The following is a 115,343-nucleotide window of genomic DNA, read 5'->3' as shown; positions in this document are numbered from 1 at the left end:
GAATTGACCAGGCTGCGGGCGGCAATAGTCTGCGAACCTTCCCTGGCCCGCATTGCCCGGAATCTGGAGCTGGGTTTCAGCCTTTACATGGGCCGCGGGGAAGAACGTTCGGGGGGCCGTGAACGTCCCTCCATCCTGGCCGATGCCTTTGAAGCCCTTCTGGGGGCCATTTATCTGGATCAGGGGCTGGAGGTAGCCAGAAAGGTTGCCCTGAAGTTCCTGGAACCGGTTATTAATGATGTTCTGGAAGGTCGTATGGAACGGGATTATAAGACAGAACTGCAGGAAATCCTGCAGGAAGAAGGTGTGGTGGACATTAACTATACCATCTTACATGAAGAAGGGCCCGATCATCACAAAACGTTTACTGCTGCGGTGTATTTTCAAGGCAGGGAAATGGGCCGGGGGCAGGGACGTTCAAAAAAAGAGGCAGAGCAACAGGCTGCTTGCCAGGCGCTGGCCAGGCTGGGATATCTCCAGGGGTAGGGGTAACAGGAGGTTTTTTTAAATATGGGATTTTTCAACCGGCTGAAGGAGAGTTTAAGTAAAACCCGTCAGGGCCTGGTAGAAAAAATAGAAAACCTGATCACCGGGCGTCAGGTTATTGATGAAAGCCTTTATGAAGAACTGGAAGAGGCACTGATCGGGGCCGACGTGGGGGTGGAAACGTCGCTGGAGTTAATGGAAACCCTGCGCCGGCGGGTTAAGGAGCAGAAATTGAGAGATCCCGCCCGGTTGAAGCCCCTTTTGCAGGAACTTATCACAGACGAACTGGGTACGGGGGATTCTTCCCTCAACCGGGGTGGTCCCCCGACGGTAATCCTGGTGGTAGGAGTAAATGGGGTGGGTAAAACTACAACCATCGGCAAGCTGGCCTATTACTACAAAACCCGGGGTGAGCGGGTGCTGCTGGGAGCAGCAGATACCTTCCGGGCGGCAGCTATCGATCAGCTGGAGATCTGGGGCCGGCGGGTGGGAGTGGATGTTATCAAACACAGGGAAGGTTCCGATCCGGCGGCCGTGGCCTATGATGCCCTGCAGGCGGCCCGGGCACGGAAAATGGACATGCTTATTATTGATACTGCCGGCAGGTTGCATACCAAAAGCAACCTTATGGAAGAACTGAAAAAAATCCGCCGGGTGCTGGGACGGGAGTTGTCTGGAGCCCCCCACGAGGTGTTGCTGGTTCTGGATGCCACTACCGGGCAGAATGCCATTTCCCAGGCCCGCCTCTTCAGTGAGGCTACCGGTGTTACGGGGATTGTCCTTACTAAACTGGATGGCACTGCCAGGGGCGGTGTAATTATAGGTATTCGCCGGATGCTGAACATACCGGTTAAATTTATCGGCATTGGTGAAGGAGTGGAGGACCTGCAGCCCTTCAATCCCCAGGAGTTTGCAGCCGCCCTGTTTGATTAATAAAATTATTGTGGGGGATGGGTGGCGGTTTCCCCCTCAGGGACAGGGGGGAAGCTGCCACCCCGATTTCTTATGTCCCGGGGCGGATTTTTTGCTTCAATTGCTGCAGGAGGTTCAGCAATCCCGTGCCGTATTTCAGGACGTCAATGTTGGTGTTGTAAATGAGTTGCTTTATCCCGGGGGCGGTAATCAACTTAACCAGCCTGTCAAAATCTTCATTATCCATGTTGTTGAGCATCCGGCGCAGGATAACCAGGCGCGTGATTTTGCGGCGCAAATCGCGGGTCAGATCAATATAGGATTTTCCCCGGGCCAGGGCCCGGCCGGCATAAACCCCGCTCCTGATGGCGGCCATGACGCCGAATCCCAAAAACGGTTCCATAAAGCCCCCGGCATTGCCCACCAGCAGGACGTTCCCCACCTGCGGCGGGTAGCAGTAACCGCTGGTATGCTGGACAGAAAAGTTGTCCAGCACCTGGTAATCAAGCTTTTCCATTTCCCAGAACAGGCGCCACTTCTCTTCCACTTCGTCGGCATTGCTGTTACTGACGATTAAAATCAGCGAGGCGCGGTGGTTGTTGAAAGGGGTGAGGTAGGCATAAGTTTGCCGCGCGTACTCGGTGTTCATCCACATGTGCAGGGTATGGGGGTCAAAGTTCCCCAGTACCACTGCTCCCCGCACCCAGGTTTGTAAGAAATCCTGCCAGCAGCCCAGGGTACGCGCCACCATTGGCGTACCGTCGGCTACCACCACATAATCGTAGTGTTGTGCCAGTTCCTGCCAGCGGGCATGGTGGTTGAAGTATACTGGCGTTTTCAAGAGGGAGTAGAGCTGGCTTTCGGTGGAGTTCTCGTCCTGTCCCCGCTGCAGGAAATAACCCAGGTGTCCGGTAACAGTACGGGTGACTCCGGGCATGTGCATGATTACTTTTTTCCAGGGGGCCAGGGGCCTGAGGGGCAGGTGCAATCTTTTTATCAGGAAATCCATCTGGTCTTTAATGGGCCGGGACAGCAGTTGCAGGATACCGCCTACATGGCTGAAGGTTTCCCCGGGGTGGGATCTTTGCTCAAATATGGCCGGGGTGATGCCATGGCGCTCCAGTTCCAGGGCGCAGGCCAGGCCGGAAATGCCAGCACCGATAATGGCAATGCGGGGTGAGGAGCGAGCCATCCCCATTCCTCCCTTTCCGAGGTTCGACATTTGTGTACCTGGGGCGTTTTTCTTGCACTCCAGGGGATGTATATCCCCCTTTTCTTTTATACACAATATGGAAAAAAGGGGGTGAGGTGGTTGCAGCAGGATGGGAGGGGCAATCTGATTGAAGAGGGACGGATTTCCTCCCGCCAGATGGCCATGCTGCTCTTTACCCTGATTATTTCCACCGTCGATGTTTACCTGCCGGCAGTGGTGGCCGGTGTGGCCGGACGGGATGCCTGGATAGCCGTGTTCCTGGCGGTGGTCTACGCCCTGGTTATCTGGGCGGTGGCCGTAACTCTGGCCTCCCGCTTTCCCCGCCAGACGATAATCCATTACAGCAAGGAAATTCTGGGACCTTTCCTGGGCGGTCTCATTGGAATGCTGCTGCTGGTTTATTTCTTTTTTGTCGGAGCCTCCATCGTCCGCATTCTGGTTGAAATTATGAAATCTTCCTTTATGCCCCGCACCCCTCTGGTTATTTTTGCCGCCAGCGTCGTACTGGTAGCCTGCTATGCCCTGTTTGGCGGGCTGGAGGTGATAGCCCGGGTCAATGGGATTTTGCTCCCGCTGGGGATCGCTGCCCTTTTATTTGTGGGCCTGGGCTCTTTGCCCCAGGTTGATTTCGGGCAATATCTGCCCGTACTGGAAAAAGGCCTGGGGCCGGTCAACTGGGGAGGTGTCATTTTAGCTTCTACCATTGCTGAAATTATCATTATTTTGATGCTTTACCCTTATTTGCAGGACCGGAATCGGGTAGGACTAAATGGCCTGTGGGCGCTTCTGGGGTTGGGAGCGGCCATGCTGATCGGTGTGCTGGCCATTGGCCTTTTCACCGCGGAGGTTACCGCCGCCATGAATTTCCCGGCCCTGGAAATGGTGCGGGTTATCAGGCTGGGACCCCAGAGGACCTACCTGGATATTGTAATCGCGGCTATCTGGGTGGGAGGCATTTTTGTCAAGGTAGCCCTGGTTTACTACGCCGTAGCTCTGGGGTTGGCCCAGTGGCTGGGCCTGCGCAACTACCGTCCCCTGGTGGTTCCAGTGGGCATCCTGATGGTGGCCTTATCGGTTATGGCATATCATGGCCTGAGCGATCTCCTTTATACGGAGTTAAAAATTTTCCCCGGATACTCTTTATCCCACGCCCTGCTCATTCCCCTGTTGCTTTTAGTGGTGGCGTGGCTGCGCGGGTGGCGGGCGAAAGGTTAGCCTGTCAAACCAGGTCAGGGCGGCCTGAATTGCGGGAATTACATCCAGGCCGGAGTAATAGATCAGCTGCTTGATACCGGGCATTCCCAGGATGCCCACCAGGCGGTCCAGGCCGCGGTTGTCCAGTTTGTCCAGTTTGCAACGCAGCTCGTTCAACTGTTCTATTCTCTGGATCAGGGGTCTTATCAATCTTTCGTAATTATCACCCCTTAAAATAGCCCTGGCGGCCAGCACCCCGCTGATCACCCCGGGGAAAAGGCCCAGTCCAAAGAGGTTGCTGAAAAATCCACCGCTGTTGCCCACCAGGAGGATGTTGCCCAACTGGTGACCGGTTGCCCGCCCGGTGTGAAATTCCATCTCACAGGTTTGTACGACGGGATAATGCAGTTTTTTCGATTCCAGAAAGAGTTCCCAGTAATCGTCCATGTCGGCGGGCGTGATGCCCCCTACCATGAGGTATAAACAGGCCCGCCCGGCATCAAAGGGTGCCAGGTAGCCGTAGCCATGTTTGGCGAAGCGGGTGTCCCAGAAAACGTGGAAGGTATGGGGTTCGAATTCCCCCAGTACCAGGGCTCCCCTGATAATTATTCGGGAATGTTCCAGCCACAGGCCCAGCTGGCGGGTGGCTTTGCTGTCCCCGGTGGCAACCACCACCCAGTCATATTCCCTGGCCAGAGCCTGCGGGTCAGCAATGGTTTCAAAGATAACGGGACAGGTGAGCCGGGCTGCCAGTTGGTTTTCGATGGAAAGAGGTGAACGACCCCGGTAGAGGAGGTAACCCAGGCGCGACCGTATAACGGCCCGGTGGCCGGGGCTGTGCATGATAATGGTGTGCAGGGGAGCCAGGGGATGAAGTTGAAGATGGTAACGTCTGGCCAGGTAGGCCAGCTGGTTCTTTACAGGGTGCCACGGCAGGTTTAAGAGTACATCCACCCGTTCCACCGGGTGGCCGGTGCGGTGAAACCGCTCGAAGATAACCGGTTTAACGCCCTGGCGTTGCAGTTCCAGGGCACAGGCCAGGCCGCTGGGACCGGCTCCTATGATGGCAACACGCAATTTTACTCACCCGTAACATATTGTTGGTTAGAGCGGGGGATATTATGAGCCGCTGGGAGAACTCATTAAACTCCCGGTCAGGGGGGAAAATAGGCAAAAATGCGGAGGGTTAAGAATGCCCTGGTTAATTGCCTTTGCCATTAGCTGGCTTGTATTTTTTGCCCTGGCCAGAAGGGAGTTCTGGATATCCCATCTGGCAGGCGGGCTATCGGCCTGTATTATCCAGCTTGTTACCGATTTTATCGGTCATGACCTGAAGTTATATCAAGTTTCCTCGCCCCTCCTGTCCATTTTTTGTTCTTCAGCTTTCTTTACCTTTGGTCCTGTGTTTACCATGGGGGCTCTGTTCGGGCAGTATCTCCCTGGGGCGCGCTGGTTACAGGGTTTGCATATACTTGTGTTTTCCGGTCTCTTTCTCTTGCAGGAACATATGTTCATGCTGGCCGGTGTTCTGGATTATATCAACTGGTACCACCCGGCAAGCTTCATGATAAATTTTTTGGTTTTTGTTTTCCTGGCCTGGGTGGTGGAAAGCCAGCGCAAGGGCTGGCGGTAAGTACAAGCACTTCTTTTGGGGGAGGGAAAGGTTTGGATTTATTCACCTTTACAGTTTTCTCGCTGGGAGTGGCCCTGGCGGTTGCGCTCTGGCTGCAGGTGGTCAAGAAGTTGCACTTATGAGGCGAAATGAACCTTTTCTCCGTTGCAGGTTTAAAAATATAGGATGGGGAAGGAGAAGGCATTTCTGTGGCCTGGCTGGTTTTGTTTCTTGTTTCTTTTTTTATGTCTGCTTTACTCGTGGGAAAAAAGGGCTGGGTTTTACTCTGGCCCATGGGACTGGTTGCCCTGGTGGTTGTTTACGTACTGGATGTTACCCTGATCAGGCTGGGGGCTTTTACTTATAAGTTCGGCCTTCCGATTCTGGGCGGTTTGCCGCCGCTTTATTTTCTGTCCGGCCTGTTCAACGGGGTCACGGTGGCGCGGTTTTACCCCGCCAGGCGCTGGCTGCGGTTGCCCTACATTATCCTGCTATCTGCGGCGTATTTATTGGTGGAGTGGCTGATGATTTTTACCGGATATTTTACCTATACCAGCAAATGGTCACTATGGCATAGTCTGGGTTTAAATGTGACTGGCTTTACTTTATTATTCTGGCTGGGAGAGTGGCTGGGAGTAATCAAGCCGGGGAGGTAGGAAGGGGATTATTAAAGCCGGTAGCGCGGGTTTTTATTGAGTCCGGGTAAAATCCGGCTCGGTGGAAAAGGATTGGCTTCCATGGCGGCAATCGCCCGGTGCAGGGTCAGTACGTGCTGGCTTTCCTCATCCCTTAAACGCGCAAAGAGGTTTCGTGCGATTGGGTTGACGATCATGAGAAATTGTTCGTTGTAAAAATGCTGGCTCCATAGTTTGTCAGTAAGAGCATCATAAAGCAAATCCAGCTTGTTCAACCCTTTTCTTCCCTTCTTAATAAAGTTACCGTTTTTATTGTATGTTTAAGTTTTTCATTTCCTCCTTAAGCAGGGCAATATGGCGGCTGCAGGTGACGGCAAAGCTGCCGAAAAGTTCCTGTAGCTTCTTATCCCGCGAATTGCGGGCCAGAAAGGAATACTTGGCCTGTCGTCGCTGTTCCATTTCAATTGCCTTTTTGAAAGCGTAATTAAGTATTTCCTTTTCGCTGAGGAGAGACAAACAAAACCACCTCAGCTTTATTTTTTACCCTCAGGACCCTGGATATGCACATTTTTTCCTGTCAGAATTTTCATTAATTCTCTGACCAGTTCATTGCTCACGGTGTAGCAGATTTCCGTTCCCCGGCGTCGTCCTTTAATAATGCCCCGGGATTTAAGAATGCTTAAATGCTGGGAAACGGTGGACTGCGGCAACTCCAGGCATTCGCGGATTTTGGTCACGTTACATTCGTTTTGCAGCAACCCGTCGACAATGCACAGGCGGACGGGATGGGCCAGGGCTTTTAAAAGTTCAGCCTTTTCTTCATAATCATGGACATTATTTTGGACAATATTCATAATGTCACCCGCTATTTTTATATTTGTATATTACGATTTTAAAGTAGATAAATCCACCTGTCAAATAGCCCCCGGCTGACTGTAATTTTGAAAAATTTATCGCCACTAAAGGAAAGTAAGCGGCAAGGGCGAATAGTAGCTAAGGTTAAGATGAAGTCTAGAAATAACCAGGTTGACGTTTTACAGGGAATGGAGGGCTTGAAGATGACCGTGCGTATAGCCATCATTGGCGGGACAGGAGTATACGATCCCAGTATCCTGGATGAAGTTCGTCAGAAGAGGCTGGAAACTCCCTTTGGCCCTGTTTGGGTTAAAATTGGTAACTACCGGGAGAGGGAGGTGGCCTTTGTAGCCCGCCACGGGGAAGATCACTCAGTACCACCGCACCTTGTCAATTACCGGGCCAATATCTGGGGGCTCAAACAGCTGGGGGTAAAGAGTATCCTGGCTACAGCTGCCGTGGGCTCTTTAAATCCGGAGATGAAGCCCTGCCAGCTTGTTTTTGTGGACCAGTTTCTTGATTTTACCAAAAGCCGTCCCCAGACTTTTATAGAGAAAGGCGTGGTTCACCTGGATATGACCGATCCCTACTGCCCGGAATTGCGAGCTACCCTTGCCCGGGCCGCCAGGGAGCTGGGGTTGGAACATCATACCGCGGGCACCTATGTTTGTACCGAGGGGCCGCGTTTCGAAACCCCCGCTGAAATCCGCATGTTCCGCCAGCTGGGAGGAGATATTGTGGGTATGACCAGTGTTCCCGAGGTGGTTCTGGCCCGGGAAGCTGGAATCTGTTATGCAACTATTGCCATGGTGACCAATTTTGCTGCCGGGATTTCGCCCAATCGTCTTTCCCACCAGGAAGTGGTGGAGGTAATGGCTGAAAATACGGCCAACCTGCGCCGTCTGGTTATGCGGGCCATAGAGTTATTGCAGCCGGACCGTACCTGTCTCTGTCACGAAACCCCACTTGATCCTTCTGCCGTAAAATAGGAAGGAGTTGGTAGTTTTGGAGACCATGCGCTGGGAAGATGGGGTTTTGTTGCTCCTGGATCAAACCAGGTTGCCTGGTAAGGTTGAATATATTCAGTGCCGGGACCATGTGACTGTTGCGGAAGCCATCCGCAGCTTGCGGGTGCGGGGAGCGCCGGCTATAGGTGCAGCGGCGGCCTATGGGCTGGTGCTGGGGGTTTTGGCGGCCAGACCCCGGAACCGCCAGGAACTCCTTGCCCGTGCCCGGGAGGTGGCTGAAGTTCTGGCTTCTACCCGTCCCACTGCGGTTAACCTTACCTGGGCACTAAACCGACTTTTGCATAAGCTGGAAGCAACCCCCTCTCAGGATACCCGGGAATTAACGGAGCTTTTAATAAATGAAGCCCATGCAATTTATCAGGAAGACCGGGAGGGTAACAAGCGCATCGGGCGTTACGGCCAGGAACTGGTTCCTCCCGGGGCGAGGATTCTAACCCATTGCAATGCCGGAGCTTTAGCTACGGCCGGTTATGGTACTGCCCTGGGGGTAATCCGGGCTGCTCAGGAAGCAGGGAAGCGGGTCAGTGTATATGCCAGTGAAACCAGGCCCCTTTTGCAGGGTGCGCGTTTGACTGCCTGGGAGTTGCTCCAGGAAAATATACCCGTTACCCTTATTACTGATAATATGGCCGCTTATTTAATGGCCCGGGGGATGGTAGATCTGGTGGTGGTGGGGGCAGATCGCATTGCGTCCAACGGGGATGTGGCGAACAAGATCGGTACTTATGGCCTTGCTGTCCTGGCCAGAGAACACGGCGTGCCCTTTTATGTGGCGGCACCCCTGTCCACCATAGACCTTTCCCTGGACAGCGGGAAGGATATTCCCATTGAAGAGCGGCGGCCGGAAGAGGTGACCCACCTTGCCGGGATACCGGTAGCTCCCCGGGGAATCAAGGTCTGGAACCCTGCCTTTGATATCACTCCGGCCCGGCTGATAACAGCCATTATTACAGATCAAGGGGTGGCCAGACCGCCCTACAGGGAAAGCCTGGCCGGGCTTTTCAAAGCCTGAGCCGATGAGAACACCAACAGGGTATTTTACCAGGAGGAGAGCAATAAAAATGCAGGAATATCTTATTCGGGATATCAACCTGGCACCCGGGGGCAGGCTGAAAATTGACTGGGTACGGGTTCATATGCCGGTTCTCAATGTTATCAGGGAAGAGTTTGAAAGAACACGTCCTTTTGCCGGGGTAAGGGTGGCCATGAGTATTCACCTGGAGGGCAAAACAGCTTATCTGGCCGAAGTTCTTAAAGCAGGTGGAGCGGAAGTGGCCATCTCCGGCTCCAACCCCCTGTCAACCCAGGACGACGTAGCTGCAGCTCTGGCTGCAGAAGGCATTCACGTCTACGCCTGGCATGGGGCGACCGGTGAAGAATATGTGGAACACCTGGTTAAAGTTCTGGAAATCCGTCCCCACGTGGTTATCGATGACGGGGGTGATCTGGTTCACCTGCTGCATACCCGTTGCCGTGAACTGGCCGGGGAAGTGGTTGGGGGATGCGAGGAAACTACAACCGGAGTTTCCCGCCTGAAGGCGATGGAACAGGAGGGCCGGTTGCTTTTTCCCATGATTGCCGTCAACGATGCCCGCTGCAAATTCCTTTTTGATAATCGCTACGGGACGGGAGAATCGGTTTGGGCCGGGATCATGCGTACCACGAATTTGCTGGTGGCAGGCAAGACCGTGGTGGTTGTGGGTTACGGATGGTGCGGTAAAGGGGTGGCCAGGCGTGCCGCAGGACTGGGGGCAAAGGTGGTTGTCTGTGAGGTGGACCCGGTCAGGGCCCTGGAGGCATACATGGACGGTTACCTGGTGATGAAAAGCGAACAGGCTGCTGAAGTGGGAGATATTTTCATCACCGTTACCGGCTGCCGTGATGTTTTGAGGAGCAGGCATTTCCGGCGGATGAAAGATGGGGCCATCCTGGCCAATGCCGGTCATTTTGATGTGGAAATTAACAAACCTGAGCTGGCAGGAATAGCGGTTTCCCGCCGGCTTGTCCGGCAAAATATAGAAGAATTTACCCTGCCGGACGGGCGACGTATATATCTCCTGGGAGAAGGCCGGCTGGTGAATCTGGCTGCCGGGGACGGTCACCCGGCGGAAATTATGGATATGTCCTTTGCCCTGCAGGCTCTTTCCGCCCGTTATATCTGGGAGAACGGGAATTGTTTGAAGCCCGGGGTGCATTTGGTGCCGCCTGAACTGGACCGGCGGGTGGCGGAGATAAAATTATCTTCCTTGGGCGTTGAAATCGATCAGCTGACACCGGATCAAAAGGCCTACCTTCAGAGCTGGCAGGCAGGATGATGGGAGGATGGGGAATTTATGACGGTGGCAGTGGAGAAATATAAAGAGCAGGTCTACAAAATGAGCCTGCGGATGGCTACCAGCGGTCTGGTGACAGGGAGCTGGGGTAATATTTCTGCCCGGGTGCCCAGGGAGGAACTGGTGGTGATCACACCCAGCGGTATACCCTATGCTAACCTGCAGGCCCGGGATATGGTGGTGCTGGATCTGGACGGCCGGGTGGTGGAGGGAGAGAAACGTCCCTCCACGGAATTTATGTTACACCTGGCCATATACCATGCCCGCCCTGATGTTTATGCTGTAATGCATACCCACAGCGTTTTTGCCAGCGCCCTGGCCGTGGCCCGCAAGCCCATTCCTCCTATCTTAGAAGACCTGGCCCAGACAGTAGGTAATGGCGTGGCTGTGGCCAGCTATGCCCGGGCCGGTACGGAGGAGCTGGCCCGGGCGGCGGTGGAAGCCCTGGGAGACCGGGGAGCGGTGCTCCTGGCCAATCATGGCGTGGTGGGAGTCGGACGCAACCTGGAGGAAGCTTTTATGGTATGCCAAATTGTGGAAAAGTCAGCTAAAGTTTACGTTTGGGCTGACCTGGTTGGGCAGCCGGCCATTTTGCCTGCTGAAGAGGTAGAGGCGCTGAGGAGTTCCTACCTTCAAGGCTACAGTCTGGCAATGGTACGTAATTTCTCCCTAAATGAACGGCAATAACCTGTATTTTGCCTGCAGGCCGGGGACCTGTTTAACCACAACGTCTGGAGGAATCAATTATGAAAATAATGATCAGCGGGGCTGCTGTGTTAACCATGGAGCAGGGCAGTGCCCTTATTCCCGACGGTGAAATTATTATTGAGGGACAATACATAACCCATGTGGGTCCTGCGGGGAGCGTTTCCCCGGAACAAAATTTTGACCGGGTAATTGATGCCCGGGGCATGCTGGCCATGCCGGGTTTTGTTAACTGCCATACTCACGCATCCATGACATTACTGCGGGGATATGCCGATGACCTGCCCCTTATGGAATGGCTGCAAAAAAAAATCTGGCCGGTAGAAGAAAGGCTCGAGCCTGAAGATATTTACTGGGGTGCCATGCTTAGCTGCCTGGAGATGATTCGTTCCGGGACCACGACCTTTGCCGACATGTATTTCCATATGGACGAAGTGGCCCGGGCAGTAGAGAAGGCGGGGATGAGGGCCAGCCTGTCCCAGGGCCTGATCGGGCTTTCACCGGGGGCAGGGGAGGCCCTGAGCAACAGCCGCCGTTTTATCCGCGAGTGGCATGGTCAGGCGGAAGGGCGCATTACCACCATGCTGGGACCACACGCCCCATACACCTGCCCGCCCGATTTTCTGGCCCGGGTTTTGGATATGGCAGATGAGTTGAAGGTGGGTATCCATATCCATATTGCAGAAACCCGGGCTGAAATAGAAGAAATTCAGCAAAAGTACGGTAAAACACCAGTAGCCCTGATGGAACAGGTAGGATTATTTAATTTTCCTGTGCTGGCTGCCCATTGCGTTCATCTTACCGATGAAGATATCCGCATTCTGGTGGCCAGGGGTGCAGGTATAGCTCATAATCCCGAAAGCAATATGAAACTGGCCAGTGGAATTGCCCCGGTAACCCGGCTGCTGGCCGCAGGGGCGCTGGTAGGGCTGGGTACCGATGGAGCAGCCAGTAACAACAACCTGGATATGATGGAAGAAATGCGTTCGGCAGCCTTGCTGCAAAAAGTTGCCACCATGGATCCCATGGCCCTCCCTGCCCAGGATGCCCTGGCCATGGCCACGGTAAACGGTGCCCGGGTACTGGGGTTAAAAGATGTGGGCCCGCTTAAGCCGGGTAATAAGGCGGACATCATCCTGGTCAATCTTGACCGGCCCCATTTTTATCCCCGCCACAACCTGATGGCCCATTTGGTTTATGCAGCCCGGGCATCTGATGTGGAAACGGTAATCATCGATGGCCGGCTGGTGATGGAAAATAGACAGGTCCTTACCCTTGACGAAGAAAGGATTTATTATGAAGTGCAGAAACGCGCGGAGAAACTGGTGGGGGCTGTCAGGAGTTAATGCCGGATAGGATTCTTTATCGTATCATCAGGCCCCGGTGCGTTTGGGAACTTACAAAGAAATGAAGGTGGCTTTATGGCAGTGGTTAAGCTAACCCGGCGCAGGTATCACCGGGTATTACTCGGTCACCCCTGGGTTTACCGGACCGAGGTGGAAGACATCCAGGGAGATTTCAACCCCGGTGATGTGGTGGAAGTGGTGGACTACCGGGGGCGGTTTGTGGGACGGGGTTACATTAACCCCGCCTCGCAAATTATAGTGCGCCTCCTCACCCGGGAAAAAGGGGAAAAAATCGACCGCGAATTTTTTCGCCGGCGCCTGATGTCGGCCATAGATTACCGCCGGCGGGTGGTCAGGCATAGCAATGCCTGCCGCCTGGTTTTTGCCGAGGCGGATTTTCTGCCAGCGCTAATTGTAGACCGCTTTGGCGACTACCTTTCCCTGCAAACCCTGGCCCTGGGAATTGACCTGTATAAAGAAACCATTGTCGAGCTCCTGGATGAGTTGCTGAATCCCGCTGGCATTTATGAGAGAAACGATGTGTCGGTGCGGGAGCTGGAGGGGCTGCCCCTGAGGACGGGTTTTTTGAAGGGGCCTTTTAATCCTGTAGTGGAAATAGAAGAAAACGGCCTGCGTTTTCTGGTTGACCTGGCCGGGGGACAGAAAACCGGTTACTTTCTGGATCAGCGGGAAAACCGCCTGGCTCTGGAGGGGTTGGCCCGGGATGCCCGGGTGCTGGATTGTTTTTGTCACACCGGTACTTTTTCCGTATATGCCGCCCGCTTTGGGGCCAGGGAGGTACTGGGTATTGACGTGGCAGGTGACGCACTGGAGATGGCCAGGGAAAATGCAGCCCGTAACGGGTTTGACCGGGTCTGCACCTTCCGGGAGGGCAACGCTTTTGACGAGTTGAGAGATCTGGATCGGGCGGGGGAGCGCTTTGAACTGATCATTCTCGACCCGCCAGCTTTTACCAAGTCCAGGGAAGCACTGGAAGGTGCCATCCGTGGCTATAAGGAGATTAACCTGCGGGCCATGAAACTCCTGCCGGCAGGCGGTTTTCTGGTTACCTGCTCGTGTTCCTATCATATGACCGAAAGTCTTTTCATGGAGGTATTGCTGGATGCCGCCCGTGATGTAAAAAGACAGTTGCGCCTGGTGGAAATGCGCCGCCAGGCCAGGGATCACCCCATGCTTCTTGCCTCGCCGGAAACCTACTATTTAAAATGCTTTATACTGCAGGTGTGGTGAGGCTTTGAAAATCAAGGCTTCCAAGGTTTTGGTGTGAACTGGAAAGGACGTGGGAAGAAAACAAAGGTATCGAGGTTTATTCAGACACCGATTGTTCTGGGTGCCTCAAGGGTCACTTGCCACTCTCCCTCCCCGATCCGCGTTACCCCTGCGGTGGTGTATCCCTTGGCCGCTGCCACTTTGGGCACGTCGGTGGTAGCGGCCGGGCAGTCTACCAGCATCTCCAGGGTGCCGCCAGCCGGCAGCTTGGCCAGCAGCAGCTCTACGGCATACTTGGCTGAAAACTCACCCTCTTGTGGGGTGGGATGAAAGGAGCATTCCCCAACGGGCAGAAATGAAGGGGTTGCCCGTGAAGCGCCACATGCACCTTTTAATGGACGAAAACAGAGCGGCCCGCCCTATCTCCGGGGCGGGCCGCCGGGATTTCAAGGGAATTTGCCGGTTTATTGTTGTTTGAGCAGGGTGTAATCATAACCCGCAGGCGGATGGGGATAATCAAAGAGCACGGGCATTTCCTCAAGCTCTTTTTTCTTTAATACCCGGGTTTCGGATTCATCTATGTACCATCCCTTTTGACCCTGTATCCAGGTGGTACGGCCGGAACTATCATCCCTTTCCACCACTGTTCCCTCTTTTGGTTTTACAATGAATTGCGTATCTTCGTACCAGTGGCGGTTAAACTTTAATTCCTCATTGCCGCCGGCAATTCCGCCTTTGGGAAGTTCCTGTTCATACAACCTGATAACATGGGGTGGATGCCCCTTTTCAGGTTGTATCTCGCTATAATAGAGGCGGGCTACAATTTTATAGGCAGTTTTTTCGCTGTACCACATACCGCCGTCAGTTCGACCTGCGCTGAGCAATTCATATCGCACTAATATCGTCTGGGCAGCATCATCTTTTGTCGGGTAAAGGGATGCTTTTTGTTTCTCGGCGAGGTATTCGTTAAGGGTAACTATTACGGGTAAAATAAACTTTGTCCCACGTCCCAGATACCCCAGGCTTAGTTCTCCACCTCCCGGCAGCGGGTATTCCCACTCCTTCTGGAGTTCAGGCGGCAGGGTGAAATCAATTCCAATTAGTTTTTCTTTTTCATTCCAGTAAACTGTAGCGCCCAACATTTCGGCAATCCATCTGACAGGAACCATTATCCTGCCGTGGATAATATGCGGTGGTACGTCTAGCTTAGTTTCTCGACCATTGACAATGAGCTTGATTGGGTTGGAGGCATAGGCTGTAGCTGCAAAGATACCCACCAGCGCAACAAACACCCCGGCAATTAACCACTTTTTCCGCATTAATAAGACCTCCTTATAAATTGTTATATCAGGGTCATTCTTTTTTTAGACGAAGGAACCATTAATTGGGTTCCTCCTGTGATTATTCAGGGAACAATTAAAAAGTTCGTCTGCCCTAAAGTGAAGAAGGAGGCAGGAGTCGGGATTGACCGTGCCCTGGACATGGCAGAGATTATCTCTTTATAAAAACCGGTGCCAATATTTCTGGGAAAATTCATATCGTTTTTATCCCTGAAAACTTACTGGTTAATCGTATAAAGTGTATGGAAAATAAAAAAAGGGAGGGTGATCATTTTGTGGAAAGGAAGCAAATTATTATCCCTGACAGTAGTTGCCATCCTGCTGCTGTCACTTGTCTCAGCAGCGTGGGCAGCGCCCCTAAATGACCTGCCTGACCGGGCGAAAGGTTTTAAGGAGAAAAATACGTGGCAGGAGAAGGAGAAAAATTACAACAAAAGTGTGAAAGTAGAAGCCAGGGAAGTTCAGAGTGAGCAGGAACAAAACAGGCACAGGGAACAGGAAAAATTCAGTGTAAGGGAAAACGTATATGAAAAACGCAGCGTACAAAAACATGTTTATACGGGGATTGAAAATGCCCTTCAGCATGTTAAAAACCCGGTGGCCCGGGCGGCGCTGGAAGCAATTTTGAAAGGGGAAAGTGTTCCTGAAGCGGTTTATAAGGCCAAGGAATCACTTAAGAACTGGAAGAACAACCGGGTTGAAGTTACCCTGGTGGTAGAAGCGTTAAAGGAAGCTCTGGAAGAAGATGAATCCATTGATGATCTTACCCTGAGCGAGTGCTACAAACGTTTGGGAGAATTGCTGATTGAAGTGGGAGAAATGCTCAAAGCGCGTGACTTCCTTGAAGAGGCCCTGCTCAACAACCCGGAAGACGAAGATAGCTATATTGTTATAAGCAAAGTTTTTGCTAAAATGAAAGATACAAAGGTAAAGGTTTACGTTAAGGGAACAATGCCCGGGTTTGATGTAACTCCTCGCGTGGAGAAAGGGCGCGTTCTGGTACCCCTTAGGGCGCTGGCGGAAGCCCTGGGTGCTACCGTCGAATATAAAGATAACGCCATCGTTATTAAGCAGGGTGATAACACAGTAACTCTGGTAATTGGCAACAAAAAGGCGCTGGTGGACGGCAGGCCGGTGATGCTCGAGGTTCCGGCGAAAGTCGTTGGCGGGCGTACCCTGGTTCCCCTCCGCTTTATCGGTGAGGGTCTGAAAGCTAAAGTAAATTATTATCCAGAAGGAAAGGTTGTTTCCATATTGGGAAAATAGCCCGGTTAAACAAAGACAGTAATGACGTTGAGAGTGTGTATACGGTAGCGAATTAAAGGGATGTTTTACCCGGTGAACGGGATAAAAAGAGTAGAATGTTTTCCCGGAGCCGCCTGGTAACGGGACCCGGCTGCCCTTTTCCAATGGGGCAGCCGTTTATTTTTACCAGAGGCATTACCAGCATGAGGGAATTGGTCAGGAAGCATTCGTCGGCAGTAACCAGTTCCCGGGGGGAAATGGGGCGTTCCTGGACAATAATACCCAGGCGGTGGCATGTCTCCAGCGCCACCTGTCTCAAGATGCCGGGCAGCAGACCCTGATCTGTAGAAGGGGTAATCACCCGGTTGTCTTTAACCAGAAAAATGTTGCTTACCGTTCCTTCCGCCACATAACCAGCAGTATTCAAAAAGATTGCTTCATCCCATCCCTTTTCCCGGGCTTCCCTTCTGGCCAGGATATTTTCCAGGTAGTTTAAAGTTTTTAATTTTACCAGGAAGGACTGTTCATTCCGCCTGGTTGATGCCCATCCGGCGCTGAATCCCTTCTTGTAATTCGGAGATTTATAAGGAAAGGGGCGGGGGGAAATAACCAGGTTGCCGGCTTTTTTGCCGGGTAATGCTCCGGCGGAAAGGGTGATACGGAGAGCCCCTTCAGTTATATTGTTTAATTTTATGACCTGTTTAACCAGTATGTCCAGGCCGGCCAATGAGGGCGGGACCATAATCCCCAGGGCAGCACACCCTTCTGTTAATCGTTTCAGGTGTGCTTCCAGCAAGGCCGGTTGGCCCTCAAGCACCAGGATGGTTTCAAAAAGGCCGTAGCCGTAAAGAAATCCCTGGTCCAGGACGGAGATTTGGGCCTGGCTGGCCGGCACAAACTGGCCATTTATACATATTATTGCATGCAAATTTACCACCCCGGGAAGTTCTGGCGTTTTAGATAAACAACTGGCTGGTGCCGCTTAGCCCGTAGTACGGGAACTTTTTGTGTTAACAAAACTAGCGGATTAATTAATAACCTTATTCTCGCACCGGCTTTACGGTCAGGGAAGAAAAAGCCTGCCGGTCGTCCAGACCCAGGGCCCGCACCAGTGCCCGGGCTTTATCCAGCGTCTCCACGTATTCCATATAAGGATCGGAATCAATGGTAATACCGCCTCCGACCTGAAAGTAAATTTGTTCTCCCTTGAATATCAGGGTACGGATTACAATGTTCAAATCGGCATTGCCGTCAAAACCAATATAACCTATGGAACCGGTGTAAATGCCCCGGCGTACAGGTTCCAGCTCCTCTATAATTTCCATGGCCCGGATTTTTGGTGCTCCGCTGATGGAACCTCCGGGAAAGGTTGCTGCCAGCAGATCAACCACATCTTTATCCGGGGCCAGTTCTCCTTCCACTGTGGAAACCAGATGAAATACGGTGGCGTACTCTTCCAGCCTGTAAAGTTCGGGTACGCGCACAGAGCCCGTGCGGCAGACCCGTCCCAGGTCATTACGCTCCATATCCACAATCATTACCAGTTCGGCCCGATCTTTTTCACTGTTCCATAGCTCATCCCTGAATTTTATATCGCTAACCGGGTCATTTCCCCTGGGGCGGGTACCTTTTATGGGGCGTGTTTCTACCCGCCTACCTGTAACTTTAAGAAAGCGTTCCGGGGAAGAGCAGACTAACTGAAATTCTCCAAAATTAAGGTAGGCCGCCATGGGGGCAGGGTTTATCCTTCGCAGTTGTTGGTACAGGGGCCAGGGTTCCACCACCCGGGGAAGGGAGAAACGCTGGGACAGGTTAACTTGAAAGATGTCCCCGGCGGCAATATATTCTCTGGCCCTTTCCACTGTCCGGCAATAGCTGGCCTCGTCAAAATGGGCTGTAAGAGGAGGTACATCCTGTTTACCGGGATGGCTTTTATGTTGATTGACGGTAGTCAAAGGCTGTTCGTGGTTTGCACTGGTGGTAAAGATATCCGGTTTTTGTTGCTGCCGGCAGCTGGATAATAAGGTACAGGTTTCGGCCAGCCTGTGTTTTGCCCTCTGCAGGGCTGCTGCAGGTTCTATTTCTGGAAAACCGGTGGAAACAACCCATACTTCCCCTGTTATCCCATCTAACACCGTAACCACGTCATAAAAGCCCAGGCACAGGTCGGGGGTCTGCAGGTCATCCACGGTCAGGGAAGGCATTTTTTCCAGCAGTCGTCCCAGGTCATAACTGAAATACCCCACTGCACCCCCGCAAAGGGGAAGTGGACAGATACCCTGGGGGAGGTGGAAACGGTTTAAAAGATTTTTAAGCTTTTCTAGCGGGTGGCCGGCCAGGGATTTCCTTTTTCCCTGATATTCCAGCCATAAACGTTTTCCCTTTGAACGTAAAACCAGGAAGGGGTCTGCTCCCATCAAAGAGTATCGGCCCAGCCCCCGGACGATTATCCCGCTATCCAACAAAAAACTGTAAGGGCGGGAGGAAAGGCTCTCAAAGAGAGCCGGAACATCTGCCGTGACCGGCAGTTTTTTTATTAAAGGTAAGTGTACAGGCATAAATAAATCACCTTTTACCGGGACTTGGATAAATTTATAAAATTTTTCAGGAGATTTTTCCCTACCGGTGTTAAAATGGATTCCGGGTGAAACTGGACTCCCTCCACCGGATAGTCCCGGTGCCTTAAACCCATAATTTCTCCCTGAGCAGTCCGGGCGGTAATGGCCAGGCAATCCGGGAGGGTTTCTCTTTCCACCAGCAGGGAGTGATACCGGGCGGCGGAAAAGGGGTTGGGTAATCCCCTGTAGATCCCACTGCCGTCATGGTAGACCAGGGAAGTCTTGCCATGCATGGGCCGTCCGGCCCTTACCACACGCCCGCCGAAGGCCTGACCGATAGCCTGGTGGCCAAGACATACACCCAGGATGGGAACAATGCCGGCGAAATGCTTAATCACGGCCAGGGAAATTCCTGCCTCATCCGGTGTGCAGGGACCCGGGGAAATTATAATGTGGCTGGGAGAAAGATCTTCCATCTTCTCCAGGGTTACTTGATCGTTACGGAACACCAGCACCTCTTGCCCCAGTTCCTGCAGATATTGAACCAGGTTGTACACGAAGGAGTCGTAGTTATCGATCATTATGATCACTGCACTCCCCCCTTCATCATTTAAAGAACTAATAAAGTCAAATCCGAACCGGAAAAACAAAAAGACCAGCCCACGCTGGTCCTCACCCCAAAATCTCCGAGTCGTCTCAGCTACTCCTGGCTCATCTCTCCTCGGCTCATACTCGGCTTTCAGCTGTCAAGGCCAGCATAGCACAGGTAATTAGCGGATGTCAAGATCGTTGTATCCGGTCCGGGTAAGGCTTGCCCGGTACGTGCGGTCATGGTAATATGGGAAGTAAATACGGCTGGAAGGCTTTGACCGTCACTAAAAAATAGCTGCTATTTCAGGGGATTTTAGGCTAAAAATAATTCAAAAAGCGGACTGGAGGTTTTTTGACTTGCGAGTGCTGGTAGTACAAAATGTGGCCATTGAAGGGCCGGGTCTTTTACAGCCGGCCATGGAGAAGGAGGGCTGGCAGCTTGATATACGGGTGATGGATCAACCGGGGACACACTTGCCCGCCTCTTTAGATGGCTATGGCACCCTGGTAATCCTGGGCGGCCCGATGAACGTCTATGAAGAGGAGTCCTACCCTTATTTAAGGCAAGTTGATCAACTGATTAAAGAAGCAATCCAAAAAAGTTTACCCGTGCTGGGTATCTGTCTTGGCGGTCAGCTGATTGCCAGGGCCCTGGGTGCACCTGTTGTCCGCAACCCGGTTCCGGAGATCGGCTGGTACAAACTCCGGCTTACCGCCGACGGTTTGAAGTCGCCCCTGTTTGCCGGTTTGCCCGCAGAGTTTTTTGTCTTCCAGTGGCACGACGACACCTTCGCCCTGCCTCCCGGGGTTTCTCACCTGGCTGCCAGCGAGGATTGTATTAACCAGGCCTTTTCTTTAGGGCGGCACATCTTTGCCCTGCAGTTTCATCGGGAGATAAACCCGGAGATAATTAATACCTGGGCTGAAGCTTATGCCGATGAATTAGAAGAATACGGCGGCCCCGGTGCCGCCGGCCGCCTGATGCAGGAGACCGCGGCAATCTGGGAGGAATACCGGCAGGTGGCCGGGCAATTTCTGACTAACTGGATGGCTATTTTGTCGAGGCACTAAAACAGGTGTTTTCAGGTGTAAATATTCAGTAAAACCGCTATGATGAGGATGCGGCGCTGTCCGGAGCGAACGACTTGCGAAGCGCCGGTAACAGCACCCGGTGAAGCGAGGCCGCCGGCTCGGCTCTCGAGGACGCATGATGAACTACCCGGAAGAAGATCTTTTAAGACATACTGTTTCAAGAGGTAACAACGAAGAATGATTAGTGGCGGGCAATCCGCAGAGAGCCAGAGCCGGCCCGAAGCGAGCCGCGGTGCGCATCTTACGCGAAGCACTGGAGTGAGCGGGGACAGCGCCGCATCCAACCGGGTTCACTGAATATTTACCTTCAAGTTAAAATAAAACGCGAAAAAGAGAGGAAAACTTTGCCCGAACGCGAATTATTTGGGCAAAGTTTTTTGATTCCGGGAGGGATCCTTCATGGAGGTGCGTTTGGGTTCAACCTTGCTGCGCTTGATGGTGGGGGATATCACCCGGCAGGATACCGAAGCCATTGTTAATGCGGCCAATTCCAGCCTGATGGGCGGTGGGGGTGTGGACGGGGCCATTCACCGGGCCGGTGGGCCGCAGATCCTGGAGGAATGCAAGCAGATTGTGGCCCGGCAGGGCAGCTTGCCCACGGGTCAGGCGGTAATTACCACCGGCGGCAATTTGAAAGCCCGGTATGTCATCCATACCGTGGGCCCCATCTGGTCGGGGGGCAACCGGGGAGAAGACGAGTTGCTGCACAATGCCTATTATAACAGCCTTTCCCTGGCCAGAGAGAAGGGTATCAAATCCATTTCCTTTCCCTCCATCAGCACCGGTGCCTACCGTTTTCCCATCGAGCGGGCGGCTACCATTGCTTTGAAAACGGTGCGGGACTTTATTTTAGAAAACGATTTCTTTACGGAAGTACGCTTTGTTCTGTTCCGTGAAGATGATTTCAAAGTCTACCAGAGGGCCTGGGAAAAACTTTCCGGTGGGGTAGAAGGTTGAAAAGTACAGGCGCTCAAGAGGCTTTTCTGCCTAAAAGCCCGGGATTTCCCCGGGCTTTTTAGGGATTTTTCCTTTTTTAATGAGGAGTAACCTGTCACTTATTAGCCTGGTCATGCTGTGGGAGCTTTTTCAAGGCGCTTCGTATGGGTATCTTGCTCCTTTTGGGAGAGCAGCTTTACCCACGTCCTCACGGAATCGGCGATAATCAGGATAACCATGATCAGCATGATTGCTGAAATGGCCGCCAGCAGGTAGTTATGCTTCGGCAGGTAGTTGATGACAATATTTTGATATCCGGCTGTAATGGTGGTTACTGTCAGGAAGACCATAGGGATGAAGGTGGTCCAGGCATACCGGGCCTTGCCCATCCTGATCAGCATGGTGGTGCCAATGGCCAGGGCCATGCTTCCCAGTAGCTGGTTATTCACGCCAAACAATGGCCAGATAGTAGAAATACTGCCACCATACAACAGATATCCCCAGGCCAGGGTGAAAATACCGCTGGTCAGGATAATGCCCGGCCACCAGTTGTGCTCCTTTAACGGCTTGTACACCGCACCGCCGATTTCCTGCATAAGGTAGCGCCCGACCCGTGTGCCGGCATCAATTAAAGTGAGGATGAACAGCGCTTCAAACATGATGGCAAAGTGGTACCAGTAGCCCATCAGATGCCGTAAGCCGCCGATTTTGGAGAAGATGTCGGCCATGCCCACGGCCAGGGACACGGCGCCGCCGGGGCGGCCGGCCAGGTTTTCTGACACCAGCTGGGAGAGCACGGGCAGGTCCTGTACCTGCATGCCCAGCCTGGCAAAGACCTCCGGCGGGCTGTTGATGGCAAAATAATCGGCGGCCGGCAGCACGGTGGCTGCGATCAGGGCCACCAGGGCCACAAAACCTTCCGTTAACATGGCGCCGTAACCGATGGGCAGAATGTCGGCTTCACTGCGCACCATTTTGGGTGTGGTGCCGCTGGAAACAAGGGCATGGAATCCCGACAGGGCGCCACAGGCAATGGTAATGAACATAAATGGCCATACTTTGCCCGGGATAACCGGTCCCCCTCCGGCTACAAATTTGGTTACCGCCGGCATTTGCAGCACGGGGTTAACAATGATTACCCCTGCGGCCAGCAGCAGCATGGTACCCACTTTCATATAGGTGCTCAGGTAATCCCGGGGTACCATAAGCAACCACACGGGCAGTACAGCGGCCAGGAATCCATAGGCAGCAATTATTAGCGAAAGTTGCTGCTTATTGAGAGTTAAGAACGGGGCGAGAGCGGACTGCTGTACAACCGGCCCCAGCAACACTCCAAGAATGATTAAGGTCACGCCAATTACAGTGGCCTCAGCAATGCGTCCCGGACGTAGCCACTTAAGGTAAATGCCAATAAAAAAGGCGATGGGGATGGTTATACCCACGGTAAAGGTACCCCAGGGACTGTTGAACAGGGCGTTAACCACTGATACGCTGGCACCTGCCAGCACAATAATCAACAGGAATAGAATGGCTACGGAAGCCAGCCAGTAGGAGACATTGCCTACTTCCCGGCGGGCTATCTCGGCCAGGGATTGTCCGTCATGCCGAATAGAAGCAAATAAGATGACCATATCGTGCACTGCGCCGGCTACCACCGCACCGATGAGAATCCACAAGGTGCCGGGAAGGTAGCCGAACTGGGCGGCCAGGACGGGGCCGATTAAAGGGCCGGCACCGGCAATTGCAGCAAAATGATGACCAAATAAAATCCAGCGGTTGGTGGGTACGTAGTCCCGGCCATCATTGTGGGCTTCCGCAGGGGTACGGCGTTTTGGATCCAGGGCCAGGACTTTTGCTGCCAGGAAAGCACCGTAAAACCGGTAGGAAAGAACGAATACCAGGGCCGCAATTATTATTAGAGTTAAGGCGCGCACAATATTTCCCTCCCTGTTAAAAACCTGTGAGACCGGCCAGTCCGTGTTACATTATAAAATCATTCAGCTACAACGGGTAACAACAAATTAACCAGCAGAATAAAAGAGTGGTTGATCGGAAATATATCTCCATAAACAGAAAAACCCCACTTTCGTGGGGTCGTGGGGATACAGAGGCCGTACTCTCCATGAATACTGATTTTACAGCGGGAGCAACCAGAAGAAAGCGCTGCCGGTTATCAAGAAACTTCCAATCCCAGTATGGATTTTAATTCTTTCACCTGGCTTTTACTGACTGGAATTTGAGATTTTTTAGCGTCGCTCATTACCAGCCAGTAGGTACCTTTGAACCAGGGCAAGACCCCCTGAACATGGTTCAGGTTAACCAGAAAACTTTTGTGTACCCGGAAAAAACCTTCGCTTTTTAACCGTGCCTCCAGTTCGGTCATGCTGCCAGTAAAAGTACAGGTATCGCTGGCAGTAAATACCTGAACACTGCCATTTTTGGCCCGGCCGAAGATTATATCCCGGTAATCCAGGAGCCTGATCTCCCCGTTTTTTTCCACGGGCAATTTTTTAATTCGCTGTTTTTTCCCTCCCAGAAGCTCATTCACCTGTTCCACGGCTCTGGTCCAGTCTTCAGAGCGTTTGCGCAATTCTCCAATGCGTTTAATAGTTTTGGAGAGCCTCTCTTCTTCGAAGGGTTTTAAAAGGTAGTCCACTGCACCAAGTTCGAAAGCTCTAACAGCATACTCGTCGTAAGCGGTGGCAAATACCACCAGGGGCGGGTGCGGAAAGGAAAGCATATGCCTGGCGGCTTCATATCCGGACATCCCGCGCATCTGAATATCGAGGAATACCACATCGGGTTGAGTTTCCCTGACCAGTTTAATTGCTTCCTCAGCGTCTTCTGCTTCGCCGGTTACACGGCATTCCGGATAATTTGAAAGCAGGTATTTTAGCTCGTCCCTGGCCAGAGGTTCATCGTCAACCACAACAGCTGTAAAGGGCATCACCCTTCACCTCTTGATAACTGTTTTCCTGCGGAAAACGCAGGGTTACCTTCGTTCCCTGGCCGGGTATACTTATTATTTTCAAAGCATATTCCGGCCCGTAAAGTGCCTTCAGTCGCTCATTTACGATGGACAATCCCAGACCATGTCCCCGGCCATAACCCGGGAGCAGTATTTTATCCAGCTCTTCGGGTGAAATACCCACTCCATTATCTTCTATGGTCACGATCACTTCTCCGGGATAACTTCTGGCCAGGATCTTAATACTCCCGCCTTCTCTTTTGGGCTGCAGGCCGTGCTTGATGGCATTTTCTACCACCGGCTGCAGGGTGAAAGCGGGAACGGGGCAGTTGAGCGCTGCAGGATCTGCCATCAGTGCTACTTTGAGTTTATCTCCGTAGCGGGTTCTTTCAATGGCCAGGTAGGTATCGACATGGGCCAGTTCTTCCGCCAGGGGGATGGGAGCATCGTCTTTCCGCAAGCTGTAGCGTAAAAAACTGGCCAGTTTAATTAATAGTTCCCGGGCTTTTTCCGGCTTTGAGCGAACCAGGGAGACGATTGTATTCAAGGCATTAAACAGGAAATGAGGATGGACCTGGGCCTGGAGAGCCTTAAGTTCTGCCTGAGCACGCAACCTGGCTTCAGATTCCACTTCAGCCAGTTCCAGCTGGGTGGAAAACAGGTGGGCCAACCCCCGGGCCAGTTCCAGCTCTACCGGCGTAATGCTGTTTTCACGGTCATGGTAGAGCTTTAAAGTTCCAATGGTTACTTCCCGTCTTTTAAGAGGTACCACCACTGCCGAAGCCAGGCGGCAATTCTTTTCCTGGCAGCCTATTTCATCTCTTTTTTGAGCTACCTGTACCTCACCGGTAAACAGTGCCTTTAAAGTGGCACTGGTTAAAAAGGGATTTCCCGGGTGATGGTGATCGCTGCCCATACCTACATGGGCCAGAATTTCCCTGTCGTTGGTAATGGCCACAGCGGCCAGCTTGACAGAGTTATAAATAATGCGGGCCGTCTGTTCTGCTGACTCCCTGTTTAGTCCGTGCCGTAAAAAGGAGAGGGTCTGGGTAGCTATACGCAGAGCCTGCTGAGCCTGACAGGCGGCTATGCGTTCCCGCTGTTCGGCAGCGGTTTTAACAATAACCATAAAAATGGCCACTCCAATGGAGTTAACAATGATCATGGGCAAACCGATAATCTTTACCAGGGCCCATGCTTCACTAAAAGGATGGGCAGTTAACAGGATAATAACTATTTGCAAAGTTTCCCCAGCCAGCCCGGCTACCAGAGCTATAAACCAGGGAATCGGGCCGCGGCGGTAATAATGCTGTACCAGCCCGCCCAGGATGCCTTCAAGCACAGCAGCCAGGGCGCAGGAGAAGGCGGTAAAACCACCAAGCAGGTATCGGTGTATTCCGGCAATTAGCCCTGCCCCTGCTCCCACCACAGGACCGCCCAGGAGTCCAGCAACCATAACACCTACCACCCGTGAATTGGCCAGGGCATCATTAATGGGTATAGCTGCGTAAGTGCCTATAATACCCATACCCCCCAGGGCTATGGTCAACAGCAGCTTATCCCTCGGGGTTAGCTGCCGGGATAAAATGCGACCCAGGGCCGGCGTACGGGATAGAATAAAGGCTGCTGTAGCCACCATACTTAACCTATAAGCCAGGATAAGGGTTATGGACCAGGACATTGCCAGTTCCCCTTTCGGATTTACTTAATCAACCTGTCCGGAACCAGTATAGCATAACTCGACGTGCCGGTACAGGATAACACGCAAAAACCAGACCTGAAATAGGTGAAAGAGCCGAAAAACGGTTCTTGACATCCATTTTGATTTTGTATATTCTTTTTACAAGTGACAATAGGGTCCTTTAAGTCGGTCCCGCGAGGCCGGCAAGGAATATAGGCTATAGATTGGAATTGCGACTATGCCTGCTTGCCGGTGGCGAGCAGGTATTTTTATGGGCGGGAGGGGGAAGGTTAATGAAACATAAGGTCCAGATCCTGGATAAGGAGGGTATTCGACGGGCGTTGACCCGGATAGCCCATGAGATTATTGAGCGTAATAAAGGGACCGAGGATCTGGCCCTGATCGGCATTCGCCGGAGAGGGGTGCCTCTGGCGGAAAGGCTGGCGGCGAAGATCCGGGAAATTGAGGGGAGTGTCGTTCCTGTTGGGACTCTCGACATCACCCTCTACCGGGATGACTTGAATACCAGAGACCAGCAGCCGCTAGTACACCGGACTGAGGTGCCATTTTCCGTTACTGAGAAAAAAATCGTCCTGGTGGATGATGTAATATATACCGGCCGCACGATAAGGGCAGCCCTGGATGCCATCATGGATCTGGGCCGGCCCCGGGTGATACAGCTGGCGGTTCTTATCGACCGGGGACACCGGGAACTGCCTATCCGGCCCGATTACGTGGGGAAGAACGTGCCTACTTCCCGGCGCGAAATTGTTGAGGTTTGCCTGCAGGAAACCGATGGTGAGGAAAGGGTGCTTATTTTGGAAAAAGATTAAATAATTCCGGTGCCGTCTTTTAAGTAACGGTCCAGAGAGGCCGGCAAGGAGGGCACATCCGGTGGTGCATGCCGGCCTCGTTCAGGTACTCAAACCGGACGGGGCTTTTATTTTGGGAATTTCGTTCGGAGGTCTCGCAGCATGAACTGGAAACGCAAGGATGTTCTTGGCCTGCAAAACCTGTCGGTGGAAGAAATTGAAATAATCCTGGACACCGCAGTTTCCATGAAAGAGGTTTTGGGGCGTACTATTAAAAAGGTTCCCGCGTTAAGAGGACGGACGGTGGTAACGTTATTTTATGAGCCCAGTACCCGTACCCGGACTTCCTTTGAACTGGCCGCCAAATATTTAAGCGCTGATAGCGTTAACCTGTCAGCTTCGACCAGCAGTGTGGTTAAAGGAGAAACTCTGAAGGATACCGCCCGCACGCTGGCGGCTATGGGTGCAGATGTGGTTGTCCTGCGCCACCCTATGGCCGGAGCCCCTAACCTGCTGGCTGAGACCATTCCTGCAGCAGTTATAAATGCCGGGGATGGTACCCATGAGCATCCCACCCAGGCTCTTCTGGACATGTTTACAGTACGGGAAAAGTTGGGGAAATTGGCTGGCCTGAATGTAGCCATCATTGGAGATATCCTGCACAGCCGGGTAGCTCGTTCCAATATATGGGGTTTTACCAAAATGGGAGCCCGGGTACGTATTTGTGGTCCCGCTACCATGATTCCTGCCAGCATAGAAACCATGGGGGTAGAGGTATGTACAGGGATAGAAGAGGCTCTGGAGGGCGCTGATGTGGTAATGATGTTACGCATCCAGCTGGAAAGACAGCAGCAAGGTCTTTTCCCCAGCCTGCAAGAGTACACCCGTTTATTTGGCCTGAACCGGCAAAGACTGGCCCTGGCCCGTCCGGGAGCTCTGGTTATGCATCCCGGGCCAATCAACCGGGGGGTGGAAATATCACCGGAGGTGGCTGACGGAGTTAATTCAGTAATTACTGAGCAGGTAACCAATGGAGTGGCTGTACGCATGGCTTTGCTTTACCTGCTGGGTGGAGGGGGGATACCAGTTGCATAAGTTACTGCTTAAAGGTGGCCTGGTGGTTGATCCCGCTGCCGGTGAGATTTTCCCCGCGGATATTTTAATCGAAAAGGGAAAGATTGCCGCTATTGGACAGGACCTGGAAGCCAGTGAGGGGACTGTCATCGATGTTGGAGGCAGGCTGGTATCACCGGGTCTAATCGATATGCATGTTCATTTCCGGGAACCGGGTTTTGAGGCCAAGGAAACCATTGCTACAGGCAGCCGGGCAGCTGCCCGGGGAGGATTTACCGCCGTGGCCTGTATGCCCAATACCGATCCGGTGGCTGATAACCGGGCAGTGATTTCCTATATCAGGGCCAGAGCTGAACAAGCGGGCCTGATAAAAGTATACCCCGTAGCAGCTCTTACCCGCGGCAGTCGGGGTGAAGAGCTGACGGAAATGGCCGATTTGAAGGAGGCCGGGGCAGTGGCATTCTCCGATGACGGTCGCCCGGTATCCAGTGCAGCCGTTATGCGTCGTGCTATGCAGTATGCCCGGATGGTAGGGTTGCCTGTAATCTCCCATTGTGAGGAGCCAACCCTATCTGCCGGTGGTGTGATGCATGAAGGTTATATGTCCACCGTCTTAGGGTTGCCCGGCATACCTGCTGCTGCTGAAGAAATCATGGTTGCTAGAGATATTATCCTTTCCGAGCATACTGGTTGCCCCCTGCACATTGCCCACGTCAGCACTGCTGGATCGGTGCGTTTGATCCGCGAGGCCAAGGCCCGGGGAGTACCGGTGACTGCAGAGGTCACGCCCCATCATTTCACTCTTACCGACCGGGCGGTGGCCGGTTATAATACCAGCGCCAAGGTCAATCCTCCCCTGCGCACGGAGGAGGATGTGGCAGCGTTGAAGGAAGCTCTGGCCGACGGTACCATTGACGTCATTGCCACCGACCATGCCCCTCATACGGTGGAAGAAAAGGATGTTGAGTTCCAGCTGGCCCCCTTCGGCATGGTGGGGCTGGAAACCGCTGTCGGTCTGGTCTGGACGGAGCTGGTGATACCAGGAGTTCTGAGTCCGGTAGAAGCCATCCGCAAACTGACAGTAAATCCAGCCCGCATCCTGGGACTGCAGGATGGTGTGATTAGAGTTGGTGCCGATGCCGATATTACCATCATTGACCCCGGCCTGACCGAGGTGGTAGATCCCTCTACCTTTGCCAGTAAAGGGCGGAACTCCCCCTTTAGTGGGAAGAAGTTGCAGGGGCTTCCCGTAGCCACCATCGTCAGGGGGCGGTTGGTCTATGACCGCGGGTTGCTGGCGGTAACCTGAAGCAGGGCGACCCCAATAGGCAAATAATCACCAGATGGAGAGGTGTTTCGATAGTGCAGGCCATTTTAGCTCTGGAAGATGGAACGGTATTTACCGGTCGGGCCTTTGGAGCGAGGGGGGAGAGATGGGGAGAGGTGGTTTTTAATACCGCCATGACTGGTTACCAGGAAATCCTCACCGACCCGTCTTACTGCGGCCAGATTGTGGTGATGACCTATCCTTTGATTGGTAACTACGGTATCAACCGGGAAGATTTCGAATCAAAAAAATCATTTGTAAGAGGTTTTGTAGTACACGAAGAGTGTGATCGTCCCAGCAACTGGCGGGCCAGTTATCGCCTTTCCGATTTCCTGGCCCGGGAGGGAGTGGTGGGTATTTCCGGCATTGACACCCGTGCCCTGACCCGCCACCTGCGTAACCGGGGAACAATGCGGGGGGTTTTGAGCACGGAATGTGACGACCCCGCCCTGCTGGTGGAAAAGGCCAGGCAGTGTCCCCATCTTACAGGCCAAGAACTGGTACTTGAAGTGGCCACAAAGGAAATCTTTACTCTGGAAGGTAAAGGGTACCGTGTGATTCTAATAGACCTCGGTTCCAAATTAAATATTATCCGCCATTTACAGAAGCGAAATTGTGAGATAGTGGTGGTACCTCCTACTGCTACGGCCCGGAAAATAATGGCCCTGGAACCCGATGGCATTCTTTTATCCAATGGTCCCGGCGACCCCATGGATGTTCCCTATACCATCAAGACTATTAAAGAATTGATAGGTCAGTACCCAATATTTGGTATTTGCCTGGGTCACCAGGTAATCGCCCTGGCCCTGGGTGCCAGGACCTATAAAATGAAATTTGGTCACCGGGGAGCCAATCATCCGGTTAAGGATTTGAGAACAGGTAGAGTCTACATTACCTCCCAGAATCATGGTTTTGCTGTGGCTGACGATTCCCTGGCCGGTTTACCTGTGGAAATCAGCCATCGTAACTTGAACGACGGTACAGTGGAGGGTATCAGGCACAGGGAACTACCGGTTTTTTCGGTGCAGTATCACCCCGAGGCTTCTCCAGGACCGCGGGAATCGGCTTACCTTTTCGACGAGTTCATTCAATTAATGCAGCGGAGGAAGTGAGAACATGCCGTTGAAAAAAGGACTGCGCAAGGTAATGGTTATAGGTTCCGGACCCATAGTTATTGGCCAGGCAGCAGAATTTGATTACGCCGGCACTCAGGCCTGCCGTGCTCTGCGGGAAGAAGGTCTGGAAGTGGTGCTGGTAAACAGTAATCCGGCTACCATTATGACCGATACCAACATGGCTGACCGGGTCTATATAGAACCACTGACGCCCGAGTTTGTTGCCCGCATTATCCGCAGGGAAAAACCGGACGGTTTGCTACCCAGCCTGGGGGGGCAGGTGGGGCTAAATCTGGCCCTGCAGTTGGCCAATATGGGAGTCCTGGAGGCTGAGGGAGTGCAACTTCTGGGTACTCCCCTGGAGGCTATTCGCCGGGCGGAGGACCGGGAGGAGTTTAAGGCCACCATGGAGCGCATTGGTGAGCCGGTACCGGAAAGCATTATCGCCAGCAGTGTTGAGGAAGCAGAAGCTTTTGCCAGGGAAATAGGTTTTCCCCTGGTGGTACGCCCCGCCTACACCCTGGGGGGTACAGGCGGGGGTATGGTCTATAACCGCGAAGAACTCAGGGCCACGGTAACCAAAGGCTTAAAAGCCAGCATTATTCATCAGGTGCTGGTGGAAAGAAGCGTTGTGGGCTGGAAAGAAATTGAGTTTGAGGTAATGCGGGATAGCGCCAATAACTGCATCATCATCTGCAGCATGGAGAATATTGACCCCATGGGCATTCATACGGGTGACAGCATTGTGGTTGCCCCCGTGCAGACCTTGAGTGACAGGGAATTTCATATGTTGCGTACTGCCTCGCTGAATATCATCCGTGCATTGGGGGTAGAGGGGGGTTGTAACATCCAGTTTGCCCTGGATCCCGGCAGCTATAAATATTATGTTATTGAGGTCAACCCCCGGGTATCCCGTTCTTCGGCCCTGGCCTCCAAAGCTACGGGTTATCCTATTGCCAAGGTTTCCAGCAAAGTTGCTGTAGGGTTAACCCTTGACGAGATCAAAAACGCAGTTACCGGTAAGACCTATGCCTGTTTTGAACCCTCCATAGACTACGTGGTGTTGAAATTCCCCCGCTGGCCCTTTGACAAGTTTGTTCTGGCCGATCGTACCCTGGGTACCCAGATGAAAGCTACGGGGGAAGTTATGGCCATAGATCGCACCCTGGAAGGTGCCCTGTTGAAAGCAGTACGTTCACTGGAAATCGGTCTGATGGGTCTTCTGGTTCCGGAAATGAAAGAGTGGAGCGATGAAGAAATTGAAAACAAGTTGACCCGGGCTGAAGATATGCGCCTGTTTGTGGTGGCCGAGGCATTGCGCCGGGGAATGCTTCTGGATAGGGTTCATGCCTTAACGGGTATTGATCGTTTCTTCCTTAACAAAATCCAAAATATTGTACAGCTGGAGCAGGAAATCCAGAGCCGGGGACCGGCAGCATTGACGCCGGAATTACTGCGCCGGGCCAAGGAAATGGGTTTTGCCGATGCTTACCTGGCCCAGATTACTGGCCTGAAAGAGGCGGAGATTAGAACTTTACGAAAGGATTATGGTATTAAGCCGGTCTATAAAATGGTGGATACCTGTGCGGCCGAGTTCGAAGCTGTGACTCCATATTACTATTCCTGCTATGATAAAGAGGATGAAGCTAATAACAGCAACGTACGAAAAGTGGTGGTTCTGGGATCGGGTCCAATCCGTATCGGCCAGGGTATCGAGTTCGACTACTGCTCGGTTCATTCCGTATGGGCGCTGCGGGAAGAAGGCGTAAAGGCGGTCATAATTAACAACAATCCGGAAACAGTGAGCACTGACTTTGATACTGCTGACCGGCTTTATTTTGAACCCCTGGTTCTGGAGGACGTATTAAATATCCTGGAGAAGGAGCGTCCCGAGGGGGTAATTGTCCAGTTTGGCGGCCAGACGGCCATCAACCTGGCTGTTCCCCTGGCCAGGTACGGTATACCTATTTTGGGTACCTCGGTAGAAGATATTGACAGGGCGGAAGACCGGGAGCGTTTCGATCAGCTGCTGGTGGAACTGGGGATTCCCAAGCCTCCGGGCAGGGCGGCTTTTTCCGTGGAAGAAGCAGTAAATATTGCCCGCGAAATTGGGTTTCCCGTCCTGGTCAGGCCTTCCTATGTTCTGGGTGGCCGGGCCATGGAGATTGTCTATAACCGTGAGGAACTGCTCAGCTATATGGCCAACGCCGTTAAGGTTACTCCCGAACACCCGGTACTGGTGGATAAGTACTTGCAGGGCGAAGAACTGGAAGTAGATGCTATATCCGACGGGGAAACGGTGTTAATTCCGGGGATTATGAAACATATCGAGCGGGCCGGCGTTCATTCCGGGGATAGTATAGCCGTTTACCCGGGAAATGGAATTACCGCAGAAATAGGGGAACAACTGGTGGATTACACTACCCGTCTGGCCCGGGCGCTAAACGTACGGGGAATGATTAATATCCAGTATGTGCTATATAACGGCCAGGTTTACGTACTGGAGGTGAACCCGCGGGCCAGCCGTACAGTGCCTTATATGAGCAAAATTACCGGCATACCCATGATCAGGCTGGCTACAAAAGTAATTTTAGGGCGCAAGTTAAGGGAACTGGGATACGAGGGTGGACTTTACCCGGAGAGCCGTTATTTTGGTGTCAAGGCACCTGTATTCAGCTTTGCCAAGTTGCTTCAGGTGGATATATCCCTGGGACCGGAAATGAAATCTACCGGAGAGGTTATGGGGGTGGATATCAGCTACCCGGCAGCTTTGTATAAGGCTCTCCTGGCAGCAGGCTACAATATTCCCCGTAACGGTACCATTCTGGCTACCATTGCGGACAAGGATAAAGAAGAGGCTTTACCTGTTATCAAAGGATTGGCCGGCCTGGGGTATAATATCTGTGCCACTGCCGGGACGGCGGCCTTCTTGCGGGAAAATGGTTTGGAAGTGGAGAGGGTGAACAAGGTGCGGGAGGGTTCACCCCACATTGTGGATCTCATCCGGGCAGGAAAAATTCATCTGGTCATCAATACCCTTACTCGCGGGAAAGCACCGGAGCGGGACGGTTTTCGCATCCGCCGGGCCGCCGTGGAGCATGGCGTACCATGCCTGACCTCCCTGGATACTGCCCGGGCCATTCTGGAAGTGCTTGTTTCCATCAGGGATGGTGCGGATATGAAAATTATTCCCATCCAGGAACTGGCCGGCCCGGCTCCGCTACCTGAGCCTGCTGCCTAACCCAGGTATCTCACGGTAACAAAATTAATTGCAGGAGGAAACCCGGTAATGGCAACTGATATAACTGCCAGGATCATAAAACAGGAGCAGGTGGGGTTGGGGCAGTACCGGATGAACCTTTATGCACCTGAGATAGCTTCTCGTGCTGTGCCGGGCCAGTTTGTATATATACGCTGTAGCAGCAGCCTGGATCCCCTGCTGCGCCGCCCGTTAAGCATTCACGGGGTAAACCGGGAGAGAGGAGAATTACTACTTCTTTATCAAGTAATAGGAAGAGGTACCTCCTTGCTTGCTGCGAAAAGACAGGGGGATCAGCTCCCGGTTATGGGACCCCTGGGTCGTGGTTTCACCCTGCCGGAGCCGGAGCGGCGGGTAATTCTGGTTGGTGGAGGTATTGGTGTGGCTCCTCTTGTTTTTTTGGGAAACGAACTGGTTCGAAGAAAAAACCCGGTCCTTATGCTGGTGGGAGCCCGCAGCATCCACCATCTACCCCTGGGAAGGGAAGGGGGAAATAACGTTCCCTTTAATGTGACCGTAGCCACTGATGATGGTACTTGCGGCTACCACGGACCGGTGACGGATTTACTGGAAAGGGCGCTGGCCGGCAGAGAGGTAGACATGGTTTACGCTTGCGGTCCAGGTGGTATGTTGCGCCAGACGGCTATGCTTTTGGCCCGCTATGGCCTGCCCGGGGAATTTTCCCTGGAGGAGCGTATGGGTTGCGGGGTGGGGGCTTGCCTTTCCTGCGTGTGCAAAACTACCGGTGAGGGAGAAAGACCCTTCCGGTACCGCCGGGTGTGTGTGGAAGGACCGGTTTTTAGAGCCGACCAGCTGGTATGGGATCAGGAGGAATGTATTAATGGCTAAGCCCAGCCTTGCCGTGGATGTTGCCGGCATCAGGATGAAAAACCCCGTGACCACAGCCTCGGGTACTTTTGGTTTTGGTTCCGAGTATGCTCCTTTTGTTGATTTGAACCGCCTGGGAGCTATTGTAGTCAAGGGAACCACCCTTAACCCCCGTCCGGGGAATCCTCCTCCGCGTATTGTGGAAACACCGGCGGGCATTTTAAATTCCATAGGTTTACAGAATCCCGGTGTGGAACATTTTATTGAAGCAGCCCTGCCCTACCTGAGGCAGTTTGACCTGCCGGTGATTGTGAATATTGCCGGGGACACGGTGGAGGAATATGCCGCCCTGGCGGCCAGGCTGAATGGGGTGCCGGGGGTAGCGGCGCTGGAAGTAAATATATCCTGCCCGAATGTTAAAAAAGGCGGGCTGGCTTTTGGTGCTGATCCCGGCTCGGCTGCAGCAGTTGTGCAGGAGGTAAAAAGTGCTACCCGCCTTCCGGTGGTGGTCAAGCTATCTCCCAATGTGACCAGTATTGTCCAGGTGGCGGAAGCGGTGGTGAAAGCAGGAGCCGATGCCCTGTCCATGATTAATACGCTCCTGGGGATGGTCATAGATATTCGCCGCCGCCGTCCGGTCCTGGCCAACGTTATGGGTGGCCTGTCCGGCCCGGCTATCAGGCCGGTGGCGGTTCGGGCGGTTTGGCAGGTTTACCGGGCTTTAAAGGTGCCCATTGTGGGCATGGGTGGCATCGTTACGGCCGGCGATGCCCTGGAATTTATCATGGCCGGTGCTACCGCCGTAGCCGTAGGAACGGCCAACTTTATCAATCCCCGGGCTACCCTGGACATTATAGAGGGGATCGAAAGATTTTTGGAGGAAGAAGGTATAAAAGACATCCGGGAATTAATTGGAGCGGCTCACAGGTAGTTTTGAAATTAATGTAATGTAAGGAGGGTTTTTGTGCATATTTCCGAGGCCAGGGAAAAATTAATCGTTGCCCTGGATGTGGATTCTGCGGAACAGGCTTTGAAGCTTGTTGAGCGGCTCAAACCGTGGGCGGGCCTGTTTAAAGTTGGTATGGAGCTGTTTTACAGTCAGGGGCCGGTTATAATAAATGAATTGCGCCGGCGGGGAGTAAAACTGTTCCTTGATTTAAAATTACACGATATTCCCAATACCGTGGCTCGTGCAACCCGCGTACTCACCAGGCTGGGTGTGGCCATGTTTAACGTTCACGCTGCCGGCGGGCGGACCATGATGCGGGCGGCGCTGGAGTCCTGCCAGGAAGAGTCGGCTAAACTTGGTCTTTCCCGGCCGCTGGTTCTTGCTGTTACTGTTCTTACCAGCATCGATCAGCTTGCTTTTAATCAGGAGCTTGGTTTTTCGGGACCGGTTGCCGATAAGGTGGTAGCCTGGGCACTTTTGGCCCGGGAATGCGGACTGGATGGTGTAGTGGCTTCGGCTTACGAAGCCGGGGCTATCCGCCGCCTTTGCGGGCCGGACTTTATAATAGTTACCCCCGGTATTCGTCCTTCCGGTACTGCTGGTGGCGATCAGAAACGAATCGTGACTCCTGCAGTTGCTCTCGCCGCCGGGGCCAGCCACCTGGTAGTAGGTCGTCCCATTATTGCTGCGCCCGATCCCGCGAAAGCAGCCAGATTTATTTTGGATGAGATGATTGCGATATAATAAAGGGGTGGCTATTTAAAAACAGCCCACCCCTGCCGCCTTTATCCCTGAATCATTGCCCGTTCGGCTCTTTCGATGGCCAGCCGGACCAGGTTTCCGCAGTCCCGTGAGGAAACGCTTCCCCAACCTTCCCTGCGTACCAGATCGGCTACTCCCAGTTCTTCGGCCAACTCGTATTTCAGCCTTTCGGACATCAATCCTTTACGCCTTCTGCCCATTAGCCTGCCTCCCTTTAAAGCGGCATGACTGATAGGATAAAGGCGGCATTATTAATATGCAATTAATCCAGGCGCATCATTCCTGGTAAGAATTTAAAGGTTTGGGGTGAAAAGCTTTGCTCAATCATGAGGAAATTTTATCGATTTTTAAAAAAACCGGCGCCATGCTTACCGGTCATTTTGTGTTAACCTCCGGGCGTCATAGCGATCGTTATTTCCAGTGCGCCCGGGTACTCGAATACCCCCGGTACTGCGAATTGTTATGCAGGGAGCTTGTCCGTAAATGGGGAGATGGGGAACTTGCAGGCGTGGAAACCGTTATTGGCCCTGCCCTTGGTGGCATACTGGTATCCTATGAAGTAGCCCGGGTTCTGGGGGCGAGAAGCCTGTTTACTGAAAGGGAGAACGGGATAATGACGCTGCGCAGGGGGTTTACCCTGTCACCCGGGGAACGGGTGCTGGTGGTGGAGGATGTAATTACTACTGGGGGTTCGGTACGGGAAGTGATTGCCGTAGCCAGGGAGGCCGGCGCACAGGTGGCCGGGGTTGCCGTACTTGTCGACCGCAGTAATGGGAATGCAAATCTGGATGTACCCCTTCGAGCTCTGTTGACCATTCCGGTGGTTACCTATAGCCCGGAGGAATGTCCTCTTTGCCGTGAAGGTATTCCGGCGGTCAAGCCCGGGAGCCGCCACCTCTCCGGCGCTGGCGGAACTCCGAAGGGGTAACTCCTTCACGTTTCTTAAAAACTGCGGTGAAGTAGCTGTTATTATTAAATCCCACTGCACTGGCAATCTGGTCGATGGTTTTATCTTCGGCCAGCAGCAGGGCCTTGGCCTCGTTTACCCGGACCTGGGTAAGATAATCTATAAAACTCTGGCCCGTTCGCTGTTTGAACAGACGGCTTAAATAGGCCGGGCTTAAATGAACCTGATTGGCCACCTGGGAAAGGCTGATGGGCTTGTTATAATTGTTATGGATTAGCTCCTTCACCTGGCGGATGATGTTCTGGTCTGTACTGGATGCCTGTTCCTGCAGCCAGTGGATATATGTATGGATAACGTTTTCCACCCAGCGGTACAGGTCGCCGGGGGAGTTAAGAAGGGTAATCTGCCGGGCAAGTTCGTTTTGCTGAGATGAAAGGTTTACCTTGCCTTCCCCCGGTTTCAAGAGAGCCTGACCGGCCATAATTAAAAACTCAAAGGCAAAAGTTGCTATTTGCCGGGGAGTGGGGTGCTTTATTTCGCTTAAAAATGTATTTACCAGATCATAACCTATTTGGATTGCTGCTTCCCGGTCCAGGAGTTTGATGGCGCTCACAAGTGTAGTGGCCTGTGAATACAGAGGAGGTGCGGTGTAGAGTATTCCCTCTATGTCCGAAGCTTTTTGAGCCAGCTGGGATGTAATTTTTTCCAGGCAGGTGAAAAGTTCTTCCGGTTGTACGGGTTTTAAAAGGTAATCGGCCACTTTGTTCTTAATAGCTTGCTGGGAGTAGGAGAACTCCCCGTAGGTGGTAATTATAATTACCTCTACGGTGGGGTTTTTTTCTTTAATGAGCCGGGTGGCCGTAAGGCCATCCATTCCAGGCATTTTAATATCCATAAGAATAATTTCAGGCTGAATAATCTCGGCCAGTTTCACTGCTTCCCTGCCGTTTGCTGCTTCACCAACCACGGTTACGGGCAGGCCCGTATTTTCCACCAGGTGACGCAAAAATGCACGTTCCAACTCTTCGTCTTCGGCTAACAGGATTTTATACACGAAACCTTCCTCCTGCACGTTAAAGAGAATCAGCTTGCTTCAGTTGTTATTTTGGGCAGGTAAAAGGGTAGTTTTAAAGATACCTTTGTCCATCCCGGGCGGCTAGCGAGATTAATCCCGTACTGGGGACCGAAGTAAAGTTTTATTCTTTCGTTTACATTTTGAAGGCCGATTCCCCGCGTCACATCCGGTTTCAACTGGTTTTGATCATTGAATTGAGCCAGTATTTGGGGAGGGATGCCCACACCATCATCGATAACGCTGAGCTGGCAGATCCCACCCTCCATTTCTCCGGTTATAATCAGGTGCCCCGGTCCTTCTTTGGGTTCCAGCCCGTGAATACAGGCATTTTCCACCAGTGGTTGCAGGCTTAAAAATGGTACCGCTAATTCCAAATGCTCCTCCCGTATTGGGGAGACTTTCCAAACACGGCATTCCCTACGTCGGTATACTGGTTTCCTCGGCTTTCCTTCTAGTGGGTGTGATTTTAAATTATCTGGTACCGGCCAAAGTCTTCATTTACATTACCAGTGTGGCCACCGTTGGTGCCCTATATATTTGGGGAATTATCCTGGTGGCAGAAATGAAATTCCGTCAATCACTATCACCGGAGGAATTGGCCAGGGTAACATACCGCACCCCCCTGTGGCCCTATGCCTCCTGGGCGGCGCTGGCCTTCCTGGCTTTCGTACTGGTTCTCATGGCCTTTGATTCGGGTACCCGTATAGCCCTGTATGTGGGTCCAGTCTGGTTCATATTGGTCATAGCATCTTATTATATTTTCGGTATGCACAGGCGCAACCAGGAGGGTAGCGAAGCGTTACAATTTACTCCGGCCAATGCCAGAAGATGAGTTTAAACGGACAGGTTAAAAAGGCAAATTTACAACAAGGTTGGGCAAAAAAACGTCAAGGTTATACGGTTAACTGCAAGAAGAATATTTAGGGAGGACCTTCAGAGCAGGTCAAAATCGGCGACATTTACAGGGAGGTAGACGGAATGATAGTTGGTGTACCTAAAGAAATTAAGGATAACGAGAACAGGGTTGGTATTACTCCCTCTGGTGTGCAGGCTCTGGTTCAGGCGGGGCACCAGGTGGTCATTGAGGCCGGTGCAGGTCTGGGCAGCGGTATTACAGATGAAGAATACGTAGCTGCCGGGGCACGCATGCTGCCCACCAGGGAAGATGTTTATGAGCAGGCCGATATGATTATGAAGGTTAAAGAACCCCTTCCGGCGGAATATGATTTATTCAAAGAAGGCCAAATTCTTTTTACTTACCTGCACCTGGCTCCCGAACCGGAACTGACAAAAGCTTTACTGGCCAGAAAAGTTACAGGCATTGCCTATGAAACCATTCAAACCAACCGGGGAACTTTGCCATTGCTTATGCCTATGAGCGAAGTAGCCGGTCGTATGTCCGTTCAAATTGGGGCCCAGTTCTTAGAGAAACATTACGGTGGCCGGGGAGTGCTCCTTGGGGGGGTTCCCGGTGTACCTCCAGCTAAAGTGGTTATTATCGGCGGCGGTACAGTGGGTACCAATGCAGCAAAAATTGCCGTGGGTATGGGGGCAGATGTAACTATTATTGATAAAAACGTGGAGCGTTTGCAGTACCTCGATGATATTTTTGGCTCCCGCATTAAAACCCTTGTATCCAGCAGCTATAATATTATGGAAGCCGTAAAAGATGCCGATCTGGTCATTGGGGCAGTGCTCATTCCTGGAGCCAAAGCTCCCAAACTGGTTACAGAAGAAATGGTTAAAGCCATGCAACCCGGTTCTGTTATTGTGGACGTAGCCATAGATCAGGGCGGCTGTGTGGAAACCGCTGACCGGGTGAGCACCCACTCCAACCCGACTTACGTCAAACACGGAGTTATTCATTATGCTGTGGCCAACATTCCCGGTGCCGTTGCCCGGACATCTACTTATGCCCTAACCAATGTCACTATACCTTACGCTTTAGAGCTGGCCAATAAGGGCGTGGCCCGGGCCGTTAAAGAGGACATTGCGCTGGCCAGGGGCGTTAACGTAATTGACGGTAAGGTAACATACAAGGCTGTTGCCGAAGCCCTGAATTTAGAATACACTCCTCTGCATGAATTGATGGATGTGCCGGTAGATTTAATGCGTATTGCTTGATGCCGTACTTGTATGTCGTAGTCCGAAGCAGTAAAATGATAATAGCGGGCCTCTCTTCCGAGAGGCCTCCTGTGTTATAACAGCCAATTTTTTAATAACTTTATGTGTAGTTATATACAAACAAACATAAAGGGGTCCTTTAAATGAAAGCTGGAAGTTATGACAACGTTCGCCCTGTTTGGGCCGAGGTGAATTTGGGAGCTATAGCTCATAACATACGGGAAATCCGGAAATTGATCCAACCCGGGACGAAACTGATGGCCGTGGTCAAGGCGGATGCCTACGGTCACGGGGCCATACCCGTAGCCCGGGTAGCTCTGGCCAGTGGTGCCCAGTACCTGGCCGTGGCTATCCTTGATGAAGCCCTGGCTCTTCGCCGGGAAGGTATAACTGCCCCTATTTTAATCCTGGGCTATACCCCTCCGGAACAGGCCTGCATATTAGTGGAGTATGATTTGACCCAAACCGTATTTTCCCTGGAGGTTGCCCGGGCCATTTCTGCCGCCGCCGAAACAGCGGGGAAAATTGTTCGAGTGCATATAAAGGTGGATACGGGGATGGGCCGTATAGGTGTCTTCCCCGATGAAGCGCCGGAGTTTGCAGAAGCTATTTCCCGGCTGCCGGGCATTTTTATTGAAGGGGTCTATACACACATGGCCTGCGCCGATGAACGGGACAAAACCTACACCTACTGGCAGTTCAGGCGCTTTAAAGAGGCACTGGCCGGTATTGAAGCCCGGGGGTTAACCATACCGCTTAAGCATGTGGCAAACAGTGCCACCACCCTGGATTTACCGGAAATGCATCTGGATATGGTACGGACGGGTATTATTATGTACGGCCTGTGGCCTTCTTCAGAGGTAAGGCGGGTGATCGATTTAAAGCCGGCCATGCAATTGAAGGCACGGGTAGCATATATTAAACGGGTGCCGGCCGGTACATCTATCAGCTACGGCCGCAAGTTTACCACCACCAGCCCCTCGATTATTGCCACTCTCCCCCTTGGCTATGCCGATGGCTGGTCCCGCCTGCTGTCCAATAAAGCCGAAGTATTAATTCATGGACAGAGGGCACCGCTGGTAGGTCGGGTGTGCATGGACCAGTGTATGGTGGACGTAACCCGGGTTCCGGGGGTGCAGCCGGGGGACGAGGTCGTTCTCTTCGGAGTGCAGGGGGAGCAGTTTTTGCCCGTTGAGGAAGTGGCTTCCCATATAGGCACAATTAATTATGAAATGGTATGTATGATTAGTAAGCGGGTACCGCGTATTTATCTTAATGCTTGATACTGATACGGGCCGGGTTAAACCCGGCCCAATTTGCAGTTTTGCAGGCGACGGTTATCCGGGAACTGCTTCCCAGGAGCAAGGTAATTCTGGTTGACTTGAGGAAAGGGTTGCTATATATTATTTGTTAACCAAATATTTACCTATGGTTAACGATAGGGGGGATAGAATTTTGCGGTTGTCGGTAAAAGAAATGGTTCTGGTGTCCATGTTTGCCGCTCTGACGGCAGTGGGAGCTTTCATTAAGATTCCCATTCCTTATGTGCCCTTTACCCTGCAGTTTCTCTTTGTCCTTTTTGCCGGGCTTTTGTTGGACAAGCGGCTGGCTTTTTTGAGCCAGGTAACCTATCTTGCCCTGGGATTGGCCGGACTGCCCATTTTTGCCCAGGGTGGCGGCCCGGCCTACGTGCTACAGCCCACCTTTGGTTACCTGGTGGGATTTGCCCTGGGCGCTTACGTTATCGGGGCGGTTGTAGAAAGGGTAAGGGAAAAGGGTATACCCGGTTATTTTTTGGCCAGTATGGCCGGGCTCGTGGTGGTTTACGTCCTGGGAGTGATCCACCTGTACATAATTTTAAATTACGTGGTGCAAAAACCCTTCACCCTGGCCCAGGCGGTATGGTTTGGAGCCATTGTCTGTGCACCGGGGGATCTGTTTTTATCCCTGGTAGCCTCCCTGGTTGGCGGCAGGGTATATAAGACACTACAATCCGTCAATCCAGTCCACCGGGAGGTGTTTTAATGGGCAGGGGATATCTGGTTACCGGTACTGATACCGGTGTGGGCAAGACAGTGATCACCGTCGCCCTGGTGGGGGTCTGGCGTCGCCGTGGAATTGATGCCGTAGCCATAAAACCGGTGCAGAGCGGGGCAATTGAGGCCAACGGGCGGTTAGTCCCCGAGGATGTAATTTTTTACCGTCATGTGGCCGGCCTGCCCCAATCCATAGATGAGCTGAACCTTTATCGTTTTATCCCTGCTGTTTCCCCTCACCTGGCCGCAAAGCTTTCAGGGGAAAGAGTTGAACCATCACGGGTGGTGGATTTTTGCCAGGAAGTACTTCAACGCTACGAGCTGGTCCTGGTAGAGGGGGCCGGGGGGTTGTGTGTGCCCCTTTCCGGTCCCGACTTTACCGTGGCCGACCTGGCCCGGGAGCTTTCCCTGCCCCTGCTGGTGGTGGCCCGCTCCGGGCTGGGCAGCATCAACCATACCGTGCTGACCGTAGCCTATGCTCAAAACAGAGGTCTTCCCGTGGCCGGAATAATTATTAACGGCCTAAAAGCGGGGGAGGCGGGTCCTGCGGAAAAGGACAACCCGGGGATTATTGCAGCTATGACCGGCGTGCCCGTGCTGGGAATAGTACCCTACCTGCCGGGGGTCAGTGTGGAAAAAGGGAGCGCTGACGGGCTGGTAGAGGCAGTGAAAAACACTGTATCCTGGGAAAAATTGGTTATCGGAATTTGAAGGTGCATCACTACGAGATAGACGTACTTACTCCCCTTATGACAGTTTCAGTCAGTTTGAGGAAACGTTACCGCTTAAATGGGTGAGTGGGCCCAGCACTCACCAGGGTTACTGGCTATTTTTGAACTCTATTTGTCATTTAAACTTGTAACACCGGGAGTATAGTCATATTTTGGTGAGTGCTGTAGTAGCCAACTGAGCAATATCCAATCTATTTATTTTTCCGGAGGTGCTCGATTTGAATAAATATGATCCCGCCCTTTTGGAACAGTGGGATAAGGAGTACGTCTGGCATCCTTTTACCCAGATGCAGCAGTATACCCGGGAAAAACCTTTAATCATTGCCCGGGGCGAGGGGAGCTATCTTATTGATGTAGAGGGAAACCGCTACCTGGATGGAGTTTCGTCCCTCTGGGTGACCGTACACGGCCACTGTCATTCCGCATTAAACCGGGCCATCAAAGAACAGCTGGATAAAATAGCTCATTCTACCCTGCTGGGTTTGGCCAACATTCCCTCGATCCTTCTGGCCAAAAAGCTGGTGGAGATTACTCCTCCGGGGCTCAATAAAGTTTTTTACTCCGACGCCGGGGCCACCGCCGTGGAGATTGCCTTAAAAATGGCTTTCCAATACTGGCAGCAAAAAGAAGGGGGGCGCTTCCGCAACAAGACGAAGTTCATCTCCCTGGTGGAAGCCTACCACGGGGACACCATTGGATCGGTCAGCGTGGGCGGCATATCCCTTTTTCACGGTATCTTTAAGCCCCTGCTTTTTGAATGCCTGCATGCTCCCGCTCCCTATTGCTACCGCTGTCCGCTGGAAAAAGAAAGAGAAAATTGCGGGATGGCCTGTGCGGACCGGCTGGAGGAGTTGTTAAAAGAGCACCACCAGGAGGTTGCCGCCGTGATCATCGAACCCCTGGTTCAGGGGGCCGCCGGGATGATCACCGCACCGGACGGTTTCCTTCGCCGGGTGCGGGAACTATGCACCAGGTATAACGTTCTGCTGATTGCCGATGAGGTGGCGGTGGGTTTCGGCCGGACAGGTCGACTCTTTGCCTGTGAACACGAAGGGGTTTCTCCCGATTTAATGTGCCTGGCCAAGGGTATTACCGGGGGCTATCTTCCCCTTGCTGCCACCCTGACTACCGATGAGGTTTACAGCGCCTTTCTGGGTAAACCGGAGGAAGGCAAGACCTTTTATCATGGCCATACCTACACGGGCAATCCCCTGGCCTGTGCCGCAGCCCTGGCCAGCATTGAGTTATTTGAAAAGGAAAATTTGCTGGCCGCCCTGCAACCTAAAATAGAACTGCTGCACCGCAAGCTGGATAGTTTCTGGGAGTTGCCCCATGTGGGGGACATCCGCCAGCGGGGTATGATGGTGGGTATTGAGCTGGTAGCGGATAAAAGAACCAAACAACCTTACCCTATGGAGGAGCAAGTGGGCCACCGGGTGATCCTGGAGGCCCGCCAGCGGGGGCTGGTTATCCGTCCCCTGGATAATGTGATCGTACTCATGCCTGTACTGACCATGTCGGAAGAGGAGTTAAACCAGGTCCTGGAGATCACTTATGAATCCATAGCCGTGGTCACGGGTAAGTAAAAGGTCACCTAACCCCATTTCGTTGTGAGACCACCCATTGTGAAGGTAACGTGCACCACTCGATAACAAGGGCAAAGTTCGTCCCACCCCTAAAAAAGCGGTTGTACCCTATGCCTGGATAATTAGTTGAAAATCTTTTGGGGGGTTTTAGCTTATGTGGCAGGAGATAAAAAGCAAGGTCCTGGAAGGGGAGGGCTTAACCCGGGAAGAAGCCTTCGCCCTGGCCGGCTGGCTGCCGGAGAAACTGGGGGAGCTGCTGGACCTGTCCCGGCAGGTGCGCCAGCGCTTCGGGGGCCGGGAAGTGGAGCTCTGTTCCATCATTAATGCCCGGTCTGGCCTTTGCAGTGAAGACTGCCGTTTTTGCGCCCAGTCCTCCCGCTACCGGACCGGGGCGAGAACCTATCCCTTGATTGGGGCGGAGGAGGCCCTGGAAAAGGCCCGGCGCATGGAAGCCGCCGGGGCGCGGCGTTTTGCCCTGGTGACCAGCGGCCGGGGCATTGGAGAGCAGGATTTTGAGCGGGTGCTGGACATTTACCGGGTGCTCCGGGCCGAAACCCGCCTGGAACTCTGCGCTTCCCTGGGGATCATTGATGGGGAGAAGGCCCGGCGTTTAAGGGAAGCAGGGGTAACCACCTACCATCACAATCTGGAGACCAGCCGCAGTTATTTCCCTCACGTCTGCACCACCCATACCTTTGAGGAGAGGGTGATCACCATCCGGACCGCCCAGGCCGCCGGGTTAAGGGTTTGTTCCGGCGGGATCATCGGCATGGGGGAAGTTCTAGCCGACCGTTTGGAAATGGTCCTGGAACTGCGGAAACTGGGGGTAACATCAGTTCCGGTAAACATTTTAAATCCCATTCCCGGCACGCCCCTGGCCGGACAGAAGTCCCTGCCGGTAGAGGAGATCTTCAAAACCCTGGCCCTTTTCCGCCTGATTATGCCCCGGGCCGTTTTACGCCTGTGCGGGGGGAGGGAGCCCGGTTTGGGGGAAAAGCAGCAAAAAGCCCTGGAAATGGCCATTAACGGGCTGATGATCGGCAACTATCTCACCACCCGGGGCAATGAAGTACAAGAGGACCTGAACATGATAGCCGCTGCGGGTTTAAGGCTGGCTGCCGGGGGCTGATCCTAAGAAAGGTGTAATTCCGGCGGTTACGCCTTGAGCCTTTCTACCAGTTCCTGATCGGGATCAACGGTAAGGGTGCGCTGTCCGGTGTAGATAACGTAACCGGGACGTGCTCCCCGGGGTTTGTGTACGTTTCTGCGCAGGGTATAATCAACCGGCACGTTTTGCGATTCCCTGGCCCGGCTGAAGTAAGCGGCCAGGGAGGCAGCTTCGACCAGGGTGGTTTGGGGAACGGGTCGTCCACCAGTCCGGATGAGCACGTGGGAACCGGGAATGTTCCTGGTGTGCAGCCAGATATCATCGTCTTTGGCCAGGCGCAGGGTGAGATAATCGTTTTGCTTGTTGTTCCGTCCAACTAAAATGGTAAAACCATCGGTGGAAGTAAAAACAAGGGGCCGGGGTTTTCCCGGTTCCTTTTTCTTTTCCCTGTTTGACGGTTTAAGGTAACCCTGCTCCTCCAGTTCCTCTCTTATCTCCACCAGTTCCGATACGGCTGTGGCCAGGATTATGGACGTTTCCACATTTTTTAGATATTCCAGTTCCCTGCGGGTTTGTTCGATCCGGTTGCTGGTTTCCTCTCTGGTTTGTTTGGCCTTGGTATATTTTTTAAAATAGGCCTGGGCATTTTGTAACGGGCTCAAGCTGGGATCGAGAGGGATGGTTATCATCTTTTTAGATGGATCGTAGAAATTTTCCAGGGTTACCTCGTTAACACCCTTTTCCAGGCGGTACAGGTTGGCCATAAGCAGTTCCCCGGAGATTCTATATTCCTCTGCCTGTTCGGCTTTGGCCAGAGTTTCTTCCTGCAGGGAAAGCTTATGGGATAGGCGGCCCATCTCCCGCCGCACAACGGCGAGCAGGGATTGTTTTTTGCTTTTGTAATTCTGCTCCTCTTCTCTGGCGGTATAAAAAAGATCCACCAGTGCATTCATATTCCCCTGCTGGCGGGTGAAAGCGTGAAAATGGGTTAAATCAAAGGCGGCAAAATCCTTCGGCCTGCCCTGTTCGTCCAAAACCAGGGAAGGCTGGAACTCTCCCCGGGCAATAGCACCGGCCAGTTGTTTAATTGTCCGCCACAGGGCTACCAGTTCATATTCCCCGCAGTGATCCAGAATAAGGTCCTCTGCCAACCCGGCCCGGTAAAGTATCTCTTTGGCCATCACCTGGCTGATACCATCCAGGATGCGCTGTAAAATACTGGCTACAGGGGTTTCCAGTGGGGCTTCAAGCAACATCTGGCGGAATTCCTCTTCTTTCAATTCCAGAGGATTGAGTTTATGCTGTTCCGGAGGAGGTATGTATAACCGTCCGGGTAAAACTTCCCGGTGGCGGCTCACGGCATAAGTATAGCGTTTAATGGCGTCAATAATTTGTGCTCCCACGGGATTAACCAAAATGATGTTACTGTGCCGTCCCATAATTTCACAGATAAGTTCTTTTATGCAGGGCTCCCCCAGGTCGTCGTGGGTTTGGACCTGAAAAACCAGAACCCGGTCAAGCCCCCGCTGGTGGATTCCCCGGATGCGGCCTCCCTCCAGGTGCTTGCGCAGGACCATGCAAAATACCGGTGGAGAGGGTGGATTTTCCTTTGCCCGCCCGGTCAAATGTACCCGGGCGTTTTCCGGATGAGCGGAAAGCAACAGGCGTGCCCGGGTTCCCGGGCGGTGAATGAGCAGATGTACCTCCAGGGGAGAGGGCTGGTATATTTTATCAATACGTCCCCCGAGCAGCTCGCCATCCAGTTCCTTCTGTATTGCTGCCAGCACCAGTCCGTCAAAGGGCATAAGGAAATTCCTTCTTTCCCAGTCCTCAAGGGCATTTTAATCAGGGATAAAATGCTAAAGCCGGTTCATAAACACTTGTTAACAGTATATCACTCCGGCCGGTGCAGTGCAAGGCTGTGGCAGAACCGGGACACGGTGAACAGGAGTACCGCTTGCCAAATTGCCTGGTGCGCAGGCTTCATATGTGAAAGAGTGTGGCCACCCTTTATATCCCGGGGTTATTTTTGCCGGTATCCAGGCATAAGCTTAAGTTGGGACAAACTGTAAATGTAGGGGTGAGGGCCAATGCCGGAACAATGGTACTCCTTAACTGGTGAAGAAGTAGCGGCAGTGCTTAAAACAAACCCGCACCGGGGTCTTGACGAGCGGGAAGCCAGGGATAGGATCAGTCGTTTTGGGCCAAATGAACTGACCAGGCAACCCCCGGTACCTTTATGGCGAATATTCATGGAGCAATTTAAGGATTTTATGGTCTTAATTTTGCTGGGAGCTACTGTTATTTCCGGGTTTTTAGGAGAATTCCTGGATGCTGCAACAATTATTATCATTGTAATTATTAATGCCATTTTAGGATGTATACAAGAATACCGGGCAGAGCGCTCCATGGAAGCTTTAAAGCAGCTTACCGCGCCCGAAGCCAGGGTGGTTAGGGAAGGCAATGAGAAAAAGATTCCCGCTGCAACTCTGGTACCCGGTGATGTGGTGCTGCTCGAAGCGGGCGATCGGGTACCGGCAGACCTGCGTTTAATACAGGCGGTAAACCTGGAAATAGAGGAATCCGCTCTAACAGGTGAGTCCCTTCCTGTGAAGAAGAGGGTAGAACCCATTCTGGAAAAGGTTACTCCCGGTGATGCCCGTAATATGGCCTATCAGGGAACAGTGGTAACCCGGGGACGGGGCAGGGGAATTGTGGTGGCCACAGGAATGGCCACCGAAATGGGCCGTATAGCCGGGTTAATTCAAGAGGCTGGTGGTGAAGAGACTCCCCTGCAACGCCGTTTGGCCCAGTTGGGCCGGTGGCTGGTGGCTTTTTGCCTGCTGATTTGTGCTCTGGTGGTGGCGGTGGGCATTTATCGCGGTGAGCCGGCTGGCCAGATGTTCCTGGCGGGGGTTAGCCTGGCTGTGGCGGCTATTCCTGAGGGGTTACCTGCTATTGTCACAATGGCCCTGGCCATCGGAGTACAGCGCATGATCCGGCGCCGGGCCATAATCCGTAAACTTCCGGCCGTGGAGACCCTGGGTTGTGCTACAGTAATCTGTTCCGATAAAACCGGAACCCTAACGCAAAATGAAATGACGGTACGCCGGGCAATTATAGGGCAATTTCCCGTTGAATTTACGGGAGAAGGTTATGATCCCAAGGGGGAGGTGGTTACTACCCTTTCCCCCCGTTCTGAAGAATTTCAATTATTTTTTAAGATTGCTGCTCTGTGCAATAATGCCCTGCTTACCCGCAGCGGGGTAACAATAGGGGGGATGTTTCGTAATCTGGCTCGCCGGGAGTCACCTGTATGGTCCATTAATGGTGATCCCACCGAAGGGGCATTGCTGGTTATGGCGGCTAAAGCAGGGTTCTGGCGGGAAGAACTGGAGCGTTACGAACAAAGAGTGATGGAGATTCCTTTTGATTCCGAGCGCAAGCGTATGTCTGTGGTTTATAGGCATAACGACGGTACCCTGGCTGCCTATGTCAAGGGAGCTCCCGATGTTATACTCGAGTTATGCACTCACCATTACCATCACGGTCGAATAATTCCTTTAACTCCTCACCAGAGGAAGGAAATCCTGCGTCAAAATGCCAGCATGGCTTCTGGTGCCTTGCGTGTTCTGGCCCTGGCCTGGCGCAGGTTGGGTCCAAAATCTCCTGAAGAGCTAACAGAGGTAGAAGTAGAACAAAATCTGGTTTTTGTAGGCCTTGCGGGTATGATCGATCCGCCCCGGCCGGCTGCGTTAAGCGCCGTACAGCGTTGTCGCCGGGCCGGAATTAAAGTGGTAATGATTACCGGGGATCATCTCCTTACTGCAGCGGCTGTGGCCAGGGAAATGGGGATACTGGGAGGACAGAGACGTATTATAACTGGACAAGAACTGGATCAGCTGGATGATGATCAATTAAGAAAGGTAGCCGGGGAAGTAACCGTATACGCCCGGGTTTCACCCCGTCATAAACTGCGCATTGTTCGGGCATTGAAAGAAGCGGGACACATAGTAGCCATGACCGGAGATGGGATTAATGATGCCCCGGCAATTAAAGAGGCAGATATCGGTATCGCCATGGGCATAACGGGTACGGACGTTACCAAAGAAGCTTCTTCCATGGTTCTGGCCGATGATAATTTTACCACCATCGTGGCGGCCATAGAGGAAGGGCGGGGTATTTATGATAATATCCGCAAGTTTATTCGATATCTCCTTTCCTGCAATGTGGGAGAGGTACTGGTTATGTTTTTCGCTGTGCTGGCCGGGCTTCCTCTACCCCTTTTACCCATTCAAATTTTGTGGATGAACCTGGTTACTGACGGTTTGCCGGCCCTGGCTTTAGGGGTGGATCCGCCGGATGCCGATATTATGTACCGTTTGCCCCGTCACCCCCGTGAGAGCATTTTTGCTCACGGTCTGGCCTGGCGTATCCTGGGTAGCGGATTAACCATTGGTATGTGTACCTTGCTGGTCTTTGCCGGTGTTCATATTTTCAGTCAGGGCTGCCTGGAGCTTGCTCGAACCATGGCTTTTAATACTCTGGTGTTTTCCCAGTTGTTTTTTGTCTTTACCTGTCGTTCGGAAAAGCATACCATTTGGGAAATAGGGTTATTCTCCAATCCTCATTTGCTCATGGCCGTTCTCTGTTCTATATCTTTACAGCTGGCGGTTACCTATGTTCCTTATTTACAGCCGGTATTTCATACTGTGCCTCTAAATCTAACACACTGGTTACTAATAATTTTGATCTCCCTGGCTCCACCTTTATTGAATACCTTCTACAGGCACCTGCAGTTGCGGGCCAGGGAAAAAGTTATGTATATTAAAGTATAGGACCAAAATTTTAATCTTTTGCAGGAAAACCACTATATAAGGCGAAGTAATAATTTTGTCCTTTTAAGGTTGGTACCGCCTCCAGGAACAGAAGATGGGTGTTATACCACTAATAAGGAGGGCTTTTCTGCTTGGAATTTTTTAAAATGCATGGCCTGGGTAACGACTTTATTCTGATGGACCTGACTAAACAGGAATGGCCGGAGGGAAGAAATTTACCGGAATATGCCCGGCGCCTATGTCATCGCCACCGGGGCATTGGAGCTGACGGGCTGGTGCTAATCCGTCCCAGCCCCAATGCCGATGTTTTTATGCAAATCATCAATTCGGATGGCACTGAGGCAGAAATGTGTGGTAACGCCATCCGTTGCGTGGCTAAATATCTCTATGAGCGGGGCGGGATTGAAAAGGAAGTGATGCATATTGAAACCAGGGCTGGAGTAATGATTCCCCGCCTGGTGGTGGAAGAGGGTCGGGTGGCAGCAGTGCAGGTAAACATGGGTACTCCCCGTTTGGAAAGGGAGGAAATACCCATGATTGGCCCGGGGGGGATGGTGATCAATGAACCCCTGGTTCTTGAAGGACAGACCTTTTATATAACTGCCGTTTCTATGGGTAATCCCCACTGTGTGCTTTTTGTACCCGATGTAGAACAGGTAGACCTGTACGGTTTGGGGCCCAAACTGGAAAATTACCCCTCTTTCCCTCGAAAAACTAACGTCGAATTTGTGCAGGTCTTAAGCAGGAATGAGGTTAAGGTAAGGGTTTGGGAGCGGGGTGCCGGGCCTACCCTGGCCTGCGGTACAGGGGCCTGTGCCACTGTGGTGGCAGGTGTGCTGAACAACCTGACGGGTCGTAAGGTCATGGTTCACCTTCCGGGAGGAATCCTGGACATTGAATGGGGAGAAGATGGGCATCTTTTTATGACCGGACCGGCAGAGGAAGTTTTTTGCGGTCATATTCCCTGTATTTAGAAAAAAGGAGGTATCAATTTTGCGGTTTGAACAAGCACAACGCCTGAAAAATTTATCTCCCTATCTCTTTGCCCGTGTGGAACGGTTGATTGAGGAAAAAAAAGCTGCCGGTGTAGATATAATAAGCCTGGGGATAGGCGATCCTGACCAACCTACTCCCGATCATATTATTGAGGAACTGGTTAAAGAGGCCCGTAATCCGGCCAATCACCAGTATCCATCATCCGTCGGGATGCTCTGCTACCGGCAAGCGGTTGCTAGCTGGTATGCCAGGCGGTTCGGGGTACAATTGAATCCTGAGACCGAAGTGGTTGCCCTTATCGGTTCCAAGGAAGGTATTGCTCATATTTCCTGGTGCTACTTGAACCCCGGGGATACGGTGCTGGTACCAGACCCGGGTTATCCTGTTTATGCTGGAGGAGCTATTCTGGCCGGGGCAGTTCCCTATTACATGCCATTAAAGGCTGAGCGGGGATATCTCCCCGATCTGGCTTCTATCCCCACAGAAGTGGCCCGCCGGGCGAAAATGATATTTATCAATTATCCCAACAACCCCACAGGTGCAGTGGCTGACGAAGCATTCTTTGCGGAAGTGGTTGCTTTTGCCCGGGAATTTAACGTGCTGGTTTGTCACGATGCTGCTTACACGGAAATAGCTTTCGATGGTTACCGTGCGCCCAGCTTTTTACAGGTTCCCGGTGCCAAAGAGGTGGGTATTGAGTTTGGCTCTGTTTCCAAACCTTTTAATATGACTGGCTGGCGGATAGGTTGGGCTGCAGGTTGTCCTGAGGTTATCGAGGCACTGGGTCGCCTTAAATCCAACCTGGATTCCGGGCAATTTCAGGCCATCCAGTATGCTGCTATGGCAGGATTAAATGGTTCGCAGGAAGTTATCAACCGGGTAAACGAACTTTACCGTGAGCGCAGGGATATCCTGGTGGAAGGTTTGAATTCTCTGGGCTGGAAACTGGAAAAACCAAAAGCAACTTTTTATATCTGGGCTCCTGTTCCCACCGGGTATACCAGCGAATCTTTTGCGGAGCTGGTACTGGAAAGAACCGGGGTGGTAATAACGCCAGGTACCGGTTATGGTGCCAACGGGGAAGGTTATTTCCGGATATCTCTAACTGTAGATACCGCCCGCTTAAGGGAAGCGGTAGAACGGTTAAAGAGTAATCTCGGACCGGTCAAATTCTAAACTACTGCAGGAGATGATCAACTGTGAGGCTGGCAGACAGGGCTAAAAATATCAGTCCCTCACCTACTCTGGACATCGATGCCCGGGCCAAGAAAATGATTGCTGCCGGGGAAAAGGTGATTAATTTTGGTGCCGGTGAGCCGGATTTTGGTACTCCGGAGCATATAAAAGAGGCGGCCATGGCCGCTATCCGTATGGGAAAGACCAGATATACCCCGGTGGGTGGTATTCTGGAATTAAGGGAAGCCATTGTAAAAAAACTGAAGGTCGACAACGGCCTGGATTACACCACAGACCAGATAGTGGTTTCTGTGGGGGCCAAACATTCACTTTATAACGCCATGATGGTGCTCCTGCAACCGGGAGATGAGGTTATCCTGCCGGCACCTTACTGGGTTACTTACCTGGAGCAAATAAAGCTTGCTGGTGCCGTACCGGTAATTATCCAGACCAGCCAGGAAAACGGCTTTAAATTGACGGCTGAGCAGCTTCGTTCGGTCATCAGTCCCCGTACCAGGATGGTCATTTTAAACTCTCCCGGTAACCCAACCGGGGCGGTATACAGCAGGGATGAATTGTTGGAGCTCGGGAAAGTAATTGAAGAATACGGCCTGGTAGTCATTTCCGATGAAATATATGAAAAGCTGATCTATGATGATTACCGCCATATAAGTATAGCCTCATTGAGCCCGGCCTTAAAAGAACTGACTGTGATTATCAACGGCATGTCCAAGGCTTACGCCATGACGGGATGGCGCATTGGTTATGCTGCTGCTCCTGCGGAAGTGGCTAAAGCTATGGTTGATTTGCAAAGCCATTCCACATCCAACCCTACCTCTATTGCTCAGGCAGCCAGTGTGGCGGCCCTAACCGGAACCCAGGAACCCTTAAAGGAGATGGTGGCGGAGTTCCAGCGGCGGCGCGATTACATGCTTCAGCGCTTGAACGCCATGCCGGGGATTTCCTGTAGCACTCCCCATGGAGCGTTTTATGTTTTTCCTTCAATAGCCGGGTATATTGGTCGTCAGTATAAAGGAAGGCGAATACACGGGGCCAGTGATCTGGCCAGCCTTCTCCTGGATGAAGTTAAAGTGGCGGTGGTTCCCGGAGTGGCTTTTGGCGATGACCGCTGCTTCCGTCTTTCCTATGCCACATCCATGGAAAATATTGAAGAAGGGCTTAACCGCATTGAACAGTTTGTCTCCCGGATTGACTAAGGGGAACGAAATCGTTCCCCTTGCTCTAACATTTATTAAGGAAAGGAGCAGGATTTGTTGCTTAAAAGCATGACCGGTTTCGGCCGGGGTGAAGCATACGGGGAGAGCAAGAAATTTACGGTGGAACTTAAATCCGTCAATCATCGTTTTTGCGAAGTTATACTGCGCTTACCCCGAAATATGGTTTCCCTGGAGGATCGGGCCAGAAGGCTAATTCAATCCCACATCTCCCGCGGAAGGATTGACGGTTACTTTTCGGTGGAGGAATGCAGTGAGCAGGAGCCGGTTGTAAAAGTTGACAAAGCCCTGGCAGCATCGTATTATAAGGCAATGGAAGAATTAAAGGTGACCCTGGGTTTAACTGATCCTGTTACCATCCAGCATCTGATTAACCTGCCGGGGTTACTGGTGTTGGCTGAACCCGAGGAAGAGGTTGAAACCTGGTGGCCTGTTGTTTCCCAGGCCATCGAACAGGCTCTGGATAGTTTGGTGGAAATGCGCCTGGCCGAAGGTAAGCAACTAAAAATGGATTTGATCCGTCGCCTGGAAAGAATTGCGGAAATAAACGGGCAAATAAAGGCCAGGGCGCCAAAGGTGGTAACAGAATACCACGAACGCTTGCTACAAAGAATAAGGGAATGGTTGCCAGATATTCCACTGGATCAGAACCGGCTGGCCATGGAGGTAGCCATCTTTGCTGAACGCTCTAATATTACTGAAGAAGTGGTACGGCTGGCCAGCCATATAAGTCAATTTCGCGAACTACTGGAGAAAGGTAGCCCCGTTGGTCGCAAGCTGGATTTTCTGATTCAGGAGATGAACCGGGAAATCAACACCATAGCCTCCAAGGCTCCTGATATTGAGATTAGCCAGATGGTAGTAGAGGTAAAAAGCGAACTGGAGAAAATGCGGGAGCAGGTTCAAAATATTGAATAATCCCGTGACGGGGGGGAAAGTAATGGACATTAGACTGATAAATATTGGCTTTGGTAATATTGTTTCGGCGAATCGTATTGTGGCCATTGTCAGCCCTGAATCAGCTCCCATTAAACGCATTATCAATGAGGCGCGCGATCAGGGCAAGCTTGTCGATGCTACTTACGGGCGTCGTACCAGGGCGGTAATTATCACCGATAGCGATCATGTAATCCTCTCTGCTGTACAGCCGGAGACGGTGGCCCATCGCCTGGTTAACAAGGAGAGTACATCCGCCCAGCTGGAAGAGCGAGCGGATGAATAACTATGAAAGCTGAGGGTATATTGATGGTGTTATCCGGCCCTTCGGGGGCCGGTAAGGGCACCGTTTGCCGGGCTTTGCTGGAAAAACAACCGGGCATTCACCTCTCCATCTCCGCTACGACCAGGAAGCCACGGGCAGGGGAAGTGGACGGAGTTAATTATTTTTTTGTATCCCGGGAAAAATTCCAGCAAATGGTTGATGCTGGAGAATTGCTGGAATGGGCAGAGGTTTACGGCAACTATTACGGTACACCTTTAAAGGCTGTGAAAGATGCCCTGGCCAGGGGTGAGGACGTGCTCCTGGAGATCGATGTCCAGGGAGGATTGCAGGTAAAGAAGAAATTTCCCTCGGCAGTGCTGGTTTTTCTCCTCCCTCCTTCACGGGCTGTACTGGTTGAACGTCTTACCGGCCGGGGTACAGATTCTGCCGAAGAAATTCAGCGGCGATTACACTGGGCCAATACGGAGTTGGGTTTCCTTAAACGTTACGATTATGTGGTGATTAACCGGCAGGTAGAAGAGGCTGTTGCTACTCTGCAAGCCATTATTTTAGCTGAAAAATGTCGTCCCCAGCGCCTGAAAATAGATAAAAGCTGGGGTAATTTAAGTGACCTCTAGAATAAAATACCGGTAAAGTGCGGGGGATGGCTGTGAATCAACCTTCTCTGGATGAATTAATGAAGAAAGTAGATAGCCGTTATACGCTGGTCGTGGTGGTGGCAAAAAGGGCGAGAATGTTAACCGAAAAGGGTGAGGAGGATGACCCGGTAACCAAACCGGTTACCAGGGCACTGCATGAGGTAGTACAGGGGCAAATCCGTTACCGGCGGACCAAACATGGAGTTAAGTGAGATGAGAGGAGAAGAAGGTATGCTTTCAGGTAAATCCGTTATCCTGGGTGTAACCGGGGGAATTGCCGCTTATAAAGCTGCCGAACTGGCTAGTGCCCTTGTTAAAGCCGGTGCCCTGGTAGACGTGGTCATGACACGGGCGGCACAGGAGTTTGTGCAGCCTTTAACTTTTACCGCTCTAACAGGTAGGCCGGTATATACCGCTCTTTTCGGTCATCTTCCTGACGGTGAAACTATTCCCCATATTGAGCTGGCCAGGAAGGCCGATTTAATTGTCATAGCGCCGGCCACGGCAAATGTCCTGGCCAGGCTGGCTTATGGCCATGCCGATGATCTTTTAAGCACCCTGGTTTTGGCGGCAACCTGTCCAGTGCTCCTGTGCCCGGCCATGAATGTTCAGATGTATGCTCATCCGGCGGTACAACAAAACCTTAAACGGCTTGCTGAATTGGGTTACCATATTCTTGAGCCAGCTGAGGGACGTCTGGCCTGTGGTGCGGAGGGCAGGGGACGTTTGCCGTCTCCCGAAATCATTCTGGAATCCATTGAAGGATTATTATCTTCACCGGCTGATTTCAAGGGCTTGAAAGTCCTGGTTACTGCCGGGGGAACCAGGGAGCCGATAGATCCGGTACGCTACATTTCTAACCGCAGTTCAGGTAAAATGGGTTATGCCCTGGCGGCGGCAGCTTTACAGCGTGGGGCTAAGGTTACCCTCGTATCAGCTCCTACCAGTTTGAGCCCGCCTGCGGGGGTGGAACTGGTTTCCGTTGAGACTGCCCAGCAAATGTATGAAGCGGTAATGGAACGATTTCCTGCGCAGGATATAGTGATTAAAGCAGCGGCGGTGGCTGACTATCGTCCCAAAATAGTGGCCAGCCACAAAATAAAAAAGCAGGAAGGAACCCTGCTTCTTGAACTGGAAAAGAATCCCGATATACTGTATGAATTGGGGCAACGCAAAAAATCAGATCAAACGCTGGTAGGATTTGCTGCTGAAACTGAGGAACTGGAAAAAAATGCTCATTATAAACTGCACGCTAAAAATTTGGATTTGCTCGTAGCCAACGATGTAACGCGGCCGGGGGCGGGGTTCGGTAGTGATACCAATATTGTTAAATTGTTTTACCGTGATGGCCGCATGCAATCCTTACCGCTAATGGATAAGAAGATGCTGGCACACCGTATTTTCGACGTTATTAGAGAGCTTCGTTCCACCGGGAATAGCAACAGTTAAACATTTTACCATAAGGTTAAAAATATTTGCTGTCCTTCTTTGGTAGCTTTAACCAGCTCACAATGGCGCAGGACGGCAAATTGTCTTTCCAGTTCCCATGGGGGCAGATTTAAAAAGCTGGCCACCTCTTCTTTGGTTACTTTCCCTTTTTCTTTAATGTATGCATAAATTTTTTGTTGGAGCGGCGTCAAACCTGCCGTACCTGTTTGTCCCAATTGTTTTCTGGTAGCTGTGGCGCTGGCTACAGCAGTCGGGTCACAGGGTTTTGGAGGCTGGAGGGCGGCAATATAACAGTCCTCACATAGAGTTTGCCCGTAATAATCATAGCTGTCCTGGGGCAGTATTTCTTCCTGGCATCTGGTACATTTCATGAAAAATCAACTCCCTTAACAAAATTATTTATAATTTCTCTAAACCTTCCTGCAACTTGGTCAGCAGGCGGATAAGGGTTTCCTTTTCTTCGGGGTTTAAACTGGCTGTGGCCTGCTTCAGTAAATTCATGTGCAGAGGTAAAACTCCGTGAATAAGCTGTACAGCCCGGGGAGTAAGTTGAGCGCGAATCACGCGCCGGTCTTTAGGATCAACCGCCCGAACCACCAGCCCGTCCCTTTGTAAGCGATCAATCAGTCCAGTAATATTGGCCCGGCTTACCAGCATGCGCTCCCCCAGTTCGGAAAGGGGGAGGCCTTCTTCCCCTGCATAGTAAAGTTCCATTAGAGCATTAAACTTGGGCTGGGAGAGGTTGAAATGGGCCAAATGCCTGGCCAGCAGGTCTTCAAGCAGATCCATGGTTCGGGTTAGCTCGATCACGGTGCGTACGGCCAGATAACCTTCTCCCTGGATTTGGTTGTTTTCTGGAGGCAAGAAAAATCCTCCCATTCAAAAGTAATCCGTACTTTAATTGTAAATATATTAAATATTTTCGTCAATGGCTGATCCCATTTTTTATGGCCAGGTTTTCAGAATGGTTTCCCGGGTGTATCTTTTTGGTTTCCCGGGTAGTAGAATATACCAGGGGTGATTTGCCATGTTTCTCCATCCCTGGTTTTCCATACCTCAACATGCACAGGGAGATAAGTGGCGCCAGAATGACAGGGTTGACATCAGGCTCGGGGAGTTGAACATGATTATGAGCCGGCGCAGTAAACTGGATGTGCCGGCGGAGTTTGCAGCCTTTATTCCAAGGGCCGAGATACGGCGCCGTTATTATAGCAATGGTGAGCTGGTTCAGGAAGAAGAATTTATCTTAAATAGTATTACCATTACCCATGCACCCCGTTTTCCGGCGCAGGAAAGTCGTTCACCCGCGCAGATGAGTGATAAAAATGCCATAACAGGTGACTCGCCGGTTAATAAAACTAATTGCCAGGAAAGAAGGAGTAAAAAAATCCCGGTAGTTTCTGTTTCACCTCCGGGAGAATGTATACCCCGTTTAAAGTTCGGCGGCAGGGAGAGATAAGGTTTGCAAGCGGAAGTGCTGGTGTCTATAGCTCACCATCAGGTGGACAAGGTTTTTTATTATAATATACCCCCATCCCTGGCCGGCAGGGTTCAGGTTGGCAGCCGGGTACTGGTACCCTTTGGCCGCCGAAAAATAGAAGGTTATGTAGTTGGTCTTAACCCGGCACCAAATCAAGAAGAATTAAAAGACCTGGCTGCCCTGCTGGATGAAGATCCTGTTTTTACTCCCCTTCAGCTGGCACTTGCCCGCTGGATGGCGGCGTATTACCTCTGCCCTACAGTGAAGGCCTTGCGGGCCATTATCTGGCCTTTACTTCAGATAAAGGGGCCGAAAAAGGTAAAAGGATTGTGGCCGGCAGTTTGCGGAAATGTTCCCGATCCCCGTCGTGCTCCCAAGAGCGCAGCAGTATGGGAAGTTATTCAGGCCCGCCCCGGCCTCACCAGGAAGGAGCTGGCAGAGGCGGCCGGTGTTTCTCCGCGGGTGGTGGACTCCATGGTGGCCAGGGGGCTTTTAACCAGCAAAGAACGTATTGAACTCAGAGATCCGTGCCGGAACCTGCCAGAAAAAAGGAGTTTTCCGCCCGTTCTTTATGGAGAGCAGTTGCGGGCGGTAAAAAAAATTATTGAGGCACTGGACAAAAATGACGGGCGGCATGTTTTTTTACTTCACGGGGTAACGGGTAGCGGGAAGACAGAGGTTTACCTTCAGGCTATTGCCGCAGCTCTTAACCGGGGGAAGCAGGCCATTGTACTGGTTCCGGAAATTGCCCTGACCCCACAGATGATTGATATATTCAGGAGTCGTTTTGGCCATCAGGTGGCTGTTCTGCATAGTCGCCTCTCTGACGGGGAAAGATATGATGAATACCACCGCCTGCGTACGGGAGAGGCGAAGGTGGTTCTGGGAGCTCGTTCAGCTATTTTTTCCCCCCTGGAAAAACCGGGTTTAATCATTTTAGATGAGGAGCACGAGCCTTCCTACAAACAGGAGGAAAGCCCCCGTTATCATGCCCGGACGGTAGCCCTGCGTTTGGCCGGGTATACCGGCGCAGTGGTGGTTCTGGGCAGTGCAACGCCTTCTTTGGAATCTTATTGCCAGGCTGCTGGTGGGGGAACGTATCAGTTGCTGGAATTGAACCAGCGGGTGGGCGAGCTTACCTTGCCCTCCGTTCATCTTATCGATTTGCGCCGGGAACTACGAAAGGGAAATAAGGGAATTTTTTCCGAAGCTCTTCAGGAAGCCATAACCGATCGCCTGTCCCGCCGGGAGCAGGTCATCCTTTTTTTGAACCGGCGGGGTTATTCCACACTGGTAGTATGCCGGGAGTGCGGGTTAGTTTTAAAATGCCCTCATTGTGATATTTCCCTTACCTATCATGCCAGCGGGCGGCTGCGGTGTCACTACTGCAATTACAGTGTAATGGCTCCTTCTTTATGTCCCGGTTGTGGTAGCCATTATGTAGCTTACCTGGGCATGGGAACCCAGAAGGTGGAACAGGAAATCCGTCGCTTATTCCCTGCGGCCCGTGTTCTGCGCCTGGATAGCGATACGGTAGGCCGGCGTGGCGCGCACAGGGAAATCATAGAAACTTTTCGCGAGGGTGAAGCGGACATTCTGGTAGGTACTCAGATGGTTGCTAAAGGTCTGGATATTCCCGGCGTGACCCTGGTGGGGGTAATTAATGCTGATATTTCCCTTCATATGCCTGATTTTCGGGCAAGTGAGCGTACTTTTCAATTGCTCACCCAGGTAGCAGGTCGATCGGGACGGGGCAAAAAAAAGGGAGAAGTAATGATCCAGACCTATTCCCCGGAACATTATGCTATAACCTGTGCCCAAAACCATGATTACCGGGGATTTTACCGCCGGGAAATGGCCATGAGACGGGCTCTGGGTTACCCTCCTTTTACGCATCTTGCCCGGTTGCTGGTTACAGGGAAATTGGAAAGGGAGGTTCAGGAGGCAGCAGATTTCCTGGCGCAGGCAGTTCGAACCACAAACGCGCCTGTAGAGTTGCTGGGACCAGCTCCCGCTCCCATCGGCCGGATTAAAGATCGTTACCGCTGGCATCTGGTTTTAAAAGCTCCGGTTCAAAATTTTTTACGGGAAGCGGCTACAGCTGCGCTGAATGATTTTTACAATATGAGTAATTATCGCCGGGTACAAGTTTCCATAGATATTGCTCCGCAGAGTATGATGTAATTGGGGAGGTTTTAAAAATGGCAGTTTTTAAGATTGTACTTTTTGGAGATGAGATTTTACGGGAAAAAGCTAAACCGGTTACCAAAATTACCCCCAATATTCACAAGCTCCTGGACAACATGAAGGATACCATGTATCATGCCCGGGGGGTGGGGCTGGCTGCGCCCCAGATTGGGGTTTCCAAACGGGTGATTGTGGTAGACACCGGGGAAGGCTTGATTGAACTAATTAATCCTGAAATAGTGGAGGCCCGGGGAGAAGATACTGATACTGAAGGATGTTTAAGTTTGCCCAATGTGGTAGGTGAAGTAACCAGGGCCGCTGAGGTGCGGGTTAAAGGAATGGACAGGTACGGAAATGCGGTAGAACACCATGCCCGGGGGTATCAGGCCAGGGCGTTGCAGCATGAAATTGATCACCTGGATGGTATACTATTTATCGACCGGGCTGTGCGTATTCGACGCATCAATCCAGGGTCATGATTGGAAGAGGGGAAAAATTATGCGTGTCGTATTTATGGGCACACCGGACTTTGCAGTGCCCGCTTTGCATGCGCTGGTAAATGCAGGGTATCCGGTGGTAGGGGTAGTTACCCAGCCCGACCGCCCCAGGGGGAGGGGTGGGCGAATACAGCCCCCTCCAGTAAAGCAAGCTGCTCTGCGTATGGGATTACCAGTTTTGCAGCCTGTGCGGGTGAGGGATGATTATTTTATCGAACAGCTTAGAGAACTTAAGCCGGATATAATTGTGGTAGCGGCTTACGGGCAGATCCTGCCACCTTCCATACTTTACCTTCCGCCCAGGGGTTGTGTTAATATTCATGCTTCTTTATTGCCGCGCTACCGGGGGGCAGCTCCTATTCACCGGGCAATTATGAACGGAGAAAGGGAAACCGGTGTTACCATTATGCTTATGGATGAAGGCCTGGATACGGGTGATATCCTTTTGCAACAGGCCGTGTCAATTGAAGAAACAGATAACGCCGGGGTGCTCCATGATCGGCTTGCCCTGCTGGGGGCGGAACTTTTGCTAAAGGCTCTCCAACTTTTAAAACAGGGTAATCTCCGGAGACACCCTCAGGAGGACAGCCTGGCCACTTACGCACCACCTTTAACCCGGGAAGATGAAATAATCAACTGGGAGAAAGCGGCCCGGGACTTATATAACCAGATACGGGGACTGGACCCCTGGCCTGGCGCCCGAACCTGGTGGGAAGGGAAGGTTTTAAAAGTATGGCGGGTGTCGATAAAGGGAGAAGGCAATCCAGTAAATGGAGTGATTCCCGGCCAGGTGGTTACCGCAGGTGAAGAGGTGCTGGTGGCTACAGGAAAGGGTTATCTATCTTTACAGGAGGTACAGCTGCAGGGAGGGCGACGTTTACCGATCGCGGATTTTTTACGCGGCCATAACCTGGTTCCAGGAACGGTTCTGGGTCGGTGAAGGGCGATGAATACCCATAAGCGGCTTTTTTTAGGTCTTTTAGGAGCCAGCCTGTTACTGGTAGCATTTTTAGCGGTAGGCACCTGGTATTTGATTTTTAATCCGGCCCGTTCCCTGACCTATCAGGTAATCCTTTTGATCATGGTTTTTCTTCTGGCGGGGATTTTCTTTTTGGCTTTAAGCGGTCTGGCAGGAATAGTAATTACCTTGCTGGCAGCCCGTGCCTTTGAACCCCTGCAGGCGCCAATAAGAATAGCTGTAAATTTATTTTTTCCCGTAGCCCTTGTCCTAGGTCGGTTATTACGTATAGATCCAGACCGGATAAAGAAATCATTTATTGAAGTTAATAACCAGATGGTACAGGCCAGAAACCTCAGGGTACCTCCGGAAGAACTGCTATTGCTTGTGCCCCATTGTCTGCAATACAGTGAATGCCCGTATAAAATTACAGTTCACATGGATAACTGCCGCCGCTGCGGCCGGTGCTGTATAAGTGAGTTGCTGGATTTAAGGGATAAATATGGATTTAATATGGGTCTGGCTACGGGAGGTACCCTGGCTCGTAAATACGTGCGGGAATACCGGCCCCGGGCAATTGTAGCTGTAGCTTGCGAACGGGATCTGGTCAGCGGCATTTTGGATAGCAATCCCATTCCTGTTCTGGGGGTCACCAATGAACGTCCCTTTGGCCCCTGTTTTAATACCTCTGTTTCCGTACCTTCAGTGGAAAGAGCAATCCGGTACTTTTGCGGCTCGAATAAGGGGTGATAAGTGTTGGAGCGGGTAAATGCCCGGGAAGTAGCCTTAAAAGTTTTATATGCCGTGGATCAGGAACAGGCTTATGCCAACCTGGCCCTGGATCGTATTCTGGAACACTACCGTCCGGGCAAGCTGGATCGGGCTTTCGCAACTGAACTGGTATATGGTGTCCTGCGCCGTTTAAATACCATTGACTGGCTTTTGGGTCATTTTTTACATCAGCCCCTGGCTTCCCAGAATCCGTGGATACGTAATATACTTCGCCTGGGTGCTTACCAAATAATTTACCTGGAACGGGTTCCTGATGCAGCTGCATGCAACGAATCCAGTGAACTGGCCCGCCGCTACGGTCATGCAGGGGCGGTTGGTTTTGTAAACGGTGTCTTGCGCAACCTGGCCCGCAGGGGTAAAAACATACCCTTTCCCGATTTAAATGATGATCCGGTTGCCCATATTGCGCTGCGTTACTCCCACCCGTCCTGGCTTGTACAGCGGTGGCTGGAGGAATTTGGCGTGGATGAAACCGTTGCTCTATGCCAGGCCAATAATGATCCTGCTCCCAACACAATCCGAACGAATACCCTGAAGAACACCAGGCAGGAATTAAAACAACGGTTATGGAAGGAAGGTGTAGCAGCTGAATGCACTTCCTACGCTCCGGAAGGGTTAAAGATAGCTGGATTTCCCACCCTGCATAATTTTACGCCTTTTAAAGAGGGCCTTTTTATGGTTCAAGATGAAAGTTCCATGCTGGTCGGACATGCTCTATCACCTTTCCCGGGAGCGCGAGTCCTGGATGCAGCGGCTGCTCCCGGTACTAAAACAACTCACCTGGCTCAATTGATGAATAATCAGGGAGAAATAACTGCTCTGGATATTCATCCTCATAAAATTAAATTAATAGCTGCCAATTGCCGTCGTCTGGGTATTACCTGCGTCAGGGCCGTATCGGCGGATGCCCGTTACCTCGACCATGGTATGGACCCGTGGGATTTTATCTTGCTGGATGCACCCTGTTCCGGCCTGGGTGTACTGCGCCGGCGACCCGATGCTCGCTGGCGCAAAACCAGGGCTTCCATTGAGGAAATGACAATCCTGCAAAGGGAGATGCTGGAAGGAGTGGCCCCTCACTTAAAACCAGGCGGGGTACTGGTATACAGTACCTGCACCATAACCAGGGAAGAAAATCTTGATCAGGTAAATGAATTTCTAGCCCGTCATCCTGAATTTTTTTTGGAGGACCTTTCCCCATACTTGCCTTCCGGCCTGGATTTCCAGAAAACCCTCTCCCGTGGTTATATTCAGTTATTACCACACCGGCATGGAATGGATGGGTTTTTTATTGCTCGCTTCCGGAAGAAGCTCCCTGCATAACATGTTTCGCAGAATGGCGCTTTATCAAATTTTTTTCCCGGGGGTATGGTATAATATAGTGATGGAAGAAGATGTCGACGGAAAACGGGGCCGTGTTTATGATGAGCATAAATTTAAAAGATCTAACCTTTGACCAGATAAAGGAATTTTTATCCTCCCTGGATCAACCGCCGTACAGGGCATCGCAACTTGCTCGCTGGCTTTTTCAAAGGTGCTGTCAATCCTGGGAGGAAATGACAGATCTCCCCCGGGATTTACGGGTTAAATTACAAGATATGGTTCAATTAAAAAGCCTTACATTAATGCAAAAACAGGTATCATTGCAGGGGGATACTGTAAAATACCTGTACCGTCTGGTGGATGGCCAGGCGATAGAAAGTGTTTTAATGCGCTATCATTACGGTTGTACTGCCTGTATTTCAACTCAGGTAGGTTGTCGCATGGGATGCCGTTTTTGTGCTTCTACTGCTGGTGGTTTTATTCGCAATCTTTCCCCCGGCGAAATGTATGATCAAGTATTAGCCATGCAATTTGATTTCGGTGAAAAGATCAATCACGTAGTTTTGATGGGTTCCGGGGAACCACTGGATAATCTGGATAACGTACTAATTTTTTTGGACCACATTCATGCTCCTTACGGCTTGCATATTGGGTACCGCCATATAACCATCTCCACCTGCGGGATAGTCCCGGGAATTTTAGAGTTGTCCCGGCGTCGCCTGCCGGTGACCCTGGCCGTTTCGCTACATGCACCTAACGATAAATTGCGTAGTCACCTTATGCCCGTTAACCGGCGTTACCCCCTGGGAGAACTTATCCCTGCTTGTCGCGAGTATGTAAAACGCACCGGCCGGCGTATTACTTTCGAGTACGCCCTGTTATCCGGGGTAAATGATAGTCCGCACTTTGCTGAGGAACTTGTCCGGTTGGTAAAGGACCTGCTATGTCATATTAATCTTATACCCGTAAACCCTGTAAGCGGGAAAAAGTTTTCCCGACCTCCGGCTACCCGTGTAAAATATTTTAAAAACATACTGGAAAGGGCCGGTCTTGCGGTAACGGTTCGCCGGGAACTGGGCAGTGATATTGATGCTGCTTGCGGGCAGCTGCGGCGCCGTGTCCTGGGTTTGTTATAAGTGGGGGAGGGACCCAGAATGGGACTCTTTTCCGGCCTGGAAGGTAGTTTGGAAAGGTACATAGAAGGCTTTTTCCGTGATAAATTTAAAGGCCGGGTCCAACCTGTGGAAATGGCCAAAAGATTGGCCCGGGAAATGCGTGACCGGAAGCGGATAAGTATCACCCGGGTTTATGTACCCAATGAGTTCACCATTTATTTACATACCGAGGATTATCGGGCTGTTTCTTCCATAACACCTTATCTGATCCGGGAGTTGCAGGATTACCTGGCCAGGAAAGCAGAGGAAAAAAATTTTACCCTGGTTGCTCCTCCAAAAGTGGAAATTCAGGAAGATGCCACGGTTCCGGAAGGACAGATGCGCATTGAAGGTCGTTTTGGGGAAGCAATACATATTCCTGGCGAAGAAGAGCCTGGCCCGGTGGGTGACGGGGAAGAGGAACTCGAGAATACTCTGGAATATCAGCCGGTTAAAAATACCGCGCCGGCATCGGCAGTTCCCGCAGGCCTAAAAGCACGCCTGGTGGTTAAGGCTGGTCCACAGGCGGGAAAAGTTTTCCCTCTTCAGCCTGCTACCATGGTTATAGGCCGTCGTGATACCTGTGATGTGATTCTCACTGATAACAGTGTCTCCCGGCGCCATGCCCAGCTGGAGTACCGGGGCGGAGAGTTTGTGATTACGGATTTGGGCAGCACCAATGGTGTTTATATAAATGGCGTTCGGGTACATACCAAAGTCCTGGTACCAGGTGATACCATAAAAATGGGAACTACCCTTTGTGTTTTTGAGGTGGAATGAATTGGCAGGTATTTTATTAACCATCCTGCGCTATCTTTTTCTGTTTCTCCTTTATGCCTTTTTATTTGTGGTTGTACGCTATATGTTCCGGGGCCTGCATAAGGAGCACTCATTTATAACCGTCCCTGATACTTTTGGAGAGGGCGGTGCCAGGGAGACCAATATTCTTCCTGGTTCCCGGGATAAAAGTGTTCCCAAAGCTGGCGCGCGGCTGGTGGTTCTGGCCAGTCCCAATTCACGATTGGGAAAAGGAACTAGTTTTTATCTTGGGGAAAAGGTTACCCTGGGCCGTGGAGAGCATAACGACGTAGTAATTCCTGACCCCTTTTCTTCGCATGAGCATGCAGTAATTTACATGCATGGACATCAGTACTGGGTACAGGATCTGGGCAGTTTGAATGGTACCTACCTTAACGAGGTGCGCCTGGACCGGCCCACCGTTCTGGCCGATGGTGATTGTTTGCGTATCGGTAATGTAACCTTTCAGTTTGTGAGGTGGGCTTATGAAGTGGAGTCAGGCCAGTGATGCTGGACTTGTAAGACAGGTAAATGAGGACAGCATGTGCGTTGAGCCCGGGTTGGGGCTATTTGCTGTTGCCGATGGAATGGGTGGTCATCAAGCAGGAGAAATTGCCAGCCGAACGGCCATCAATGAGCTGGTACGTTTTCTTAAAGCACATTATCCCTTTCCACGTGATCCGGGATCATTGCTGTTGCAGGGGATACAGGAGGCCAACCGTCTGGTTTATCAGTTATCTTTTAGTAATCCAGGTTATCGAGGTATGGGTACAACTTTGACCGCCGCTCTGGTAAAAAATGAATACCTGTACCTGGCTCATGTAGGAGATAGTCGTGTATACCTGTTGCGTAAGGGTAAAATGCACCAGCTTACTGAAGATCACTCCCTGGTTGGAGAGCTGGTTCGCCTGGGCGGGATCAGTGAAGAACAGGCTCGCAATCACCCCCGGCGCAATATTCTAACCCGTGCACTGGGTATCGAACCGAGGGTAGAAGTGGATGGAGCCCGGGTGAAAATCCAGAAAGGCGATAAAATCATCCTGTGTACGGATGGCCTGACGGTACACCTGTCACCTCAAGACATTCTTATGCTCCTGCAGGAAAACCCTGATCCGGATAGGGCTGTAAGTAAACTGATTCAGGCTGCACTTAATAGAGGTGGCAGTGATAATATTACAGTCATCCTACTGGCGGTGGATTGAAAATGACTCTTTCCGCGGCATCCCGATTAAGGGCTGTCGAACGAAAATTGCTTTATTGGGTAAGTGCTTACCTGCTAATAGGAGCCGGGACACTTTACCTCTGGAAGCCTTTGCTGCCTGCGTTAGTGGTGCTGGCAGGTGCGCTAATTGCCATGATAGGTTTCTGGATCCTGCACCTTTTCTGGTGCCGGTTCAATTTTGCTGCGGATCCCTTTTTGCTGCCACTGGTCGCTTTTTTTTCCTCTACCAGCCTTATTTTCCTTTACCGTCTGAACCCGGCTTATGCAGAACGGCAATTTGTATGGTTAATGACCGGCCTTTTTGCTCTGTGGGTAGTGACCCGCTACTTTCTTCATTATCGACTACTGGCGGAATATAAGTATATTTATGCTCTGGCTGGAATAATAGGCCTTTTATTGCCCATCTTTTTTGGTATCGAGCAGGGAGGAGCAAAAAGCTGGCTGGATCTCGGTTTTTTCCAGGTGCAGCCTTCAGAATTTGTAAAAATCCTGCTGGTGCTCTTTTTGGCTGCCTTTCTGGCCGAAAACCGGCTTGCCCTGGCAGAAGGAACTCAAAGAATTTGGGGAATTACCCTGCCCGCCCCGCAGGAATGGGGGCCCATGCTGATTATGTGGGGTATTTCCCTCTTGCTTTTAATTTTTCAAAAAGATCTGGGTGCCGCTTTAATTTATTTTACTACATTTTTGGCCATGGTTTACGCCAGTACGGCACGGGTAGCTTATGTTTGCCTGGGTGGAGCGCTTTTTTTAGCCGGGGCAGCAGCAGCTTATTTTCTGTTTGAACATGTTCGATTGCGTATTGGGATCTGGCTTGATCCCTGGCAACAGGCGGAAGCCGCCGGTTATCAGGTTGTCCAGTCCCTTTTTGCCCTGACGGCCGGTGGCATAACCGGAACGGGGCTGGGTGCAGGGATGCCCCAGTTTATACCTGCGGTACATACCGATTTCATTTTTGCGGCCATAGCAGAGGAATTGGGCCTGGCCGGAAGCCTTGGTTTGATAATGATTTACATGCTTTTTGTTTACCGCGGGTTTTTAATTGCTCTGGCTGCTAAAGATGATTTCGCCTGCCTTTTAGCGGCCGGGTTCACGGCTTTGATGGGGCTGCAAACCTTCATTATTATTGCTGGAGTAATTAAATTATTGCCCCTGACGGGGATTACACTGCCTTTTCTTAGTTACGGGGGAAGCTCTCTGGTGGCCAATTTTATTATTTTAGGGTTTTTATTAAATATCTCCCACGAAGTGCAAATAACTTCAGGCCGCTCATAAAAGAGCCAGATAGTGGGGATGAAAAATGAAAGCAAATGTTCGCCGGTTAAGCTACATGGTCCTGGGAGCATTTGTTATCCTGTGCCTTTATATTGGCTACGTTATAGTTTTTATGGGGCCGACCCTGGCTACGGATCCGCATAACCGGCGTCTGGCAGCCTATGAGGCCAGTATCCACCGGGGAACCATATTTGATCGCAGGGGGGAAATTTTAGCGGTAAGCAAGGAGGGTAGGCGCGTTTACCCTCTCGGTGAAGATGCTGCTCATGTAATTGGCTTTGTTTCCCAGCGTTATGGACGCACCGGTCTGGAAGCTGCTTATGATCGTTATCTACTGGCCATGAACGGTAATGACAAAATAAAGATGAATATTAACCGGTTACTGGGGCGTCCTCTTCTGGGTAACAATGTCATCGTATCCCTGGATTCACGCCTTCAGCAGTTGGCCATGCAACTTCTGGGCGACCGGAAAGGGGCAGTGGCAGTACTCGATCCAAGAAATGGGGAAATTCTGGCCCTGGTGAGCAAGCCAAGTTATGATCCCAATATAATCGAACAACCGGCCGGTCGTTCTTCCGGCGGGAAGGTTGTCACCGTGTACGATTTGTTACAAAATGATAAAGAGGCTCCTCTTCTGAATAGAGCGACCCAGGGGGCCTACCCACCTGGTTCAACTTTTAAATTAATTACAGCCGCCGGTGCTTTGACCACAGATCCGGGGGTAAGCAGACGTATTTTTAATTGTCAGGGAAGTTTAATCATTGATGGTTTCCGGCTTACCGATACTGCTGCCCATGGAAGGGTGGATTTTTTTCAAGCACTGGCCGTTTCCTGTAATTCCACTTTTGCCCGGTTGGGACTGGAGATGGGGGCAGAAAGATTTTATCAAACTGCCCGTGCCTTTGGTTTAACTTTAAATCCCTGGACGGATGTTCTGAACGAAGTTGCTTACAGGCCGGGGACTCTCACCCATCCAGAAAAAATGAATAAGCCCCAGCTTGGTTCCAGCGCCATTGGTCAGGGAGAGGTGCTGGTCAACCCTTTGCAAATGGCTCTTGTGGCAGCTGCTATTGCCAACGAGGGGGTAATTATGCACCCCCACCTCCTGATCCGGGTTCAGGATCCGGAGGGGAGGGTAATTTTGCAGTCATCCCCCCGACCCTGGCTCACTGCAATTAAACCTGAAGTGGCCAGGATTATTAAGGAGGCCATGGTGGAGGCAGTAAACAGTGGCACGGGTAAGGAAGCGATTATTCCTGGTATAACTGTAGCAGGAAAAACTGGTTCGGCACAAAATCCCAGGGGAAAAACTCACGCCTGGTTTGTCGGTTTTGCTCCAGCAGAAAAACCAAGGGTAGCGGTGGCGGTGATTGTAGAGAATGGTGGTGCAGGGGGTATAGTGGCCGCTCCCATTGCCCGGGAGATAATGCGGGCGGTATTAACCCCGGCTAGCGGCATGGAATAAAAAGGAAGCAAAAAGGCTAAACTACCCAACCAAGGCTTGAGGTGACAAGGAATGATTGGGAAGCAGCTGGGAAACCGGTATGAAATTCTGGAACGGCTGGGCGGTGGAGGAATGGCCGTTGTCTATAAAGGCCGGGATACATTTTTGAACCGCCTGGTTACCATAAAGATTTTGCGTCCGGAATTTTCCTCGGATAAAGATTTTACCCGCCGTTTTCGCCGTGAGGCTCAGGCAGTGGCCAGCCTTTCCCATCCCAATATCGTATCTATTTACGATGTAGGGCAGGAAGGGGATATCCAGTACCTGGTAATGGAGTATGTAGACGGTGAAGATTTAAAGACAATTATCCGCCGGGAAGGTGCCTTGCCTCCGGAAAAAGCAGTTCAGATTGCGTACCAGATACTGGAAGCCCTGGAACATGCCCATGAGAATAATATTGTGCACCGCGATATCAAGCCCCACAATATTTTGATTACTAAGGGCGGGCGGGCCAAATTAACTGATTTTGGTATTGCCCGGGAAGCTTCAACAGCAACAATTACTCAGACCGATACCATTGTAGGATCTGTACACTATATCTCCCCTGAACAGGCGAGGGGTGAGCTGGCCGGTCCCCGTTCGGATCTATATTCCCTGGGTGTTGTTCTTTATGAAATGCTTACCGGTAGCGTTCCCTTTGGTGGAGATAGTCCCATTGCCGTGGCTATCAAACACATTCAGGAAGAACCCGAACCTCCTTCCCATCGCAATCCTGCTATTTCTCCCGCCCTTGAGCAAATTGTAATGAGGGCGATGCAAAAAAATCCCGAGTTGCGTTTCGGTTCCGCACGGGAAATGGCCCGGCGCCTGGAAAATCTTTTTGCATCCAGCGGGGAGGAGGCTACCCGTTTCATCCCCCTGGATGATATGGCCACCCGTGTGCTCCAGCCGGTAGAAAAAAAGCCTCACCGCCGCAGGTTGCGTACTGCAGGCTGGGTTTCTCTGGCTTTGCTGCTGCTTGTACTTTTGGCAGGGGGGCTCTACGCGCTGAGTGATTATCTCAAAGGTCCCCCGCCTGTTACAGTACCTTCAGTAGTGAACAAGAAATTATCCGAAGCCCAGAAAATTCTCACAGACCTGGGATTTCAGGTAAAGGTGCGTGAAGAGCATCATCCTGAAATTCCTGAGGGGTATGTTATTGAACAGGATATCGGTCCGGATGACGGTCCCGTAAAGCCTCCACGGGATATTACTCTGACGGTTAGCCTGGGGCCCGACCTGCGGGAAGTACCGGACCTGTACAGGTTGAGCCTGGAAGATGCTCGTTTGCGCCTGGTTGAGAGAGGTCTGGTTCTGGCCGATCAGGTGCTTAAGGATTATAATGATGATGTTCCCCCCGATTTAATCTTCCAGCAATCTCCTGTTGCGGGGGAACGGGTGGCTCCCGGTACTGCGGTAAAAGTTTATCTTTCCCTTGGGCCAAAACCAAAAGAATCCCGGGTACCAAATCTGATCGGGTTAACTTTGGAGCAGGCCAGGGCTAAACTGGCTGAAAATAACCTTGGCCTGGATGAAAATGTGGAATGGGTAGAAAGCACCAGATATTTTCAAAATCAAGTTATCGATCAGGAACCTGAACCCGACAGTCTGGTTACTCAGGGTTCAGTGGTAAAAGTAACTTTGAGCAAAGGACCGGGTCCAGTACCCGGGGAGGCTCAGGTTAAGGTGCCCCTTGAGAACGATGGCCAGACCCATCAGGTAAAGATTGTGGTCAACGATGTACGGGGAACCACTCTGGCTTATGTAAATACGCACCAGCCCGGGGAAACAGTTATAACAACTGTACGTTATTACGGCCAGGCCACCATTCAAATTTACATTGATAATAAGCTGGTAAAGCAAAAATCTCTCAAAGAAGGGAAAAAAATGACGATGATTGAAAGGGGGGAGTAAACAGCTTAAAATATGCATCATGAGGGAACGGTAATCAAGGCCTGTGGCGGACACTATTATGTGTCCTTGGGCGAGGAGATATACGATTGTGCTGTGAGAGGGCGTTTGCGCCGGGAGAAACAGCAAATACTCGTTGGCGATCGGGTTATCTTTTCCCCCCATTCCTGCGGTCAGGGGGTAATTGAAGATATATGCCCTCGCCAGACCCGTCTCGTTCGTCCTCCGGTAGCCAATGTTGACCGTGCGCTGATTGTGTTTTCAGTGAAGGAACCGCCTCCCAATACTTTTTTACTGGATCGGTTTTTAGTCCAGGCCCAGCATGCAGGGGTAAATCCAGCTATTTGCTTTAACAAAGTGGATCTGGGAGAGGAAAATATTAAAGATATTTACAACGTTTATCGCCGGGCGGGTTATCCGGTTGTTTGTGCCAGTACCAGGGATGGGAGGGGGCTTGAAGAATTAAGAACTCTTCTCAAAGGTCATATTACTGTACTGGCCGGGCCTTCCGGCGTGGGCAAATCCAGCCTGCTCAACGCCCTGATTCCCGGTTTGAACCTGAAGACAGGGGAAGTAAGCCGTAAGCTGGGTCGTGGCCGGCATACCACCAGGCATGTGGAGCTTTTACGTTTGCCCGGAGGAGGTTTGGTTGCTGATACTCCCGGCTTTTCCAGCCTCTACTTGCCGGAAATAAAGCGGGAAGAGTTGGGGAAATTCTATCTGGAATTTATAGCTTACCAGAATGATTGCCGTTTTAACACCTGTCTGCATTTCCAGGAACCAGGTTGTGCAGTAAAAGAGGCCGTCAAAGCAGGGGAAATTTCTACCTTTCGCTATGAGAACTATGTTCAATTACTGCAAGAAGTAATGGAACTGGAGAGGAGATACTGGTGATCAAAATAGCGCCGTCAATTCTATCGGCCAACTTTGCCCGCCTCCTTGATGATGTACAAAGAGTGGAGAAAGCCGGTGCAGATTATCTACATCTTGATGTTATGGACGGTCATTTTGTGCCCAATATTACTATCGGGCCCCTAGTGGTGGCAGCTTTAAGGCCCCATACCCACCTTACTTTTGATGTTCATTTAATGATTGAGGATCCCGATCGCTATATAGATGCTTTTGTTGAGGCAGGAGCCGACCTGATCACAGTACATGCAGAGGCATGCCCTCATCTTCACCGTACGCTCACCCACATTCGGGATAAAGGAGCCAGGTGCGGGGTGGCCCTGAATCCAGCTACTCCCCCGGAGGTGCTGGAGTATCTACCCGGACTCTTCGATCTGGTGCTGGTGATGACCGTCAACCCAGGTTTTGGTGGACAGGCCTTTATTCCCCAGACTTTAGTTAAAATCGAAAAGATCCGTAAAATGATAGATGATGCCGGCTTGGACGTGGAAATTCAGGTGGATGGTGGCATCAATACTTCTACCGCTCCGCTGGTGGTACGTGCCGGGGCGACGGTTCTGGTAGCTGGTTCGGCGATATTTAGCGCTCCGGATCCGGCAGTTGCTATCAGGGATATCCGGCAGGCATCGGAAAATATATCGGAAAATATAAGGAGGTGAGAATATGGCTGTTTGGAAATGTCAGGAATGTGGAAATGTGGTGGAAGCTCGCTGCAAGCCTGGTAAATGCAAATCATGTGGGGCAACTAAGGATAAGCTGGTTAAAGAAGCTCAACCCAAAAAATAGATCAAAATGCACCCCGGCAATAAAGGAAGGTGGTATAGTTTAATATGGTTGAGCAACAGGTAGTAATTTTCCAGTTGAATGATCAGCAGTATGCCCTGCCTATTCAGGAAACGCAGGAGATAATTCGTATGACAGACATCACCAGGGTTCCTAATACCAGGAGCTACGTTGAGGGCATTATCAACCTGAGGGGGAGCATCGTACCGGTTATAAATCTGAACAAGCGCCTGGATCTTCCTGTACAGGAGTGTACTGATAACACCAGGATTATTGTGGTGGAGTATGAAGGACAGAAAGTGGGTATGATCGTTGATAACGTTCTGGAGGTGGCCCGGTACAGCGATGATGAGATAGAACCACCGGCCGTAGCAGGCGATAACATGGAGTTCCTCCGGGGGGTAATAAAAAAGAACGATCGTCTCTGGCTGCTGCTGAACCTGAGCCGGGTTTTGTATTAATCAGGGCCACATTGGTGGCCCCTGTTAATGATTTTTTCAAAGAAACCTTAAGTAAGTAACTTTATTGAGAGGGTTGAAATTCATTCTTAAAGAGGTGTATCTCTTGTTTAACCAGGAAGCACTGCGTACCCGCCTGCTAAACATAGATGGACGCGGTTATGGTGCCTATAAAACCATCTCTGGCTGTTACAGCTTTGGCAAATATTTGCTTTTCATTGATCATGTTCAAAGCGATCCCTTTGCGCCCCCCAGCCGCCTGCGCGTACGGGTAGATCAGCGTTTGGCCGGATTTCCACCCGAGTTATATGCCAGTTATCCCCGCAGGATCGCCCTGGAGGACTACTTGATGCGGCAGTTTAGCCGGGCTATCGGCCGCCATGCCCGGGGACACCGGGGAACCGGCAAAAGTGGACTGATTGCTGTTGATCGTTGCGGCCAGGAAATCCTTGAGCGTACCGGAGCCGTAGTAAATAAAGAATATGTGGAGATACGTTTTACGGTAGGTATGCCTGCCCGCGGGCGAACCATTACCGGCCATGAAGCTATCCGTATTTTCTTTGAAGAATTACCGAATATTGTTAACGAATCTTTATTTTATAAAAGCCTGGATGCGAAAGCCATAAAGCAACAGGTTGAACTGGTCGAAGATCAGGAATTTTTGAGGGCACACCTGGACGAAAAAGGTCTGGTAGCCTTTATAGCCAACGGAGCTATTTTGCCCAGGGAAAGCGGGGTTAGCGATCGCCCCTTAACCCGGGGTCGAGTAATTCCCTTTCAGTCCCCACCTGAACTGGAGGTTTCTTTTGAGTTACCCAATGGCGGAACGGCAACAGGCATGGGCATTCCCCGGGGTGTGACACTTATCGTGGGAGGAGGGTATCATGGTAAATCCACCCTTCTACGGGCCCTGGAAAGGGGGGTTTACAACCATATCCCCGGGGACGGGCGAGAACTGGTCATTACCGTAGGGGATGCGGTAAAAATCCGTGCTGAGGATGGCCGCTATATAGAAAAAGTAGACATCAGCGCTTTTATCAACAACCTGCCTCATGGACAGGATACACGGGCATTTTCTACGGAAAACGCCAGCGGCAGTACCTCGCAGGCGGCTAACATTATAGAAGCGCTGGAAGCAGGAACCCGCTTATTACTTTTAGATGAAGATACCAGCGCCACAAACTTTATGATCCGGGATGGCCGTATGCAGGAGCTGGTGGCCAAGGAATTTGAGCCTATTACCCCTTTTATTGACAGGGTGCGCCAGCTTTACGAACAACTGGGTGTTTCAACCATACTTGTGGTAGGCGGTTCGGGTGATTATTTTTCGGTAGCAGACCGGGTTATAATGATGCAAAATTACATACCGCGGGATGTAACCCGGCGGGCCAGGGAGATTGCCTTGCGTCATCGTCATGAACGGCAGGTAGAAGCTGTTGATGTTTTGAATAAGGTTACTAACCGTATTCCTTTGCCTTCATCTTTTATTATTGAGGAGCGTGTCAAAGTAAAAGCACGGGGTACCGATGAAATTGTCTATGGTCATCTGGATATTGACCTTCAAGATGTAGAACAACTGGTCGATCCCGCCCAGCTAAGAGCTATAGCTGAAATCATCAGATACGCGGCTAAACGGTATATAAATGGGAAACTGACCTTGAAGGAAGTAATACTGGCGGTAATGGCAGATATAGATAAAGAAGGGCTCGATGTAATATCTCCCTTTAAAGGCCAGCACCCGGGGGATTATGCTCGCCCCCGGGTACAGGAGATTGCTGCTGCTATTAACCGTTACCGCCGCTTGCAGGTGCGCCAGCAGTTATAACTATGAATCACAGCCACAGCAACAGCTACAGCTTTCATCGGAGCAGGAAGACTGGCTGCCGGAAATTGCTTCGCTGATAATCTGGTTAATTTCTTCCAGTAGCTGCTCAAAACTTTGCTGTGCACGGAAAAACTCCGTAATCAAAGGGTTGTCCAGCATACGCTTTTCCAGATCTTCAACGTCGGCTTTCTGGCTTTCGGTAAGCTCCAGGCCCTGACTCTGAAGCATTTGCAGGAACCGCTGCTTTTCATGGAATTCATCGATGATTTGCCTGGCGCCAGGGTCTTGCAGCATGGCCTGCTGGGCCTTGAGCATAGCTGCCAGCTCCTGGGAGCGGGCAATTTCTTTCCCCAGCTCCCGGGCTTTAGCGATTACAGACACATCAATCACCTCCCATCCGAAAAATTTGCTCCTACCGTCGCCTCTAAATTACCTTCCAGGTGGGTTAAACGGGCTCCGGTAATAGTTACATTCACCAGTTGTCCAGCGAGGTCTCCAGAACCGGGGAAAATTACCAGCCGGTTGGTTCTGGTGCGGCCGCTCATCATTTCAGGATTGGTTTTACTTTCTCCTTCAACCAGAACCTGTTCCACCCGGCCAATAAAAGAACGATTATATTCCAGGGTAATTTCATTCTGTCTTGCTATAAGTTCCTGGATTCTCTTACTTTTTACCTCGTCGGGTACCTGTTCGGGAAAACGTGCGGCCGGGGTGCCCGGGCGCGGATTATAAACAAACATGAAGGCGCTATCAAAGCGCACCCTTTCCACCAGTTCCATTGTTTGAGCAAAGTCCTCCTCCGTTTCCCCTGGAAAACCAACCATGATATCAGTGGTAATGGCTACGCCGGGTATGGCCTGGCGAATACGCTCTACCAGATCAAAATAATAATCCCGGTTGTAACCCCGGTTCATCATCTTCAGGATGCGGTTACTGCCTGCCTGTACCGGTAAATGAATGTGCTCACATACGTGGGTACAGCGGGCAATGGTGTCAATCAATTCCTGGGTAAAATCCCGGGGGTGGGAAGTAGTGAAACGAATGCGCCAGAGGCCCGGAATCTGATCTACTTCTCTTAAAAGGTTGGCGAAATTGTACTTTCCGGGTAAATCTTTGCCGTAAGAATTTACATTTTGACCCAGAAGGGTAACTTCCCGGTATCCTTCCTGTGCCAGCTGCCTGATTTCATTTAAGATATCCTCCGGTTTGCGGCTGCGCTCTCGCCCGCGTACGTAAGGTACAATGCAATAGGTGCAAAAATTATTGCAACCATAAGTAATATTAACCCAGGCCTTTACGTTAGAGGCACGGCGGATGGGCAGGTTTTCCATAACCCGGCCGGATTGTTCCCAAACTTCCACCAATCTTTCCCGGTTTTCCCGTACCCGGGACAGGAGATCGGGCAGGCGGTGCAGGTTATGGGTGCCCAGGATAAGATCTACATGGGGGAAACGGTTTTTGATTTTGCGGGCCACTTCCGGTTGCTGGGTCATGCATCCGGCTATACCAATAATCAGGTGGCGTTTTTTATTTTTCAAACTGGCCAGACGTCCTAATAGGCCGTAAATCTTATTTTCTGCCGTTTCCCGTACACAGCAGGTATTGATCATTATAACGTCGGCTTCATCGGTACTGGCAGCTGGTTCGTAGCCCATGGCCTCGAGCATGCCGGCCATTACTTCAGAGTCATGATCGTTCATCTGGCAACCAAAGGTAATTACTTCATAGGTAGGTATCCTTTTGCCCATGATTGATCCCTTCCCATTACTCCTCGTATTATATCCTATTTGGAGCAAAGGCGCAAACTTATTTTCGCAAGCAGATTAAGGGAGAACATGGGGTCGAATTTTCCTTTTTTCTACCATATTACTTGTGCTATAATGGTTCCGGGAGGGATTGATGTGTCCTATACCCCCATGATACAGCAGTATTTACAGATTAAACGGAATTATCAAGATGCCATCCTCTTTTTTCGCCTGGGGGATTTTTATGAAATGTTCTTTGATGATGCCCTGGTGGCTTCACGGGAGCTGGAAATAACCCTTACTGGCAGGGATGCTGGAGCATCGGGAAGGGTGCCCATGTGTGGGGTGCCTTACCATGCTGCAGATACATATATTGCCCGCCTGGTTGAGCGGGGTTACAAAGTGGCCATTTGCGAACAGGTCGAAGACCCCGCAGATGCCAGGGGAATCGTGCGACGGGAAGTGACCCGGGTAATTACTCCAGGGACCATTATGGAATGCCTGGAGGAAAGAAAACACAATTTCCTGGTAGCCATAGTGGAGAAGGAAGGGATTTATGGCCTGGCCGTGGTGGACGTTACCACGGGCCTGTTTATGGTTACCCAGGTAAATGGCCAGGAAGCCCTGCTGGATGAATTGTGTCGCCTTGAACCGGCTGAGATTCTATTACCTGATTTACTTCCATACCGGGAGCTATCAGAAAAGATAAGGTCCCGCTTATCCAGGTCTTTTATTTCCTTCTGGGACCCTGCTGCTTTCGAGCGCGGAGAGGCAATACGCAGTTTACAGGAACAGCTAGGGATGGGCTGGAATCGTTCCGGCTTGAGTAGCCTCCCCCTGGCTGTTCTGTGTGCCGGTGGAATATTGCATTACCTGAAAGCGACTCAAAAACGTGAATTGGGTCATATTAACCAGGTGGAAATATACAGTGCGGGCCAGTACATGCACCTGGACGCGGTCACCCGGCGTAACCTGGAGCTGACCAGTTCTTTAAAAGATGGCACCCGTTGGGGTACCCTTTTATGGGTACTGGATTATTCGGTAACGGCCATGGGTGGACGTTTGTTAAAGTCCTGGCTGGAGCGCCCCTTACTGGATGTGAAAGCTATTCGCGCGCGTCAGGATGCGGTGGAGGAACTGGTTAACGATAGTCTTGCCCGCCAGGAACTGCAGCAGCTTCTCCGGGCCGTGTATGATCTGGAGAGGTTATCTTCCCGGGTAGTTTACGGTACCGCTGGACCCCGGGATTTGCTTGCTTTAAAAAACTCCCTGGCTGTTTTACCACAGGTTAAAAAGGTTTTAGGTAATAAAAAAGCCTGTTTCTGGCAGGACGTTCTAAGCGACCTGGATTGCCTGGAAGATATAGTAAGGGTTCTGGATGAAGCTATTAATAATGATCCCCCTGTTAGTCCCAGGGAAGGGGGTATTATACGGGAAGGATATCATCCTGAGGTGGATCGCTTGCGCCAGGCCAGCAGGGAAGGGAAAAACTGGCTGGCCCAGCTTGAGGCCCGGGAAAAAGAACGTACCGGGATTCGTTCCCTGAAAGTGGGCTTTAACAAGGTTTTCGGTTATTATCTGGAAGTAACCCGCCCCAACCTTAATCTGGTACCTCCCGATTATATACGCAAGCAGACTCTGGCAGGAGCGGAGCGCTTTATTACTTCTGAATTAAAAAAACTAGAAGAACAAATTCTAGGGGCGGAAGAAAAACTTGTGCAGCTGGAATACAGGATATTTACTGAAATTCGAGAAAAAGTGGCGGCTCAGGTTAGGCGCATCCAGCGGACTGCCGGCGCGGTGGCACGTACCGATGCTATTCTTTCCCTGGCTGAGGCAGCAGTAAAGGGAAATTACGTGCGTCCTGAAGTAAACGATGGCTACCGAATATTCATTAGGGATGGAAGGCACCCCGTGGTGGAACAGGTTTTGGGGCCAGGGGAATTTGTCCCTAATGATGTGGAACTGGGAGAGGATACTCGCCTGATCCTGCTAACCGGGCCCAATATGGCTGGTAAGAGCACTTATATGCGCCAGGTAGCCCTGCTGGTGTTGATGGCCCAGGTAGGTAGTTTTATCCCCGCTGCTTCTGGAGAAATAGGTATTGTGGACCGCATTTTTACCCGGGTAGGGGCCAGTGATAACCTGGCTGCGGGGCAAAGCACATTTATGGTGGAGATGAGTGAATGCCGGGTAATTGTCAGTGCAGCCACCTCCCGGAGTTTGATCATCATGGATGAAGTAGGGCGGGGCACCAGTACATATGATGGCATCAGTATCGCCCGGGCGCTGGTGGAGTATATTGTAAAGCGCATTGGTGCGCGAACTCTTTTTTCAACCCATTATCACGAGTTAACTGAACTGGATGCCTTACCCGGGGTGAAAAATTTCACTGTTGCTGTCGAAGAAAGAGGAGAAAATGTGGTTTTTCTGCACCGGGTACACCCCGGGCGGGCAAACCGGAGTTATGGTATCCAGGTGGCCCGCCTGGCGGGTCTGCCTGAAGAGATTCTGCAAAGGGCAGCAGAAATATTACAGGATCTGGAGTTCCGCCGGAACGGCGGGGAAGTTAATAAAACAGTACCCCAAAACCTGCCAGTTTATCAAGAGAAATCACAACCTTCCCGGCATCCTATCCTGGATGAACTGATAAAACTTGACTTGTGGCAAATGACTCCACTGGAAGCTTTGAATACTATAGCCGCCTGGCAGTTAAGCTTAAAGCAGGATTTGAATCGTTTGCCCGTCAGGGACGATTAAAAGTTAAGGCAGTTTTGGGGAAATCGGTAGGGGGTGAAATTTTAAGGTGTATATTGGCATAGATGTTGGCGGTACTTGTACCGATGCGGTTCTTCTGGACAGGGGAGCAGTCCGGGCCACGGCTAAGGTATCTACCCGGGAGGATCTTCTGTTAACTCTTTTGGAAGCGCTGGACGAAGTTATGAAGGGAATAAATGGTGAGTTGATAGAACGGGTGGTTTTCAGTACCACCGTTATTACCAATTTAATAGCCGAAAAGAAATATGATCCCGTGGGGTTAATTCTTATGCCCGGGCCCGGCTTAAATCCCAACCTTTACCGATTTCCCACCGATACATATATTATTCAAGGAGCTATTGATTACCGCGGGCGGGAAATAATACCACTGCGGCTGGCCGAGGTCGATCGGGTGGCGGAAGAGCTGGCTGCCAGGGGTTACCGCAAGGTAGCTGTGGTAGGTAAATTTTCGTGTCGTAATCACCGGCATGAAAAAGAAGTGGCTGCCCGCCTGCGGTGGAATTATCCCAACTGGCATATTGAAGAAGGTCATCAAGTGGCCGGGCAGTTAAATTTTCCCCGCCGGGTAGTTTCCACATATCTTACCTGTGCTACCAGGGAAAAATACCAGTTTTTTGTTCGTTCAATTCGGGAAGCCATCTCGCAGCGGGGGATTAAAGGCGGTGTGTTTATTCTTAAAGCCGATGGTGGTACCCTGCCTTTGGAAAGCTCCCTGGAGGTGCCGGTAGAAACCATATTCAGCGGTCCTGCGGCCAGTACGCTGGGGGTGCAGGCGCTGATGCCTCCGGGTGAGTCGGCGGTGGTGGTGGATATTGGTGGTACTACCACCGATCTGGCCTTGATCTTAAGCGGCCAGCCGCTTCTGGCTTCCCGTGGAGTAAGAGTTGATGATATGCTTACCCACGTACGGGCGCTGGCGGTTAAATCAGTCCCGGTGGGGGGAGATAGTGTAGTTGAACGGGTGGGGAAGGATATCGTTATTTATTCCGAGCGCCTGGGTGCCCCCTATTGCCTGGGTGGACCCGTTCCTACTACCACCGATGCTTTGCGAGTGCTGGGATTAACAAGGCTTGGCGATGCTGAACGTGCCCGGGAAGCAATGCAAATCCTGGGAGGACCTTTAGGGCTTTCCCCCGCTGAAGTGGCCAGTCAGGTTACCGGTGAGGTCATTGAAACCATCGTCCAGGAAATTGAAAATATGTTTACCAGATGGGAACAGGAGCCGGCTTACCGGGTTTGGGAAGTGCTCCAGAAAAAGAAGGTGCGACCCTCTACGGTGGTAGGTGTGGGTGGTGGTGCAGCCGGTTTTATTTCCCAGATTGCTGCCCGCCTGGGAGGATACCCGGTGATACCACCCTATGCTCCAGTTGCCAACGCCATTGGTGCAGCGGTAGCCCGTCCTACCCTTCAGGTAACCTTAAGAGCTGACACGGAACAGGGTTTTTATATTATCCAGGAAGAAGGCTACCAGGGAAAAATCACCGATCGTTCTTTTAATGAAGAAAAAGCTTTAGAGCTGGCTAAAGAATGGTTGTGCAAGCGGGCTTCACGTTACGGGCTGGAAGACTGTATGGAAGGGCTGGAGGTTACCAGGCGTGAGGTTTTTAACATGGTGCGGGACTGGGTAACCATTGGTCGCCTGATTGATATTACCGTTCAAACCCGGCGGGGAATTTTGTACCACGTGGGAGGGGGGGGTTACCGGTATGAAAAATAAAAAGACGGGACTCGTATTTTTTCCTGCTTTTGACTGGGCTATTTCACCTACTCACCCGGAGCGGGAGGAACGCCTTCTCTATACCCGGGATCAAATTTTTGAAGAAGGAGTGCTGGATTTACCAGAAATAGAGGAATATGCCCCTCGCCTGGCCACTATTCATGATGTTGCGCGGGTGCATTTTTGTGTTCCCCGGGTACAGAGCCAGGTTACTGAAGCACACCTTATCGCTGCCGGCTCAGCCACTTTACTGGCCGATGCCATTATCCAGGGAGAATTAAAGAACGGTTTTGCCCTGGTTCGACCTCCTGGTCACCATGCTATGCGGGTGGTTCACGGTAACCGGGGTTTTTGTAATATTAATAATGAGGCTATCCTGGTGGAGTACCTGCGCCGCCATCATGGTATCAAGCGCATTGCCATTGTGGATTCGGATGTGCATCATGGGGATGGCACGCAGGATATATTTTATCACGACCCCGATGTGCTGTTTATTTCTTTTCACCAGGACGGGCGTACTATATACCCCGGAACGGGATTTCCCAACGAACTGGGAGGACCAGGAGCCTATGCCCGCACTATTAATGTACCCCTGCCTCCGGGATTGGGTGATGAGACCTTTCATTATGTGGTGGACAATTTGATTTTGCCCATACTGGATGATTTTAAGCCGGAATTTATAATTAACTCGGCCGGGCAGGACAATCATTTTACCGATCCCCTGGGCAGCATGCGTTTTACCGCCAGGGGTTACGCTGAGTTTACCCGCAAGCTTAACCCGCACCTGGCGGTGCTGGAAGGGGGATATGCCATTGAAACGGCATTACCTTACGTAAACCTGGCTATTTTGCTGGCCCTGGCCGGGCATGACTATTCTTACATCGAGGAGCCCGAACGACCTGGGAGAATGCAGGAAAATCCTGAACGGGCGGCTATGGTTAAGCGGATAGTGGATCAACTCAGGGATATATGGGAAAATAGGGACCGGGTGGATCTGGATAAAATTTTCGGTACCGGTACATTTTATCAGCGCCGCAAACACATTTATTACGATACCGATTATATTGAAGAGGAACAGTTGGAAAAAGTACGCCGTTGCCCCAATTGTCCTGGTTATATTACCATCGACTCCCGGGCCGATCATGGTTACGGTCATCCCAGCCATGTATTTTGTGTGTCCATACCTTTTGCGGCCTGTGGAGCCTGTCAGGCTGAAGCCTACGATGTTTACCAACAGGCCAGGAAGTCCAGCCAGTACCAGTATATTTATCTGCAGGATAAATCTACCGACACATTCCTGGCCTTTGACCGGGATAAAGGCCAGGAGTGGGTTTCCGAAGGTCCAGGGGTGGGAGAATAATTGCCGAATATCGTTATTCTGGATGAGACTACTGCCAACCAGATCGCCGCCGGTGAGGTGGTAGAGAGGCCGGCTTCGGTGGTTAAGGAGTTGCTGGAGAATTCCCTTGATGCAGGGGCATCTATTATTTCAGTAGAGGTTGAGCAGGGTGGATTGAGACGCATTACCGTTCGTGACAATGGTTGCGGCATGGATGAAGAAGATGCCCATCTTGCTCTCATGCGCCACGCAACCAGTAAAATTCGCGAGCCGGCGGATCTTTCCCGTATTACTACGCTGGGATTTCGAGGGGAGGCGTTACCCAGCATTGCAGCTGTTAGCAAGATGACCTTGAAAACCCGTACCGCTGCTGCCGACCGGGGAATTTTTCTGGAAGTGGAAGGGGGAAAGGTAATCGGTAAAGGTCCCGCTGCCATGGCCCCGGGGACCATCGTCACTGTAGAAAACCTTTTTTATAATACCCCGGCCAGGAAAAAATATATGAAATCTCCTGGTACTGAAGGGGGAGTGGTAGGAGATTATATTTTCCGCCTGGCTTTGGCCAGGCCGGAGGTGGCCATTCGGTTTACCCATAACCGGAGGCAGGTTTTTACTTCGCCGGGGTCAGGCAATCTGCTGGATGTTATTGCTTCTTATTACGGGGCAGAGCTTGCCCGGCAGATGGTACCGGTAGAGGACTCTCCGGGAGATTGGCTGGAAATAAAGGGCTTTGTCGCCCGGCCCACCCTGCACCGCAGTAATCGCCGGCAGATCACAGTCCTTATCAACGGCCGTTACGTGTATAGCCCCCTGGTTAGCACGGCGGTATGCGAAGCATATCATACCCTTTTACCGGCCGGCCGTTACCCGGTGGCGATAATTTCGCTTACTATCATTCCAGAACTGGTGGATGTCAATGTACACCCGGCCAAACTGGAGGTTCGCCTGGCCCGGGAGAGGGAAATATTGGAGGCTGTTTCCCGCGCTGTCCGGAAATCCTTAATAGCCAGCCGGCTGGTTATTCCAGGCACAGGGCCGCAGGAAGACAAGCCTTTATTAAGTCTGGAAAAGTCCCGGCTTCCAAGCACCTCTTTTATTTCCTCGGAAGATGTGGAAAACCGGGTTTTATTTCCAGAAAATCCGCCGTGCTCCCTTCTTCCTGCTGGCAGGGAAAATTATGTGGCGGAAGCAGCAACGGTATATGAACATGCCGGAGGTTCTTTTCCTGCCATGGAATATCTTGGTCAGCTCCTGCCGACCTATTTACTGGCTGCCGGGCAGGAAGGCCTGTATATTATCGACCAGCATGCGGCCCACGAGCGGGTGCTCTATGAGAAATACCGGGCTGCGCTGGCCGGCCCGCAGGCAGCTTCCCAGATCCTTGCCCTACCGCTGAATGTCTTTCTAACTCACCGGGAAGCACGCCTGCTGGAAACACACCGGGAATTTATTGCTTCTCTGGGATTTATACTGGATTTTTATAGCCAGGATACGGTGGTGGTGCGGGGGTTACCAGCGGATTTCCCACCAGGAGAAGGTGAACTCTTCTTACAGGACATCATTGGTTACCTGGATGAGCCCGGTCGCTCTCCTTCCCGGGAGGCTCTGGTACATCATCTGGCGGCTCAGGCTGCCTGCAGGGCGGCAATAAAAGCCGGTGAAGGGTTGTCCGGGTTAGAGGCCAGAACTCTTTTAGAACAGCTGGCAGCAGCCGGGAATCCATTTACCTGTCCCCACGGAAGACCTACCATTATCCATATTTCATATCGTGAACTGGCCCAGCGCTTCAAGCGTTCCTGAAGTAGAGGTGATGTTCTTGCAGGCCACGTACGTGGTCACCACGGGCCACCGGTCCGGTGCTCCGGAACTGGAACTGGCTGCCAGGTTAAGCTTGTGGTTAGGAGTACCCCTGGTGCCCCGTAGGGGATTATCTATTCCCGCCCTGATCAACAAATATAAGATTTCAGGTGTTCTGGTGGTTTCAAATCGCCGGGTTTCTTTTTTCTGTAATGGTGAGGAGCTTTTCTGGCATCCCAGCATGGCCAAGCTGCGTATAAAGGAAATAAAAGCTGGAAAAACTGATTGGATGATTGAAGCCATGGGTCTTCAACCGGGGGGTTGGGTCCTGGATTGTACTTTGGGTCTGGGAACGGACGCCATCGTGGCATCCTTTGTAGTGGGTAACCAGGGCCGGGTGGTAGGGGTGGAATCATCTCCTGTGCTGGCTGTTCTTGTGCAGCACGGTCTTAAAACCTATCGTGATCACGTCTCCCGGGAACTGCTTGCAGCCATGGCCCGTATTGAGGTAGTTTGTGCCGATCACCTATCCTATTTAAAAAATTTAGCCTCAGAAAGCTTTGATGTCGTTTACTTTGATCCCATGTTTCGCAAACCTCTTCAAAAATCTAAAGCCATTGGCCCGGTACGCCTGGTGGCCAATCCTGCTCCCCTCTCCATTCAGGCAGTAGAGGAAGCCATAAGAGTGGCCCGGCGAAGGGTAGTGATGAAGGAAACCAGGGACAGCGGAGAATTTGCCCGGTTGGGTTTTACCCGGGTGCTGGGTGGCAAATATTCACCCGTGGCTTACGGGATCATCGAGAAAAAAGGGGGAACTGATTGATGGAGAAATCCATACCCCTGCTGGTCCTGGTTGGCCCTACAGCTGTGGGTAAAACTGCCGTTTCGGTGGAAGTGGCCCTGAAATTGGGGGGGGAGATTGTTTCTGCCGATTCGATGCTGGTTTATCGCTATATGAATATTGGTACAGCCAAACCAACAATGGAGGAACGACGGGGTATTCCCCATTATATGATTGACATCATTGATCCTGATGAGTCATACAGCGTGGCCCTGTACCAGGCACAGGCCAGGCAGCATATCCGGGAAATATGGGAGCGGGGCAAGCTTCCCCTTTTAGTAGGGGGTACCGGACTCTATATTCGTTCTGTAATTGAGCCATACCATTTCACAGGTGCGGGTGTGGATGAGCATTTCCGCAGCCAGCTTTTGAAAGAGGCAAGGGAAAAGGGAGCGCGGGCCCTTTATCAGCGCCTTGTCGAAGTTGATCCGGAGACAGCAGCGAAGGTTCATCCCAACAATCTTAAACGGGTAATCAGGGCACTGGAAGTTTATCACCTTACGGGGCATCCCATGTCAAGTGCTTTAAGGCAAAAAGGCGTTAATCCTCCCTATAACACCCTCATTATTGGATTAACCATGGACCGGCAGAGGCTTTACCAGCGCATTGAAGCCAGGGTAGAACAAATGCTGGAGATGGGCCTCGTGGATGAAGTACAGAGTCTTTTAAAAAGAGGGTATAGTCCCCACCTGACCTCGATGCAGGGCCTGGGTTATAAGGAGATTATCGCTTACCTCCGGGGTTTGTCCACCATAGAGGAAGCAATCTACTTACTTAAAAGAAATACAAGAAGATTTGCTAAAAGGCAGTTTACCTGGTTTAAAAAGGACCCGCGGATTAATTGGATAAATATAGGGCATTATACCGGTATCACAGGAATAGCACAAGAAATTACGAAACGAGCAGAAGGAGTCTTGTTAAATACGTCGAAGACAAATTAGAAAAAAATACTACCGACGGAGGGACCTTCCAATGAGTAAGCCGCAAATAAATTTGCAGGATGCATTTTTAAATCAGGTGCGCAAAGAAAATATTCCCGTGACCATCTTTTTGGTCAACGGTTTTCAGCTTAAGGGCGTGGTCAGGGGTTTCGATAACTTTACCGTAATTTTGGAAAGCGATGGGAAGCAGATGATGGTTTACAAGCACGCCATATCCACCGTCAGCCCAATGCGATCTATGACTGCCTCTTTTTCCGAGCAAAAAACACAATAAGTACAATACATAGTAATGGTCTCTCCGTTGGAGGGGCCTAATGTTTTGGGAATTATTTACCCGTCTCTCCTTCTTTTGTTATGTAATCCCAAAAAGCGCCAGCAGCAAAACTCAGCGGCCACTCTTTTACATGCACCAGGTAAAGGTAACGGGTCAGATCTAACTCTTTTAGGGTTACCTGATATACCCTTTTCAGGGCCAGCGGTTCAGCGGCAGCCAGGGCAGAAACCAGGCTAATTCCCAGGCCAGCCTGCACAGCTGTAATTACAGCCCGGGTGCTACCCAGTTCCATTACCACCTGTGCATCTCTCACAGAGAGGCCCACCTGGGCCATTTTTTCTTCCATAGACCGGCGGGTGCCCGAACCCGGCTCGCGGAGGATCAAAGGCTGGGTCAATAATTCAGCCGGGCTTACCGCGTCCCGGTTTATCCAGGGATGTTCCGGGCCGACAATAAGTACCAGCCTGTCCTGATACCAGGGCAAACATTCGAGCCCATCCTCTTTAACAGGTGCCCCGGTTATTCCCAAATCTATTTCCCTCTCCTGTACCCAGCGGATAACCTGGCTGCTTCCCGCTATTCGCATGGTAACCTCAATTCCAGGGTAGTCCCGGTGGAAACGGCCAATCAACAGGGGCAGGAGATATTCACCGGGAATGGTGCTGGCTCCCAGAATGAGATGACCTTTTTTAAGTCCTTTCAGTTCATCCAATTCGGATTTAATTTTTTGAAAGTGGCGCAGTATCTGCTGTGCTTCCGGGTATAGAAGCCGTCCGGCTTCGGTGAGCTCCACCTTTTTATCTCCCCGGTAAAAAAGGGTCGTACCGAGGCTTTCTTCCAGGGACCTGATTTGAAAACTTATGGCTGGTTGGCTCATGTAGAGATGTTTGGCTGCCTTGGTAAAACTCTGTAATTCTGCTACTCTTAAAAATGCTTCCAGTTGCTTTAAATTCATCCTTTATTCACCGCCATTACTGCCTTTGCTGCCGCGATTACGGCCAGCTGAACATATTCCTTGGACAGCCCCCCCTGCATATACACCGCATAGGGTTCACGCATCGGCGCATCGGCGCTTAGCTCAATGGACGAACCCTGAACAAAGGTACCCGCAGCCATGATTACCGCATCATCATAGCCGGGCATGTCCACCGGTTGGGGCAGCACATGTGAATCGACAGGGGAAGCCTGCTGTAATCCATGGCAGAAAGCAATTACCCTTTCGGGTGAACCCAAAAGGATAGCTTGAACAATGTCGGTACGTTCTTCCTGGGGTGCGGGATCTACTGTAAATCCCAATCTCTCAAACAGGCGGGCAGCAAAGATGGCTCCCTTTAAAGCCTCTGCTACCACATGTGGAGCTATGAAAAGCCCTTGAAAAAGTAAGCGCTGGTAATCCGGGCTGGGTCCCACCTCTCTGCCCAGTCCCGGCGCTATGAGCCGGCTGGCGGCCATTTCTACGTAAATTTTTCCCCCTACTACGTAACCCCCACCCGGGGCCAGGCCTCCTCCCGGGTTCTTGATCAGCGATCCGGCCACTAAATCTGCCCCTACAGCTGGGGGTTCCAGGGGTTCTACAAATTCGCCGTAGCAATTATCCACAAAAGTTATTACGTGAGGATAATTTTTCTTAATCCAGGCTATTGCCCGGCCCATTTCGCTTAAATTTAAGGAAGGCCGCAGGCTATAACCCCGTGATCGCTGGAACATTATCATACGGGTGCGTTTATTAATAGCCCGGGCAACTGCATCTATGTTCAGCCTGCCGTTGGGAAGCAGGTCTACCTGCCGGTAAGTGATGCCCAGCTCCATTAAAGAACCAGGGGCGTTACCCCTGATACCGATTACTTCTTGAAGGGTATCGTAAGGTGTTCCTGTTGCTACCAGTAATTCGTCCCCCGGACGTAAAACACCAAACAGACACAGGGCAATGGCATGGGTACCGCTGACTATCTGCCCCCTCACCAGGGCGGCCTCAGCCTGAAACGCCCGGGCGTATACATTTTCCAGGGTTTCCCTTCCCTGATCCCCGTAACCATAACCGGTGGAACCTTTTAAATGATAATCGCTTACCCGGGCCTGGTGAAAAGCGGCCAGTACCCGGCTGTGATTGCGGCGCGCTACTGCGTCTACTCTTTCATAATAAGGTTGTACTTCTTTTTCTACCTCTGCAGCCAGGGCGTTCAAATCTGTGGTATTCAAGGCATAACTCCCCTTTAAAGGTAATCAACAAATATGTTAACGGTTTATAGCTTATATATACCATGCTACTTTCTAAGTTCCGGGGTTGTATTCCCGTGCGCGGAGAATATCTTCCCGGGTGATGGTCATTAAATCTTCCCTGCTGACCTGGCTCTTGCGGACCAGGCGGACTGCCTGCTGGCGTATGGCCCGTTCAATAAGGTTGCGTACCAGCCGGGCGTTACCGCTATGTACATGAAGGGAACGGCTTTCCTCCAGAATAAGACGCAATTCGTCCCGCGCTCCCTGAGTTAAATGGTACTGGCGTTTTTTTAGCATGAGGTCTGCAATGGCCAGAAGTTCCGGGGTGGTATAATCAGGAAAAGTAATATGAATGGGAAAGCGGGAGCGTAATCCAGGATTACTTTCCATAAACCACTCCATTTCCTGGCGATAACCGGCCAGAATAAGAATCAAATTATCCTTATGATCTTCCATTCCTTTAACCAGTGCGTCGATGGCTTCACGCCCGAAATCTTTTTCACCGCCCCGGGCCAGGGAATAGGCTTCGTCGATAAAAAGAATGCCTCCCAGGGCCTTTTTAATCTGCTCCCTGGTTTTTTGCGCTGTATGGCCAATATATTCTCCCACCAGGTCGGCCCTTTCCACCTCAACCAGATGCCCCCTGGGTAAAACCCCCGCTTCTTTAAAAAGGCGGCCAATGATGCGGGCCACAGTGGTTTTCCCCGTTCCCGGATTGCCTTTAAAAACCATGTGCAGGACCTGAGGTTCGGCAGCCAGCTTTTCTTTTTGCCTCCGGCGCTGTATCTCTACAAAAGCGTGAACTTCACGCACCAGTTTCTTTACTCCGGTGAGGCCAACCAGTGAGTCCAATTCTTTCATGATCTCCCGGACATTTTTTTGACGCTGGTCTTCACCACTTCCGCCAAAAGTTTTTTCCTCCTGCCCCCCTGGTGAAAAAACAGGAAAGTTCCGGCGTTCTTTAATTCCGTTTTGTTCTCCATGGTTTTGCCAGAGCCTGATTTTCACCAAAGGTAATCACCTCGCAGGCAGAGGTTTACTTTAAATTATACGCCTGCCTGGAGGGAACATTGACCTCTTGGAAGCAACCGGTTTTTAAAGGTTATTATTCCCAGATTTATTTTTAAAGATATCTAAGCTATTTTCTTGCCTCCCGCGCTTTTTCCTGCTGAAATATGTCACTTTTGAAGTGGAAGGAGGGTTTGGTTCCTGCGGTATCGAAATAATTAACATTTCGGTTAAACATTTATTTTTCTTGGAGGGAGATACTTTATTTGATTGTTTACAGGCGTATTTTGCCCTTGCGTACCAGGTTGGCCATTTTATCTTATGTGTCGGTGCTGGTGGCCATCATGGTAGCCGTTATATTTATGGGATTTAAAGTTTGCCATTTAATTGAAGAGGAGATGGGGAGACGTGCCCTGGCCATAGCCAGGACCCTTGCTCAGATGGAGGTTATACAAAATAACGTGGGGCGTCCTGGCGGTGCCGGTGTTATTCAACCTCTGGCTGAAAAAATCAGGCTGGCTACAGGGGTGGAATATATTGTCGTAGTAGATATGAACGGAATTCGTTACTCTCATCCGGTAGCGGAACGCATAGGGGGTAAGTTTTCGGGTGGAGACCTTGGCCGGGCTCTATCCGGCCAGGAATATATTACCCGTACCGCCGGCATAAGGGGTCCCGCCGTTCGTGCTTTTTCTCCCATAAAAACGGATGAGGGCACGCGACAGGTTGGAGTAGTGGTAGTAGGAATTATTACCCCTACCTTTACTCAACTTTATCAGGCTATCCAGGCTCAACTTTATCCCTCCCTGGCCGTGGGTTTGCTGGTAGGCTTGCTCGGTTCTCTTTACCTGGCCAGCAGGATTAAGGGAGCCATGTTCGCTCTCGAGCCCGAGGAAATTGCCCGTATTTTGGAAGAACGCACGGCCATGTTGCAGGCTATGGGCGAGGGAATCGTAGCTGTGGACAGGAACATGCGTATTACTGTGATTAACGAAGAAGCCAAGCGCTTACTTGGCCTGGATGATAATGTGGTGGGCCGGAGCGTCGACGAGGTGCTCCCATCCAGTTTTTTGTCCCGGGTATTGCAAACGGGTCAGCCCGAGTTTAACCAGGAACAGGTTTTAAATAATAATACTATCGTTATTGTTAATCAGGTACCGGTGAAGGTGCATGGGGAAGTTGTGGGAGCCCTGATTTCTTTCAGGGATCGTACAGAAATGCACCGGCTGGCTGAGGAGTTAACCGGTGTAAAATCATTTGTAGAAGCTCTCCGGGTACAGAACCATGAGTACCTAAATCGTCTGCATACCATTGCCGGATTACTCCAGTTAAACCGGGTACAGGAAGCAATAGACTTTATATTTGCAGTTACTGAAGAGCAGCAGGAACTTACCCGATTGCTGACCAAAAACATTTGTGATTACAGTATAGCCGGTTTATTATTGGGCAAATACAGCCGGGCAAAGGAGCTAAAGGTAGACCTTCTTATTGACCGTTCCTGCCGGTTATTGAGGTTGCCGTCCCGTATGGATGCTGCTGCCCTTGGGGTTGTGCTGGGCAACCTTCTGGAAAATGCCCTCGATGCCGTCCGGGACATGGAACCTTCCCGCAGGCGAGTGGAATTAGAAATGCGTGAAGATTCAGGGGAGTTGATGATTATGATACGGGATTGGGGAGCAGGTATACCGGAGCATCTGCAGGATCGGGTTTTCGAGCAGGGGTTTTCAACCAAAGGAGCCGGGCGTGGAATAGGTCTCTACCTGGTTAAAAGGCATGTTGATACTGCCGGGGGGAAAATTACCATCCATTCCCGGCCGGGAGAAGGAACCACCGTTATGGTACGTGTTCCATTCTTTCATAGATAATTTTTTCCATAAGGTGACTTATGGGGGGTTAACGTGTGGGCATCATTGATGTGCTGATTGTCGAGGATGATCCAATGGTAGTGGAAGTAAACCAGGGTTTTGTCAATGCCGTACCCGGTTTTAAAGTGGTAGGTGTAGCCCGTACGGGGAAAGAAGCGGTAAGGCTGGCAGCCCGGTTAAAACCCGCCCTGACTCTTTTAGATGTTTACCTGCCGGATATGAGTGGTTTAGCTGCCCTGCAGGAAATTCGCCGGCTTGGTTTGCCTACCGATGTAATGCTGGTAACGGCGGCTCAGGATGCAGAAACCATAAAAAATGCTTTCCGTTATGGAGCGGTGGATTATATCATCAAACCATTTAAATTTAACCGCTTGCGAAGCGCCCTCGAAAATTTCGCTTTTTTATATAATCGTTTAAATAAAAAAGATCTGCTGGAGCAAGATGATATTGATCGGCTGGCCCGGGGAAGAACGGTGACAGCTACTGAAGAGAAGGCCGAAGGGATGCCAAAGGGTTTGAATGAAGTTACCTTAAAACAGGTTTTGCTTTTACTTATAAAGGAAGAAGCATCTCTGTCAGCTGAGGAGGTGGCTGCTGCCCTGGGCCTGGCCAGGGTAACAGCCCGCCGGTATTTAGAATATTTGAGCCAGCTGGGCAAGGTGACGGTGGAATTGCAATACGGTTCAGTGGGACGTCCCATCAAAAGATATAAGATAGTTTAACTGCTGAACATAAAGACCAAAATTAACTTTATGGCCGCAATATTGCGAATTGATGGTAAATGGGGGTAGAATTAAGGCAAGATGTCAGAAAACTGGAGCAATTAACATATTACTGAATTGGGATTTGCTTCCCGGGGTCACTCCGTAAAGGAGGTTGCAGTGGTCGGCCATGCTTGATTGGGCAAAGAAATGGTTGTTGTTCTTTATGGCGGTGGTCTTGATCACCACGGGATGCGACCGGCGCGGGCCCGACGGGGAACAGGTAGATCCCCGGGAAAAGATTGTAATCAAGTTTTCCCACGTGGTGGCCGAGGATACCCCTAAAGGGCAGGCGGCCCGGCGGTTTGCCCGGCTGGTAGAGGAGCGGACAGGGGGGCGGGTAGAGGTTCAGGTTTTTCCCAACTCGGTGCTGTACAAGGATGGAGAGGAACTGGACGCCCTGCAGAAAGGTGCGGTCCAGATCATTGCCCCTACCACATCCAAATTGAGCAGCCTGGCTCCCCAGTGGCAGCTACTGGATTTACCATATCTTTTTGAGAACGAAGAACAGGTGCATAAGGCGCTGGATGGAGAGTTAGGCAAAAAGCTATTTGCTACCCTTGAACCTTATAATATTTATCCCCTGGCTTTTTGGGATAATGGATTCAAACAAATAACCAATAGCAAAAGGCCCGTGGTGCATCCAGAAGATTTTAAGGGATTAACTTTCAGGGTAATGATTAACAGTAAAGTGCTGGAAGAGCAGTTTCATAGCTTGGGAGCAGATACCATACAGATGCCTTTTAGTGATGTTTATGACGCGCTTTCTAAAGGTCAGGTGGATGGCCAGGAAAATACTGTATCTAACATTTATTCCCAGCGTTTTTATGAAACTCAGCCATATCTTACTGTAAGTAACCATGGTTATATGGGTTATGTGGTTCTTATAAATAAAAAATTCTGGTTCTCATTGCCTTCCGATATACGTAAAGTGATTGAAGAAACTATGGCCGAGGTTACTTTGTGGGAAAGGGAACAGGCAGCAAAATTAAATAGGAAGAATTTTGAAAAAATAAAGTCTTCCGGTGAAGTAAAAATACATATTCAGACTCCCTCGGAAAGGGACGAATGGCAAGCGGTGTTTGCCCACCTTTACCAACAATTTAGATCTGTTATCGGTAATGAACTTATAGAGGAAGCTTTAAGAACAAAGAGAACACTACCCTAGATTTTAATAAGACGTAAAAGAACATATTTAGGTAACTTTAAATTGAACTAGAACTAGAGGGGGTGAGAGCGGAGAAAAATTATCATGGCAGCTGGTCAGAAGAAATGAGAGAGGGGGCTGATACCTGATAATCGGTTACTCAGAATAGGAGTAGGAGTGATCATATTACCTGGAAATAAATATGAATTAAAATTTTGCTGCGTAGGTCGTAAGCGGGAAATGTTTTCTGACTATTATGACTGATTTGAGATATCGCTGGTTTTATCTGCTTTTAGAGATAGAGGGCAAAGGAGGTATAAAAAGTGAAAAAATGCCTGGCTATTTTAACTGTTCTGTTAATGGTTCTGGGTGTTACTGTTATAGCCGGGTGTGGAGGAGGGACACAGCAGGGACAAGAAGCTCAAGATGTAATCAAGATAGGTGTTATCCTCCCTTTGACCGGAACTGAAGCCATGTTTGGCACTATGGAAAAAAATTCCATGGAGATGGCCTATGAAGAATTAAAGGCGGCAGGCAAGACTACAATTAACGGGAAGGAAATCAAGCTAATATTTGAAGATGACCAGAGCAGACAGGATGCCGCCAAAGCTGCTGCTGAAAAACTAATTAACCAGGATAAGGTAGTTATGCTCAGCGGAGGCTACAGCAGTGCCAATACTAACGTTATTGCGGGGACAGCCCAGTCAAAAGGCATTCCTTTCCTTATTGTTACCGGTTCTGCCGATAAGATTACCAAACAGGGCTGGCAATGGGTGTTCAGGGGAGCTGCCGCGCCGTCCAGCAAATATACTTCTGCCCTGTGGGATTTATTTGATAAGCAGATTAAACCGCGGAATGTAGCTATTATTTATGAGAACACTGATTTTGGTACTAGCTCTGCCGAGGCCTTCCGGAATGACTGTAAAGCTAGAGGAATCAAAATAGTTTTTGACCAGAGTTATGAAAAAGGTGCCATTGATTTTAAACCCATGCTGGCCAACATGAAAAAAGCTAATCCTGATGTTGTTTTTGCTGTTTCTTATGTAATGGATGCTTCTTTAATAGTTAAACAGATGAGGGAACTGGACTTTAATCCCAGGTTATTTGTTGGGGGAGCAGCAGGTTATACCATGCCTGAATTTTTAGAAAATGCAGGGAGTGCTGCTGAATATATAGCTTCAACAACGCTGTGGGTTCCCAGTGTTACCTGGAAAGGGGCCAGTGATTATTTTAATAAGTACAAGGAGAAATATGGGAAAGAACCGGATTATCACGGTGCTCAGGCCTATGCCACAATGTATATAATTGCTGATGCTTTAGCACGGGCCAAAGATTTCACTCCTGCAGGTATCCAGAAGGCCTTAAAAGAAACCGATATGATGACGATAATGGGACCTATAAAGTTTGAAGATTGGGAAGGTTATACCAACCAGGATAGACCTACTACCTATGTAGTGCAATGGCAAAAGGGGAAACTCGAAGTGGTCTGGCCTGAAGAAGCTGCTTCAGGAAAACTGGTTTTTCCCGTCCCCAAGTGGAACGAAAGATAGTAGAGAAGCTTTATGAGCAGGGGGTACATCCCCCCTGCTCCTCTAAAGCATGGGAGGTAAGCCTTATATGTCGTTATTTTTACAGACAATAATATGTGGTATTCTTTTGGGTGCCATGTATGCTCTAATCGCTATTGGTATGACTCTGATTATGGGTGTAATGAAGATTATTAACTTGGCGCATGGTGCTTTAGTAATGGTAGGAATGTATATTACTTATTTTTGTTTTAAAGAATGGGGAATAGATCCTTACCTGGGTATGTTTATTTCTATGCCGGCTCTCTTTTTAATTGGTTGTTTAATTCAAAAATATTTAATTAACCGGTTAGTGGAAGTTGATTCTATCTTACCAGAAAATCAGGTGCTATTAACTGTAGGTATTATGCTGGTTTTGACTGAAACAATGCGGTTAATCTTTAAATCAGATTATCGTTCGGTAGTGACCAGTTATTCTACCAAAACCTTTTTTCTGGGCGACATATCAATTAGTATTCCTATGACCTTTGGTTTTTTAATAGCCATGATCCTTACATGGTTGTTGCACCTCTTTCTTACCCGGACAGATCTGGGCCGTTCTATCAGGGCAACAGCGCAGGATAGGGACGCAGCTATTTATATGGGCGTGAATGCTTCCCGAATTACAGTGATTACATTTGGCATTGGCTCAGCACTTGCAGCTGCGGGTGGTTCTCTGCTGCTTCCCCTATTTTATCTTTGGCCTGATATTGGACATCTTTTTACTGCCAAGGCATTTATTATTACTATTTTAGGGGGGATGGGGAGTACAATGGGTGCAATTTTAGGGGGACTCACCCTGGGCATTGCTGAATCTTTAGGAGCTACCTACATTTCTATGGGATATAAAGATGTGGTTGGTTTGATCATTTTTCTGCTGGTTTTGTTGTTCCTTCCAGGTGGTTTTAGGAGCTTTACCAGGAGGTGAGCATAAATGATTTCAACAGGTTATAAAAAATTGGTAGTACCGACAATAGTTATTATAATGGCAATTGCACTTCCTTTTGTAATCAAAGCCCCTTATTTTCAGCATATCATAATTATGATATTTATCTGGGCCACACTGGGAACGGCATGGAACCTCCTGGGTGGATATGCGGGACAGGTCTCTTTTGGTCATGCTGCTTTTTTTGGTTTAGGAGCCTATTCTGCCGGACTATTGATTTTTCACCTGAACGTTTCTCCATGGTGGGGATTAGCCCTGGGTCCTGTTATATCCATGGTGGTAGCTATACCTATAGGTTTAGTTTGTTTTCGCTTGCGTGGGCCATATTTTGCCCTGGCCACGCTGGCTCTGGGGGAAATATTCCGATTGGTTTTTACCAACTGGGTTTCCCTAACCAATGGTGCTCAAGGAATTTTAATCCTCAACACCTTTTCTACCAAGATTCCTTATTACTTTATTGCTTTCTTGATATGGGGAATTTCCTTAATTATTGTGGATCGTATGATTAAATCAAAACTGGGTTATTATTTTGTATCCATCAGAGAGGACCAGGATGCAGCTGAGTCCCTGGGGATTCCTACCACTAGGTATAAGATGTTCGCTCTGCTACCCAGTGCCTTTATAGCAGGACTGGTAGGTGCTTTTTATATGAACTATATTGCCTTTATTGACCCGCATGTGGTTTTTTCTCTTAGTGATATATCTGTAATGGTCATTCTGGTGGTAATGATGGGTGGGGTGGCTACACTGTTAGGGCCTTCCATAGGTGCGGCTATTTATATAGCTTTAAGTGAGCTTTTCCGGGCCTGGCTGGGTTCGGCCAATGTACTGGCCTTTGGCATTATTGTTTGCCTGGTAATACTTTTTATGCCCAATGGTATAATTGGAGAACTGGGTACTCTAAAGCGCCTCTTTATCAGGCAAGACAAAAAAGCTATGGTGGCTGGGGGTAATTAAAATGAGCTTTTTAGAAGTCAAAAATATTGTTAAAAATTTTGGTGGTTTAAGAGCCGTAAACGATATTAGTTTTACCGTAAAACAGGGAGAAATTTTGGGATTGATTGGGCCCAATGGATCGGGAAAAACAACTATTTTTAACCTGATTAATGGTTTTTATCCTTTAACTTCTGGAGAAATTTACTTTCAAGGACGTCGCATTGATGGTTTGCCGCCCCATAAAATCTGTGCCCTTGGCATAGGCAGAACTTTTCAAGTAGTTAAACCCTTGAAAAGAATGACTGTTCTGGAGAATGTAATGGCCGGAGCTTTTCTGCACACTACTAGTATTTCTAAAGCCAGGAGTAAGGCCTTAGAAGTTCTGGAGTTTTGCGGCCTCTACCACCGTAAGGATATGGATGCAAAAAATTTAACTATTGCTGATAGAAAGCGTCTGGAAATTGCTCGTGCCCTGGCTACGGAACCAAAGCTTTTACTCCTAGATGAAACAGCAGCCGGTTTAAATCCAAAAGAAACGGAAGAAGCAATTAATATAATTTTAAAGATAAGGGAAATTGGCATTACTATTATCATTGTAGAACACATAATGAAAGTAATAATGGGTATTTCTGACCGAATTCTGGCTATCAGTTTCGGCCGGGAAATTGCTTTGGGAACACCAAGGGAAGTAGCCAATCATCCGGAGGTAATAAAAGCATATTTAGGTGAGGCCTATGCTTAAAGTAGATAATGTCAGCGTTTCATATGGAGATATGCAGGTGTTGTGGGACGTTACTTTTGAAGTAATGGAAGGAGAGCTGGTGGCCCTTTTAGGTGCTAATGGTGCCGGTAAAACCACCATTTTAAATACTATTTCTGGTTTATTGCGCCCCCATAGTGGGAACATTTATTTTTTGGGAAAAGAGATCACCAGAATACCGGCTCACAGGGTCGCTGAGTTAGGTATTGCCCATGTACCAGAGGGGAGAAGACTTTTTCCTGAAATGAGTGTGAAGGAAAATCTGGAAATGGGCTCGCTATTACCAGAAGCTAAGAAAAAGAGAAAGGAAACTATGGAGTGGGTTTTCTCTCTCTTCCCCATATTAAAAGAAAAACAAAATCAAGAAGCGGGAACTTTAAGCGGTGGTCAGCAGCAAATGCTGGCCATTGGAAGAGGTTTGATGGCTCTGCCTAAACTTCTGATGTTGGATGAACCTTCTTTGGGATTGGCACCTGTTCTTGTTAATCAGGTGTTTGAAATTGTCAAGGAGATTAACCGGCGGGGTATTACAGTTTTACTGGTGGAACAAAATATTATGCATGCTTTGAAGATGTGTACCCGGGCCTATGTACTGGAGAACGGGAGGGTAACTCTTCATGGCATCGGTACTGAACTGTTGAATAACCAGCATGTTAAAGAGGCGTACCTGGGTATTTAACCTTTAAGCCTCTTTCTTTTTTGGATATAGATACAGGGAGGTAAACGTTTTGAGTGATTCATTTGTCGAATTACAGAATCGGGTTATCCAGCGGGGTTTATGTACGGCCTGCGGTACTTGTGCAGGAATATGTATTGCAGGAGCTATTGGATGGGGCTATAAAGACAACGAACCACTACCGGAATTAATTGGTAGCTGTACAGGTTGCGGTTTATGCACAATTATATGTCCGGGAGAGGAGGTTAATATTCCCCTTTTAGAACAATTTGTTTTTGGGCGTGTGAGGGAAGAAAAAATTCCCGACCTTGGTGTGTACCGCTATGCGCGGGCTGGCTGTGCAGTCGACAGGGATATCAGGAAACATGGTGCTAGCGGAGGATTGGTCACGGCTCTGCTGATTTATGCTCTAGAAAAGGGGCTTGTTGATTGTGCTCTAGTGGCCGGATATCGGCCGGACCAGCCCTGGCGTACCGAGGCAAAGCTGGCAGTAACCCGCCAGCAACTCCTGGCCGCAGCCCAGAGTAAATACGCTTGTGTACCAGTAAGTGCCCTTTTAAACCGGGCTTATAAAGAAGGTTACCGTCGCTTAGCGGTAGTGGGCCTGCCGTGTCAGATCCACGGCTTGCGCAAGATGCAGTATCACGGTCAGCCTGCATATCTATCCCGGGCGGTGGTGTTAACAGTGGGGCTTTTCTGTGCTTCCCAGTTTTATTTTGAGGGTACTTACCACCTCCTGGTAGAACATTTAAAGGTGGAGAAGCTAGAAGATATTACTTCTTTGAACTACCGGGACGGTGATTGGCCGGGTCACCTGACGGTAGAACTCAAGGATGGGCGGAAGTTGCTTTTGGATCGCCATCAGTATATGTACCATCATCTCATGCCTGCATATAAACGGGATCGTTGTGAAATGTGTGTAGACTGGTCTGCGGAATTGGCAGATTTGTCAGTAGGGGATTACTGGAGGCCACGGGTGCGGGAAAAGCGAGATTTGGTGGGAGTATCTTCCTGTCTGGTACGTACTCCAGCGGGTGAGGAGTTGTTGGAGGGGGCGGAAAAAAGCGGTTATGTGGAAACAATTTCATTGAAAGCTGATTCTCTGGCTGCTGGGATAGGTTATGAATTAAAAAAGCATGCTGCCGCTTTCCGCTTAAGACAACGACGTCATTTTGGTTGGCCTGTACCGAATTATTACCTGGAAATCAACAGCAAGCCCTTTCCTCGGGAATTACACCTAGCTCCCGAGAGGGGTGATAGTTTTAAACAGTAGGTACGATAAAGTTCTTAGGTCATACTCTGGAGTCAATATAATCGCCGTTATATAACGTTGGGAGAAAGAGAGTCGAGGAATTTCCTAAGAAAATTACCAAGCCCGGTTACCATTATCTTTATTTTTTATGTAAAGGAGTGAGTCATGATGCTGCGGTGCGCAGAGTGTGGAATCTACGCTTGCTATACGGGTCAGACGGAAAAAATTCCGGAGCACTGCCCCATGAATACTGCAGGTAATGTTTTTGAGGAAGCCGATAGAGAATACCGGCAGGATCCGGTTGCAGCCAATCTGGCCCTTAACTCGGCCTTAACTGAGTCCGCCGGTTACCGCAGGTGGAGCAGGCTGGAAGAGATCATCCAGTTCAGCCGTATGGCCGGATTTACTAAATTGGGCCTGGCTTTCTGCGTCGGATTGCGCAGGGAAGCAGCACAGGTGACAAAGATATTTCAACAGGCAGGATTTGTCGTTGCATCGGTAATGTGCAAAACCGGCTCCAAACCCAAGGAATTATTGGGTATACGCGAAGAGCAAAAGGTTCGCCCCGGTCAATTTGAACCCATATGCAATCCCGTCGCCCAGGCCTACTTGTTAAACCGGGCCGGGACGGAGTTGAACGTTTTACTTGGTCTTTGCGTGGGCCACGACAGTTTATTTATCAAGTATTCGGCAGCACCGGTTACCGTTCTGGCGGTCAAGGATCGGGTGCTGGCCCATAACCCTCTGGGAGCTATCTATGCCGCCCATTATTATGCTCCGAAACTGGCAGCCTGTAAAAAGTCGGATTAAAATCGGATTAAAAGGATAGGAAAACGGGTTTAATTTAAAGTTTACGCAGCAGGCCCACCACCTTGCCCAGAATAAGCGGGTTTTTTACTCTAATGGGTGACATGGCCTTGTTTTCCGGCTGCAGGCGAATATGGTCGTCTTCCCGGAAGAATCTTTTAACCGTGGCCTCATCCTCCACAAGAGCTACCACAATATCCCCGTTATCTGCGCTGGACTGGCGCCTTACCACCACCAGGTCCCCGTCAAGGATGCCGGCTTCAATCATGCTGTCGCCCCGGACAGTAAGCATGAAGAACTCACCCTCTCCGGTAAAGCTGGCCGGCAGGGGAAAAACGTCCTCCTGGAATTCCACAGCCAGGATGGGTTCTCCCGCTGCCACTCTACCCAGCAGGGGAATCATCCGTATGGGTTGATTTACAGGCAAAGTGTGTTCCCGTAATTCCAAAGCCCTGGGTTTGGTGGGGTCGCGCCTTATTAAACCTTTTTCCTCCAATCGCTTTAAATAATAATGTACTGTGGAACTGGATTTAAGTCCCGCTGCCTGACCTATTTCCCGTACCGAAGGTGGGTATCCTTTATTATGTATACACTTTTTGATTGTTTCTAAAATTATCTTTTCCCTGGGGGTAAGGTCGGAGTTCATGGTGACCATTAACCTCCTTTTTTTTTGGATTATATCATAGAGCGAATAAGGAAAAAACAATTGTTCGGATTTTATTATTATATTTTATTTTTTAGAAGGGAATAGAAGATAAGCGTCGAAATAAACCTTTAAATTCTGGACCACGTAGAAGGTGAAGTGGTATGCCCAGGTTATCCGTAGCCATTATCGGGGGCAATGAGGATGGTTATTCCATTTACCGTATGCTGAAAGCCGTAAAGGATGTACAGATTTTGGGGGTAGCCGATCCCGATCTTTCATCTCCGGGGATAAAGGCTGCGGCCGCAGATGGGGTTTTTACCACTGCTGATTATGGAGAATTGTTGCGTTTACCCGGCATAGATGTTTTGATCGAGGCTACCGGAGATCCGGAGGTCCAGCTGCACCTGCACCGGGTAAAACCACGGGGAATGTCTATCATGGAGGCCCGGGCCCTGGATCTAATGCTGGCCGTTTTAAAAGAAAAGGAGAAGTTGCTGGAAGCACGGCGGGTGCAAGGTGAGCTGGCCGCCATCCTCGATTCGGTCCAGGAGGCCATTGAAGTGGCGGATTCCCGCGGGGTTATTAAGTACGTTAACCCGGCCTTTACCCGTATTACCGGTATCAGTGAGAAGGAAAGGATTGGTCAGAATATCTTCGAAGCTTCCCCCGACGGGGCCCTGGCCACGGTACTGCGCACTGGCCGTAGTGTGGTGGGACACCGTACCAAAGTGGGAGGGAGTAATGCGGAAGTAATTTCCAATGCTGCTCCCATTTTTGTGGATGGCAAGATGGAAGGAGCGGTGGTGGTTTTTCAGCACTTTACTGACGTTATGAATTTAATGGAACAACTGCGCCAGAGCACCAGTATTATTGAGAATCTCTCCGATAAATTCGGCCAGGTTACCACCAGCAAGTATACTTTTGCCGATATACTGGGGAATAGTGCTGAGCTACGCCGCTGTATCCAGGTGGCCGAAAGGGCAGCCCGTACAAATTCTACCGTCCTCCTGCTTGGAGAAAGTGGCACAGGGAAAGAGTTGTTCGCTCATGCCATCCATCATGCCAGCCCCCGCAGGGATAAGCCATTTATAAAAGTTAATTGTGCAGCCATCCCGGATAGTCTTTTAGAGAGCGAGTTTTTCGGTTACGCCAAAGGAGCCTTTACCGGGGCAGTTAAATCTAAAATTGGTAAATTTGAACTGGCCCATGGCGGAACTATTTTTCTCGATGAAATTGGTGACATGAATCTTAATTTACAGGGGAAACTGCTCCGGGTATTGCAAGAAATGGAATTTGAGCGGGTTGGTGGTACTCAGACCATTAAAGTTGATGTGCGGGTTATTGCGGCTACCAACCGTAATCTTCGGGAGTTAATCCGCCAGGGTAAGTTTAGAGAAGACCTGTACTATCGTTTAAATGTGGTTGAAATTACCATACCGCCTTTACGGGTAAGGAAAGAAGATTTACCTATTTTAATAAACCATTTGATTATTAAATTAAATAGAAAATTGGGTAAGAAAGTCAAAGGTTTATCCAGGGATGCCGAGGAGATTCTTTATAGTTATGATTGGCCGGGAAATATCCGGGAACTGGAAAATGTTTTTGAACGGATAATGGTAACTGTGGATGAGGAGATTTTTACCAAAAAACATTTTATTCAACATATAAATCAGTTTAAGGCCTGTCCAGAAAAAGATATAGAACTTATTCCCATCGATCAGATGGAACAGCTACTGATCAAGAAAGCCATAGCAAAATATGGTACCAGTGTAGAAGGCAAACGACGGGCTGCTCAAGCATTGAATATTTCTCTGGCTACTCTTTATAACAAATTAAAGAAAAGCAGAATTGAAGATTTTACTAACTGATAGGATTTGGAATTTTAGACTAATTCTAAATATAAGAAAATGTTCACCGTTTTTACATTAGAGATTATAAGTGCCTCCAGCCATTCTTTATAATTTTTAGAAATAATAACTGGCGCCCTGTACGTTTATAAAGATTAGAAATTGCCTCCAGGTGCTCTAATATCGCATTTTTGCTTATTTGTATGTTTTATTCTGATTTGGTATAAAAATTGCTCTTGTGAAATAGTTGCTTAAATAATTGGAAGGAGGGAAAAACTTTTTGCGCTTAATAGACGCTGCTACCATCACTGCTACGGTAGCCGAACTGTGTCAGAAAGCAAACTATGAGCTGGGGGAAGATGTATTAAGGGCATTTAATGAAGCTCTGGAACAGGAAATATCGTTAACGGGAAAGGATGTCCTGCAGCAGCTGCTGGAGAATGCCCGTATTGCCAGGGAAGAACAGGTCCCCATGTGTCAGGATACCGGTTTTGCCGTTGTATTTCTGGAAATAGGGCAAGAAGTAATGATTACCGGAGGGGACCTGTACGAAGCTGTTAACGAGGGAGTACGCCGGGGTTACCGGGATGGCTACCTGCGCAAATCGATTGTTGATCATCCCCTGCGCCGTAAAAATACAGGAGATAATACACCGGCTGTTATTCACACCCGTATTGTTCCCGGCGACAAACTCAGGATTGTTGTCGCGCCTAAGGGTGGCGGCAGCGAAAACATGAGCGGGCTGCGTATGCTTAAACCGGCTGAGGGAGTGGAGGGGGTTAAGAATTTTGTCATCGAGCAGGTTAGGGCAGCTGGACCCAATCCCTGTCCGCCAGTGGTGGTTGGTGTTGGGATCGGTGGTACCTTTGAAAAAGCTGCCCTGCTGGCCAAGGAAGCCCTTCTGCGTCCTTTGGGCCAGCCCCATCCTGATGCTGAAATTGCTGCCCTGGAGAAGGAGCTTTTGGAGGCTATAAATAACTTGGGTATCGGGCCTCAAGGATTGGGCGGCCGTATCACTGCTCTGGCAGTACACGTAGAAGTCTATCCATGTCATATAGCCAGCCTGCCGGTAGCCGTAAATATTAATTGCCATGCCAGTCGACATAAAGAAGCGGTACTTTAGCGAGTATTGTGTTTTGGGAGGTAGAAAGTTTTGCCCCAGATTAGGCTGACAACGCCCCTTACCGATGAGGTGGTAGAAAAGCTGCGTATTGGTCAGCGGGTTTTGCTAAATGGTGTGCTCTATACAGCTCGCGACGCGGCCCACAAGAAAATGGTGGAACTGCTGGACCGGGGAGAAAAATTACCCATCCCCCTGGAAGGACAGGTTATTTATTACGTGGGACCTTCGCCAGCTAAACCTGGCCGGGTGATTGGTTCTGCCGGGCCAACCACCAGTGGCCGGATGGACCCTTATGCGCCGCGGTTAATTGCCCTGGGTTTAAAAGGTATGATAGGTAAGGGAAAACGTTCTCCGGAAGTAATTAAAGCTATAAAACAGTACAAGGCTGTTTATTTCGCCGCTGTGGGTGGTGCAGCGGCATTGCTGGCCCGGGCGATCAAATCGTGTCGTGTTGTAGCCTATCCGGAGCTGGGACCGGAGGCTATCCACGAATTAATAGTAGAGGATTTTCCGGTGATTGTGGTAAATGATGTTCTGGGTGCTGACCTGTATGATGAGGGTGTAAAGATCTATGCCGGCCGGTAACGGCTGGTGATAAAGGGGGAAATGCTGTGAAACTTTATGAATACATGGGTAAAGAGCTTTTTAATCGGTATGGTTTGACCATACCGCGGGGCAAAATGGTTACCTCGCCGGAGGAAGCAGCAGCAGTAGCGGCGGAAATTGGGGCACCGGTGGTAATTAAATCCCAGGTGCTATCGGGTAAGCGTGGTAAAGGGGGCGGGATAAAGTTCGCCGATACACCTGAAGAGGCCCGCGAGGCTGCTGCTCAGGTTCTGGGTATGACTGTCCAGGGATTAAAGGTAGAAATGATCCTGGTGGAAGAAAAACTGGCCATTGATCACGAGTTTTATGTAGCCATTACCGTGGATGGAGCGGCCAAAGCGCCCGTTTTAATAGCTTCTGCCCAGGGTGGTATGGATATAGAAGAGGTCCCCGACGAATTTATTGTCAAGGAACACCTGGATGTTTGCCTGGGCATCCAGCCATATTTGTGCCGGGAAGTATGCCGCCGGCTGGGTGTAAGCGGTGCTGTGGCTAAAGAATTCAGCCGGTTATTGCCAATCCTTTACCGTATTTTCCGGGAAAAGGATGCCGAGCTGGTGGAAATTAACCCGCTGGTTTTAAGCGGTGAGAAGTTAATAGCTGCCGATGCTAAGGTTACCATCGACGACGAGGCTCTTTACCGGCAAAAGGACTTGCCAGTGGTTGATGACCGTACCGAGGCCGAGCGGCAGGCCCACGCCCTGGGACTTTCTTATGTCCAGCTGGATGGGAATATAGCTGTGATGGCTAATGGCGCAGGTATTACCATGGGTACTCTGGATATTATCCAGCATTATGGTGGTGCCCCTGCCAACTTTCTGGATGCCGGTGGTGGCACCGGAATGGAGGCTACCGCAAAAGCCCTGGAAATTCTCCTGTCCACCAATCCCAGAGTGATATTTATCAATATATTTGGGGGTATTACCCGGTGTGACGATGTGGCCAGGGCTCTGGTAAAGGTGAAGCAGGAGAAAGGAATCAATGTTCCAGTAGTAATTCGACTGGTTGGTACCAACGAAGAAGAAGGTGTGCGTCTACTCAGGGAACACGGCATTGAAGCTTATAAAGTTATGCATGAGGCTGCGGCCAAGGCTGTGGAACTGGCCAGAGCCCAGAACTGAAGAATACCTCCGAGAAGGAAGGAGCGGTCAGGAGTGGCCATTATAGTTGGTGAAAAAACCAGTGTTCTGGTTCAAGGGATTACAGGTAACCAGGGTACGTTTCATACCAAACAGATGCTGGCCTATGGAACCCGGATTGTTGCCGGGGTTTCACCGGGTAAGGGTGGCCAGACAGTGGAAGGAGTTCCTGTGTATGATACCGTGGCTGCAGCCATGGAAAACCACCAGATCGATGCTTCCGTGCTTTTCATTCCGGCGCCCTTTGCCAAAGATGCTGCTTTTGAGGCCATTGCTGCGGGAATACGAGTAGTGGTTATTATAACCGAGCATATTCCTGTTCATGATGAAATGGAGATAATTGCTTTTGCCCGGCGGCGGGGCACAATAATAATTGGCCCCAATACCTTTGGGATTGTTTCTTCGGGACGGTGTAAGATTGGCATTCCGCCCAACCAGTTTTTTGTGCCGGGTCACATTGGTGTTGTAGCGCGCAGCGGTACCTTGACTTATGAGATTGTTGCCAACTTAACAGCCAGCGGCTTGGGACAATCAACGGTAGTTGGCCTGGGTGGCGACCGGGTTGTTGGTTTATCCTTTGTGGATGTGCTGGAGAAATTTGAAAGGGACCCGGAGACCAGAGCCGTGGTGCTGGTTGGTGAAATTGGAGGTAATGCGGAAGAAGAGGCTGCCCTGTTTATTAAGAAAATGACCAAACCTGTTGTAGCTTATATTGCTGGAAAGAGTGCACCGCCCGGTAAACGCATGGGCCATGCCGGGGCGATCATTGAACGGGGAAAAGGCACTTTTGAGGGCAAGGTTAAGGCACTTACGGCTGCCGGTGCCCGGGTAGCTACTCTGCCATTTGAGGTTCCGGAGTTAATTAAGGAAGCTCTGGGTTGAGCTTTTAGGGAGGGAGATGGATGTTCGAAAAAGAAAAATTGGAAAGCATCCGGGCAGCGACCAGGGAGTACCAGGAGCGGCTGGAAGCTCAGGTAAAAAAGAGACCGGAAAGACAGGCGAGCTTTGCTACTGATTCGGGCATTGAAATAAAGACCCTGTATACTCCGGAGGATATAGCTGATCTTGATTACGAGCGGGATCTCGGTTTTCCTGGTTCATACCCTTTTACCCGCGGAGTACAGCCCAACATGTACCGGGGTCGTCTGTGGACCATGCGTCAGTACGCTGGTTTTGGTACAGCCGAGGAAACCAATGCCCGTTTCCGTTATTTGTTGGAGCAGGGGCAGACCGGCTTGAGCGTGGCTTTTGACCTTCCCACCCAAATTGGTTATGATTCGGATCATCCCCTGGCCCGGGGCGAGGTGGGCAAGGTAGGGGTAGCTATTGATTCCCTGGAGGATATGGAAACCCTGTTCGAGGGAATTCCCCTGGACAAAGTGAGCACCTCCATGACCATTAATGCACCGGCTGCTGTCCTGCTGGCCATGTATATAGCTGTGGCAGAAAAGCAGGGTGTTACACCTGATAAGCTCAATGGGACCATACAAAATGATATCTTGAAAGAATACATTGCCAGGGGAACCTATATTTTCCCGCCGGGTCCATCCATGCGCCTGATTACTGATATCTTTGCTTATTGTTCCAAGAATGTTCCCAGCTGGAATACCATCAGCATCAGCGGCTACCATATCCGGGAGGCCGGCTCCACGGCGGTGCAGGAGGTAGCCTTTACCCTGGCCGATGGCATTGCCTATGTCCAGGCGGCTATTGATGCCGGGTTAAATGTGGACGATTTTGCTCCCCGCCTGTCTTTCTTCTTTAACGCTCACTTGAACTTTTTCGAGGAAATTGCCAAGTTCCGGGCCGCCAGGCGGCTCTGGGCCAGGATCATGAAGGAACGGTTTGGGGCCAAGAATCCTCGCTCCTGGATGTTGCGCTTCCATACTCAAACTGCGGGTTGCAGCCTGACGGCTCAACAACCGATGGTAAATATTATGCGGACGGCTTTTGAAGCCTTGAGCGCAGTGCTGGGAGGCACCCAGTCCCTGCATACCAACTCTTACGACGAAGCTCTGGCCCTGCCCAGCGATGAGTCGGTGCTTATAGCTTTGCGGACGCAGCAGGTAATAGGATACGAGATTGGCGTTACCGATACGGTGGATCCTCTGGGCGGTTCGTACTATATTGAAAGCCTGACCAATGAAATTGAAGAAAAGGCCATGGCCTACATTAAAAAGATAGATGAGCTGGGCGGTGCTCCCGAGGCCATCGAGTTTATGCAAAAAGAAATTAAGGATAGTGCTTATCGCTATCAGATGGATATAGAAAGCGGTAAAAAGGTAGTTATTGGCATAAACAAGTTCCAGATGGCATACGAAAAGCCCAAGAATCTGTTAAAGGTTGATCCGGCAGTGGCAGAACGCCAGACGGCCAAGTTGCGGGCATTGAAGGCGCGCCGGGACAACCAGAAGGTTAAAAAGGTATTAAGCAACCTGCGGGAAGCGGCATCTACCAAGGAAAACTTGATGCCCCTATTCATTGATGCCGTGAAAGCTTATGCTACTCTGGGAGAAATTTGCGATACACTGCGGGAAGTTTTTGGAGAATACCGCCAGCAAATTGTCTTTTAAGGTAAGGAGGGAAAAACAGGATGAGTGAACGGCCCATTCGGGTCCTGGTGGCCAAGCCGGGCCTTGACGGCCATGACCGGGGAGCTAAAGTTATAGCACAGGCTCTGCGGGATGCCGGAATGGAAGTTATATATACCGGTTTGCGACAGACTCCCGAGCAAATTGTAGAAGCGGCGCTCCAGGAGGACGTGCAGGTAGTAGGTTTGAGTATTCTCTCGGGGGCGCACATGCACCTGTTCCCGGCCGTTGTAGAAGGTTTACGGGCTCAGGGAGCTGATGACATACTGGTAGTAGGTGGGGGCATTATTCCCGATGAGGATATCCCTCTTTTAAAGGAAGCGGGAATTGCGGAAATTTTTGGCCCCGGTACCCCCACCACGGAAATAATCCGTTTTATTCGGGAAGAGGTGGCTAAAAGATTCCCCAAAGGGAGGGAAAACGATGATAAAGATTAAAAAAATTGATCACGTGGGTATCGCTGTGAAAGATCTGGCCAGGGCCATTGAGTTTTATGAAGGACTTCTGGGGTTAAAAGTGACAGGCACCGAAGTGGTCGAGGAGCAAAAAGTAAAGGTTGCATTTTTGCCTACCGGTGACAGTGAAGTGGAACTCCTGGAGTCCACGACTCCGGATGGTCCTATTGCCCGGTTTATTGAGAAAAATGGCGAAGGTATCCAGCATATTGCCTTCCGGGTGGATAATCTGGAGCAGGTTCTTGAGGAGTTAAAAGCTAAGGGTGTGCGGCTTATTGATGAAAAGCCTCGCCGGGGCGCCGGAGGGGCCAGGATTGCTTTTCTTCATCCCAAGTCCACCTTTGGGACGCTGGTGGAATTGTGCGAACGTGAAGATTAAAAGGGGAGGGGAAGCCATTGGGTATGCAGGAGAGGTTGGAACAGCTAAAACAACTGCGTGAAAAAATCCATGCGGGCGGTGGACCAAAACGTATCGAGAAGCAGCATGAAGCCGGTAAGAGGACTGCGCGGGAACGGATTGAAATGTTTTTCGATCCCGGTACCTTTGTTGAAATAAATACCTTTGCCGGCGATCCCGATATTTCTAATCTTAAAAATCCCGGCGAAGGTGTGGTAACCGGTTACGGTAAAGTTGACGGGCGTAAAGTTTACATTTTTGCCCAGGATTTTACAGTAGCCGGAGGGTCACTGGGGCGCGTCCATGCTGCCAAAATATGTCACATACTGGATCTGGCCATGAAGACTGGGGCACCGGTGGTAGGTTTGAACGATTCCGGTGGAGCGCGTATCCAAGAAGGTGTGGATGCGCTGAACGGTTATGGTGAGATTTTCTTCCGGAATACCATTGCTTCCGGAGTAATTCCCCAGATTTCCGTGATAATGGGGCCTTGCGCAGGGGGAGCTGTATACTCACCGGCATTGACTGATTTTATTTTCATGGTTCAAGGTACCAGCCAGATGTTTATTACGGGGCCGCAGGTAATTAAGGCTGTAACCGGTGAAGAGGTGACCATGGAAGCCCTGGGCGGGGCGGCCACCCATAACCAGACCAGCGGTGTTGCTCATTTTATGGCCCCTGATGAAGAAAGCTGCCTGCAAATGGTTCGTTTGCTGCTGAGTTATCTGCCTTCCAATAACCTGGAAGAACCCCCGTTATATGCTCCCCAGGAACCGGTGGGCAATCCGGAAGAGCTGTTGCAGATTATCCCCGATAACCCGAATATGTCTTACGACGTGCGCAAGATAATTAACCTGATTGTGGATGGGGGACAATTCCTTGAGGTACAGCCTCTTTATGCCCGTAATGCTGTAATTGGTTTTGCCCGGATAAATGGGCAGGCCGTGGGAATAGTAGCCAACCAGCCCGATTATCTGGCTGGCTGCCTGGACATTAACGCTTCCGATAAAATCAGCCGTTTTGTTCGCTTCTGTGACTGTTTTAACCTGCCGTTGATTACTTTTATGGATGTACCCGGTTTCCTTCCAGGAACTGCACAGGAATATGGTGGAATTATACGGCACGGGGCCAAGATGCTTTATGCTTACTCCGAAGCCACTGTGCCCAAGATCACCATTATCCTGAGAAAAGCTTACGGGGGAGCTTATCTGGCCATGTGCAGCAGTTCCTTAAGAGCGGATGCTGTATTTGCATGGCCAACAGCCGAAATTGCCGTGATGGGTCCCGAGGGAGCCGTGAACATCATCTACCGGAAAGAAATTGCTGAAGCGGAGAACCCCATGGAAATGCGGGCCAGGTTAACCGCCGAATATCGGGAGAAGTTTGCCAATCCTTATGTAGCCAGCGCCAGGGGTTATATAGAAGATGTTATCGATCCCCGTGACACCAGATCGAGAATAATTGTTACCCTGGAATCGCTGGCTGGTAAGCGGGAAACAAGGCCCCGTAAAAAGCATGGTAACATGCCGGTGTAATCGAAAGGGGGTTGCGTAATGTGGCTTTGAATAAGCCAGTAGTATCCATAAATGTACGTCCTCAGGTCGTGGCGGCTATTACTGCTGCCCTGGTTGCTGCTGGCTATCTGAGCAAAGGTAGCCGGATTGCTTCCGTTCGTTCTCTTAAACGCATGAACCCTTGGAAAATGGCCGGTTTGCGCGAATTAATGCTTGGTCGAGATTTAAATAGCTTATAGTTTTGGGCTTGGTAAACAGGAGGGAAAACAATGAAAAAGTTTAAGGTACTGGTTAACGGAGAGCCCTTTGAAGTTCAGGTACAGGAAATTCAGGAGGCAACTGCTCCACCAAGTATGAAGGTGGTACAGAGCCGCCCGGCTGCTCCCCCGGCTCCGCCGGCCCAGGCTGCGCCTCCTCCAGCAGCAGCCACTACCACCCCGGCACAGGCGCCGGCACAGGCTGCCGTTCCGTCTGCCCCGAAACCGGTAGCTCCGGCCGGGGAAGGAACGGTTACCGCTCCCATGCCCGGGAATATTAATGCCGTTAAAGTTAAAGTGGGAGACCAGGTCAAGGTGGGAGACCCGCTGGTAATCCTGGAAGCAATGAAGATGGAAAACGAAATAACTGCCCCGGTAGCCGGGACGGTGAAGGAAGTAAGGGTAAAACCGGGACAAACCGTTAATAATGGCGATATTCTGGTTATCATAGGTTAACATGAAAGAGTTTTCACGGAATCTTTTAAGGAGGGACTGGTTTTGAAGAGAAACAAAATAACCATCGTCGGGGCTGGAAACGTAGGTGCAACCTGCGCCCACTGGGCTGCAGCCAAAGAACTGGGCGATATCGTGCTTATTGACGTGGTGGAAGGAGTTCCCCAGGGTAAGGCCCTGGATTTGATGGAAGCAGCACCTGTAGAAGGGTTTGATGCCCTGATCACCGGTACCAATAATTACGAGGATACCAGGGACTCCGATATAGTGATAATTACCGCCGGCGTTGCCCGCAAACCGGGGATGAGCCGGGATGACCTGCTGGCAACGAACTGTAAAATTGTTAAGTCTGTTACCGAACAAGTGGTTAAATATTCACCTGACGCCTATATTATTGTGGTAACCAACCCGCTGGATGTAATGGCTTATGTAGCTTTGAAAACCAGCGGTTTTCCGCCCAACCGGGTTTTCGGCATGTCGGGTGTGCTAGACTCAGCACGTTTCCGCACTTTTGTTGCCCTGGAACTGGGTATCTCCTTCGAGGATGTTACCACCTTTGTCATGGGTGGCCACGGTGATGATATGGTACCCCTGGTGCGGTACACTTATGCCGGGGGAATCCCCATTGAGAAGCTGATTCCTGCTGAGCGTATTGCAGCCATGGTGGAAAGGACCCGTAAGGGCGGCGGTGAAATTGTTAACTACTTGAAGACCGGCAGCGCTTATTACGCTCCCAGTGCCTCCGTCATACAAATGGTTGAAGCTGTTTTAAAGGATAAGAAGAGAATCTTGCCTGTGGCTGCTTATTTGCAAGGGGAATACGGTTACAACGATATTTACCTTGGTGTACCGGCCATTATTGGCGGGAACGGTGTAGAAAAGGTGCTTGAAATTGAGCTTACGCCCGAAGAAAAGGCTGCCCTGGATAAGTCAGCAAATTCCGTGCGCAGATTGATGGAGGTATTGCCGCAGCTTTAAAATCTTGCCGGTTGAGGGGAGGATAGAAATGACTGAACCAAGGAAAGTTAAAATCACCGATACCACCCTGCGGGACGGTCACCAGTCTCTCCTGGCTACCCGTATGCGCATAGAGCATATGTTACCCATTTGTGAGAAACTGGATAAGGTGGGTTTTCATTCACTGGAAGTTTGGGGTGGAGCCACTTTTGATGCGTGCATGCGTTTTCTCAATGAAGATCCCTGGGAGCGGTTGCGTATATTGCGCCGTCATTTGAAAACCCCCCTGCAAATGCTCCTGCGGGGTCAGAACGTGGTGGGCTATAAACATTATCCTGATGACGTTCTTACTGAATTTATTAAAAAGACGGTTTATAACGGGTTGGATATTTTCCGCATCTTTGATGCCTTGAATGACGTGCGCAATATGCAAAAAGCTATTGAGGTGGTTAAACAAGAAGGTGCCCATGCCCAGGCTACGGTAGTATATACCATCAGTCCCGTTCATGATCTGGAGTACTACGTAAAAACCGCCAAGACCCTGGAGGAAATGGGTGCTGATTCCATCTGTTTAAAAGATATGGCGGGTATTCTCGCTCCTCAACCTGCCTATGAAATTATTAAAGAATGGAAATCAGTATTGAAGATACCGGTGCAGCTTCATTGCCATTACACCAGTGGTATGGCTTCTATGGCTTACCTGCGGGCTATAGATGCAGGAGTAGATATCATTGACTGCGCCATTTCCACCATGGCCTTGCAAACATCCCAGCCAGCTACTGAAACCATGGTAGCCGCCCTGCAGGGTACGCCTTACGATACGGGGCTGGATTTAAAACTGCTTTCTGAAATTGCTGAGTATTTTAAGGAAGTGCGTAAGCATTATAAGGAATTTGATGTGGCGTCACCAAATGTTGATGTCAACGTTATGATTTATCAAATTCCTGGCGGGATGATGTCCAACTTTATTTCCCAGCTCAGCCAGCAAAATGCTCTCCATCGCTTACCCGAAGTGCTGGAGGAACTGCCACGGGTACGCAAAGAATTTGGCTATCCGCCTCTGGTGACTCCTTCCAGTCAGATTGTGGGTACCCAGGCTGTGCTTAATGTGTTATTTGGCCGTTATAAACTGCCTACCAATGAAGTTAAACAATACATGCGGGGATACTATGGCCAGCCTCCAGCCCCGGTGGATGAGGAAGTACGTAAAATGATCATTGGTGATGAAAAGCCCATTACCTGCCGGCCGGCAGACATGCTGGAGCCCGGATTGCCTGCTGCCCGCAAAGAAGCGGCTCCTTATATGCAAAAGGAGGAAGATGTTATTTCAGTGGCCCTCTTCCCGCAGATTGCACCTCAGTTTTTAAAAGAACGCCTGGCCAAAAAGTTAAAAGTGGACCTGGAACTGGCTGCCCAGGGCAGTGAATTCTACCCCGCTTAAATATATGTGGACAAAACTCCCCTGGAGTCACTTGTTGAGCGCCGGCGATATGCTGGCGCTTTTTGTGTGCGCCCGGCATGGGCGTTAACTTGGTGGCGAAAGGCAGGTGCAGGCGAGGCAGCACAAGTCTGCTAGCCAAAGGCAAGGGTGTCCATCGTGAGGTGGAATCGGATCGGTGCGCCGGCGGCAAAACCACGGCCCGATGAACAAGAACCCCATAAGAGGCTAAGCCGTTCGGATGAGCTGGCACAACACAGCGAAATCCCAGGCTGCCAAGGGACGG

General features: G+C 50.6%; 112 protein-coding genes (1 of these 112 running past the window's edge). 87 read left to right on the top strand and 25 right to left on the bottom strand.

The window, feature by feature from the left end; translation table 11 throughout:
* Both rnc and ftsY read left to right on the top strand, forming a co-directional pair.
* Positions 1–486: the 3' portion of a ribonuclease III gene (gene rnc, locus BUB44_RS02260; RefSeq protein WP_073162885.1), read on the top strand. It extends 225 nt beyond the left edge of the window; 486 of the gene's 711 nt are visible here — the last part of the coding sequence; its start codon lies off the left edge, out of view; the stop codon is at positions 484–486.
* Between the two features lie 24 nt (positions 487–510).
* Complete coding sequence (ftsY, locus tag BUB44_RS02255) at positions 511–1,419, top strand: signal recognition particle-docking protein FtsY (protein WP_073162883.1); 909 nt, start codon at positions 511–513, stop codon at positions 1,417–1,419.
* Positions 1,420–1,489: 70 nt separating this feature from the next.
* Here the strand turns inward: ftsY and BUB44_RS02250 are convergent, their stop codons facing one another.
* Positions 1,490–2,590, bottom strand: coding sequence for an NAD(P)/FAD-dependent oxidoreductase (locus tag BUB44_RS02250; RefSeq protein WP_073162881.1), 1,101 nt, complete (start codon positions 2,588–2,590; stop codon positions 1,490–1,492).
* A gap of 120 nt (positions 2,591–2,710) precedes the next feature.
* On the opposite strand from BUB44_RS02250, the gene BUB44_RS02245 reads away from it, so the two are divergent.
* Positions 2,711–3,826: a GerAB/ArcD/ProY family transporter gene (locus tag BUB44_RS02245; protein ID WP_073162879.1), complete on the top strand. Its 1,116-nt coding sequence runs from the start codon at positions 2,711–2,713 to the stop codon at positions 3,824–3,826.
* On the opposite strand, the gene BUB44_RS15950 is transcribed toward BUB44_RS02245, so the two are convergent.
* Positions 3,785–4,882: an NAD(P)/FAD-dependent oxidoreductase gene (locus BUB44_RS15950; protein ID WP_073162878.1), complete on the bottom strand. Its 1,098-nt coding sequence runs from the start codon at positions 4,880–4,882 to the stop codon at positions 3,785–3,787. The two genes, BUB44_RS02245 and BUB44_RS15950, sit on opposite strands and share 42 nt — an antisense overlap.
* A 115-nt stretch (positions 4,883–4,997) precedes the next feature.
* On the opposite strand from BUB44_RS15950, the gene BUB44_RS02235 reads away from it, so the two are divergent.
* Positions 4,998–5,438, top strand: a complete 441-nt coding sequence (locus tag BUB44_RS02235) for a hypothetical protein (RefSeq protein WP_073162876.1) — start codon at positions 4,998–5,000, stop codon at positions 5,436–5,438.
* 188 nt (positions 5,439–5,626) lie between these two features.
* Positions 5,627–6,073, top strand: a complete 447-nt coding sequence (locus tag BUB44_RS02230) for a hypothetical protein (RefSeq protein WP_073162874.1) — start codon at positions 5,627–5,629, stop codon at positions 6,071–6,073.
* Between the two features lie 11 nt (positions 6,074–6,084).
* On the opposite strand, the gene BUB44_RS02225 is transcribed toward BUB44_RS02230, so the two are convergent.
* The 3 genes from BUB44_RS02225 to BUB44_RS02215 are packed head-to-tail and all read right to left on the bottom strand — an operon-like array spanning position 6,085 to position 6,906.
* Entirely contained in the window at positions 6,085–6,327 is a 243-nt protein-coding gene (locus BUB44_RS02225; protein WP_027356533.1) for a hypothetical protein, read from the bottom strand.
* Between the two features lie 34 nt (positions 6,328–6,361).
* On the bottom strand, positions 6,362–6,568 hold the full coding sequence (locus BUB44_RS02220; protein ID WP_073162872.1) for a hypothetical protein: 207 nt from the start codon (positions 6,566–6,568) through the stop codon (positions 6,362–6,364).
* 17 nt (positions 6,569–6,585) lie between these two features.
* Complete coding sequence (locus BUB44_RS02215) at positions 6,586–6,906, bottom strand: ArsR/SmtB family transcription factor (RefSeq protein WP_073162870.1); 321 nt, start codon at positions 6,904–6,906, stop codon at positions 6,586–6,588.
* A gap of 204 nt (positions 6,907–7,110) precedes the next feature.
* On the opposite strand from BUB44_RS02215, the gene mtnP reads away from it, so the two are divergent.
* The 6 genes from mtnP (at position 7,111) to BUB44_RS02185 (ending at position 13,570) form a co-directional block, all read left to right on the top strand.
* Positions 7,111–7,896, top strand: a complete 786-nt coding sequence (gene mtnP / locus BUB44_RS02210; RefSeq protein ID WP_073162869.1) for an S-methyl-5'-thioadenosine phosphorylase — start codon at positions 7,111–7,113, stop codon at positions 7,894–7,896.
* A 16-nt stretch (positions 7,897–7,912) separates the two neighbouring features.
* On the top strand, positions 7,913–8,947 hold the full coding sequence (gene mtnA / locus BUB44_RS02205) for an S-methyl-5-thioribose-1-phosphate isomerase (protein WP_073162867.1): 1,035 nt from the start codon (positions 7,913–7,915) through the stop codon (positions 8,945–8,947).
* Between the two features lie 49 nt (positions 8,948–8,996).
* Positions 8,997–10,250, top strand: a complete 1,254-nt coding sequence (locus tag BUB44_RS02200; protein WP_073162865.1) for an adenosylhomocysteinase — start codon at positions 8,997–8,999, stop codon at positions 10,248–10,250.
* An 18-nt stretch (positions 10,251–10,268) separates the two neighbouring features.
* A complete protein-coding gene (locus tag BUB44_RS02195; RefSeq protein WP_027356527.1) occupies positions 10,269–10,955 on the top strand; it encodes a class II aldolase/adducin family protein in 687 nt (228 codons plus the stop codon).
* Positions 10,956–11,011: 56 nt separating this feature from the next.
* A complete protein-coding gene (locus tag BUB44_RS02190) occupies positions 11,012–12,319 on the top strand; it encodes an amidohydrolase (RefSeq protein WP_073162864.1) in 1,308 nt (435 codons plus the stop codon).
* Positions 12,320–12,394: 75 nt separating this feature from the next.
* Positions 12,395–13,570 (top strand): class I SAM-dependent rRNA methyltransferase, encoded by a 1,176-nt coding sequence (locus BUB44_RS02185; RefSeq protein ID WP_073162862.1) that lies wholly within the window; start codon positions 12,395–12,397, stop codon positions 13,568–13,570.
* Positions 13,571–13,650: 80 nt separating this feature from the next.
* On the opposite strand, the gene BUB44_RS16080 is transcribed toward BUB44_RS02185, so the two are convergent.
* The gene (locus tag BUB44_RS16080; protein ID WP_114362046.1) at positions 13,651–13,791 is read right to left on the bottom strand and encodes a sulfurtransferase TusA family protein; all 141 of its coding nucleotides are present in this window, start codon (positions 13,789–13,791) and stop codon (positions 13,651–13,653) included.
* Between the two features lie 222 nt (positions 13,792–14,013).
* Entirely contained in the window at positions 14,014–14,868 is an 855-nt protein-coding gene (locus BUB44_RS02175) for a copper amine oxidase N-terminal domain-containing protein (RefSeq protein WP_073162861.1), read from the bottom strand.
* A gap of 294 nt (positions 14,869–15,162) precedes the next feature.
* Here BUB44_RS02175 and BUB44_RS02170 point away from each other — a divergent pair, with 294 nt between their 5' ends.
* Positions 15,163–16,155 carry a copper amine oxidase N-terminal domain-containing protein gene (locus tag BUB44_RS02170; RefSeq protein WP_073162859.1) on the top strand — a complete coding sequence of 331 codons (993 nt, stop codon included), beginning with the start codon at positions 15,163–15,165 and terminating at the stop codon, positions 16,153–16,155.
* Between the two features lie 52 nt (positions 16,156–16,207).
* Here BUB44_RS02170 and BUB44_RS02165 read toward each other — a convergent pair whose 3' ends face one another.
* The 3 genes from BUB44_RS02165 to BUB44_RS02155 form a co-directional block, all read right to left on the bottom strand.
* Positions 16,208–17,062 (bottom strand): aminotransferase class IV, encoded by an 855-nt coding sequence (locus BUB44_RS02165; protein ID WP_165610989.1) that lies wholly within the window; start codon positions 17,060–17,062, stop codon positions 16,208–16,210.
* Positions 17,063–17,174: 112 nt separating this feature from the next.
* Complete coding sequence (gene pabB, locus BUB44_RS02160) at positions 17,175–18,692, bottom strand: aminodeoxychorismate synthase component I (protein WP_073162857.1); 1,518 nt, start codon at positions 18,690–18,692, stop codon at positions 17,175–17,177.
* 14 nt (positions 18,693–18,706) lie between these two features.
* A complete protein-coding gene (locus BUB44_RS02155) occupies positions 18,707–19,282 on the bottom strand; it encodes an anthranilate synthase component II (protein ID WP_073162855.1) in 576 nt (191 codons plus the stop codon).
* A 364-nt stretch (positions 19,283–19,646) separates the two neighbouring features.
* Here BUB44_RS02155 and BUB44_RS02150 point away from each other — a divergent pair, with 364 nt between their 5' ends.
* Positions 19,647–20,354: a type 1 glutamine amidotransferase gene (locus BUB44_RS02150; RefSeq protein ID WP_242655809.1), complete on the top strand. Its 708-nt coding sequence runs from the start codon at positions 19,647–19,649 to the stop codon at positions 20,352–20,354.
* A 420-nt stretch (positions 20,355–20,774) separates the two neighbouring features.
* Complete coding sequence (locus tag BUB44_RS02145; protein WP_073162852.1) at positions 20,775–21,332, top strand: O-acetyl-ADP-ribose deacetylase; 558 nt, start codon at positions 20,775–20,777, stop codon at positions 21,330–21,332.
* Positions 21,333–21,442: 110 nt separating this feature from the next.
* Here BUB44_RS02145 and BUB44_RS02140 read toward each other — a convergent pair whose 3' ends face one another.
* From BUB44_RS02140 to BUB44_RS02130, 3 genes are all read right to left on the bottom strand, one after another.
* A complete protein-coding gene (locus BUB44_RS02140) occupies positions 21,443–23,245 on the bottom strand; it encodes a carbon starvation CstA family protein (RefSeq protein ID WP_073162850.1) in 1,803 nt (600 codons plus the stop codon).
* A gap of 239 nt (positions 23,246–23,484) precedes the next feature.
* Complete coding sequence (locus BUB44_RS02135) at positions 23,485–24,258, bottom strand: LytR/AlgR family response regulator transcription factor (protein WP_073162849.1); 774 nt, start codon at positions 24,256–24,258, stop codon at positions 23,485–23,487.
* Positions 24,233–25,960 carry a sensor histidine kinase gene (locus tag BUB44_RS02130; RefSeq protein WP_073162847.1) on the bottom strand — a complete coding sequence of 576 codons (1,728 nt, stop codon included), beginning with the start codon at positions 25,958–25,960 and terminating at the stop codon, positions 24,233–24,235. The genes BUB44_RS02135 and BUB44_RS02130 overlap by 26 nt, the downstream gene beginning before the upstream one ends.
* Before the next feature lie 293 nt (positions 25,961–26,253).
* Between BUB44_RS02130 and pyrR the strand changes: the two genes are divergently transcribed.
* The 8 genes from pyrR to pyrF all read left to right on the top strand — a co-directional run bounded on the left by pyrR (position 26,254) and on the right by pyrF (position 36,068).
* Positions 26,254–26,793: a bifunctional pyr operon transcriptional regulator/uracil phosphoribosyltransferase PyrR gene (gene pyrR / locus BUB44_RS02125; protein ID WP_027356517.1), complete on the top strand. Its 540-nt coding sequence runs from the start codon at positions 26,254–26,256 to the stop codon at positions 26,791–26,793.
* A 141-nt stretch (positions 26,794–26,934) separates the two neighbouring features.
* Entirely contained in the window at positions 26,935–27,867 is a 933-nt protein-coding gene (locus BUB44_RS02120) for an aspartate carbamoyltransferase catalytic subunit (RefSeq protein WP_073162846.1), read from the top strand.
* A complete protein-coding gene (locus tag BUB44_RS02115; RefSeq protein ID WP_073162844.1) occupies positions 27,860–29,155 on the top strand; it encodes a dihydroorotase in 1,296 nt (431 codons plus the stop codon). The genes BUB44_RS02120 and BUB44_RS02115 overlap by 8 nt, the downstream gene beginning before the upstream one ends.
* A 53-nt stretch (positions 29,156–29,208) precedes the next feature.
* A complete protein-coding gene (carA, locus tag BUB44_RS02110) occupies positions 29,209–30,285 on the top strand; it encodes a glutamine-hydrolyzing carbamoyl-phosphate synthase small subunit (protein WP_073162842.1) in 1,077 nt (358 codons plus the stop codon).
* A gap of 4 nt (positions 30,286–30,289) precedes the next feature.
* Complete coding sequence (gene carB / locus BUB44_RS02105) at positions 30,290–33,529, top strand: carbamoyl-phosphate synthase large subunit (protein ID WP_073162840.1); 3,240 nt, start codon at positions 30,290–30,292, stop codon at positions 33,527–33,529.
* A gap of 48 nt (positions 33,530–33,577) precedes the next feature.
* The gene (locus BUB44_RS02100; RefSeq protein ID WP_073162839.1) at positions 33,578–34,396 is read left to right on the top strand and encodes a dihydroorotate dehydrogenase electron transfer subunit; all 819 of its coding nucleotides are present in this window, start codon (positions 33,578–33,580) and stop codon (positions 34,394–34,396) included.
* Positions 34,389–35,306, top strand: coding sequence for a dihydroorotate dehydrogenase (locus BUB44_RS02095; RefSeq protein WP_073162837.1), 918 nt, complete (start codon positions 34,389–34,391; stop codon positions 35,304–35,306). Before BUB44_RS02100 ends, BUB44_RS02095 begins: the two co-directional genes overlap by 8 nt.
* 33 nt (positions 35,307–35,339) lie before the next feature.
* Positions 35,340–36,068, top strand: coding sequence for an orotidine-5'-phosphate decarboxylase (pyrF, locus tag BUB44_RS02090; protein WP_073162835.1), 729 nt, complete (start codon positions 35,340–35,342; stop codon positions 36,066–36,068).
* A gap of 41 nt (positions 36,069–36,109) precedes the next feature.
* Here pyrF and BUB44_RS02085 read toward each other — a convergent pair whose 3' ends face one another.
* Positions 36,110–36,286 (bottom strand): small, acid-soluble spore protein, alpha/beta type, encoded by a 177-nt coding sequence (locus BUB44_RS02085; protein ID WP_073162834.1) that lies wholly within the window; start codon positions 36,284–36,286, stop codon positions 36,110–36,112.
* Between the two features lie 116 nt (positions 36,287–36,402).
* On the opposite strand from BUB44_RS02085, the gene pyrE reads away from it, so the two are divergent.
* Positions 36,403–37,014 carry an orotate phosphoribosyltransferase gene (gene pyrE / locus BUB44_RS02080; RefSeq protein WP_027356508.1) on the top strand — a complete coding sequence of 204 codons (612 nt, stop codon included), beginning with the start codon at positions 36,403–36,405 and terminating at the stop codon, positions 37,012–37,014.
* Here the strand turns inward: pyrE and BUB44_RS02075 are convergent.
* A complete protein-coding gene (locus BUB44_RS02075) occupies positions 36,962–38,047 on the bottom strand; it encodes a response regulator transcription factor (RefSeq protein WP_073162832.1) in 1,086 nt (361 codons plus the stop codon). The genes pyrE and BUB44_RS02075 overlap by 53 nt on opposite strands.
* Positions 38,048–38,076: 29 nt before the next feature.
* Positions 38,077–38,442 (bottom strand): sensor histidine kinase, encoded by a 366-nt coding sequence (locus BUB44_RS02070; protein WP_073162830.1) that lies wholly within the window; start codon positions 38,440–38,442, stop codon positions 38,077–38,079.
* Between BUB44_RS02070 and BUB44_RS02065 the strand changes: the two genes are divergently transcribed.
* From BUB44_RS02065 to bioB, 7 genes are all read left to right on the top strand, one after another.
* Positions 38,424–38,900: an amino acid permease gene (locus BUB44_RS02065; protein ID WP_083543037.1), complete on the top strand. Its 477-nt coding sequence runs from the start codon at positions 38,424–38,426 to the stop codon at positions 38,898–38,900. The two genes, BUB44_RS02070 and BUB44_RS02065, sit on opposite strands and share 19 nt — an antisense overlap.
* A gap of 146 nt (positions 38,901–39,046) precedes the next feature.
* Positions 39,047–40,192, top strand: a complete 1,146-nt coding sequence (ald, locus tag BUB44_RS02060; protein WP_073162827.1) for an alanine dehydrogenase — start codon at positions 39,047–39,049, stop codon at positions 40,190–40,192.
* A gap of 143 nt (positions 40,193–40,335) precedes the next feature.
* Entirely contained in the window at positions 40,336–41,475 is a 1,140-nt protein-coding gene (alr, locus tag BUB44_RS02055; protein ID WP_073162825.1) for an alanine racemase, read from the top strand.
* 172 nt (positions 41,476–41,647) lie between these two features.
* Entirely contained in the window at positions 41,648–42,217 is a 570-nt protein-coding gene (locus BUB44_RS02050) for a biotin transporter BioY (RefSeq protein WP_083543036.1), read from the top strand.
* Positions 42,217–42,939 carry a dethiobiotin synthase gene (gene bioD, locus BUB44_RS02045; RefSeq protein WP_073162823.1) on the top strand — a complete coding sequence of 241 codons (723 nt, stop codon included), beginning with the start codon at positions 42,217–42,219 and terminating at the stop codon, positions 42,937–42,939. The genes BUB44_RS02050 and bioD overlap by 1 nt, the downstream gene beginning before the upstream one ends.
* A gap of 238 nt (positions 42,940–43,177) precedes the next feature.
* Complete coding sequence (gene bioA / locus BUB44_RS02040) at positions 43,178–44,545, top strand: adenosylmethionine--8-amino-7-oxononanoate transaminase (protein WP_073162822.1); 1,368 nt, start codon at positions 43,178–43,180, stop codon at positions 44,543–44,545.
* Positions 44,546–44,699: 154 nt separating this feature from the next.
* A complete protein-coding gene (gene bioB, locus BUB44_RS02035) occupies positions 44,700–45,674 on the top strand; it encodes a biotin synthase BioB (protein WP_073162820.1) in 975 nt (324 codons plus the stop codon).
* A 26-nt stretch (positions 45,675–45,700) separates the two neighbouring features.
* Here bioB and BUB44_RS02030 read toward each other — a convergent pair whose 3' ends face one another.
* The gene (locus BUB44_RS02030; RefSeq protein ID WP_073162818.1) at positions 45,701–47,458 is read right to left on the bottom strand and encodes an Rqc2 family fibronectin-binding protein; all 1,758 of its coding nucleotides are present in this window, start codon (positions 47,456–47,458) and stop codon (positions 45,701–45,703) included.
* Between the two features lie 285 nt (positions 47,459–47,743).
* Between BUB44_RS02030 and BUB44_RS02025 the strand changes: the two genes are divergently transcribed.
* From BUB44_RS02025 to coaBC, 9 genes are all read left to right on the top strand, one after another.
* Positions 47,744–50,491 carry a calcium-transporting P-type ATPase, PMR1-type gene (locus BUB44_RS02025; RefSeq protein ID WP_073162817.1) on the top strand — a complete coding sequence of 916 codons (2,748 nt, stop codon included), beginning with the start codon at positions 47,744–47,746 and terminating at the stop codon, positions 50,489–50,491.
* 131 nt (positions 50,492–50,622) lie between these two features.
* Positions 50,623–51,465 carry a diaminopimelate epimerase gene (dapF, locus tag BUB44_RS02020; protein WP_073162815.1) on the top strand — a complete coding sequence of 281 codons (843 nt, stop codon included), beginning with the start codon at positions 50,623–50,625 and terminating at the stop codon, positions 51,463–51,465.
* A 19-nt stretch (positions 51,466–51,484) separates the two neighbouring features.
* Positions 51,485–52,663 carry an LL-diaminopimelate aminotransferase gene (locus BUB44_RS02015; protein WP_073162812.1) on the top strand — a complete coding sequence of 393 codons (1,179 nt, stop codon included), beginning with the start codon at positions 51,485–51,487 and terminating at the stop codon, positions 52,661–52,663.
* A gap of 23 nt (positions 52,664–52,686) precedes the next feature.
* Entirely contained in the window at positions 52,687–53,880 is a 1,194-nt protein-coding gene (locus BUB44_RS02010) for a pyridoxal phosphate-dependent aminotransferase (RefSeq protein WP_073162810.1), read from the top strand.
* A 57-nt stretch (positions 53,881–53,937) separates the two neighbouring features.
* On the top strand, positions 53,938–54,816 hold the full coding sequence (locus tag BUB44_RS02005) for a YicC/YloC family endoribonuclease (RefSeq protein ID WP_073162808.1): 879 nt from the start codon (positions 53,938–53,940) through the stop codon (positions 54,814–54,816).
* A gap of 22 nt (positions 54,817–54,838) precedes the next feature.
* Complete coding sequence (remA, locus tag BUB44_RS02000; protein WP_027356493.1) at positions 54,839–55,120, top strand: extracellular matrix/biofilm regulator RemA; 282 nt, start codon at positions 54,839–54,841, stop codon at positions 55,118–55,120.
* Between the two features lie 2 nt (positions 55,121–55,122).
* Positions 55,123–55,737, top strand: a complete 615-nt coding sequence (gmk, locus tag BUB44_RS01995) for a guanylate kinase (protein ID WP_073162807.1) — start codon at positions 55,123–55,125, stop codon at positions 55,735–55,737.
* A 32-nt stretch (positions 55,738–55,769) separates the two neighbouring features.
* A complete protein-coding gene (gene rpoZ, locus BUB44_RS01990; protein WP_027356491.1) occupies positions 55,770–55,970 on the top strand; it encodes a DNA-directed RNA polymerase subunit omega in 201 nt (66 codons plus the stop codon).
* A 19-nt stretch (positions 55,971–55,989) separates the two neighbouring features.
* On the top strand, positions 55,990–57,207 hold the full coding sequence (gene coaBC / locus BUB44_RS01985; protein ID WP_073162937.1) for a bifunctional phosphopantothenoylcysteine decarboxylase/phosphopantothenate--cysteine ligase CoaBC: 1,218 nt from the start codon (positions 55,990–55,992) through the stop codon (positions 57,205–57,207).
* 5 nt (positions 57,208–57,212) lie between these two features.
* On the opposite strand, the gene BUB44_RS01980 is transcribed toward coaBC, so the two are convergent.
* Together BUB44_RS01980 and BUB44_RS01975 are read right to left on the bottom strand one after the other, a co-directional pair.
* Positions 57,213–57,578, bottom strand: a complete 366-nt coding sequence (locus BUB44_RS01980) for a hypothetical protein (RefSeq protein ID WP_073162805.1) — start codon at positions 57,576–57,578, stop codon at positions 57,213–57,215.
* 28 nt (positions 57,579–57,606) lie between these two features.
* The gene (locus BUB44_RS01975; RefSeq protein WP_242655802.1) at positions 57,607–58,071 is read right to left on the bottom strand and encodes a MarR family winged helix-turn-helix transcriptional regulator; all 465 of its coding nucleotides are present in this window, start codon (positions 58,069–58,071) and stop codon (positions 57,607–57,609) included.
* 163 nt (positions 58,072–58,234) lie between these two features.
* Between BUB44_RS01975 and BUB44_RS01970 the strand changes: the two genes are divergently transcribed.
* The 18 genes from BUB44_RS01970 (at position 58,235) to BUB44_RS01885 (ending at position 76,259) form a co-directional block, all read left to right on the top strand.
* A complete protein-coding gene (locus BUB44_RS01970; protein ID WP_131821568.1) occupies positions 58,235–58,666 on the top strand; it encodes a hypothetical protein in 432 nt (143 codons plus the stop codon).
* Between the two features lie 3 nt (positions 58,667–58,669).
* The gene (gene priA, locus BUB44_RS01965) at positions 58,670–60,871 is read left to right on the top strand and encodes a primosomal protein N' (RefSeq protein ID WP_073162802.1); all 2,202 of its coding nucleotides are present in this window, start codon (positions 58,670–58,672) and stop codon (positions 60,869–60,871) included.
* Between the two features lie 17 nt (positions 60,872–60,888).
* Entirely contained in the window at positions 60,889–61,353 is a 465-nt protein-coding gene (gene def, locus BUB44_RS01960) for a peptide deformylase (protein WP_027356486.1), read from the top strand.
* Positions 61,354–61,372: 19 nt separating this feature from the next.
* Positions 61,373–62,311 carry a methionyl-tRNA formyltransferase gene (gene fmt / locus BUB44_RS01955; protein ID WP_073162800.1) on the top strand — a complete coding sequence of 313 codons (939 nt, stop codon included), beginning with the start codon at positions 61,373–61,375 and terminating at the stop codon, positions 62,309–62,311.
* 6 nt (positions 62,312–62,317) lie between these two features.
* Entirely contained in the window at positions 62,318–63,079 is a 762-nt protein-coding gene (locus BUB44_RS01950; RefSeq protein WP_073162798.1) for a DUF116 domain-containing protein, read from the top strand.
* A 6-nt stretch (positions 63,080–63,085) separates the two neighbouring features.
* Positions 63,086–64,444: a 16S rRNA (cytosine(967)-C(5))-methyltransferase RsmB gene (gene rsmB / locus BUB44_RS01945; protein ID WP_073162796.1), complete on the top strand. Its 1,359-nt coding sequence runs from the start codon at positions 63,086–63,088 to the stop codon at positions 64,442–64,444.
* Between the two features lie 98 nt (positions 64,445–64,542).
* Positions 64,543–65,580 (top strand): dual-specificity RNA methyltransferase RlmN, encoded by a 1,038-nt coding sequence (gene rlmN / locus BUB44_RS01940; protein WP_073162936.1) that lies wholly within the window; start codon positions 64,543–64,545, stop codon positions 65,578–65,580.
* A gap of 18 nt (positions 65,581–65,598) precedes the next feature.
* Entirely contained in the window at positions 65,599–66,378 is a 780-nt protein-coding gene (locus BUB44_RS01935; RefSeq protein WP_027356481.1) for an FhaA domain-containing protein, read from the top strand.
* Position 66,379: 1 nt separating this feature from the next.
* Positions 66,380–66,904 (top strand): FHA domain-containing protein, encoded by a 525-nt coding sequence (locus tag BUB44_RS01930; protein ID WP_073162794.1) that lies wholly within the window; start codon positions 66,380–66,382, stop codon positions 66,902–66,904.
* Positions 66,882–67,598, top strand: a complete 717-nt coding sequence (locus BUB44_RS01925; protein ID WP_027356479.1) for a Stp1/IreP family PP2C-type Ser/Thr phosphatase — start codon at positions 66,882–66,884, stop codon at positions 67,596–67,598. The genes BUB44_RS01930 and BUB44_RS01925 overlap by 23 nt, the downstream gene beginning before the upstream one ends.
* Positions 67,599–67,600: 2 nt before the next feature.
* Positions 67,601–68,890 (top strand): FtsW/RodA/SpoVE family cell cycle protein, encoded by a 1,290-nt coding sequence (locus BUB44_RS01920; protein ID WP_073162792.1) that lies wholly within the window; start codon positions 67,601–67,603, stop codon positions 68,888–68,890.
* Positions 68,891–68,915: 25 nt separating this feature from the next.
* Positions 68,916–70,355 (top strand): peptidoglycan D,D-transpeptidase FtsI family protein, encoded by a 1,440-nt coding sequence (locus BUB44_RS01915; protein WP_073162790.1) that lies wholly within the window; start codon positions 68,916–68,918, stop codon positions 70,353–70,355.
* Positions 70,356–70,406: 51 nt separating this feature from the next.
* A complete protein-coding gene (pknB, locus tag BUB44_RS01910) occupies positions 70,407–72,287 on the top strand; it encodes a Stk1 family PASTA domain-containing Ser/Thr kinase (RefSeq protein WP_073162788.1) in 1,881 nt (626 codons plus the stop codon).
* A 12-nt stretch (positions 72,288–72,299) separates the two neighbouring features.
* The gene (gene rsgA, locus BUB44_RS01905; protein WP_073162785.1) at positions 72,300–73,178 is read left to right on the top strand and encodes a ribosome small subunit-dependent GTPase A; all 879 of its coding nucleotides are present in this window, start codon (positions 72,300–72,302) and stop codon (positions 73,176–73,178) included.
* Positions 73,175–73,852 carry a ribulose-phosphate 3-epimerase gene (rpe, locus tag BUB44_RS01900; RefSeq protein WP_073162784.1) on the top strand — a complete coding sequence of 226 codons (678 nt, stop codon included), beginning with the start codon at positions 73,175–73,177 and terminating at the stop codon, positions 73,850–73,852. Before rsgA ends, rpe begins: the two co-directional genes overlap by 4 nt.
* Before the next feature lie 4 nt (positions 73,853–73,856).
* Positions 73,857–73,979: an RCKP-type rubredoxin-like domain-containing protein gene (locus BUB44_RS15695; protein ID WP_073162782.1), complete on the top strand. Its 123-nt coding sequence runs from the start codon at positions 73,857–73,859 to the stop codon at positions 73,977–73,979.
* Positions 73,980–74,023: 44 nt separating this feature from the next.
* On the top strand, positions 74,024–74,437 hold the full coding sequence (locus BUB44_RS01890; protein ID WP_027356472.1) for a chemotaxis protein CheW: 414 nt from the start codon (positions 74,024–74,026) through the stop codon (positions 74,435–74,437).
* Between the two features lie 103 nt (positions 74,438–74,540).
* Positions 74,541–76,259: an ABC-ATPase domain-containing protein gene (locus BUB44_RS01885; RefSeq protein ID WP_073162780.1), complete on the top strand. Its 1,719-nt coding sequence runs from the start codon at positions 74,541–74,543 to the stop codon at positions 76,257–76,259.
* On the opposite strand, the gene BUB44_RS01880 is transcribed toward BUB44_RS01885, so the two are convergent.
* Positions 76,260–76,640: a YlbF/YmcA family competence regulator gene (locus BUB44_RS01880; RefSeq protein WP_034634684.1), complete on the bottom strand. Its 381-nt coding sequence runs from the start codon at positions 76,638–76,640 to the stop codon at positions 76,260–76,262.
* Positions 76,641–76,645: 5 nt separating this feature from the next.
* Positions 76,646–78,007 (bottom strand): tRNA (N6-isopentenyl adenosine(37)-C2)-methylthiotransferase MiaB, encoded by a 1,362-nt coding sequence (gene miaB / locus BUB44_RS01875; RefSeq protein ID WP_073162778.1) that lies wholly within the window; start codon positions 78,005–78,007, stop codon positions 76,646–76,648.
* A gap of 168 nt (positions 78,008–78,175) precedes the next feature.
* On the opposite strand from miaB, the gene mutS reads away from it, so the two are divergent.
* From mutS to hfq, 7 genes are read left to right on the top strand one after another with little or no spacing between them, the layout of a single operon-like run.
* Entirely contained in the window at positions 78,176–80,764 is a 2,589-nt protein-coding gene (gene mutS / locus BUB44_RS01870; protein WP_207545610.1) for a DNA mismatch repair protein MutS, read from the top strand.
* 46 nt (positions 80,765–80,810) lie between these two features.
* Positions 80,811–82,499: a hydantoinase/oxoprolinase family protein gene (locus BUB44_RS01865; RefSeq protein WP_073162774.1), complete on the top strand. Its 1,689-nt coding sequence runs from the start codon at positions 80,811–80,813 to the stop codon at positions 82,497–82,499.
* Complete coding sequence (locus BUB44_RS01860) at positions 82,489–83,859, top strand: histone deacetylase family protein (RefSeq protein WP_073162772.1); 1,371 nt, start codon at positions 82,489–82,491, stop codon at positions 83,857–83,859. Before BUB44_RS01865 ends, BUB44_RS01860 begins: the two co-directional genes overlap by 11 nt.
* Positions 83,860–85,638: a DNA mismatch repair endonuclease MutL gene (gene mutL / locus BUB44_RS01855; protein ID WP_073162770.1), complete on the top strand. Its 1,779-nt coding sequence runs from the start codon at positions 83,860–83,862 to the stop codon at positions 85,636–85,638. It begins immediately after the preceding gene.
* Between the two features lie 16 nt (positions 85,639–85,654).
* Entirely contained in the window at positions 85,655–86,458 is an 804-nt protein-coding gene (locus tag BUB44_RS01850) for a class I SAM-dependent methyltransferase (RefSeq protein ID WP_083543035.1), read from the top strand.
* Complete coding sequence (gene miaA, locus BUB44_RS01845) at positions 86,458–87,417, top strand: tRNA (adenosine(37)-N6)-dimethylallyltransferase MiaA (RefSeq protein ID WP_073162767.1); 960 nt, start codon at positions 86,458–86,460, stop codon at positions 87,415–87,417. Before BUB44_RS01850 ends, miaA begins: the two co-directional genes overlap by 1 nt.
* Positions 87,418–87,448: 31 nt before the next feature.
* Positions 87,449–87,691: an RNA chaperone Hfq gene (hfq, locus tag BUB44_RS01840; RefSeq protein ID WP_073162765.1), complete on the top strand. Its 243-nt coding sequence runs from the start codon at positions 87,449–87,451 to the stop codon at positions 87,689–87,691.
* A gap of 52 nt (positions 87,692–87,743) precedes the next feature.
* Here hfq and BUB44_RS01835 read toward each other — a convergent pair whose 3' ends face one another.
* From BUB44_RS01835 to spoVK, 3 genes are all read right to left on the bottom strand, one after another.
* Positions 87,744–88,646, bottom strand: a complete 903-nt coding sequence (locus BUB44_RS01835) for a selenium metabolism-associated LysR family transcriptional regulator (RefSeq protein ID WP_073162763.1) — start codon at positions 88,644–88,646, stop codon at positions 87,744–87,746.
* On the bottom strand, positions 88,643–89,890 hold the full coding sequence (locus BUB44_RS01830; RefSeq protein ID WP_073162761.1) for a methionine gamma-lyase family protein: 1,248 nt from the start codon (positions 89,888–89,890) through the stop codon (positions 88,643–88,645). Before BUB44_RS01830 ends, BUB44_RS01835 begins: the two co-directional genes overlap by 4 nt.
* Before the next feature lie 72 nt (positions 89,891–89,962).
* Positions 89,963–90,922, bottom strand: coding sequence for a stage V sporulation protein K (gene spoVK, locus BUB44_RS01825; protein ID WP_073162760.1), 960 nt, complete (start codon positions 90,920–90,922; stop codon positions 89,963–89,965).
* Positions 90,923–91,185: 263 nt separating this feature from the next.
* Between spoVK and BUB44_RS01820 the strand changes: the two genes are divergently transcribed.
* From BUB44_RS01820 to BUB44_RS01775, 10 genes are all read left to right on the top strand, one after another.
* Positions 91,186–92,784, top strand: a complete 1,599-nt coding sequence (locus tag BUB44_RS01820; RefSeq protein ID WP_073162758.1) for an ATP-binding protein — start codon at positions 91,186–91,188, stop codon at positions 92,782–92,784.
* 35 nt (positions 92,785–92,819) lie between these two features.
* Positions 92,820–93,506: a response regulator gene (locus tag BUB44_RS01815; protein WP_073162756.1), complete on the top strand. Its 687-nt coding sequence runs from the start codon at positions 92,820–92,822 to the stop codon at positions 93,504–93,506.
* Between the two features lie 169 nt (positions 93,507–93,675).
* Positions 93,676–94,713 carry a TRAP transporter substrate-binding protein gene (locus BUB44_RS01810; RefSeq protein ID WP_073162754.1) on the top strand — a complete coding sequence of 346 codons (1,038 nt, stop codon included), beginning with the start codon at positions 93,676–93,678 and terminating at the stop codon, positions 94,711–94,713.
* Between the two features lie 302 nt (positions 94,714–95,015).
* Positions 95,016–96,242, top strand: a complete 1,227-nt coding sequence (locus BUB44_RS01805) for an ABC transporter substrate-binding protein (RefSeq protein ID WP_242655798.1) — start codon at positions 95,016–95,018, stop codon at positions 96,240–96,242.
* A 67-nt stretch (positions 96,243–96,309) separates the two neighbouring features.
* Complete coding sequence (locus tag BUB44_RS01800; RefSeq protein ID WP_073162752.1) at positions 96,310–97,185, top strand: branched-chain amino acid ABC transporter permease; 876 nt, start codon at positions 96,310–96,312, stop codon at positions 97,183–97,185.
* Between the two features lie 6 nt (positions 97,186–97,191).
* A complete protein-coding gene (locus BUB44_RS01795; RefSeq protein ID WP_073162751.1) occupies positions 97,192–98,160 on the top strand; it encodes a branched-chain amino acid ABC transporter permease in 969 nt (322 codons plus the stop codon).
* Between the two features lies 1 nt (position 98,161).
* A complete protein-coding gene (locus BUB44_RS01790) occupies positions 98,162–98,881 on the top strand; it encodes an ABC transporter ATP-binding protein (RefSeq protein ID WP_073162749.1) in 720 nt (239 codons plus the stop codon).
* Complete coding sequence (locus tag BUB44_RS01785; RefSeq protein ID WP_073162747.1) at positions 98,874–99,578, top strand: ABC transporter ATP-binding protein; 705 nt, start codon at positions 98,874–98,876, stop codon at positions 99,576–99,578. The genes BUB44_RS01790 and BUB44_RS01785 overlap by 8 nt, the downstream gene beginning before the upstream one ends.
* Before the next feature lie 49 nt (positions 99,579–99,627).
* Positions 99,628–100,848 (top strand): Coenzyme F420 hydrogenase/dehydrogenase, beta subunit C-terminal domain, encoded by a 1,221-nt coding sequence (locus BUB44_RS01780; RefSeq protein ID WP_073162746.1) that lies wholly within the window; start codon positions 99,628–99,630, stop codon positions 100,846–100,848.
* Positions 100,849–100,995: 147 nt separating this feature from the next.
* Entirely contained in the window at positions 100,996–101,637 is a 642-nt protein-coding gene (locus BUB44_RS01775; RefSeq protein ID WP_073162744.1) for a DUF1847 domain-containing protein, read from the top strand.
* A gap of 34 nt (positions 101,638–101,671) precedes the next feature.
* Here BUB44_RS01775 and lexA read toward each other — a convergent pair whose 3' ends face one another.
* The gene (gene lexA / locus BUB44_RS01770) at positions 101,672–102,280 is read right to left on the bottom strand and encodes a transcriptional repressor LexA (protein ID WP_073162743.1); all 609 of its coding nucleotides are present in this window, start codon (positions 102,278–102,280) and stop codon (positions 101,672–101,674) included.
* Between the two features lie 161 nt (positions 102,281–102,441).
* On the opposite strand from lexA, the gene BUB44_RS01765 reads away from it, so the two are divergent.
* The 13 genes from BUB44_RS01765 to BUB44_RS01710 all read left to right on the top strand — a co-directional run bounded on the left by BUB44_RS01765 (position 102,442) and on the right by BUB44_RS01710 (position 115,060).
* On the top strand, positions 102,442–104,148 hold the full coding sequence (locus tag BUB44_RS01765; RefSeq protein WP_073162741.1) for a sigma 54-interacting transcriptional regulator: 1,707 nt from the start codon (positions 102,442–102,444) through the stop codon (positions 104,146–104,148).
* A gap of 259 nt (positions 104,149–104,407) precedes the next feature.
* On the top strand, positions 104,408–105,250 hold the full coding sequence (locus tag BUB44_RS01760; RefSeq protein ID WP_073162739.1) for a fumarate hydratase: 843 nt from the start codon (positions 104,408–104,410) through the stop codon (positions 105,248–105,250).
* 30 nt (positions 105,251–105,280) lie between these two features.
* On the top strand, positions 105,281–105,835 hold the full coding sequence (locus tag BUB44_RS01755) for a Fe-S-containing hydro-lyase (RefSeq protein WP_073162737.1): 555 nt from the start codon (positions 105,281–105,283) through the stop codon (positions 105,833–105,835).
* Positions 105,836–105,861: 26 nt separating this feature from the next.
* Positions 105,862–106,977 (top strand): ADP-forming succinate--CoA ligase subunit beta, encoded by a 1,116-nt coding sequence (gene sucC / locus BUB44_RS01750; RefSeq protein WP_073162735.1) that lies wholly within the window; start codon positions 105,862–105,864, stop codon positions 106,975–106,977.
* Positions 106,978–107,010: 33 nt separating this feature from the next.
* Positions 107,011–107,877 carry a succinate--CoA ligase subunit alpha gene (gene sucD / locus BUB44_RS01745; RefSeq protein ID WP_073162733.1) on the top strand — a complete coding sequence of 289 codons (867 nt, stop codon included), beginning with the start codon at positions 107,011–107,013 and terminating at the stop codon, positions 107,875–107,877.
* Between the two features lie 20 nt (positions 107,878–107,897).
* Positions 107,898–109,568 carry an acyl-CoA mutase large subunit family protein gene (locus BUB44_RS01740; protein WP_073162732.1) on the top strand — a complete coding sequence of 557 codons (1,671 nt, stop codon included), beginning with the start codon at positions 107,898–107,900 and terminating at the stop codon, positions 109,566–109,568.
* A 20-nt stretch (positions 109,569–109,588) separates the two neighbouring features.
* Positions 109,589–110,023, top strand: a complete 435-nt coding sequence (locus BUB44_RS01735; RefSeq protein ID WP_073162730.1) for a cobalamin B12-binding domain-containing protein — start codon at positions 109,589–109,591, stop codon at positions 110,021–110,023.
* On the top strand, positions 110,010–110,420 hold the full coding sequence (mce, locus tag BUB44_RS01730) for a methylmalonyl-CoA epimerase (RefSeq protein ID WP_073162728.1): 411 nt from the start codon (positions 110,010–110,012) through the stop codon (positions 110,418–110,420). The genes BUB44_RS01735 and mce overlap by 14 nt, the downstream gene beginning before the upstream one ends.
* 17 nt (positions 110,421–110,437) lie before the next feature.
* The gene (locus BUB44_RS01725; RefSeq protein WP_073162727.1) at positions 110,438–111,973 is read left to right on the top strand and encodes an acyl-CoA carboxylase subunit beta; all 1,536 of its coding nucleotides are present in this window, start codon (positions 110,438–110,440) and stop codon (positions 111,971–111,973) included.
* Between the two features lie 20 nt (positions 111,974–111,993).
* Positions 111,994–112,191: a hypothetical protein gene (locus tag BUB44_RS15200; protein ID WP_131821567.1), complete on the top strand. Its 198-nt coding sequence runs from the start codon at positions 111,994–111,996 to the stop codon at positions 112,189–112,191.
* Between the two features lie 30 nt (positions 112,192–112,221).
* A complete protein-coding gene (locus tag BUB44_RS01720; RefSeq protein ID WP_073162725.1) occupies positions 112,222–112,665 on the top strand; it encodes a biotin/lipoyl-containing protein in 444 nt (147 codons plus the stop codon).
* Positions 112,666–112,707: 42 nt separating this feature from the next.
* Entirely contained in the window at positions 112,708–113,640 is a 933-nt protein-coding gene (gene mdh, locus BUB44_RS01715; protein ID WP_073162724.1) for a malate dehydrogenase, read from the top strand.
* A 28-nt stretch (positions 113,641–113,668) separates the two neighbouring features.
* Entirely contained in the window at positions 113,669–115,060 is a 1,392-nt protein-coding gene (locus tag BUB44_RS01710; protein WP_073162722.1) for an oxaloacetate decarboxylase subunit alpha, read from the top strand.
* The last annotated feature ends 283 nt before the right edge of the window (positions 115,061–115,343 follow it).

This window comes from Desulfofundulus australicus DSM 11792 (assembly GCF_900129285.1).
GTDB classification, from domain to species: Bacteria; Bacillota; Desulfotomaculia; order Desulfotomaculales; family Desulfovirgulaceae; genus Desulfofundulus; species Desulfofundulus australicus.
This window is presented reverse-complemented; position numbering and strand designations above follow the sequence as displayed.

Bases quoted from the DNA above. Each gene is read 5' to 3' on its own strand.
- ftsY (WP_073162883.1), top strand. From the start codon at position 511: ATGGGATTTTTCAACCGGCTGAAGGAGAGTTTAAGTAAAACCCGTCAG.
- BUB44_RS02250 (WP_073162881.1), bottom strand. From the start codon at position 2,590: ATGGCTCGCTCCTCACCCCGCATTGCCATTATCGGTGCTGGCATTTCC.
- BUB44_RS02235 (WP_073162876.1), top strand. From the start codon at position 4,998: ATGCCCTGGTTAATTGCCTTTGCCATTAGCTGGCTTGTATTTTTTGCC.
- BUB44_RS02215 (WP_073162870.1), bottom strand. From the start codon at position 6,906: ATGAATATTGTCCAAAATAATGTCCATGATTATGAAGAAAAGGCTGAA.
- mtnP (WP_073162869.1), top strand. From the start codon at position 7,111: ATGACCGTGCGTATAGCCATCATTGGCGGGACAGGAGTATACGATCCC.
- BUB44_RS02200 (WP_073162865.1), top strand. From the start codon at position 8,997: ATGCAGGAATATCTTATTCGGGATATCAACCTGGCACCCGGGGGCAGG.
- BUB44_RS02195 (WP_027356527.1), top strand. From the start codon at position 10,269: ATGACGGTGGCAGTGGAGAAATATAAAGAGCAGGTCTACAAAATGAGC.
- BUB44_RS02185 (WP_073162862.1), top strand. From the start codon at position 12,395: ATGGCAGTGGTTAAGCTAACCCGGCGCAGGTATCACCGGGTATTACTC.
- BUB44_RS16080 (WP_114362046.1), bottom strand. From the start codon at position 13,791: ATGCTGGTAGACTGCCCGGCCGCTACCACCGACGTGCCCAAAGTGGCA.
- BUB44_RS02175 (WP_073162861.1), bottom strand. From the start codon at position 14,868: ATGCGGAAAAAGTGGTTAATTGCCGGGGTGTTTGTTGCGCTGGTGGGT.
- pabB (WP_073162857.1), bottom strand. From the start codon at position 18,692: ATGCCTGTACACTTACCTTTAATAAAAAAACTGCCGGTCACGGCAGAT.
- BUB44_RS02145 (WP_073162852.1), top strand. From the start codon at position 20,775: ATGGAGGTGCGTTTGGGTTCAACCTTGCTGCGCTTGATGGTGGGGGAT.
- BUB44_RS02135 (WP_073162849.1), bottom strand. From the start codon at position 24,258: ATGCCCTTTACAGCTGTTGTGGTTGACGATGAACCTCTGGCCAGGGAC.
- BUB44_RS02130 (WP_073162847.1), bottom strand. From the start codon at position 25,960: ATGTCCTGGTCCATAACCCTTATCCTGGCTTATAGGTTAAGTATGGTG.
- pyrR (WP_027356517.1), top strand. From the start codon at position 26,254: ATGAAACATAAGGTCCAGATCCTGGATAAGGAGGGTATTCGACGGGCG.
- BUB44_RS02120 (WP_073162846.1), top strand. From the start codon at position 26,935: ATGAACTGGAAACGCAAGGATGTTCTTGGCCTGCAAAACCTGTCGGTG.
- carB (WP_073162840.1), top strand. From the start codon at position 30,290: ATGCCGTTGAAAAAAGGACTGCGCAAGGTAATGGTTATAGGTTCCGGA.
- BUB44_RS02100 (WP_073162839.1), top strand. From the start codon at position 33,578: ATGGCAACTGATATAACTGCCAGGATCATAAAACAGGAGCAGGTGGGG.
- BUB44_RS02095 (WP_073162837.1), top strand. From the start codon at position 34,389: ATGGCTAAGCCCAGCCTTGCCGTGGATGTTGCCGGCATCAGGATGAAA.
- BUB44_RS02085 (WP_073162834.1), bottom strand. From the start codon at position 36,286: ATGGGCAGAAGGCGTAAAGGATTGATGTCCGAAAGGCTGAAATACGAG.
- BUB44_RS02065 (WP_083543037.1), top strand. From the start codon at position 38,424: ATGGTACCGCTAATTCCAAATGCTCCTCCCGTATTGGGGAGACTTTCC.
- ald (WP_073162827.1), top strand. From the start codon at position 39,047: ATGATAGTTGGTGTACCTAAAGAAATTAAGGATAACGAGAACAGGGTT.
- alr (WP_073162825.1), top strand. From the start codon at position 40,336: ATGAAAGCTGGAAGTTATGACAACGTTCGCCCTGTTTGGGCCGAGGTG.
- bioD (WP_073162823.1), top strand. From the start codon at position 42,217: ATGGGCAGGGGATATCTGGTTACCGGTACTGATACCGGTGTGGGCAAG.
- bioB (WP_073162820.1), top strand. From the start codon at position 44,700: ATGTGGCAGGAGATAAAAAGCAAGGTCCTGGAAGGGGAGGGCTTAACC.
- BUB44_RS02030 (WP_073162818.1), bottom strand. From the start codon at position 47,458: ATGCCCTTTGACGGACTGGTGCTGGCAGCAATACAGAAGGAACTGGAT.
- BUB44_RS02025 (WP_073162817.1), top strand. From the start codon at position 47,744: ATGCCGGAACAATGGTACTCCTTAACTGGTGAAGAAGTAGCGGCAGTG.
- remA (WP_027356493.1), top strand. From the start codon at position 54,839: ATGGACATTAGACTGATAAATATTGGCTTTGGTAATATTGTTTCGGCG.
- gmk (WP_073162807.1), top strand. From the start codon at position 55,123: ATGAAAGCTGAGGGTATATTGATGGTGTTATCCGGCCCTTCGGGGGCC.
- coaBC (WP_073162937.1), top strand. From the start codon at position 55,990: ATGCTTTCAGGTAAATCCGTTATCCTGGGTGTAACCGGGGGAATTGCC.
- BUB44_RS01980 (WP_073162805.1), bottom strand. From the start codon at position 57,578: ATGAAATGTACCAGATGCCAGGAAGAAATACTGCCCCAGGACAGCTAT.
- BUB44_RS01970 (WP_131821568.1), top strand. From the start codon at position 58,235: ATGTTTCTCCATCCCTGGTTTTCCATACCTCAACATGCACAGGGAGAT.
- def (WP_027356486.1), top strand. From the start codon at position 60,889: ATGGCAGTTTTTAAGATTGTACTTTTTGGAGATGAGATTTTACGGGAA.
- fmt (WP_073162800.1), top strand. From the start codon at position 61,373: ATGCGTGTCGTATTTATGGGCACACCGGACTTTGCAGTGCCCGCTTTG.
- BUB44_RS01950 (WP_073162798.1), top strand. From the start codon at position 62,318: ATGAATACCCATAAGCGGCTTTTTTTAGGTCTTTTAGGAGCCAGCCTG.
- rlmN (WP_073162936.1), top strand. From the start codon at position 64,543: ATGATGAGCATAAATTTAAAAGATCTAACCTTTGACCAGATAAAGGAA.
- BUB44_RS01935 (WP_027356481.1), top strand. From the start codon at position 65,599: ATGGGACTCTTTTCCGGCCTGGAAGGTAGTTTGGAAAGGTACATAGAA.
- BUB44_RS01925 (WP_027356479.1), top strand. From the start codon at position 66,882: ATGAAGTGGAGTCAGGCCAGTGATGCTGGACTTGTAAGACAGGTAAAT.
- BUB44_RS01920 (WP_073162792.1), top strand. From the start codon at position 67,601: ATGACTCTTTCCGCGGCATCCCGATTAAGGGCTGTCGAACGAAAATTG.
- BUB44_RS01915 (WP_073162790.1), top strand. From the start codon at position 68,916: ATGAAAGCAAATGTTCGCCGGTTAAGCTACATGGTCCTGGGAGCATTT.
- pknB (WP_073162788.1), top strand. From the start codon at position 70,407: ATGATTGGGAAGCAGCTGGGAAACCGGTATGAAATTCTGGAACGGCTG.
- rsgA (WP_073162785.1), top strand. From the start codon at position 72,300: ATGCATCATGAGGGAACGGTAATCAAGGCCTGTGGCGGACACTATTAT.
- BUB44_RS15695 (WP_073162782.1), top strand. From the start codon at position 73,857: ATGGCTGTTTGGAAATGTCAGGAATGTGGAAATGTGGTGGAAGCTCGC.
- BUB44_RS01890 (WP_027356472.1), top strand. From the start codon at position 74,024: ATGGTTGAGCAACAGGTAGTAATTTTCCAGTTGAATGATCAGCAGTAT.
- miaB (WP_073162778.1), bottom strand. From the start codon at position 78,007: ATGGGCAAAAGGATACCTACCTATGAAGTAATTACCTTTGGTTGCCAG.
- mutS (WP_207545610.1), top strand. From the start codon at position 78,176: ATGATACAGCAGTATTTACAGATTAAACGGAATTATCAAGATGCCATC.
- BUB44_RS01860 (WP_073162772.1), top strand. From the start codon at position 82,489: ATGAAAAATAAAAAGACGGGACTCGTATTTTTTCCTGCTTTTGACTGG.
- miaA (WP_073162767.1), top strand. From the start codon at position 86,458: ATGGAGAAATCCATACCCCTGCTGGTCCTGGTTGGCCCTACAGCTGTG.
- hfq (WP_073162765.1), top strand. From the start codon at position 87,449: ATGAGTAAGCCGCAAATAAATTTGCAGGATGCATTTTTAAATCAGGTG.
- BUB44_RS01835 (WP_073162763.1), bottom strand. From the start codon at position 88,646: ATGAATTTAAAGCAACTGGAAGCATTTTTAAGAGTAGCAGAATTACAG.
- BUB44_RS01810 (WP_073162754.1), top strand. From the start codon at position 93,676: ATGCTTGATTGGGCAAAGAAATGGTTGTTGTTCTTTATGGCGGTGGTC.
- BUB44_RS01800 (WP_073162752.1), top strand. From the start codon at position 96,310: ATGTCGTTATTTTTACAGACAATAATATGTGGTATTCTTTTGGGTGCC.
- BUB44_RS01795 (WP_073162751.1), top strand. From the start codon at position 97,192: ATGATTTCAACAGGTTATAAAAAATTGGTAGTACCGACAATAGTTATT.
- BUB44_RS01790 (WP_073162749.1), top strand. From the start codon at position 98,162: ATGAGCTTTTTAGAAGTCAAAAATATTGTTAAAAATTTTGGTGGTTTA.
- BUB44_RS01785 (WP_073162747.1), top strand. From the start codon at position 98,874: ATGCTTAAAGTAGATAATGTCAGCGTTTCATATGGAGATATGCAGGTG.
- BUB44_RS01775 (WP_073162744.1), top strand. From the start codon at position 100,996: ATGCTGCGGTGCGCAGAGTGTGGAATCTACGCTTGCTATACGGGTCAG.
- lexA (WP_073162743.1), bottom strand. From the start codon at position 102,280: ATGAACTCCGACCTTACCCCCAGGGAAAAGATAATTTTAGAAACAATC.
- BUB44_RS01765 (WP_073162741.1), top strand. From the start codon at position 102,442: ATGCCCAGGTTATCCGTAGCCATTATCGGGGGCAATGAGGATGGTTAT.
- BUB44_RS01740 (WP_073162732.1), top strand. From the start codon at position 107,898: ATGTTCGAAAAAGAAAAATTGGAAAGCATCCGGGCAGCGACCAGGGAG.
- BUB44_RS01735 (WP_073162730.1), top strand. From the start codon at position 109,589: ATGAGTGAACGGCCCATTCGGGTCCTGGTGGCCAAGCCGGGCCTTGAC.
- mce (WP_073162728.1), top strand. From the start codon at position 110,010: ATGATAAAGATTAAAAAAATTGATCACGTGGGTATCGCTGTGAAAGAT.
- BUB44_RS01720 (WP_073162725.1), top strand. From the start codon at position 112,222: ATGAAAAAGTTTAAGGTACTGGTTAACGGAGAGCCCTTTGAAGTTCAG.
- BUB44_RS01710 (WP_073162722.1), top strand. From the start codon at position 113,669: ATGACTGAACCAAGGAAAGTTAAAATCACCGATACCACCCTGCGGGAC.